110 protein-coding genes, 1 tRNA gene and 2 pseudogenes (1 of these 113 cut by a window edge) are annotated in these 113,872 nt (G+C 75.1%); 41 read left to right on the top strand and 72 right to left on the bottom strand.

What is annotated here, in order from left to right; all coding sequences use genetic code 11:
* From WAB14_RS05560 to WAB14_RS05545, 4 genes are all read left to right on the top strand, one after another.
* Window positions 1-257 carry the 3' end of a DEAD/DEAH box helicase gene (locus WAB14_RS05560; protein ID WP_340268184.1) on the top strand. The gene continues 2,308 nt to the left of window position 1, outside the view, so the window shows 257 of its 2,565 coding nt (coding positions 2,309-2,565); the start codon falls outside the window, past its left edge; its stop codon occupies window positions 255-257.
* Between the two features lie 21 nt (window positions 258-278).
* A complete protein-coding gene (locus WAB14_RS05555; RefSeq protein WP_340268182.1) occupies window positions 279-1,187 on the top strand; it encodes a TIGR01777 family oxidoreductase in 909 nt (302 codons plus the stop codon).
* Window positions 1,188-1,332: 145 nt separating this feature from the next.
* Window positions 1,333-1,533, top strand: coding sequence for a ribbon-helix-helix protein, CopG family (locus tag WAB14_RS05550; protein WP_340268180.1), 201 nt, complete (start codon window positions 1,333-1,335; stop codon window positions 1,531-1,533).
* 1 nt (window position 1,534) lies between these two features.
* Complete coding sequence (locus tag WAB14_RS05545; protein WP_340268178.1) at window positions 1,535-1,900, top strand: type II toxin-antitoxin system death-on-curing family toxin; 366 nt, start codon at window positions 1,535-1,537, stop codon at window positions 1,898-1,900.
* 24 nt (window positions 1,901-1,924) lie between these two features.
* Here the strand turns inward: WAB14_RS05545 and WAB14_RS05540 are convergent, their stop codons facing one another.
* The 10 genes from WAB14_RS05540 to WAB14_RS05495 all read right to left on the bottom strand — a co-directional run bounded on the left by WAB14_RS05540 (window position 1,925) and on the right by WAB14_RS05495 (window position 12,235).
* On the bottom strand, window positions 1,925-2,944 hold the full coding sequence (locus WAB14_RS05540; protein ID WP_340268176.1) for a uroporphyrinogen decarboxylase/cobalamine-independent methonine synthase family protein: 1,020 nt from the start codon (window positions 2,942-2,944) through the stop codon (window positions 1,925-1,927).
* Entirely contained in the window at window positions 2,941-3,966 is a 1,026-nt protein-coding gene (locus WAB14_RS05535; RefSeq protein ID WP_340268174.1) for an aldo/keto reductase, read from the bottom strand. Before WAB14_RS05535 ends, WAB14_RS05540 begins: the two co-directional genes overlap by 4 nt.
* A gap of 11 nt (window positions 3,967-3,977) precedes the next feature.
* Entirely contained in the window at window positions 3,978-5,162 is a 1,185-nt protein-coding gene (locus WAB14_RS05530; protein ID WP_340268172.1) for a P-loop NTPase family protein, read from the bottom strand.
* A gap of 151 nt (window positions 5,163-5,313) precedes the next feature.
* Complete coding sequence (locus WAB14_RS05525) at window positions 5,314-5,982, bottom strand: response regulator transcription factor (RefSeq protein WP_340268171.1); 669 nt, start codon at window positions 5,980-5,982, stop codon at window positions 5,314-5,316.
* The gene (locus WAB14_RS05520) at window positions 5,979-7,544 is read right to left on the bottom strand and encodes a sensor histidine kinase (protein ID WP_340268170.1); all 1,566 of its coding nucleotides are present in this window, start codon (window positions 7,542-7,544) and stop codon (window positions 5,979-5,981) included. The genes WAB14_RS05525 and WAB14_RS05520 overlap by 4 nt, the downstream gene beginning before the upstream one ends.
* Window positions 7,545-7,559: 15 nt before the next feature.
* Window positions 7,560-8,048 carry a hypothetical protein gene (locus WAB14_RS05515; RefSeq protein ID WP_340268169.1) on the bottom strand — a complete coding sequence of 163 codons (489 nt, stop codon included), beginning with the start codon at window positions 8,046-8,048 and terminating at the stop codon, window positions 7,560-7,562.
* A gap of 68 nt (window positions 8,049-8,116) precedes the next feature.
* Window positions 8,117-9,190: a tRNA 2-thiouridine(34) synthase MnmA gene (mnmA, locus tag WAB14_RS05510; protein ID WP_340268168.1), complete on the bottom strand. Its 1,074-nt coding sequence runs from the start codon at window positions 9,188-9,190 to the stop codon at window positions 8,117-8,119.
* 4 nt (window positions 9,191-9,194) lie between these two features.
* On the bottom strand, window positions 9,195-10,394 hold the full coding sequence (locus WAB14_RS05505) for a cysteine desulfurase family protein (protein WP_340268167.1): 1,200 nt from the start codon (window positions 10,392-10,394) through the stop codon (window positions 9,195-9,197).
* A 22-nt stretch (window positions 10,395-10,416) separates the two neighbouring features.
* The gene (locus tag WAB14_RS05500) at window positions 10,417-11,394 is read right to left on the bottom strand and encodes an electron transfer flavoprotein subunit alpha/FixB family protein (RefSeq protein ID WP_340268165.1); all 978 of its coding nucleotides are present in this window, start codon (window positions 11,392-11,394) and stop codon (window positions 10,417-10,419) included.
* 43 nt (window positions 11,395-11,437) lie between these two features.
* The gene (locus WAB14_RS05495) at window positions 11,438-12,235 is read right to left on the bottom strand and encodes an electron transfer flavoprotein subunit beta/FixA family protein (protein WP_340268163.1); all 798 of its coding nucleotides are present in this window, start codon (window positions 12,233-12,235) and stop codon (window positions 11,438-11,440) included.
* A 139-nt stretch (window positions 12,236-12,374) separates the two neighbouring features.
* Between WAB14_RS05495 and WAB14_RS05490 the strand changes: the two genes are divergently transcribed.
* A complete protein-coding gene (locus tag WAB14_RS05490; protein WP_340268162.1) occupies window positions 12,375-13,118 on the top strand; it encodes a class I SAM-dependent methyltransferase in 744 nt (247 codons plus the stop codon).
* On the opposite strand, the gene WAB14_RS05485 is transcribed toward WAB14_RS05490, so the two are convergent.
* The 9 genes from WAB14_RS05485 to WAB14_RS05445 form a co-directional block, all read right to left on the bottom strand.
* Entirely contained in the window at window positions 13,018-13,830 is an 813-nt protein-coding gene (locus WAB14_RS05485; RefSeq protein ID WP_340268161.1) for an acyltransferase, read from the bottom strand. The two genes, WAB14_RS05490 and WAB14_RS05485, sit on opposite strands and share 101 nt — an antisense overlap.
* Window positions 13,831-13,862: 32 nt before the next feature.
* Window positions 13,863-15,056: a phosphotransferase gene (locus WAB14_RS05480; protein ID WP_340268160.1), complete on the bottom strand. Its 1,194-nt coding sequence runs from the start codon at window positions 15,054-15,056 to the stop codon at window positions 13,863-13,865.
* The gene (locus WAB14_RS05475) at window positions 15,053-16,459 is read right to left on the bottom strand and encodes a phosphotransferase (protein WP_340268159.1); all 1,407 of its coding nucleotides are present in this window, start codon (window positions 16,457-16,459) and stop codon (window positions 15,053-15,055) included. The genes WAB14_RS05480 and WAB14_RS05475 overlap by 4 nt, the downstream gene beginning before the upstream one ends.
* Window positions 16,452-18,311, bottom strand: a complete 1,860-nt coding sequence (locus tag WAB14_RS05470; RefSeq protein ID WP_340268158.1) for an ABC transporter ATP-binding protein — start codon at window positions 18,309-18,311, stop codon at window positions 16,452-16,454. The genes WAB14_RS05475 and WAB14_RS05470 overlap by 8 nt, the downstream gene beginning before the upstream one ends.
* A complete protein-coding gene (locus WAB14_RS05465; RefSeq protein ID WP_340268156.1) occupies window positions 18,312-19,538 on the bottom strand; it encodes a glycosyltransferase in 1,227 nt (408 codons plus the stop codon).
* A complete protein-coding gene (locus WAB14_RS05460) occupies window positions 19,535-20,782 on the bottom strand; it encodes a glycosyltransferase (protein ID WP_340268154.1) in 1,248 nt (415 codons plus the stop codon). The genes WAB14_RS05465 and WAB14_RS05460 overlap by 4 nt, the downstream gene beginning before the upstream one ends.
* On the bottom strand, window positions 20,769-22,106 hold the full coding sequence (locus WAB14_RS05455) for a glycosyltransferase family protein (protein WP_340268152.1): 1,338 nt from the start codon (window positions 22,104-22,106) through the stop codon (window positions 20,769-20,771). The genes WAB14_RS05460 and WAB14_RS05455 overlap by 14 nt, the downstream gene beginning before the upstream one ends.
* Window positions 22,107-22,267: 161 nt before the next feature.
* A complete protein-coding gene (locus WAB14_RS05450) occupies window positions 22,268-23,269 on the bottom strand; it encodes a class I SAM-dependent methyltransferase (RefSeq protein ID WP_340268150.1) in 1,002 nt (333 codons plus the stop codon).
* A 1-nt stretch (window position 23,270) separates the two neighbouring features.
* Complete coding sequence (locus WAB14_RS05445; RefSeq protein ID WP_340268148.1) at window positions 23,271-24,122, bottom strand: enoyl-CoA hydratase/isomerase family protein; 852 nt, start codon at window positions 24,120-24,122, stop codon at window positions 23,271-23,273.
* A 58-nt stretch (window positions 24,123-24,180) separates the two neighbouring features.
* Here WAB14_RS05445 and glgX point away from each other — a divergent pair, with 58 nt between their 5' ends.
* Window positions 24,181-26,466 (top strand): glycogen debranching protein GlgX, encoded by a 2,286-nt coding sequence (gene glgX / locus WAB14_RS05440; protein WP_340268146.1) that lies wholly within the window; start codon window positions 24,181-24,183, stop codon window positions 26,464-26,466.
* Between the two features lie 1,183 nt (window positions 26,467-27,649).
* On the opposite strand, the gene WAB14_RS05435 is transcribed toward glgX, so the two are convergent.
* Both WAB14_RS05435 and WAB14_RS05430 read right to left on the bottom strand, forming a co-directional pair.
* Complete coding sequence (locus tag WAB14_RS05435) at window positions 27,650-28,117, bottom strand: DUF3592 domain-containing protein (protein WP_340268144.1); 468 nt, start codon at window positions 28,115-28,117, stop codon at window positions 27,650-27,652.
* Between the two features lie 234 nt (window positions 28,118-28,351).
* Window positions 28,352-28,648 carry a hypothetical protein gene (locus tag WAB14_RS05430; protein ID WP_340268142.1) on the bottom strand — a complete coding sequence of 99 codons (297 nt, stop codon included), beginning with the start codon at window positions 28,646-28,648 and terminating at the stop codon, window positions 28,352-28,354.
* Window positions 28,649-28,832: 184 nt separating this feature from the next.
* On the opposite strand from WAB14_RS05430, the gene WAB14_RS05425 reads away from it, so the two are divergent.
* The gene (locus WAB14_RS05425; protein WP_340268140.1) at window positions 28,833-28,955 is read left to right on the top strand and encodes a hypothetical protein; all 123 of its coding nucleotides are present in this window, start codon (window positions 28,833-28,835) and stop codon (window positions 28,953-28,955) included.
* A 568-nt stretch (window positions 28,956-29,523) separates the two neighbouring features.
* Window positions 29,524-29,859 carry a hypothetical protein gene (locus WAB14_RS05420; RefSeq protein ID WP_340268138.1) on the top strand — a complete coding sequence of 112 codons (336 nt, stop codon included), beginning with the start codon at window positions 29,524-29,526 and terminating at the stop codon, window positions 29,857-29,859.
* A 58-nt stretch (window positions 29,860-29,917) separates the two neighbouring features.
* Here the strand turns inward: WAB14_RS05420 and WAB14_RS05415 are convergent, their stop codons facing one another.
* Together WAB14_RS05415 and WAB14_RS05410 are read right to left on the bottom strand one after the other, a co-directional pair.
* Window positions 29,918-30,298: a type II toxin-antitoxin system VapC family toxin gene (locus WAB14_RS05415; RefSeq protein WP_340268136.1), complete on the bottom strand. Its 381-nt coding sequence runs from the start codon at window positions 30,296-30,298 to the stop codon at window positions 29,918-29,920.
* Window positions 30,295-30,537 (bottom strand): AbrB/MazE/SpoVT family DNA-binding domain-containing protein, encoded by a 243-nt coding sequence (locus WAB14_RS05410; RefSeq protein WP_340268134.1) that lies wholly within the window; start codon window positions 30,535-30,537, stop codon window positions 30,295-30,297. Before WAB14_RS05410 ends, WAB14_RS05415 begins: the two co-directional genes overlap by 4 nt.
* 143 nt (window positions 30,538-30,680) lie before the next feature.
* Between WAB14_RS05410 and WAB14_RS05405 the strand changes: the two genes are divergently transcribed.
* Entirely contained in the window at window positions 30,681-31,445 is a 765-nt protein-coding gene (locus tag WAB14_RS05405) for a 2,3-bisphosphoglycerate-dependent phosphoglycerate mutase (protein WP_377002437.1), read from the top strand.
* A 43-nt stretch (window positions 31,446-31,488) separates the two neighbouring features.
* Here the strand turns inward: WAB14_RS05405 and glgP are convergent, their stop codons facing one another.
* Together glgP and WAB14_RS05395 are read right to left on the bottom strand one after the other, a co-directional pair.
* Entirely contained in the window at window positions 31,489-34,068 is a 2,580-nt protein-coding gene (glgP, locus tag WAB14_RS05400) for an alpha-glucan family phosphorylase (protein WP_340268132.1), read from the bottom strand.
* Window positions 34,069-34,116: 48 nt separating this feature from the next.
* The gene (locus tag WAB14_RS05395; protein WP_340268130.1) at window positions 34,117-34,413 is read right to left on the bottom strand and encodes a DUF1540 domain-containing protein; all 297 of its coding nucleotides are present in this window, start codon (window positions 34,411-34,413) and stop codon (window positions 34,117-34,119) included.
* A 216-nt stretch (window positions 34,414-34,629) separates the two neighbouring features.
* On the opposite strand from WAB14_RS05395, the gene WAB14_RS05390 reads away from it, so the two are divergent.
* The 4 genes from WAB14_RS05390 (at window position 34,630) to WAB14_RS05375 (ending at window position 40,990) form a co-directional block, all read left to right on the top strand.
* The gene (locus tag WAB14_RS05390; RefSeq protein WP_340268128.1) at window positions 34,630-36,729 is read left to right on the top strand and encodes an alpha-1,4-glucan--maltose-1-phosphate maltosyltransferase; all 2,100 of its coding nucleotides are present in this window, start codon (window positions 34,630-34,632) and stop codon (window positions 36,727-36,729) included.
* Window positions 36,730-36,739: 10 nt separating this feature from the next.
* Window positions 36,740-38,500 (top strand): maltose alpha-D-glucosyltransferase, encoded by a 1,761-nt coding sequence (treS, locus tag WAB14_RS05385; protein ID WP_340268126.1) that lies wholly within the window; start codon window positions 36,740-36,742, stop codon window positions 38,498-38,500.
* A complete protein-coding gene (locus WAB14_RS05380; RefSeq protein ID WP_340268124.1) occupies window positions 38,497-39,834 on the top strand; it encodes a maltokinase N-terminal cap-like domain-containing protein in 1,338 nt (445 codons plus the stop codon). Before treS ends, WAB14_RS05380 begins: the two co-directional genes overlap by 4 nt.
* A 259-nt stretch (window positions 39,835-40,093) precedes the next feature.
* Complete coding sequence (locus WAB14_RS05375) at window positions 40,094-40,990, top strand: hypothetical protein (RefSeq protein ID WP_340268122.1); 897 nt, start codon at window positions 40,094-40,096, stop codon at window positions 40,988-40,990.
* Between the two features lie 157 nt (window positions 40,991-41,147).
* Here WAB14_RS05375 and WAB14_RS05370 read toward each other — a convergent pair whose 3' ends face one another.
* The gene (locus WAB14_RS05370; protein ID WP_340268120.1) at window positions 41,148-42,056 is read right to left on the bottom strand and encodes an ABC transporter substrate-binding protein; all 909 of its coding nucleotides are present in this window, start codon (window positions 42,054-42,056) and stop codon (window positions 41,148-41,150) included.
* A 99-nt stretch (window positions 42,057-42,155) separates the two neighbouring features.
* Here WAB14_RS05370 and glgB point away from each other — a divergent pair.
* Window positions 42,156-44,369, top strand: a pseudogene (gene glgB / locus WAB14_RS05365) (1,4-alpha-glucan branching protein GlgB); the annotation flags it as partial.
* A gap of 36 nt (window positions 44,370-44,405) precedes the next feature.
* On the opposite strand, the gene WAB14_RS05360 reads toward glgB, so the two are convergent.
* The 4 genes from WAB14_RS05360 to WAB14_RS05345 all read right to left on the bottom strand — a co-directional run bounded on the left by WAB14_RS05360 (window position 44,406) and on the right by WAB14_RS05345 (window position 49,058).
* The gene (locus tag WAB14_RS05360; protein ID WP_340268118.1) at window positions 44,406-45,353 is read right to left on the bottom strand and encodes a tetratricopeptide repeat protein; all 948 of its coding nucleotides are present in this window, start codon (window positions 45,351-45,353) and stop codon (window positions 44,406-44,408) included.
* A 96-nt stretch (window positions 45,354-45,449) separates the two neighbouring features.
* Window positions 45,450-46,658, bottom strand: coding sequence for a hypothetical protein (locus tag WAB14_RS05355; protein WP_340268116.1), 1,209 nt, complete (start codon window positions 46,656-46,658; stop codon window positions 45,450-45,452).
* Window positions 46,655-47,278: a hypothetical protein gene (locus WAB14_RS05350; protein ID WP_340268114.1), complete on the bottom strand. Its 624-nt coding sequence runs from the start codon at window positions 47,276-47,278 to the stop codon at window positions 46,655-46,657. Before WAB14_RS05350 ends, WAB14_RS05355 begins: the two co-directional genes overlap by 4 nt.
* Window positions 47,279-47,357: 79 nt before the next feature.
* Entirely contained in the window at window positions 47,358-49,058 is a 1,701-nt protein-coding gene (locus WAB14_RS05345) for a coenzyme B12-dependent isobutyryl-CoA mutase large subunit (protein ID WP_340268112.1), read from the bottom strand.
* Between the two features lie 95 nt (window positions 49,059-49,153).
* Between WAB14_RS05345 and WAB14_RS05340 the strand changes: the two genes are divergently transcribed.
* Window positions 49,154-51,346, top strand: a complete 2,193-nt coding sequence (locus WAB14_RS05340) for a beta-propeller domain-containing protein (RefSeq protein WP_340268110.1) — start codon at window positions 49,154-49,156, stop codon at window positions 51,344-51,346.
* 33 nt (window positions 51,347-51,379) lie between these two features.
* Here the strand turns inward: WAB14_RS05340 and WAB14_RS05335 are convergent, their stop codons facing one another.
* Entirely contained in the window at window positions 51,380-52,228 is an 849-nt protein-coding gene (locus WAB14_RS05335; protein WP_340268108.1) for a hypothetical protein, read from the bottom strand.
* 122 nt (window positions 52,229-52,350) lie between these two features.
* On the opposite strand from WAB14_RS05335, the gene WAB14_RS05330 reads away from it, so the two are divergent.
* From WAB14_RS05330 to WAB14_RS05315, 4 genes are all read left to right on the top strand, one after another.
* On the top strand, window positions 52,351-54,609 hold the full coding sequence (locus tag WAB14_RS05330) for a PAS domain-containing protein (RefSeq protein ID WP_340268106.1): 2,259 nt from the start codon (window positions 52,351-52,353) through the stop codon (window positions 54,607-54,609).
* Window positions 54,606-55,271 (top strand): response regulator transcription factor, encoded by a 666-nt coding sequence (locus WAB14_RS05325; protein ID WP_340268104.1) that lies wholly within the window; start codon window positions 54,606-54,608, stop codon window positions 55,269-55,271. The genes WAB14_RS05330 and WAB14_RS05325 overlap by 4 nt, the downstream gene beginning before the upstream one ends.
* A gap of 93 nt (window positions 55,272-55,364) precedes the next feature.
* Window positions 55,365-55,796 carry a hypothetical protein gene (locus tag WAB14_RS05320; RefSeq protein ID WP_340268102.1) on the top strand — a complete coding sequence of 144 codons (432 nt, stop codon included), beginning with the start codon at window positions 55,365-55,367 and terminating at the stop codon, window positions 55,794-55,796.
* Window positions 55,793-57,259 (top strand): sensor domain-containing phosphodiesterase, encoded by a 1,467-nt coding sequence (locus WAB14_RS05315; RefSeq protein ID WP_340268100.1) that lies wholly within the window; start codon window positions 55,793-55,795, stop codon window positions 57,257-57,259. The genes WAB14_RS05320 and WAB14_RS05315 overlap by 4 nt, the downstream gene beginning before the upstream one ends.
* Before the next feature lie 52 nt (window positions 57,260-57,311).
* Here WAB14_RS05315 and WAB14_RS05310 read toward each other — a convergent pair whose 3' ends face one another.
* Genes WAB14_RS05310 through WAB14_RS05300 form a run of 3 tightly spaced genes read right to left on the bottom strand, consistent with a single transcriptional unit; the run spans window position 57,312 to window position 59,836 of the window.
* Complete coding sequence (locus tag WAB14_RS05310; protein ID WP_340268098.1) at window positions 57,312-57,623, bottom strand: thiamine-binding protein; 312 nt, start codon at window positions 57,621-57,623, stop codon at window positions 57,312-57,314.
* Window positions 57,624-57,632: 9 nt separating this feature from the next.
* The gene (gene meaB / locus WAB14_RS05305) at window positions 57,633-58,616 is read right to left on the bottom strand and encodes a methylmalonyl Co-A mutase-associated GTPase MeaB (RefSeq protein WP_340268096.1); all 984 of its coding nucleotides are present in this window, start codon (window positions 58,614-58,616) and stop codon (window positions 57,633-57,635) included.
* A complete protein-coding gene (locus tag WAB14_RS05300) occupies window positions 58,616-59,836 on the bottom strand; it encodes an acetyl-CoA C-acyltransferase (protein ID WP_340268094.1) in 1,221 nt (406 codons plus the stop codon). The genes meaB and WAB14_RS05300 overlap by 1 nt, the downstream gene beginning before the upstream one ends.
* Window positions 59,837-59,878: 42 nt before the next feature.
* Between WAB14_RS05300 and mce the strand changes: the two genes are divergently transcribed.
* From mce to WAB14_RS05285, 3 genes are all read left to right on the top strand, one after another.
* Window positions 59,879-60,379: a methylmalonyl-CoA epimerase gene (mce, locus tag WAB14_RS05295; RefSeq protein WP_377002439.1), complete on the top strand. Its 501-nt coding sequence runs from the start codon at window positions 59,879-59,881 to the stop codon at window positions 60,377-60,379.
* 121 nt (window positions 60,380-60,500) lie between these two features.
* Complete coding sequence (locus tag WAB14_RS05290; RefSeq protein ID WP_340268092.1) at window positions 60,501-61,883, top strand: coiled-coil domain-containing protein; 1,383 nt, start codon at window positions 60,501-60,503, stop codon at window positions 61,881-61,883.
* A gap of 37 nt (window positions 61,884-61,920) precedes the next feature.
* Window positions 61,921-63,189, top strand: a complete 1,269-nt coding sequence (locus WAB14_RS05285; RefSeq protein ID WP_340268090.1) for an AI-2E family transporter — start codon at window positions 61,921-61,923, stop codon at window positions 63,187-63,189.
* Window positions 63,190-63,209: 20 nt separating this feature from the next.
* Here the strand turns inward: WAB14_RS05285 and WAB14_RS05280 are convergent, their stop codons facing one another.
* Window positions 63,210-64,013 carry an alpha/beta hydrolase gene (locus WAB14_RS05280; RefSeq protein ID WP_377002440.1) on the bottom strand — a complete coding sequence of 268 codons (804 nt, stop codon included), beginning with the start codon at window positions 64,011-64,013 and terminating at the stop codon, window positions 63,210-63,212.
* Between the two features lie 39 nt (window positions 64,014-64,052).
* Complete coding sequence (locus tag WAB14_RS05275; RefSeq protein ID WP_340268088.1) at window positions 64,053-64,421, bottom strand: hypothetical protein; 369 nt, start codon at window positions 64,419-64,421, stop codon at window positions 64,053-64,055.
* A gap of 63 nt (window positions 64,422-64,484) precedes the next feature.
* Between WAB14_RS05275 and nucS the strand changes: the two genes are divergently transcribed.
* Window positions 64,485-65,177, top strand: a complete 693-nt coding sequence (gene nucS, locus WAB14_RS05270) for an endonuclease NucS (protein ID WP_340268086.1) — start codon at window positions 64,485-64,487, stop codon at window positions 65,175-65,177.
* Window positions 65,178-65,214: 37 nt separating this feature from the next.
* Here nucS and WAB14_RS05265 read toward each other — a convergent pair whose 3' ends face one another.
* A complete protein-coding gene (locus WAB14_RS05265; protein ID WP_340268084.1) occupies window positions 65,215-65,544 on the bottom strand; it encodes a hypothetical protein in 330 nt (109 codons plus the stop codon).
* Window positions 65,545-65,608: 64 nt separating this feature from the next.
* On the opposite strand from WAB14_RS05265, the gene WAB14_RS05260 reads away from it, so the two are divergent.
* Window positions 65,609-66,235: a cob(I)yrinic acid a,c-diamide adenosyltransferase gene (locus tag WAB14_RS05260; protein ID WP_340268082.1), complete on the top strand. Its 627-nt coding sequence runs from the start codon at window positions 65,609-65,611 to the stop codon at window positions 66,233-66,235.
* A 36-nt stretch (window positions 66,236-66,271) separates the two neighbouring features.
* On the opposite strand, the gene WAB14_RS05255 is transcribed toward WAB14_RS05260, so the two are convergent.
* The 19 genes from WAB14_RS05255 to WAB14_RS05165 form a co-directional block, all read right to left on the bottom strand.
* Window positions 66,272-66,724: a DUF2550 family protein gene (locus tag WAB14_RS05255; RefSeq protein ID WP_340268080.1), complete on the bottom strand. Its 453-nt coding sequence runs from the start codon at window positions 66,722-66,724 to the stop codon at window positions 66,272-66,274.
* Between the two features lie 38 nt (window positions 66,725-66,762).
* Window positions 66,763-67,041, bottom strand: a complete 279-nt coding sequence (locus WAB14_RS05250; protein ID WP_340268078.1) for a F0F1 ATP synthase subunit epsilon — start codon at window positions 67,039-67,041, stop codon at window positions 66,763-66,765.
* Window positions 67,041-68,501 (bottom strand): F0F1 ATP synthase subunit beta, encoded by a 1,461-nt coding sequence (gene atpD, locus WAB14_RS05245; RefSeq protein ID WP_340268076.1) that lies wholly within the window; start codon window positions 68,499-68,501, stop codon window positions 67,041-67,043. Before atpD ends, WAB14_RS05250 begins: the two co-directional genes overlap by 1 nt.
* Before the next feature lie 13 nt (window positions 68,502-68,514).
* Entirely contained in the window at window positions 68,515-69,441 is a 927-nt protein-coding gene (locus WAB14_RS05240; protein WP_340268074.1) for a F0F1 ATP synthase subunit gamma, read from the bottom strand.
* Window positions 69,442-69,497: 56 nt separating this feature from the next.
* Window positions 69,498-71,138 carry a F0F1 ATP synthase subunit alpha gene (atpA, locus tag WAB14_RS05235; protein WP_340268072.1) on the bottom strand — a complete coding sequence of 547 codons (1,641 nt, stop codon included), beginning with the start codon at window positions 71,136-71,138 and terminating at the stop codon, window positions 69,498-69,500.
* A gap of 57 nt (window positions 71,139-71,195) precedes the next feature.
* Window positions 71,196-72,017 carry a F0F1 ATP synthase subunit delta gene (locus tag WAB14_RS05230; protein WP_340268070.1) on the bottom strand — a complete coding sequence of 274 codons (822 nt, stop codon included), beginning with the start codon at window positions 72,015-72,017 and terminating at the stop codon, window positions 71,196-71,198.
* Window positions 72,017-72,640, bottom strand: a complete 624-nt coding sequence (locus tag WAB14_RS05225; protein WP_340268068.1) for a F0F1 ATP synthase subunit B — start codon at window positions 72,638-72,640, stop codon at window positions 72,017-72,019. The genes WAB14_RS05230 and WAB14_RS05225 overlap by 1 nt, the downstream gene beginning before the upstream one ends.
* A complete protein-coding gene (locus WAB14_RS05220) occupies window positions 72,640-72,870 on the bottom strand; it encodes an ATP synthase F0 subunit C (RefSeq protein ID WP_340268066.1) in 231 nt (76 codons plus the stop codon). Before WAB14_RS05220 ends, WAB14_RS05225 begins: the two co-directional genes overlap by 1 nt.
* 26 nt (window positions 72,871-72,896) lie before the next feature.
* Window positions 72,897-73,775 carry a F0F1 ATP synthase subunit A gene (gene atpB, locus WAB14_RS05215; RefSeq protein ID WP_340268064.1) on the bottom strand — a complete coding sequence of 293 codons (879 nt, stop codon included), beginning with the start codon at window positions 73,773-73,775 and terminating at the stop codon, window positions 72,897-72,899.
* A gap of 136 nt (window positions 73,776-73,911) precedes the next feature.
* A complete protein-coding gene (locus WAB14_RS05210; RefSeq protein WP_340268062.1) occupies window positions 73,912-74,370 on the bottom strand; it encodes a Cg1360 family ATP-synthase-associated protein in 459 nt (152 codons plus the stop codon).
* On the bottom strand, window positions 74,367-75,059 hold the full coding sequence (locus tag WAB14_RS05205) for an L-threonylcarbamoyladenylate synthase (protein WP_340268060.1): 693 nt from the start codon (window positions 75,057-75,059) through the stop codon (window positions 74,367-74,369). Before WAB14_RS05205 ends, WAB14_RS05210 begins: the two co-directional genes overlap by 4 nt.
* On the bottom strand, window positions 75,056-75,973 hold the full coding sequence (locus tag WAB14_RS05200; protein WP_340268058.1) for a N5-glutamine methyltransferase family protein: 918 nt from the start codon (window positions 75,971-75,973) through the stop codon (window positions 75,056-75,058). The genes WAB14_RS05205 and WAB14_RS05200 overlap by 4 nt, the downstream gene beginning before the upstream one ends.
* Entirely contained in the window at window positions 75,970-77,079 is a 1,110-nt protein-coding gene (gene prfA, locus WAB14_RS05195) for a peptide chain release factor 1 (RefSeq protein WP_340268056.1), read from the bottom strand. Before prfA ends, WAB14_RS05200 begins: the two co-directional genes overlap by 4 nt.
* Before the next feature lie 75 nt (window positions 77,080-77,154).
* On the bottom strand, window positions 77,155-77,373 hold the full coding sequence (rpmE, locus tag WAB14_RS05190) for a 50S ribosomal protein L31 (RefSeq protein WP_340268054.1): 219 nt from the start codon (window positions 77,371-77,373) through the stop codon (window positions 77,155-77,157).
* A 131-nt stretch (window positions 77,374-77,504) separates the two neighbouring features.
* Window positions 77,505-79,583: a transcription termination factor Rho gene (rho, locus tag WAB14_RS05185; protein WP_377002441.1), complete on the bottom strand. Its 2,079-nt coding sequence runs from the start codon at window positions 79,581-79,583 to the stop codon at window positions 77,505-77,507.
* 174 nt (window positions 79,584-79,757) lie between these two features.
* Window positions 79,758-80,717, bottom strand: a complete 960-nt coding sequence (locus tag WAB14_RS05180; protein ID WP_340268052.1) for a homoserine kinase — start codon at window positions 80,715-80,717, stop codon at window positions 79,758-79,760.
* Window positions 80,714-81,796, bottom strand: a complete 1,083-nt coding sequence (gene thrC / locus WAB14_RS05175) for a threonine synthase (RefSeq protein ID WP_340268050.1) — start codon at window positions 81,794-81,796, stop codon at window positions 80,714-80,716. The genes WAB14_RS05180 and thrC overlap by 4 nt, the downstream gene beginning before the upstream one ends.
* Window positions 81,796-83,100, bottom strand: coding sequence for a homoserine dehydrogenase (locus tag WAB14_RS05170; RefSeq protein ID WP_377002442.1), 1,305 nt, complete (start codon window positions 83,098-83,100; stop codon window positions 81,796-81,798). Before WAB14_RS05170 ends, thrC begins: the two co-directional genes overlap by 1 nt.
* 61 nt (window positions 83,101-83,161) lie before the next feature.
* Window positions 83,162-83,860 carry a TetR/AcrR family transcriptional regulator gene (locus WAB14_RS05165; RefSeq protein WP_340268048.1) on the bottom strand — a complete coding sequence of 233 codons (699 nt, stop codon included), beginning with the start codon at window positions 83,858-83,860 and terminating at the stop codon, window positions 83,162-83,164.
* A gap of 113 nt (window positions 83,861-83,973) precedes the next feature.
* Here WAB14_RS05165 and WAB14_RS05160 point away from each other — a divergent pair, with 113 nt between their 5' ends.
* From WAB14_RS05160 to WAB14_RS05150, 3 genes are all read left to right on the top strand, one after another.
* Window positions 83,974-86,205 (top strand): MMPL family transporter, encoded by a 2,232-nt coding sequence (locus tag WAB14_RS05160; protein WP_340268046.1) that lies wholly within the window; start codon window positions 83,974-83,976, stop codon window positions 86,203-86,205.
* Window positions 86,206-86,275: 70 nt separating this feature from the next.
* Window positions 86,276-86,833: a GNAT family N-acetyltransferase gene (locus WAB14_RS05155; protein WP_340268044.1), complete on the top strand. Its 558-nt coding sequence runs from the start codon at window positions 86,276-86,278 to the stop codon at window positions 86,831-86,833.
* Window positions 86,834-86,843: 10 nt separating this feature from the next.
* On the top strand, window positions 86,844-88,427 hold the full coding sequence (locus WAB14_RS05150; RefSeq protein ID WP_340268042.1) for an HNH endonuclease signature motif containing protein: 1,584 nt from the start codon (window positions 86,844-86,846) through the stop codon (window positions 88,425-88,427).
* 95 nt (window positions 88,428-88,522) lie between these two features.
* On the opposite strand, the gene lysA is transcribed toward WAB14_RS05150, so the two are convergent.
* Together lysA and argS are read right to left on the bottom strand one after the other, a co-directional pair.
* Window positions 88,523-89,944, bottom strand: coding sequence for a diaminopimelate decarboxylase (lysA, locus tag WAB14_RS05145; RefSeq protein WP_340268040.1), 1,422 nt, complete (start codon window positions 89,942-89,944; stop codon window positions 88,523-88,525).
* Window positions 89,941-91,614, bottom strand: a complete 1,674-nt coding sequence (gene argS, locus WAB14_RS05140) for an arginine--tRNA ligase (protein ID WP_340268038.1) — start codon at window positions 91,612-91,614, stop codon at window positions 89,941-89,943. The genes lysA and argS overlap by 4 nt, the downstream gene beginning before the upstream one ends.
* Before the next feature lie 64 nt (window positions 91,615-91,678).
* On the opposite strand from argS, the gene WAB14_RS05135 reads away from it, so the two are divergent.
* Window positions 91,679-91,750 (top strand) — tRNA-Arg (locus WAB14_RS05135).
* A 196-nt stretch (window positions 91,751-91,946) separates the two neighbouring features.
* Here WAB14_RS05135 and WAB14_RS18220 read toward each other — a convergent pair.
* Window positions 91,947-92,147: pseudogene (locus tag WAB14_RS18220) on the bottom strand (MarR family transcriptional regulator); the annotation flags it as partial.
* Window positions 92,148-92,259: 112 nt separating this feature from the next.
* Between WAB14_RS18220 and WAB14_RS05130 the strand changes: the two are divergent.
* Both WAB14_RS05130 and WAB14_RS05125 read left to right on the top strand, forming a co-directional pair.
* A complete protein-coding gene (locus tag WAB14_RS05130) occupies window positions 92,260-92,730 on the top strand; it encodes an SRPBCC family protein (RefSeq protein ID WP_340268036.1) in 471 nt (156 codons plus the stop codon).
* Window positions 92,727-93,125, top strand: a complete 399-nt coding sequence (locus tag WAB14_RS05125) for a DUF6958 family protein (RefSeq protein ID WP_340268034.1) — start codon at window positions 92,727-92,729, stop codon at window positions 93,123-93,125. Before WAB14_RS05130 ends, WAB14_RS05125 begins: the two co-directional genes overlap by 4 nt.
* A 7-nt stretch (window positions 93,126-93,132) precedes the next feature.
* Here the strand turns inward: WAB14_RS05125 and WAB14_RS05120 are convergent, their stop codons facing one another.
* Complete coding sequence (locus tag WAB14_RS05120) at window positions 93,133-93,498, bottom strand: DUF1801 domain-containing protein (protein WP_340268032.1); 366 nt, start codon at window positions 93,496-93,498, stop codon at window positions 93,133-93,135.
* A 59-nt stretch (window positions 93,499-93,557) separates the two neighbouring features.
* Between WAB14_RS05120 and WAB14_RS05115 the strand changes: the two genes are divergently transcribed.
* Window positions 93,558-94,424, top strand: coding sequence for a CPBP family intramembrane glutamic endopeptidase (locus WAB14_RS05115; protein ID WP_340268030.1), 867 nt, complete (start codon window positions 93,558-93,560; stop codon window positions 94,422-94,424).
* 24 nt (window positions 94,425-94,448) lie between these two features.
* On the opposite strand, the gene WAB14_RS05110 is transcribed toward WAB14_RS05115, so the two are convergent.
* On the bottom strand, window positions 94,449-95,300 hold the full coding sequence (locus WAB14_RS05110; RefSeq protein WP_340268028.1) for a M15 family metallopeptidase: 852 nt from the start codon (window positions 95,298-95,300) through the stop codon (window positions 94,449-94,451).
* 342 nt (window positions 95,301-95,642) lie between these two features.
* Window positions 95,643-97,106 (bottom strand): GuaB1 family IMP dehydrogenase-related protein, encoded by a 1,464-nt coding sequence (locus tag WAB14_RS05105; RefSeq protein WP_340268483.1) that lies wholly within the window; start codon window positions 97,104-97,106, stop codon window positions 95,643-95,645.
* Window positions 97,107-97,263: 157 nt separating this feature from the next.
* Between WAB14_RS05105 and WAB14_RS05100 the strand changes: the two genes are divergently transcribed.
* Both WAB14_RS05100 and WAB14_RS05095 read left to right on the top strand, forming a co-directional pair.
* Window positions 97,264-101,010: a multifunctional oxoglutarate decarboxylase/oxoglutarate dehydrogenase thiamine pyrophosphate-binding subunit/dihydrolipoyllysine-residue succinyltransferase subunit gene (locus WAB14_RS05100; RefSeq protein WP_340268026.1), complete on the top strand. Its 3,747-nt coding sequence runs from the start codon at window positions 97,264-97,266 to the stop codon at window positions 101,008-101,010.
* Complete coding sequence (locus tag WAB14_RS05095; protein ID WP_340268481.1) at window positions 101,007-101,633, top strand: GDSL-type esterase/lipase family protein; 627 nt, start codon at window positions 101,007-101,009, stop codon at window positions 101,631-101,633. Before WAB14_RS05100 ends, WAB14_RS05095 begins: the two co-directional genes overlap by 4 nt.
* Here the strand turns inward: WAB14_RS05095 and WAB14_RS05090 are convergent.
* Window positions 101,608-102,006: a nuclear transport factor 2 family protein gene (locus WAB14_RS05090; RefSeq protein WP_340268024.1), complete on the bottom strand. Its 399-nt coding sequence runs from the start codon at window positions 102,004-102,006 to the stop codon at window positions 101,608-101,610. The genes WAB14_RS05095 and WAB14_RS05090 overlap by 26 nt on opposite strands.
* 83 nt (window positions 102,007-102,089) lie before the next feature.
* On the opposite strand from WAB14_RS05090, the gene WAB14_RS05085 reads away from it, so the two are divergent.
* Window positions 102,090-103,064: a zinc-binding dehydrogenase gene (locus WAB14_RS05085; RefSeq protein WP_340268022.1), complete on the top strand. Its 975-nt coding sequence runs from the start codon at window positions 102,090-102,092 to the stop codon at window positions 103,062-103,064.
* Here the strand turns inward: WAB14_RS05085 and WAB14_RS05080 are convergent.
* Entirely contained in the window at window positions 103,054-103,713 is a 660-nt protein-coding gene (locus tag WAB14_RS05080) for a UdgX family uracil-DNA binding protein (protein ID WP_340268020.1), read from the bottom strand. The genes WAB14_RS05085 and WAB14_RS05080 overlap by 11 nt on opposite strands.
* A gap of 36 nt (window positions 103,714-103,749) precedes the next feature.
* Entirely contained in the window at window positions 103,750-104,085 is a 336-nt protein-coding gene (locus tag WAB14_RS05075; RefSeq protein ID WP_377002444.1) for a S24/S26 family peptidase, read from the bottom strand.
* A 75-nt stretch (window positions 104,086-104,160) separates the two neighbouring features.
* On the opposite strand from WAB14_RS05075, the gene sodN reads away from it, so the two are divergent.
* Window positions 104,161-104,556 (top strand): superoxide dismutase, Ni, encoded by a 396-nt coding sequence (sodN, locus tag WAB14_RS05070; RefSeq protein ID WP_340268018.1) that lies wholly within the window; start codon window positions 104,161-104,163, stop codon window positions 104,554-104,556.
* The gene (locus WAB14_RS05065) at window positions 104,553-105,098 is read left to right on the top strand and encodes a GNAT family N-acetyltransferase (RefSeq protein ID WP_340268016.1); all 546 of its coding nucleotides are present in this window, start codon (window positions 104,553-104,555) and stop codon (window positions 105,096-105,098) included. Before sodN ends, WAB14_RS05065 begins: the two co-directional genes overlap by 4 nt.
* Before the next feature lies 1 nt (window position 105,099).
* On the opposite strand, the gene WAB14_RS05060 is transcribed toward WAB14_RS05065, so the two are convergent.
* Entirely contained in the window at window positions 105,100-106,188 is a 1,089-nt protein-coding gene (locus WAB14_RS05060) for a type IV pilus twitching motility protein PilT (RefSeq protein ID WP_340268014.1), read from the bottom strand.
* Window positions 106,189-106,279: 91 nt separating this feature from the next.
* On the bottom strand, window positions 106,280-106,492 hold the full coding sequence (locus tag WAB14_RS05055) for a biotin/lipoyl-binding carrier protein (RefSeq protein WP_340268012.1): 213 nt from the start codon (window positions 106,490-106,492) through the stop codon (window positions 106,280-106,282).
* A 79-nt stretch (window positions 106,493-106,571) separates the two neighbouring features.
* Between WAB14_RS05055 and WAB14_RS18215 the strand changes: the two genes are divergently transcribed.
* Window positions 106,572-106,646, top strand: a complete 75-nt coding sequence (locus tag WAB14_RS18215; RefSeq protein ID WP_377002503.1) for a 50S ribosomal protein bL37 — start codon at window positions 106,572-106,574, stop codon at window positions 106,644-106,646.
* Between the two features lie 82 nt (window positions 106,647-106,728).
* Here the strand turns inward: WAB14_RS18215 and rsrA are convergent, their stop codons facing one another.
* The 3 genes from rsrA to WAB14_RS05035 all read right to left on the bottom strand — a co-directional run bounded on the left by rsrA (window position 106,729) and on the right by WAB14_RS05035 (window position 108,642).
* Window positions 106,729-106,995: a mycothiol system anti-sigma-R factor gene (gene rsrA / locus WAB14_RS05045; protein WP_340268008.1), complete on the bottom strand. Its 267-nt coding sequence runs from the start codon at window positions 106,993-106,995 to the stop codon at window positions 106,729-106,731.
* Entirely contained in the window at window positions 106,992-107,750 is a 759-nt protein-coding gene (locus WAB14_RS05040; RefSeq protein ID WP_377002445.1) for a sigma-70 family RNA polymerase sigma factor, read from the bottom strand. Before WAB14_RS05040 ends, rsrA begins: the two co-directional genes overlap by 4 nt.
* A 73-nt stretch (window positions 107,751-107,823) precedes the next feature.
* Entirely contained in the window at window positions 107,824-108,642 is an 819-nt protein-coding gene (locus WAB14_RS05035) for an SOS response-associated peptidase (protein WP_340268005.1), read from the bottom strand.
* Window positions 108,643-108,723: 81 nt separating this feature from the next.
* On the opposite strand from WAB14_RS05035, the gene WAB14_RS05030 reads away from it, so the two are divergent.
* The 3 genes from WAB14_RS05030 to rsgA are packed head-to-tail and all read left to right on the top strand — an operon-like array spanning window position 108,724 to window position 111,740.
* Window positions 108,724-109,308 (top strand): DoxX family protein, encoded by a 585-nt coding sequence (locus tag WAB14_RS05030; RefSeq protein WP_340268003.1) that lies wholly within the window; start codon window positions 108,724-108,726, stop codon window positions 109,306-109,308.
* A 46-nt stretch (window positions 109,309-109,354) separates the two neighbouring features.
* Window positions 109,355-110,659: a 3-phosphoshikimate 1-carboxyvinyltransferase gene (gene aroA, locus WAB14_RS05025; protein WP_340268001.1), complete on the top strand. Its 1,305-nt coding sequence runs from the start codon at window positions 109,355-109,357 to the stop codon at window positions 110,657-110,659.
* Between the two features lie 34 nt (window positions 110,660-110,693).
* Window positions 110,694-111,740: a ribosome small subunit-dependent GTPase A gene (rsgA, locus tag WAB14_RS05020; protein WP_340267999.1), complete on the top strand. Its 1,047-nt coding sequence runs from the start codon at window positions 110,694-110,696 to the stop codon at window positions 111,738-111,740.
* Window positions 111,741-111,756: 16 nt separating this feature from the next.
* On the opposite strand, the gene WAB14_RS05015 is transcribed toward rsgA, so the two are convergent.
* Window positions 111,757-112,122 (bottom strand): DUF2087 domain-containing protein, encoded by a 366-nt coding sequence (locus WAB14_RS05015; protein WP_340267997.1) that lies wholly within the window; start codon window positions 112,120-112,122, stop codon window positions 111,757-111,759.
* A gap of 37 nt (window positions 112,123-112,159) precedes the next feature.
* On the opposite strand from WAB14_RS05015, the gene hisN reads away from it, so the two are divergent.
* A complete protein-coding gene (hisN, locus tag WAB14_RS05010; RefSeq protein ID WP_340267995.1) occupies window positions 112,160-112,981 on the top strand; it encodes a histidinol-phosphatase in 822 nt (273 codons plus the stop codon).
* 27 nt (window positions 112,982-113,008) lie between these two features.
* Here hisN and WAB14_RS05005 read toward each other — a convergent pair whose 3' ends face one another.
* The gene (locus tag WAB14_RS05005; RefSeq protein WP_340267993.1) at window positions 113,009-113,782 is read right to left on the bottom strand and encodes a hypothetical protein; all 774 of its coding nucleotides are present in this window, start codon (window positions 113,780-113,782) and stop codon (window positions 113,009-113,011) included.
* Window positions 113,783-113,872 lie beyond the last annotated feature (90 nt).

The raw sequence follows: 113,872 nt of genomic DNA, 5'->3' as shown, positions 1-113,872 counted from the left end.
CCGGCTGGGACGCCGAACGCTGGCGGGAGGCGCTCGAGGCCTACTTCGCCGAGTACGACGAGATCGGCACCGGCCCCGACGCCCGCGGCCCCGACCGGTTCACGGTGACCGTCGAGCCGCGGCGCTGGCTCGTCCGGCAGACCTTCGACGACCCCGCGGGCGACCTCGACTGGGGTATCGGCGCCGAGGTCGACCTCGCCGCGAGCGACGAGGCGGGCGAGGCGGTCGTCCGGGTGACGGACGTCGGCCGGCTGTAGCCGGCACGTAGGGTCCGTCGGGTGAAGGTGGTCGTCGCAGGGGGCAGCGGCTCGCTCGGGCGTCGGCTCACTGCCGACCTCACCCGTCGAGGGCACGACGTCGTCGTGCTGACCCGTCGACCGGATCGTGACTCACAGCACCGTCAGGTGTCGTGGGACGGCCGCACCGTCGGCGCCTGGGCCGCGGAGCTGGACGGCGCCGCCGTGGTCAACCTGTCCGGCGCACTGGTGGACCGCAGGCCCACCCCCGCGAACATCGAGCTCCTCACCACCTCCCGGGTCGAGCCGACCCGCGCGCTCGCTGCCGCCGCCGCCGAGCTGGCCCGACCGGTGCCCGTCTGGGTGCAGGCCTCCACCGCCGCGATCTACGGCGACGCCGGGGACGCGGTCCTCACCGAGTCCTCCCCACCGGCGGACGGACCGCCACAGATGGCCGGTGTCGCACGGGCGTGGGAGGCCGCCGTCGACGGCGTCCACGCCGCTTCGGTCGTGGTCCTGCGCACCAGCATCGTGCTGGACCGCGACAGCCCGGCACTGGATCGGCTGCTCCTGCTGACCCGCTGGGGCCTGGGCGGCCGGGTCGGTTCGGGCCGGCAGTGGGTCTCGTGGATCCACATCGAGGACTGGCTGGCGATCGTCCGTGCCACCCTCACCGACCCCTCCCTCTCGGGAGTCCTGATCGCGAGCAGCCCCTCGCCGGTGCGCAACAGCCAGCTGATGGCGGACCTGCGTGCCGTGGTCGGCCGCCCGCCGGTGCCACCCACCCCGACGCCGGTGGTCCGGCTCGGAGCGCTGCTCCTGCGCACCGATCCGGCACTCGGGCTCACAGGGCGCCGGGTGCTCCCGGCGCGGCTCCAGGCTGCCGGGTTCGACTTCGCCCACGTCGAGCTCCACTCCGCACTGCGCGACCTGATCTCGACCCGGCGCTGAGGACCCGTCGACCCACAGCCGAGAGGTCGCCGATGTGCGCGACACGCCGGCGTGTCGTCGCACCGGCGACCTCTCGCGGCCCGGCTTACAGCCGATCGATCTGGTACCACTTCGGTATCAGAGGAGGTGCCGTGTGGCGGTGGCCATGGCGTTGCGCACGGACTCCGAGCTCGAGCAGGCCCTCGCCGCCCTGGCGGAGCGGGAGGGACTGTCCCGCCAGGAGGTCGTCCGCCGGGCGGTGCTCGAACGGTACGAGCGCGCGGGACACCAGGATCGCGTGCAGGAGGCCGGCGAACGACTCGCCGATCGATGGTCGGACGTCCTCCAGCGACTCGGCACCGTCTGAGGTGGAGCACCTCGACGTCGAGGACCTGGTGCGTCTCGTGCGCGTCCTCGGCGCCGGGCCGGTCCGGGACCTCGGGCTCCTCGACGCCGCGACCAACCGCAGCAGGGCGAGCGCCTTCGGGCAGGACGCGTATCCCGACCTCGGGACCAAGGCGGCGGCCCTCCTGCACTCGGTCGTGTCCAGCCATCCCCTGGTCGACGGCAACACACGACTCGGGTGGCTCGCGTGCGTGGTGCTCCTCGACCTCAACGGCAGGCGGCCGGACCTCGGCGACGACGAGGCCTTCGAGCTGCTCATGTGCGTCGCGGACGGTCGCCTCGACGACGTGACCGACATCGCCGGGCGTCTGCGCACCGTCCCGGCATGACCCCCACGCCGGCTGGGAGGCGCGTCAGCCCGTCGCGAGCCGGGTCGCCGCCCCGGCGAGCGCCCGCAGCTGCCGCACCGCCGCGGCGGGCGCTGTCCCGGCGGCGCCGCACGTCGACGTGAGCGCGAGCCGCGCCTGCGCGTCGGCGGCGAGGCCGACGTCGGACCACACGCGCTGGACGTCGCGGGCGAGGGCGTCCGGCTCCGGCGCGACGTCGGCGGTGGGGTCGAGGACCCCGGCGAGCAGCATCGTGCCCGCCTCGACCAGCCCGGCCACGTGCTCCCACACCGCCCCGGCGGCGCCCGCGGCGCTCAGCGGCACCGGCAGCGACAGCCCGTCGGCCCGCGTCTCCCCCAGCAGCCGCACCGGCGCGCCCGCCGCGCAGCAGTGGACGACGACCGCCGCGCCGGCGGTGTGGCCGGCGTCGACGACGCGGCGCAGCCCGTCACGCACCTCCGGCCCCTCGACCGCCCGCAGCGTGCCGTAGCCGCTCGCCGTCGGCAGCCGGCCGAGCAGGACGGGGACGACCGACGGCTCGTCGACCTGCAGGACGAGCGGCACCTCGGGCACCGCCCGCCGGACGTCGGCGAGCACCAGCCCGACGCCCTCCGCGAGGGAGTCGACGAGGTCGCGACGGGCCCCGGGGTCGCTGACGGCCACCTCGCCCCGCTGCCGCTGGAGGGCGGCGGCGAGGGTCCACGGCCCGGTGACACCCACCTTGAGCGCGCGAGCCCCGGTCAGCTCCGGTCCCCGGTCGCCGAGGGCGTCCAGGTCCTGCCGCCACCACGAGCGGGCGCGCCGTAGGTCCGCCCCCGGGCGGTCGACGAGGCGCCACCCGGCGGGCTGCAGGTCCACGGGCAGGTCGACGAGGAACGCGGCCCCGCGACCGATCACGTCCGACCCGACACCGCGGCCCGGCAGCTCCGGCACGAACGGCACGTGACCGTCGCCGAGCTCCCCGACGACGACGTCGAGCGCCTCGTCCGGCCGGCTGTGCGGCAGCGACCCGACGCCCGTGGCCCAGGGCCCGGCCGGAAGCGTCACCAGCGGTCGTGGACGACCGGGCGCACGTGCCGGTCGTACGTCTCACGCACCGCCCGGCGCTGGTCGTCCGTCAGCGGCGCGCTCGTCATGACGGCGGCGTTGCGTCGCGCCTGATCGGGGTTGCGGGCGCCGGGGATGACGGTCGTGACGCCGGGGGTGTCGACGACCCAGCGGAGGGCGAGCTCGGCGAGCGGCCGCTCCCCCGCGACCTCGCGCAGCTCCTCGACCGCGCGGAGGCCGACGTCGAACGGTACGCCGGAGAAGGTCTCGCCGACGTCGAAGGCCTGCCCCTCGCGGTTGTAGGTGCGGTGGTCGTTCTCCGCGAACGTCGTCGACGCGTCGTAGCGGCCGCTCAGCAGGCCCGACGCGAGCGGCACCCGCGCGATGATCCCGACCCCCGCCTCCTGGGCGGCGGGGACGACCTCGTCGAGCGGCTTGAGCCGGAACGCGTTGAGGATGATCTGGACGGTCGCGACGCCGGGCCGGGCGATCGCGGTCAGTGCCTCGTCGCAGCGCTCGACGCTGACGCCGTACGCCGCGAGGACACCCTCGTCGACCAGCGCGTCGAGGACGTCGAACACCCGGTCGTCGGAGTACACCGGGGAGGGCGGGCAGTGGAGCTGGACGAGGTCGAGGGTGTCGACGCCGAGGTTCTGCCGCGACCGCTCCACCCACGCCCGCAGGTTCGCCTCGGTGAACTGCTCGGGCACGTGCGGGTCGGCGCGGCGGCCTGCCTTCGTCGCGACGAAGGGCCGCTCGGGACGTGCGGCGGCGACGGCGCCGACGATGCGCTCGCTGCGCCCGTCGCCGTACACGTCGGCGGTGTCGAGGAACGTGACCCCGGCGTCGAGCGCCGCCACGACGGTCGCGCTCGCGTCGGACTCGCTGACCTCGCCCCAGTCGGCGCCCAGCTGCCAGCAGCCGAGGCCGACGACGGACAGGTCCCGCCCCAGCCGCGGGACGTGACGGGCGGTGGCGGTGTCTCCGGTGGGGTCGGACGTCGTCGAGGTCGTGTCGCTCACGGACCGCGAGCCTACGGCTGCGTGGTCAGCCCGTCGTGCCGGGTGCCGCGGTCGGCGCGCAGCCGGGCGAGGAGGGCGAGCGCGTGCTCGGGCTGTGCGAGGTCCGTGCTCGCGAGCACCGGCACCACGGCCCGCTCCTCCGTCTCGCGGACCGCCAGCGGGGAGGCGGTGAACAAACCCGTCACCCCGAGCACGCGCCACCCGAGGGCGGCGAGGCGCTCGGCGCCACCGAGCGCGCCGACGGCGTCACCGGCGGCGAAGAGGACCCCGTCGACGGCCGCGCGGACACGGGGGTCGGCGACGAGGGCGGCGGACTCCCGCTGGAGCACGCCGTCGGCGATCTCCATGACGACGACGTCGTGCCGACCGCGCAGCTCGGCGAGGAGCCCGCCGACGACGCCGACGCAGTCCTCGTGGGCGACCCCGGCCGTCGTGGGGTGGCCGGCGTCGGTGAAGTCGAGGGCCTCGGCGCCCGCGTCGGTGAACAGCCACGGGTCGTTCCCGGCGGCGGTCCCCGTCACCTTCGCGGCGCCGACGCTGAGCCCGGCGGCGCTGAGGCCGGCCACGAGCATGGCGAGGGCCGTCGTCTTGCCGGCGTTCATCGCGGTGCCGACGACGGCGACGACGGGCACCGAGTCGGCCGTCGCCGGCTCCGGCTGCCGGGGCCGCACCGTCGTCCAGTCGCGCAGGCGGAGGCGGCGGCCCGTCCCGTCGGCGAGCAGTCCCACGGGCTCGATCCGCGTCGGCGCGGCCATGCTCGCGTGCGCGGCGTCGACCCGTGCCGCGATGCCACCGGCGGCGACGAGGTCGCACGGGCCGAGGTCCTCGGGGACGTGGGCGAGGAACGCGTCGGGCGCGTAGCGGTCGGCGTAGGCGAGGACCACCTCGTCACCGGCGAACACACGGGCGTGCCGGCCGGTGGGCAGCTCGACCCACGTGTGCTGTCCGACGGAGGTGACGCGGGCGAGGACGAGGTCGCCCGCGGCGGGGACGACGTCGTCCCCGGTGAGCAGCGCGAGGGGCTGCCCGGCGTGCAGCGGCACGACGTGCCGGCTCGCGTACGTCAGCTTCGCCCGCCGCAGCCGCTCACCGAGCGTGGGCGCGGCGGCGCGCTCGACGACCTTCTCCACCGAGCGGAGCACGGCACGGGCGTCCGGGGTGTCCGGGCAGCCGGGAGCGGGCTGGGGCGTGGTCATGGGTCCCTCCGAGACGATGGCCTCGCCCGCGGGGGCACGCCCCCCGGTGCGGCGCTCCGGCGCGCTGCGGCGGCACATCGTGGCACGCGCCGCCGCGGCGCGGAAGGCCCGTCCGGGCGCTCCTGTGGACACTCGCCCGGACGGCCGCCGGTCAGGGGGACACGAGGCGGTAGCCCATCCCGCGGACCGTCTCGATCCGCTCCCTGCCGACCTTCCCGCGCAGGTAGCGGACGTAGACGTCGACGACGTTCGACCCCGGGTCGAAGTCGTAGCCCCAGACCCGGGAGAGCAGCTGCTCGCGGCTGAGCACCTGGTCCGGGTGGCGCATGAAGACCTCGGCGAGCCCGAACTCCCGCGCCGACAGGTCGACGGTGCGGCCCTCGACGTCGGCGCGCCGCGTCCGCAGGTCGAGGCTGAGACCACCGACGCGGAGCACGGTCTCCTCCGCGGACGACGCGGACGCCGCGCGCAGCCGCAACCGCACGCGCGCGAGCAGCTCCTCGAAGGCGAACGGCTTCCGCACGTAGTCGTCGGCGCCCAGCGACAGCCCCGTCACCGTGTCGTCGACGGCGTCCCGCGCCGTGAGGACGACGACCGGGACGGTGTGCCCCTGGGCGCGCAGCGCCCTGAGGACCGAGAAGCCGTCCATGAGGGGGAGCCCCACGTCGAGGATGACGAGGTCGACCTCGTCGCTGCGGGCGAGGTCGAGCGCCGTCACGCCGTCGGGCGCGGACGTCGTCGTGAAGCCGTTGGCCCGCAGCCCCTTCTCGAGGAAGCTGACGATGCGCGGCTCGTCCTCCGCGATGAGGATGCGGTTCACCGGTGGGCTCCGTCCGGTCGGGGGCCGTCGGCCCCGTGGGGTGGTCGGTACAGGGACAGGTCGTAGGCCCCGTCGTCCGGCGGCCCCTCGGGCGGGTACGGGCCGTCGACCGGGCGGTGAGGCACCTCGAGGTCCTCGTCGGGCTGACCCGCCGGCACCCACGGCAGGTCGAGGACGAACGTCGCGCCCTCCCCGGGTGCGTTCTCCAGCACGACCCCGCCGCCGTGCGCGACGGCGATGGCCTGGACGATCGCGAGGCCGAGACCGGTGCCGCTCCCCCGGTCCTCGCCCGTGCCCCGACCGAACCGCCGGAAGATGTGCTCCTCGTCGTCGGGGTCGACGCCGGGCCCGGTGTCGCGCACCCACAGCAGCACCCGGTCCCCGGCACCTGTGTCGTCACCTGCGACGCGGGCGGACCCGATCGCGATCTCGTCGTGCGGTGCGGTGTGCGTGACGGCGTTCGCGGCGAGCTGGACGAGCGCCTGCGTGACGCGCTCGCGGTCGAGGAGGACCGTGCCCGCGGCGAGCCCGTCGAGGCGCCACGACCTCGGCGCGACGGCGCTCACCTTCTCGAGGACCTCGTCGGTGAGGACCGTGACGTCGACGGGCCCGGGGCGCACGAAGTCCGGCCGCTCCGACTTCGCGAGGGTGATGAGGTCGTCGACGAGCCGCGACATCCGGTCGAGCTCGTCGAGCACGAGCTCCCGGGTCGCACGCACGTCGGTCGGGTCGTCGGCGTCGAGCAGGTCGAGGTGCCCGCGGACGATGGTGACGGGCGTCCGCAGCTCGTGCCCCACGTCGTTGAGGAGGTCGCGCTGGCTCGCGAACGCGCTCTCGAGGCGGTCGAGCATCGCGTTGAAGCGGCGGCCGAGGTCGGAGACCTCGTCACGACCCTCGACGTCGATGCGGCGGGAGAGATCCTGGTCGTCGATGCTCGCCGCGGCGTCCCGCAGGGCGGCGAGCGGCGCGAGCAGCCGGCCGAGCAGGAGCCACCCCACGGCTGCGACGACGACCACGACGGCGCCGTAGACGACGGCGCGGTCCCGGATGGTCCCCGTCACCTCGGCGTACTCGTCGGACACGAGGTACGTCGCGACGAACAGGGCGTCGCGCCCGTCGGCGGGGTCCACGACGGGGACGGCGGCGAAGGCGAGCCGGCCCTGTGAGGTGTCCGTGCTGCCGATGCCGGGGGCGGGGAAGGCGACGATGTCGGCGAGCGCGGCGGTCTCGTCCTCGAAGTCGATGCGCTCGGTCGACTCCTGCACGGTGACGAGGCGGCCGTCGACGAAGCCGAGGAGCACCTGGTTCTCCTCGGGGGCGAGCGTGGTGACGAGGGTCGTCAGCACCTCGTCGACGCCCTGCCACGGCTCGCCCGTCACGGGGTTGAGCGGTCCGGAGGCGAGCGTCTCGAACTCCTGGACCTCCTGCTCGAGCTCCCGCGCGACCCGCTCGTCGACGTCGTTGTACTGCACGACGTAGCTGAGGACCGCCGACACCGCGAGACCGACGACGAGCAGCAGGACGACGGCGCCGACGACCTGGGCGCGCACCGACCGGGTCACCGGGGACCGCCCCGCTCAGTCGTCGTCATCGTCATCGTCCTCATCGTCGTCATCGTCCGGGCCGTCGTCGTCGTCCGGGCCGCCGTCGTCGTCCGAGTCGTCGTCGTCCGGCGGGGGTGCCGGCGCGGGCTCCGGCGCAGGCGGGGGCGGGGCGGGCGCCGGCGCGGGCTCCGGTTCCGGAGCGGGCGCAGGTGCCGGGTCGGGCGACGGGCTCGGTGACGGGCTCGGTGACGGGCTCGGTGACGGGCTCGGCGACGGGCTCGGCGACGGGCTCGGCGACGGGCTCGGCGACGGGCCGGCTGACGGCTCGGGGGCGGGGATCGTCACGACGACGCTGCCGAGCTCCGGCACCCGCGGGACGACGGCGAGCGCCGCCGCGGCGACCGCGGCGATGACGACGACGCCGGTCGCAGCAGCGAGCACGGCGTTACGGGTGCCGCCGGCGGGTGCGACGGGCTCGACCGGCGCCGCTGGGGCGGGCGTGCGCGTCCGGTCTCCCTCCACGTGCACCACGGTCCCGACGGCGGGTGACCCGCGCGTGAGACCCACATGAGAGCCGCCTCATGTGGGGGTCAGGCCGCCCGCGCGGCCCCGAGCACGGTGTCGCTGTCGTCGTACATGGCGAGCAGCTGCCCGGACGCCACCGCGGGGACCGGGGACTCCGGTCGGAGCGCGACCGCGTCGGGCGTCGCGTGCTCGACGGTCACGGCGACCGGACGCGCGTGGGCGCGGACCTGGACCTCGACGCGCGAGCCCACCGCGGGCGGCGCGCCGTGCCACACCGGCTCCGTGCCCGCCAGGGCGGCGACGAGGAGGTCCTCGGCCGAGCCCACCGTCACGGTACGGGTGACGGGCTCGAGCGAGAGCACGTACCGGGGCCGCCCGTCCGGGGCGGGCCGGTCGAGGTGCAGACCCCGGCGCTGGCCGACGGTGAAGCGGTGGGTGCCCTCGTGCCGCCCGACGACGGTGCCGCTCGTGTCGACGACCGGACCGGCGGCGTCCCCCAGCCGCCGGGACAGCCAGCCCGGGGTGTCGCCGTCCGGGACGAAGCAGATGTCGTGGCTGTCCGGCTTCGCCGCCACCGCGAGACCGCGGGCGGCGGCCTCCTCGCGCAGCAGGGCCTTGTCGGGGGTGTCGCCCACCGGCAGCACCACGTGCCCGAGCCGCTCGGGCGCGACCGAGGCGAGGACGTACGACTGGTCCTTCGCCGCGTCGGCCGCCCGACGCAGCCGCGGACCGTCGGGGCCGTGCTCGAGCCGCGCCCAGTGCCCCGTCGCGACGGCGTCGAACCCGAGCGCGAGGGCGCGGTCGAGGAGCGCGGCGAACTTGATCCGCTCGTTGCAGCGCACGCAGGGGTTCGGGGTGCGCCCGGCCGCGTACGCCGCGACGAAGTCCGCGACGACGTCCTCGGCGAACTGCTCGGAGAGGTCCCACACGTAGAAGGGGATGCCGAGGACGTCCGCGGCGCGACGCGCGTCGTGCGCGTCCTCCACCGTGCAGCACCCGCGCGCCCGGGCGGGGCCCGAGCCGCCCTCGGCGCGCGACAGCGCGAGGTGGACCCCCACGACGTCGTGGCCGGCGTCCACGGCGCGCGCCGCCGCCACGGCGGAGTCGACGCCGCCGCTCATCGCCGCCAGCACCCTCATGTGCTCACCCCGCCAGCACCGCGCCCCGGCTGCGGGCACCGGCGGCGCGGGCGCGCTCGAGCACCGCGGGGAGGACCTCGAGGACCCGGTCGACGTCGGCGTCGGTGCTCGTGCGTCCGAGCGAGAACCGCAGCGCCCCCCGGGCGAGGAGCGGGGCGACGCCCATCGCGTGCAGGACGTGCGAGGGCTCCGGCACGCCGGCGCGGCACGCCGAGCCCGTGGACACGGCGACACCCGCGGCGTCGAAGAGGTAGAGGAGGCTGTCGCCCTCGCAGCCGGGGAACGTCACGTGGAGGTTCGTCGGCAGGCGGCCGCCCGAGGCGGGGTCGGCGCCCTGGACGACGGCGGTGGGGTCGGTCGCGAGGAGGCCCGCGGCCAGGCGGTCGCGGAGGGCGGCGACGCGCGGCGCCTGGTCCGGCTGCTCCGCCACGGCCTCCCGGAGCGCGACCGCGAGGGCCGCCGCGGCCGGCGCGTCGACGGTGCCGGAGCGTACGCCCCTCTCCTGCCCGCCGCCGTGGAGCACGGGCTCCAGCGCCGTGCCCCGGCGGACCACGAGGGCCCCGGACCCCGTGGGGGCCCCCAGCTTGTGACCGCTCACGGCGACGGTGTCGGCACCGATCGCGCCGACCGCCTCGGGCAGCCAGCCGACGGCCTGCACGGCGTCCGCGTGAACGGGTACCTCGTGCTCGTGGGCGAGTGCGACGACCTCGGCCAGCGGCTGGATCGTGCCGACCTCGTTGTTCGCCCACATGCACGTGAGGAGGGCCGCCCGGTCCCCGTCGCGCTCGAGCAGCGCCGCCGTGCCGGCGACGTCGACGCGGCCGTCCGCGTCGACGGGCAGCCACACGACCTCCGCACCGCGGGCGTCGGCGAGCCACGTCACGCAGTCGAGGACCGCGTGGTGCTCGACGGGGCTCGCGAGGACGACGCGGCGCCGCGGGTCGGCAGCCGTCCGGGCGCCCCACAGGCCCTTGACGCCGAGGTTGTCGGCCTCGGTGCCGCCTGCGGTGAGGACGACCTCCGCCGCGCCCACCCCGAGCGCCGCCGCCACCTGCTCCCGGGCGTCCTCGACGGCGCGACGGGCGCGCCGGCCCGGCCCGTGCAGCGAGGACGGGTTGCCGCCGGCGAGGGCGGCGTCCCGCCACGCCGCCAGCGCGGTGTCGCGCACGGGCGTGGTCGCCGCGTGGTCGAGGTAGGCGCTCACGCGTAGAGGGTAGGCACCCCGCTCACCCCTTGCGTCGCGCGATCTCCTCCGTGGCCGCGGGGAGGATGCTCGAGAGGTCGCCGACGACGCCGAAGTCGGCCATCTCGAAGATGGGCGCCTCGGGGTCCTTGTTGACCGCGACGACGACCTTCGACGTCTGCATCCCCGCCTTGTGCTGGATGGCACCGGAGATGCCGGCGGCGAGGTAGAGCTGGGGGGACACGGTCTTCCCGGTCTGGCCCACCTGGTTGCTGTGGGGGTACCAGCCGGCGTCGACCGCCGCCCGGCTCGCCCCGACCGCGCCACCGAGGGCGTCGGCGAGCGCCTCGACGGCGCTGAAGTCGCCGTCCGTCCCGCGTCCGCCCGACACGACGATCGAGGCCTCGGCGAGGTCCGGCCGACCGGAGGCCTGCTTGGGCTGCCGCTCGACGATGCGGGCGGACTTCGCCTGCTCCGACACCTCCGGGGTGAGCACGGTGACGGTCCCGGCCGCGGGCGCCGGCTCGGGCGCGACGGTGTTCGGCTTCACGGCGACGAGGGGCGTGCCGCGCGTGACGGCGCAGCGGGTCGTGTAGGACCCGGCGAACACGGACTTCGTCGCCACGACGCGGTCGCCGTCGAGCGCGACGTCGACGGCGTCGGTGACGACGCCGGACCCCGTGCGTACGGCGAGCCGGCCGGCGACCTCCTTGCCCTCGGGGCTGCTCGGCAGGAGCACGGCGGCGGGCGCACGCTCCTCCACCAGCCGGGCGAGCACCTCCGACTTGGGCGCGACGAGGTGGTCGACGACGTCGGCGCCGCCCACCATGACGACCTCCGCGGCGCCGTGCTCGGCGAGGGCGGCGGGCGCGTCGGCGCCCTCCGGCGCACCGAAGACGACGGCGACGGGATCGCCGAGGCGGCGGGCGAGGGTGAGGAGCTCCAGCGACGCCTTGCGGACGGCGCCGCCGGAGGACTCGGGCGTGGGGGTGGCGTCGACGACGACGAGGACCTGGGCCATGGGGTGTCTCCTGCTGCTGTCGGTGCGGGCGGGTCGCGCAGGCTCAGACGAGCCGCTGGGAGGCGAGGAACTCCACGAGCTTCGCGGCGCCGTCGCCCTCGTCGGTGACGACCGTGCCGGCCTGCTTCGGCGGGCGGGCCTCGGCCTCGACCGCCGCGGTCCACGCCGCGTCGAGCCCCACGTCGGCGGGGTCGACGCCGATGTCGGCGAGCGTCCACTCCTCGACCGGCTTCTTCTTCGCCGCCATGATCCCCTTGAACGAGGGGTAGCGCGGCTCGTTGATCTGGTCGGTGACGCTGACGAGCGCCGGCAGCGAGGCCTCGACCGTCTCGGTGCTCGCGTCGCCGTCGCGCCGGATGCGGACCGTGCCGCCGGCGCCGCCGGAGAGGGTGACCTCGGCCGCGTACGTCACCTGCGGCAGGCCGAGACGCTCCGCGACCATGGCGGGCACGACCCCCATGCCGCCGTCCGTGCTCGCCATGCCCGTGAGGACGAGGTCGGCGCCGACCTTCTCGAGCGCCTTCGCGAGGACGAGGGACGTGCCGACGGCGTCGGAGCCGTGGATGGCGTCGTCGCTCACGAGGACACCGGCGTCGGCGCCCATCTGGAGGGCCTTCTTGAGCGCGTCGCGGGCGTCGGCGGGCCCGATGGTGAGCGCGACGACCTCGGCGTCGTCCCCGGCGGCGCCGGACTCCCTGAGCCGGACCGCCTCCTCGACGGCGTACTCGTCGAGCTCCGACAGCAGGCCGTCGACGGCCTCGCGGTCGGTGGTGGTGTCCGCCCGGAACCCGCGGTCCCCCTGGGCGTCCGGGACGTGCTTGACGCAGACGGCGATCTTCATCGACGACCTCTCCTCGTGCCGGCGGGGACGGTCGGCCCCCGCGCCTGGCGGCATGTTACTCATCAGTAGCCCTAGGCTCGACGGACCCGCCCGGTGGGGCGGACGCCCCGTCGCGCCTGCGGGGCCCACACTGCCACGCGTGCCCGACACCCACCGCCCGGCCCTCCCGCTCACCGGCGAGCGGACCGGCCCCGACGACGGCCACGCGGCCTGGTCGCGGGAGGAGCGGTACTGGTTCGCCCGGCACGTCGCCGGGTACCGGCTGGCGTCCCGGCTCCTGCCGCCGGGGCGTGCGGGGCGCCGGGCGCTCGTCGTCGACACCGGCATCGGGGAGGGGTACGCGAGCACCCTCCTGCGGGCGCGGCGCGACGTCCCCGGCCCCTGCGTGGTCGGCGTCGAGCTCGACGCGGCGGCCGCGACGCACGCCGCGGCCGGCTACGGCGGGGCGGAGGTCGCCGACGTCCGCGGGAACGTCGTCGCGCTCCCTCTCGCCTCCGGCGTGGCCGACGCGGTCGTGAGCAGCCAGGTGATCGAGCACGTCTGGACGCCGTGGGAGCACCTCGACGAGGCGGCGCGTGTGCTCCGCCCCGGCGGGGTGCTCGTGTGCACGACGCCGAACCGGCTGACGTTCTCCCCCGGCCTGCCCCGGGAGGCCCGACCCGCGAACGTCTACCACCACCGCGAGTACGACGCCGAGGAGCTCCGGGCGCTCGCGGCCGGCCGGCGCCTGACGGCCGTGCAGGTGCTCGGCGTCCACGGGCCACCGCCCGACGCCCGCACCGTCAGCCGCGCCGCCGCGGCCGGCTTCCGGGTGGCACCGGGCGGCCCCGGAGCCGCGCTCGACGACGCCCTCGACCTCGTGCTGGTGGCGCGGCGGGCCTGAGCGCGGGGTCGTGGGCGAGGAGGTCGGCGCCGGGCCACGTGCCCCGCGCGGCCCGCTCGGCACGGTCGGCGACCTGGACCGCCGGCACTCCGGCGAGGACGACGTCGGCGGGCCACGCGCCGCGGACGACGGCGTGGGCGGCCACCACGGTGCCGCGGCCGAGGTCGCTGCCACGCAGGACGGCGCTGCGCAGCCCCAGCCACGAGCCCGGACCGATCCGCACGGGTGCCTTGCGGATGCCCTGGTCCTTGACCGGCCGGGCGACGTCGCTGTGGACGTGGTCGAAGTCGGCGACGTACGTCCAGTCCGCGAGGAGGGTGCCGTCGCCCACCTCGACGTCGAGCCAGCACGTGACCCGGACGTCGGCGCCGGCCACGACCTTGTCCCCGACCCGCAGCATCCCCTCGTGGGCGCGCAGCACCGTCCGCTCACCGAGGTGGACGAACGCCCCGAGGTGCACCCGCCCGTAGCCGGGCACGGTCCGGACACGCGCGCCGCGCCCGAGGAAGACCATCCCGTGCGTCACGACGTCGGGATGGAGCAGCCGCAGCCGGAGGAGGCGGGCGTAGCGGACGAGGTAGCCCGGGGTGAGCGCGCGGTGGCGCCACACCCACGCGAGCGACTCGCGGGACAGGTGGGCGTACTGCTCGGGGTGGCGGCCCTCGCGCAGCCGGACCCGCCACGCGGCGACGACGGCGGCGAGCCCTTCCACCCTCCCGGTTCTAGCAGAGGCGGCGCGCGGGCTCAGGCCCGCGCGGCCGCGAGGACGGCGGGACGCGGGTCGAGAGCGAGCGCGACGAGGCCGGCGACGACCCGCGCCCCGCCGGCGTCCGGGTCGTCGCCCGGCCCGCCGGCCGCCGCCGGGCGGAACCCGTAGACGGCGGCGAGCCGGGCGGCGGCGAGGCCCACGTGGGCGGTCAACGACCTGTCCGCCGGCAGCGCGCCGCCGGCCCCCCGGTACCCCTCGAGGAAGGCCCACGCGGTCTCCCCCGCCGCAGCGGTGTCCCCCTGCAGCGCACGCAGGACGAGGTGGGCGAGGACGTTGCCGAGGTCGACGGCGGCGTCCCCGCGGGCCACCAGGTCGAGGTCGAGCACGCCGACGCCCATGTCGCACTCCCGCGTGCCGCGGACGAGCACCTGCCCGTCGTGCAGGTCGCGGTGGAGGGTGACGGGGACCGCCGGCGCGCCCGCGGCCGCGGCGTGCTCGACGACGACGCCCTCGAGCCGCGCGACGGCCCACGGCGGCAGTGCACCCAGCGACCGGGCCAGTCGCAGCCACCGCACGCTCACGGCGACCTCGTCGTCGAGCGCGTGCACGGGGGCACCCTCCGGTGCCGGGGCGGCGTGCACGCGGGCGAGCATGGCCCCGGTGGCCCGCCACGCCGCGACGCGGTCGTCCGCCGACGCGAGGGCCCGCAGCGTCGTGCCCGGCAGGTCGGCCGTCACGACGATGCCGGTCGCCTCGTCGACGTCGAGCACCTCGGGGACCGTGACACCCGCCGGCCGCCACGACGCGGTGCGGGCGAGCCCGGCCGCGCGCCCGGGCCGCACGACCTTCGCCCAGTGCGGGTCCGTGCCGGGGCGGTCGAGGCGGACGACGGCCCGCCGGCCGGGACGGTGGGCGACGAGGCGGGCACCCGGCCACTGCAGGAGGGTCGGCAGACCGGGGAGCCGGTGGTCCGCCCCGGCCGGCTGCAGCACGACGCCCGTGCCGGGCAGGTGCTGTGCCCGGGCGCAGCGCCGCGCGACGTCGGCCGCTCTGCCCTCGTCGGCGAACCACTGCCCCGCCGTCCAGCCGGGCGGCTCACCGTGACCCGCGGCGGCGTGGAGCAGCAGGTGCTCGGGCGAGCGCGGCCACGCGCGGCGGAGGCCGAGACCGTGGGAGAGGAGGTCCGCGCGGATCCCGAGCAGGGCGGGGCCGCGGGTCGTCGCCGTCACCGCTGTCCCCTGTCGAGGACGCCGCGCACCCGGCGGAGCAGCTCGTCCGTCTGCTCCGCCCACGTCGGGGACCCCGTCCGGAACGGCGCGACGGCGCGTCGCAGCAGACGGGCGGCGAGCCAGGGCCGCAGCGCGTCGGGGTCCGGCCACGACCCGCCACGGGCGGCGTACCCGTCGAGGAGCCGCCCGAGGCGGTCGTCGGCGGCCGCCGGCGCCTCGACGAGCCACGAGGCCGCGAGGTCGGCGACGTCGGCCACGAGCGGACCCCGGCCCGCCTCGTCGAGGTCGAGCACGCTGACGCGACCCCGCGCGTCGACGAGGATCTGGTCGGCGGACAGGTCCCCGTGAACCGGACCGAGGGGTCCGCTCCCGCCGCGCAGGAGGCCCCGGACCACGTCGTCGACGAGCGTCGCGCCGGACGTGCGGCCGGCCGTCGCGTCGAGCACGTCGGGCCGCAGCCGCCGGAGCATGCGCCCCGCCGCCCGCACCGCCGCGATCTCGGCGGCGAGCGGGTCCGCGGGCTGTGCCGGCGGACGCGGCGGGCCCAGGCGGTGGAGGTCGGCGAGGACGGCCCCCGCGGCCGCGAGGGCCCCCTCAACCCGGGCGTCGCCCACCGCCAGCAGCCGGTCGAGCGGGACGCCGGGGAGGTGCTCGGTGACGAGCAGCCCGCGGCGGGCGTCCACGGCCAGGGGCCGCGGGGCGCGGACGCGCCCCGCGGCCCCTGGCGGGCCCGGTGGTCCCGCGACGGTGCGCCAGCCCTCGACGGCGCGCCCGAGGTCCGCGGGCCGGTACGCGCGGACGACGACCGGGTCGAGGGCGCCGTCCGGCGACGACGCCCGCCCGACCCAGCGCCGGCCCGGCTTCCACGCGAGCGGGCGGAGGCTCGTGCGCCCCCGCAGCGCACGCCGCACGTCCCGGCCGGGACGGGCCGGTACCTCGTCCCCCGCCGCGGGGGCCACGAGACGCAACCCGGGCAGGTCACGGTCACCGGCCGCTCTCGCGACGAGCGCGAGGCGGTCGGGGTCGACGTGGACGGCGTGACGGCCGGCCCGGCCGACCCCCTTCGCGAGCTTCGCGGCGGCCCCCGTGTGCCACACGGCGAGGAACACCTCGGGGAGCGCGCGCTCGGCGGGCACGAGGCGGGCGACGCCGCCGGCCCCGGGCTTCCAGCGCAGGTAGCGGACCGCGTAGCGGCCGTCGGCGAGCGGGTGGGCGCCGGTCGCCGCGGCCCAGCCCGCCAGGGCCTCGGCGTCGAGGAGCAGCCGCAGGCCGGGCACGTCCGGCTCGGCGGCGAGGAGCCTCTCGACCTCCCTCGCGGTGGCGCCGCTCGGCGACGGGACGCGGTCGGCGGCGGGGCCGGTCGCGCCGCCGACCCGGTCCCCGTCGAGGGTGGCGTCAGGCACGCGCACGTCGCCCCCTCGGTGCCTCGCGGGGCTCGTCGACCGGCTCCGTCGCTGGCTCCGCGGGAGGGGTCGGCACGGCGGACAGCCGTCGCGGGGCGGGCCCGAGGACCTGCTCCGGTGGGCCGGCCGCGACGAGCCGGCCCGCCTCGACGCGGAGGACGACGTCGGCGTCGCGGACCGACTCGACGTCGTGCGTCACGACGAAGGTCGTGCGTCCGTCCGTGAGCCGGGCGAGGGCGGCGACGACCTCGTCCTCGGTGTCCTGGTCGAGGCCGGTGAGGGCCTCGTCGAGGACGACGACCGGGGCGTCGCGCACGGCGGCCCGCGCGATCGCGATGCGCTGCCGCTGCCCGCCCGACAGCGTGGTGCCGCGCTCCCCCACGACGGTGTCGTAGCCGTCGGGCAGCCGGGTGACGAAGTCGTGGGCGCCGGCGAGCCGAGCGGCCCGCTCCACCTGCTCGTCCGTGGCACCGGGCGCACCGAAGGCGATGTTCTCCCGCACGGTGGTGGCGAACAGGACGCTCTCCTGCAGGACGACCGCCACCTGCGGCCGGACCGAGGCGATCGTGAGGTCGCGGACGTCGTGGCCGTCGAGGAGGACCTGGCCCCGGTCGGGGTCGCGCAGGCGGGACAGCAGCGACACGAGGCTCGACTTGCCCGAGCCGCTCGGGCCCACGACCCCCACCCGCTGACCCGGGTGGACGGTGAACGACACGTCGCGCAGCACGGGGTGACCCGGCTCGTAGGCGACGGTGACGTCACGGAGCTCGACGTGGCCGCGCAGGCGCGGTGCGGCTCTCGCCCACGACCGGTCCTCGAGGTCCGGCCGGGTCTGGAGGAGGTCGACGACCCGCTCGCCCGAGGCGGCCGCCCGGGCGATCCGGCCGGTGTACTTCGCGACGTCGCGCATCGGCTTGAACGCCGTCTTGAGGTACGTGAGGAAGACGACGAGCTCCCCCGGCGTCAGCGCGCCGGCGACGACGCGCGTGGCGCCGACGTACAGGACGAGACCGGTCGCGAGCCCGACGAGCACGTCGGTCTTGCGCTCGAGCCCGGCGGCGAGCTTCTTCGCCTTGACGCCGTCCTTGAGGCTCTTCTCGTTGCTGCCGCCGAAGGCCCGCTGGAGCGGACCCTCGAGGGAGTACGCCTGCACGACCTTCATGGCGCCGAGGGACTCGGTCGCCACCGACGCGATGGCCCCCTCCGCGACGCGCTGCTTCCGGGCGACCCCGCTGATGCGGCGGGTGAGCCGGACGCTCGTGAGGGCGAAGACGGGGAACACGAGGAGGACGACGAGCGCGAGCTGCCAGTCGAGGACCACGACCACGACGAGCATCCCGACGAGCGTGACGACGTTGCCGACGAGCGGGAGCGCCGCCGTGACGGCGACCTCCTGCAGGCGGCCCACGTCGCCCGTCACCCGCGTGACGAGGTCGCCGGTGCGCGCCCGGTCGTGAAAGGCGAGGGACAGCCGGTTGAGGTGGGCGTACATGTCGGCGCGCACGCGTGTGAGGACCCGGTTGCCCGCGAGGGCGAAGCACACCGTCATGAGGTAGCTCGCGAGGGCACGCAGCGCCGTGAACGCGACGAGCGCGAGCGCCGCGACGAGGATGACGGTCCCGATCCCGGCCGGCTGCGCGACCCCGAGCTGCGCACCGGTGGCCACGGCGACGGCGTCGACGACGTACTTCAGCGGCCACGGTTCGAGCAGCCGCATCGCGACCTCGAGGAGCAGCGCGGCGCTGCCGGCGAGGAGCAGCTTCCGCTCGCGGCGGACCTGGGGGCGCAGGGCGCGGAGGGTCCGGCGCAGGGCGGGGGCGGAGTCCCGCAGGCCGGTCGGTCGTCGCGCCACTCACACCACCGCCCCGACGGCGACACGGGCCGGCAGCGGCTGCGGCGCGTGGTCGGCGAGGGCGAGCACGCGGGCGACGACGGCCCGCCACGTGTGCCGGGTGACGGCCGCTCGCCGGCCGCGGGCGCCGGCGAGGCGACGGGCGAGCGGGTCGGCGGCCAGTGCTGCGAGGGCGTCGGCGAGGTCGGCGGCGTCCCCCGGCCGGTGGAGGCGCCCGAGCGACCGGTCGCCGGCCGCGCCCGCGCGGAGGAGCCCCGCCATCCCGGGCACGTCGGCCGCGACGACGGGCAGGCCGGCGGCGAGGTACTCGTAGACCTTGAGGGGCGAGAAGTAGAAGTCGGCGGCGGTCTCGTAGGGGGCGCACCCGACGTCCATGCGGTGCAGCTGTGCGGCGACCGCGACCGGGCTGAGCGCGCCGGTGAGCTCGAGGGCGTCGGCGACGCCACGCGCGCCGGCACGGTCGACGAGCGCCTGGCGCTGCGGCCCGTCCCCCACGACGAGGAGCCGCCACCGCGGGTCGCGCCGGCGCAGGAGCGCGACGGCGTCCACGAGGTGCTCGGTGCCGTGCCACGGCTTGAGGCTGCCGACGAACCCGACGGTGAGGGGCCGCACCCCGCCGGGTCGGCGGGCCGGGGTGACGCGAGCGGTGTCGACGCCGTTCGCGACGACGTGCACGCGCGCGGGGTCCCCGTCGCAGGTGCGCAGCTCCTCGCGCGCCCAGCGGGCGACACCGTCGCTCACGCACACCACGGCGCCGGCGCTGCCGAGGGAGCGCCGGGCGGCGGCCGTCGCGCCCGCCACGTCGTGGAGCTCCCGGTGGTCGGCCTGCTCGCGCACGAGGGGGGCGTTGACCTCGAGGACGGAGCGGACCCCGTGCCGTGCCGCCCACGCGACGCCGGTGCCGCCCCACAGGCTGTAGCGCTCGAGGACGAGGTCGACGCCCGCACGCTGCCGGTGGAGGCGGTCGAGGACGCCGGCGACGGCGGTGTCGCTCGCGCGGGCGGCGGCCTCCCGCGCCGCCCCGAGGGTGCCGCTGACGGCCGGCAGGCGGTGGACCGTGACGGCGCGGAGGCAGTCGGGAGCGGGCCCCCCGGGACGGGGCGAGACGACGTGGACGTCGTCCCCGCGCCGCACGAGCTCGGTGAGGACGGCCTGGAGGTGGACGGAGGCGCCCTTGGTGCCGAACACGGGGATGCCCGGGTCCGAGCACACGACGACGGCCCTCATGCCGGCACCGCCTCGACCGCACGCGACCGGTGGCCGCCCGCGAGCACCTCCGCGTGCATCGCGCGGAGCCGCCGGGCCTGGTCCCGCCGGTCGTAGCCGGACTCGACGAGCGAGCGCGCCGCGCGCGCGGTGCGCTCGCGCAGGTCGGCGTCGTCGAGGAGGCGACGCAGCGCGCGTGCGAGGGCGGCGGGGTCACGCTCCGGGACGAGGAGGCCCGTGTCACCGTCGCGCACGACCTCGGGGATCCCCGTGACCGGCGTCGACACGACCGGCGTCCCCAGCGCCATCGCCTCGAGGACGACGGTGGGCAGCCCGTCGCGGTTGCCGTCGTCGCCGACCACGCACGGCGCCGCCATGACCGCGGCGGCGGAGACGGCTGCTCGGACCTCGTCCTGCGTCCGGGGCCCCAGCAGCCGGACCCGGTCGGTGAGCCCGAGCGCGGCGACGCGGGCCGCGAGCTCCGTGAGCAGCGGCCCCGACCCCACGACGTCGCACGTCACCGGGTCGCCGGACGCGCGGAGGAGGTGCAGCGCCTCGACGAGGTCCCCGAAGCCCTTCTTCTCGACGAGTCGACCGACCGCGACGACGTGACGCGGCCGCTGCCGCGGCGAGCGCCACGCGAACGCGTCGAGGTCGATGCCGTTGTTGACCTGCCGGACGCGACCCGCGTCGGCGCCGAACCGCTCCCGGAGGTGGGCGACGTTGTACGCGCTGACGGTGACGACCGCCGCGGCGTCGCGGAGCTTCTGCCGCAGGTCGTCGTCGTCGACGGACTCGTGGAAGACGTCTTTCGCGTGCGCGGTGAAGGAGTACGTGATCCCGGCGAGGCGCGCCGCGAGCCGGGCGACGGTCGTCGCGACGCTACCGAAGTGGGCGTGGAGGTGGTCGAGGCCACGGGCGACGGCCGCGTCGGCGACGGCGACGGCCTGCAGCGCGTCCCGCGCGTCGGCCTCGAGCAGCTCCGGCAGGAGGCCCGGGAGGCGGGGCAGGCGCGTGGCCGCCTCGCGCAGGCGCTGCCACGCCTCGCTCGCGCGGACCGAGGAGGAGTCGACCCACGTGACGGGCGCCTGCACGCGGGCGAGGTCGGCGTGGAAGCGGGCGTCGACCGGGGGCCGCAGCGAGAAGATCTCGAGCGAGGCCCCCGCCTCCTCCAGCGACAGCACCTCGGTGAGCACGAACGTCTCCGAGAAGCGCGGGTACATCTTGAGGACGTAGCCGATGCGCGGGGTGTCAGACGGCGACACGGTCCACCTCCAGGTCTCTCGTCGCCGCGGCCGCGGCGGGTCGCCGAGGGGCCGCGGCCACGAGGGAGCGGGCGAGGCCCGGCAGGCGCGCCAGGCCGTCGAGGTCGACGTCCGCGGGCTGCTCGGGAGCCGGTCGGTCCGCGTCGGCCGCCGGCGGCAGGACGCGGGCGAGCCAGTCACCGACCGCGCCCGCGTGGCAGACGTCGGGGTGGAGCATGTCGACGAGACCGCGCGCGGCGAGCCGGCGGGCGCGCACGAGCTGCTCGCGCCGGGGTCGTACCCGTGGCACGAGCAGGGTGGGACGGCGCGCGGCGAGGAGCTCGCACACGCTGTTGTAGCCCGCCATCGACACGACGGCGGCGGCGCCGGCGACGAGGTCGGCGGCGTCCGGCACGAAGTCGAGGACCCGCACGTCGTCGCGGGCGGCGGCGAGGCCGCGCAGCTCGCGGCGCTGCTCGGCGGCCATGTACGGGCCGGTGACCGCGATCCCCTGCACGCCCGTCGGCAGGGGTGCGGCGAGGAACGCGCGGGCGAGGTCGACGCCGTCCTGGCCGCCGCCGACGAGGCACAGGGCGTACGGCCCGTCGGGTCGGCGCACCCGGCCCGCGCGGGTGCGCGTGCGGGTGCCGTCCTGACGCCCGCGGCCGAGGTAGCCGGTGTGGACCGTCATGGCGGCGACGTCCGGCGACAGCCCGTACTCGGCGACGGGGTCGTAGACCCGCGGGTCGCCGTACACCCACACGGCGTCGTAGGAGTCACGGAGCACGTCGTCCGTGCGGTCGCGCTCCCACTCGCGGCGGGCGGCGACGGGGTGGTCGAGGACCTCCCGCAGCCCGAGCACCACGCGTGTCGGCAGCGTCTCGCGAAGCACGCGGAGGGCCTCGTCGAGCTCGCCGTGGACCCCGCGCGCCACCTTGTCGACGACGAGGAGGTCGGGCGCGAAGGCGAGGAGCGCGGCGGTGACGACGCCGGCTCGGATGCGGAGGACGTCGGCGAGGGGGGCGTCGAGCACGCGGCTGGCGTACGAGCCGTCGGTGGACTTGGCGAGCGCCGGGAGGGTGACGACCTCCGTCCGCGGCGGCAGCGGGAGGGAGGTCGCCTCCGGGGCGCCGGTGAGGAGGAGGACGTTCGTCGCCGGGTCGGCGCCGACGAGCGCGGCGGCGACGGCGATGTTGCGTCGGACGTGCCCGAGGCCCTGGGTGTCGTGGGAGTAGAGGGCGACCCGCCTCAGCCGCGCGGGTGCGGCCCCCCGGGTGCGGCGTCGACGGTCGGTGCGGGCGAGCCGACCCGGGGTGGCCGGCGCTGCGGTCGCGATGCTGTCCACACGTCCTCCGTCTGCCCCGCGGCGCCGGCGCGTGCTGCGCCGTCTGGTGAACCGCTGGTGAACGGACGGTGTCGCGCGGGTGTGGCAGGAACGTGAGCGCCGCATGGGGGGTCTCTCATGTGGGTGAGAGACCTGTCATGTCCGGGGCCGTCGGGCCCGGGTCAGGGTCTCGTGCCGGTCACCCCGACGTCGTAGAACACGCCCTGCGGGAGGACCTTCGACAGCACGCGGTCGACGCGCCCGAGCCGCTGCCAGCCCCGGTAGGCGAACATCGCCCAGCCCCACCCGAGCCGCTCGGGGTTGACGGCGGCCTCGAAGGTCCGCACGGGCCAGCCGAGGAACGCCGCGAGCAGCTCCTCCGTCGCCGTCGTGACGTCGACGGCACCCGCACGGAGGGCGGTCCGGGCGAGGTCGCCGGGGTGGAAGGTGTGGAGGTCGACGACCGCCTCGAGCGCGGCGGCGCGCGAGGACTCGTCGAGCTCCTCCTTGCTGCGCGCCCAGCGCTCGCGGAACGGCGGCAGGTGCGTGACGCGGGTGGTCACGGCCCACGTCGCGCGCCCCAGGGCACGGGCGTAGCGGTCGCCCACGACCGTCGGCTCCCCGGCGAAGAGGAACCGGCCGCCGGGACGCAGCACGCGCAGGCACTCGCGCAGGCCCGCCTCGACGTCGGGGACGTGGTGGAGGACGGCGTGACCGAGGACGAGGTCGAAGGAGGCGTCGTCGAAGGGCAGCTCGGTGATGCCGGCGACCTGGCCGCTCACCCCGCCCTCGCCGTCGGGGAACCCGAGCCTGCGGGCGTGCTCGAGGGCGACGTCGACCATCCCGGCGGAGACGTCGGTGACGACGACCTCCTCCAGCCAGCCGGCCTGGCGCAGGTTGAGGGAGAAGAAGCCGGTCCCGGCCCCGATCTCGAGCGCGCGGCCGAACGGCTTCGGGGCTGCCGCCGCGGCGGGACCGAGGGTGGTGGCGAACCGGGCCGAGGCGAAGTCGATGCACCGCTCGTCGAAGGAGATCGACCACTTGTCGTCGTAGGTGCCGGACTCCCAGTCGTGGTAGAGCACCTGCGCGAGGTCGGTGTCGTGCCACGCGGCCTCGACCTCGGCCTCCGTGGCCGCAGGACGCGGGGTCTCCTCCGGCGTGTCGCCCGGGGTGTCGTCGCCCACGTCAGCTCCCCTCGAAGACGGCCTTGCCGGGGCCCTGCTCGACGAAGGAGCGCAGGCCGGCCTGGGCGTCCCGCGTGCCGAAGAGGCCGGCGAACAGGCCGCGCTCCAGCTGCAGCCCCTCCGCGAGCGAGCCGTCGAGGCCCGCGTCGACGGCCTGCTTCGCCGCGGCGACGGCGACCTGGGCGGCCGTCGCGTACCGCGCGAGACGGGCCCTGGCCGCGGTCTCCGCCGTCCCGGCGGGGGCCACCTCGTCGGCGAGACCCAGCTCGAGCGCCTCGGCCGCGTTCACCATGCGCCCGGTCCACACGAGGTCCTTCGCCCGCCCGGGGCCGACGAGCCGGGCGAGGCGCTGCGTGCCGCCGGCGCCCGGGACGAGGCCGAGGGTGATCTCCGGGAGGCCGACGCGGGCGCCCTCGTCGAGCACCCGGTGGTCGCACGCGAGCGCGAGCTCGAAGCCGCCGCCGAGCGCGAACCCGCTGACGGCGGCGACGGTGGGGACCGGCAGCCCGGCGACGTCGTCGAGCGCGCCCTGCAGGTCGGCGGCGAGCCGGAGAACGTCGCGCATGCCCATGCCCGCCATCTCCTTGATGTCGGCGCCCGCGGCGAAGACGTCGCCGCCGGTGACGACGACCCCGCGGACGCGCGCGTCGGCGCGCGCGTGGCGGACGGCCTCGGCGACGCCGTCGCGGATGCTCGCCCCGATGGGGTTCATCGGCGGCCGCACGAGGCGGACGGTGCCGATCACCCAGTCGGCGTCGCCGGCCCCTGCGTGGGGGTCACCGTGGGCCGGGTCGTGCGGGGCGGTCTCCCACTGGACGTGCGGGCCGCACGCGAGCGTCTCGACGTCGGGCATGGGCCCGATCCTGCCACCGGTCCTGCCGGTCCCCGTGCGGGTGGGCAGACTGCACCCCGTGCTCCACGACGCCTCCGCCCCGCCGCTGCGCGCGACCGGCAACGCCCGGCCGTTCCCGCTGGGGGTGGTACCCGGGCCCCGGGGCTCGACGGTGGCGGTGGTCGCCGACCACGCCGACGCCGTCGAGGTGTGCGTCGTCCGCGCCGACCCCCGGGCGCCCGGCGGGCGGCGGGAGCACCGCGTGCGCCTGCCCGGACGCACCGGCACGGTGCACCACGGCTGGGTCGAGGGCCTTCTCGAGGGCGACCGCTACGTGCTGCGGGCGCACGGGCCGTGGGAGCCCGCGGCCGCGCTGCGGTACAACCCCGCGAAGGCGCTCGTCGACCCGTACGCGCGGGCGCTCGACGGTCCCGTCCGGTTCGGCGCCTCCCTGTTCGACCACGTCCGGGACCACGGCCGCGCGAGCGACGTGCCGAGCCCGCTCGACTCCCTCGGCGACGTGCCGTTCGGCGTCGTGACGGCCCCGCTCGACGCGGCGGGCGTCGCGGCCCTCGACGCGGGTCGCCCCCGGACCCCGTGGTCGCGGACCGTCGTCCTCGAGGCGCACGTCCGCGGTCTCACCATGCGCCACCCGGGTGTGCCCGGCCCCCTGCGGGGGACGTACGCGGGCCTCGCTCACCCCGCCGTCGTCGAGCACCTCCTCGCGCTCGGCGTCACGGCGGTCGAGCTCCTGCCCGTGCACGCGAGCACCGCGGAGCCGGGGCTGGCCGAGCGCGGCGGGGTCAACTACTGGGGCTACAGCACGCTGTCGTTCCACGCCCCGGAGCCGCGCTACAGCGCCGCGGTGCGCGCCGGCGGGGACGCCGCGGCCGCGGTCGAGGAGTTCCGGGACGCCGTCCGCACGCTGCACGCCGCCGGGCTCGAGGTGTGGCTCGACGTCGTCTACAACCACACGTGCGAGGGCGGGGACGGTGGCACGTCCCTGAGCTTCCGGGGTCTCGACAACGCCCTCTACTACCGCACCGCCGGGGCCCGCTACCTCGACGTCACCGGCACCGGCAACACGCTCGACCTGTCCCACCCGGAGGTCACGCGCCTCGCCCTGGACTCGCTGCGGTACTGGGTCCGCGAGATGGGCGTCGACGGGTTCCGCTTCGACCTCGCGCCGGCGCTAGCCCGCCGCCACGACGACGACCAGGGGGTCGGCGGATTCGACCGCGACCACCCGTTCCTCGTCGCCGCCCGCACCGACCCCGTGCTGCGCGACGTCAAGCTCGTAACGGAGCCGTGGGACGTCGGCCCGTACGGGTGGCGCACCGGGCAGTTCCCCGTCCCCTTCGCCGACTGGAACGACCGGTTCCGCGACGGCGTGCGCGCGTTCTGGCTCGAGGGGTCGCGGGCAGAGCTCGAGGGCCGCCCGGGACCTGGCGTGCGGGACCTCGCGACCCGGCTCGCCGGCTCCGAGGACGTCTTCGGCGGCCGGCGGCGCGGCGGCTCCCGCGACGCGACGGCGAGCGTCAACTTCGTGACCGCCCACGACGGGTTCACCCTCGCCGACCTCGTGTCGTTCGACCGGAAGCACAACGAGGCCAACGGCGAGGACAACCGCGACGGGCACGGGCACAACCTGTCGTGGAACCACGGCCACGAGGGGGCCACGGACGACCCCGCCGTCCTGCTGGAGCGGCGGCGGTCGCTGCGCGCCCTGCTCGGGACCCTGCTGCTGTCCGCGGGTGTGCCCATGCTGCTCGCGGGCGACGAGCTGGGGCGCACGCAGCTCGGCAACAACAACGGCTACTGCCTCGACGACCCGACGACGTGGACGGACTGGGACCTGCAGCCGTGGCAGCGCGACCTCGTGGAGACGACGCGGTTCCTCGTCGGGCTCCGCGCGGCGCACCCGGTCCTGCGGCAGGACCGCCACTTCGGCGACCGACCCCGGCAGCGCCCCGACGGCACCCGGGACATCGGCTGGTTCGACGGAGACGGCGAGGAGGTGTCGGAGGCCGCGTGGGCGGATCCGTGGCGTCGCACGCTGCTGGCGTTCCTCAACGGCGACGGCGTCGCGGAGCACCTGCTCGAGCGCGACGACGTCGGGGACCCGGTGCGGGCGGAGTCGTTCCTCGTCGTGGTCCACGGCGGGGCGCACCCCCGCGAGGTGCAGCTGCCGGAGGCGCCGTGGGCGGCGGGCTACCGGCGCGTGTGGTCGTCGGTCCAGGAGCGCCCGTCGTGGCCGACCGGTCCCGGCGGTCACGCGGGCGCGGGCCCCGCCGACCTGCGCGGCGGGGAGCGGGTGACGGTCGAGTCCCGGAGCCTCACGCTCCTGCGGGTCGTCCGGAGCTGAGGCGGCGTCGCCGTACGGCGACCCGTTGCGGGACGCCTGACCGGACAGGTCTGTCAGGACGAGCGGGAGTCCTCGCAGGTCGATCGGCGATCGCCTGTCGGTGTTCCCGGAGGAGGGTCGGCTATGGGGACAACCAGGGCGCCGCCTGCGGGAGCGCGCCAGGTGGGAGGGCGACCACTCGACCGGATCGCCACAAGGGCCCACGACCCTGAATTGCTCGTGGGCAGGGCGCGTCGCGGGAGCCGCCTTCGACCGTAGAGTCGCAGGGGTGCTGGACCCTGCGGAGGCAGTAAAGGCGGCCGCCGAGGACGCTGCCGCTTCGGGCCGCCCTCCGCTGGTGTTCCTCAGCCAGGCGATGCTGCAGGACCTAGCGCGCTGGACAACCCGAATGCCCACGGTGGGCGCTGACGCGATGGCCGTGGCCCAGCGCTATTGGAACCAGGGGCAGAGCAGTCCAGAGGAGCTCACATCTGCTCGAGTTGCTTGCTGGGAGTACCTAAAGCGGAAGAACGGGACCGACGTCGCCACGAACCGGCGGGGCGACTACCTCGTTCGGGCTGTCATCTGTGCTCTCTACACGCCAGGCACAGACCACGATCTACAGGACACGGCTGACTGGTTCTGCCGCATGCTTGAGGGTGCTCAGAGTGCGCCTCACAGTTGAGCCCGACCGCGATCTGAACGTAGCCGGCAGCCGGTTGGCTACCGGCAATATGTCACCTTCGGCGCGGGGCCACAGCGGTCAGGCAGCGCCAGACGGCCGAACGGGAACCCGTGCGTGCTAACCCTGCTCTGTCTCACTTGCGTCGTCGACGTGCCGCAGTGACGACCGCGGCGGACCGCTGCTGGAGGTGCGCCGTGCCGTTCGGGCGGACCCACTCTGGGTCGCGGTCCCACGGCGGCGTTCGGCCGTCCACTGGCTGCGCCGTGAGGTGCCAGCCGTCGCACAAATCGCACGGGTAGACCCGGACAGGGAGCCGGCGCTGCTTGTCCTTCCTGGCGGCCTTCTGCTGGATGCTGGAGAGCGCGGCACGGGCGGACGCCTGGTCCGGGTGGAACGCCTTCTCGCAGTTCCGCACGCCCTGAGTGTTCCATCGGCCGGCCAGCCGTGTCCGCTACTGGATCAGTGAGCGGGACGGCAAGCAGCCTGGACGCCGACATCCTCGGACTAGATGCTTTGCTGTCACTCCGCCGAGGCGTCGTTGACCCACTCGGCCTGGGACCCGCGGGCAGCCGCCCATACCCGCGCCAGCATGTCAACAGCGAACGGCCCCCAGGCCAACAGCAGAAAGAAGGCGCCCAGCAGCCCCAGTTCCCACGCATGCCAGTACTGCTCGGACCACTCGACCGCGCGGACTCGAGCCGGCGCGTCGAGCTGGTAGATGACGTCTAGCGAGTCCCCCTCGGCGAGCAGCCGGTAATCGCCCTCCGGCGGTGTGAACTCCTTGGTGGCAGCCTCGACAACACCGCCTCCACGCGTCTCGAAGCGCAGCTGAACTACAGGGGTACGGCGCTCGTAGTCGATGGAGAGCACCGTCGCAGTCGTCCGGGCGACCCCCGCCTCGAAGGCGCGTTCGTCTCGGACGCTGTCCACTGCGCCGAGCAGGAAGACGACTCCGAGAAGCGACAGGAATCCGAGGCTGACGAGCACGGCTGCACGCGTGCGACGCTCAGCCTTCAGCTCAGCCGCCGTGGGCGTACGAGCCCGGCGCCCCCCGCGACGCTCCGCCATGCGGACATCCTCCCTCGCCGTAGCCATGCTGACCACGGTGCCGGGAGCATCGTCCGCCGAAGCGCAACCCTCTAGCCGCCATCACCACCCCCGCATCAGAACGAGACGCCGTCGCCGGTAGCCGATGCCTGTGCGGGCAAGGTACCGCCCGCCTCATGGGCGAAAAGGCGCCGACAACGCAGCGAGAAGAAGCAGTGCCAGGCCAAGCAGCGGCAGAAGATCGATGGCGTTCAAGGCCACGGGGAGCCAGACGGCCCGTACGCGACGGCGGGCGAGCCGCAGCGTCCACGGCAGGAGCGCGAGACCGGCCAGCAGGACCAGGCCGAGGAGGAGCAGGGACCCGAACACCAGCACATAGCCGTGGGGGTCGTACAGCGCGTAGTCGTCTGGAGAAAGCGCCCGTGCCCTCTGCTCGCCCATCCAGTAGTCCAACCAGAACGCTGCCAGCACGCCCGGGGGGACACCGAGCAACAACGACAGGACGGCCGTTTCCCAGGACCGCGGGAGCGCAGGCCGCGTGCCCGTCGAATGAGCCTCCCCCTCCCCGGCCCCTACGTGCGAGTCCCTCACCGACTCATGGTGCCCGAACGCTGGCGCCGTCCGGCGGAGCGGCCACTCGTCGAGGGATTCGACCATGCCGGCCAGCGCCGCCCTCGTCCGCCGGTTGACGCCGCCCCGCATGCGGATCGGCATGCGGAGCGTGCCGATCCTCGGCGGGACCCAGGTGCGACGGGAGGCGGAGTCGGTCGCCGGCTGAGCGCTTGACCGGTCAGTCTTCGGTAGTCGGGCCCCCATCTACCCCGCCGGTGATCGGGCAAGGTGGTGGGTATGTCGGACGCCGTCGCGTTGCTCCTCCTCGTGGCTGCGTTCGCGTCGTTCGGCTTGGACGGGTACCGACAGTGGCCGAGGCTGCGGTCAAGTGCCGATTCAGGTCGAGCGTTCTGGCTCATCAGTCGTGAGAGGCAGCGACCATGTACTGATCTTGGTAGGCGTAGGCCTCCTCGTCATCGCGATCCTGGCTCTGCAGGCGGGGCCGCAGTGGGGCTTGCTTGCGCTGCCACTGATCGTGGTCGTGATCTGGTACCTGGCGGGTTTGCCTGGCTACCCCACATCGGGCCGGGGAGCTCGTCGACGCCATGAGGAGTGATCAGCAACGCCTCGCGAACGATCGCCAGCTAGCCATCCCCTGCTGGGACCAACGCCCTCGCGGATGAACGTCACGAACAGGGCCATGCAGACGGTGCTGCTCGTGCACGCTGATGCGAGAGGGAGGACCGATGAAGTGCACGTTCGTTCGTAGGGGCTCGGCCATGACGAGTGTGCCCATGGCGCCCTCCGCGCCGCTGGGGTCGCGGCGAGACGACCGGGTGCTGCGCTCGGGCTTCATGGCGACGGCGCTGCTGGCGGCGCCCTGGTTGCTGTCGGTCGCGCTCTACGCCGGGTCGATGCTCCTGGCCTCCGCCTGGCTCTTTGTCGCCTCGTTCTGGGCAGTCCTTGCGGCGGGTCCGATGGCGATGCTCGCTGCACCTCTGACTGTGATGGCGGTGCGTCGCCGGGCGCCATGGCTCCGCCCCGCCTGTCTGATCTCGCTGGTCAACGTCCTACTCCTCCTGCCGTTCCTGGCGTTCGCGTCGTTGCAGATGGAGTTGTGGGGGCGCTGACGACCCGAACTCAGGGAGCGTTCGAGAACGCGGCACCGGCTCACCGGATACCGATCCGCTACCGGACCAGTCGCACGTCGACCGGGACGTCGAGGTCCGCCCAGGCCCGGTCCGCCGTGAGGACCTGCGGCGGATCGCTGCGGACCGCCAGGGCGAGGCAGCAGCGGTCCCCGAGGGACAGCGAACGACCGCCGGGGAGGCCTCGCATGGCGCCCGCGAGCTCGGCATCGGCTTCGGTCACTGGTTCCACCCGCACGCCTGCGGCACCGAGCAGCTCCCGCAGCCGCGCGGGGTCGACGTCCTCGTCGACCAGCTTGCCGATGACCTCGGCCAGGTTGGCTGCCCCCAGCAGCGAGCCGGGCAGGACAGCCATGACCATGTCCGCGCCGGCTTCGTCGTGCAGGAGGGCGAGGACCGCAGACGCGTCGAGCACGGTCATTCGCGGGCTGCTGCCTCACGCCGCTCGGCGAGGAGCTGCTCGACCAGGGAGCGGGAGGCAGGCACCGAGGCGGCGAAGCCCCGCAGCTCTGCGGCGGCGTCCTGCTGACGCTCCAGGACGAGCCGGCGTCCCGCCAGGTGCAGGTGCAGACGGTCACCGGGAGCCAGTCCCAGGGCGGCCCTCACGTCGGCAGGGATGACAAGACGGCCCTGCTGTCCGAGCACGAGCGTGGCATCCATCGGGCAAGTGTGACACGGCCCGATGCGACATGCCACGAGCGCCGTGCCTGCCCCGGGGGACGATCTGTTGTCGGATTCTCACGCGGCGACGGAGCGCCGAACCAGGACGAGCCGCCGGACGGCGGCTGCAGCAGGATCCTCAGGTGCCCACCCTGCTGCTGCTCCGCCACGGCCAGAGCGCGTGGAACGCCGCCGGCCGGTTCGCTGGCTGGGTCGACGTGGACCTCACCCCGGACGGGGAGCAGCGGGCGCACCGCGCGGGCAGGCTGCTGGCCGACGCGGGCCTGCTCCCCACCGTCCTGCACACCTCCCTGCTCACCCGCTCGGCGTGGACAGGTGCGATCACGGTGACCGCGGCAGGGCGGGCCTGGCTGCCCGTCCACCGCTCGTGGCGCCTCAACGAACGCTGCTACGGGGCACTGGAGGGCCACCAGCGCAGCGCCGTGCGAGCCGAGCACGGCGACGAGCGGTACCGCGCCTGGCGACGCTCCTACGACGTCGCGCCCCCTCCGCGCAGCCCGGCAGCGCACGCCGAGCTGCTCTGCGACCCTCGCTACCGCGACCTGTCGCCGGAGCAGACACCACGGACGGAGAGCCTCGCCGATGTCGTCTCGCGCCTGCTCCCCCACTGGGAGCAGGTGCTGGTCCCCCAGCTGCGAGCCGGGCAGGTCCCGCTGGTGGTGGGGCACAGCAACTCCCTCCGCGCCCTGGTGTCCCACCTGGACGCCATGACGCCGGACGAGGTGCCACACCTCAACGTCCCGACGGGCATGCCCCTCGTGTACGAGCTCGATGACGACCTCGTGCCCGTGGTCCGCGGCGGACGCTACCTCGAACCGGAGGCAGCAGCCCGCGCCGCCGCCGAGGTGGCCGCCCAGGGCGGCGACTCCGGGTCGCCGCCGTCCTGATCAGCGCAGCGCGCCGCTCCTCAGCCGCGCACGTGCCGTGGGGTCAGGAGCCCGCGTTGGCAACCAGCCCGAGCTCGGCGACCGACGACAGCGCGTCGTGGCGCGGGAGCACCCGCACCGTGTACCCGAACGGGCCGGTGCGGCGCAGCTCGAGCGTCGCCGAGAAGCGGTGCCGCCCGCCCTCGTACGCCTCGGCGTGCGCCAGCGGCTCGAAGCGGACGTCGGTGAGGGAGTCGGCGTCGTTGACCCGGCCGTGGACCAGCTGGACGTCGACGTCGTCCGGGTCGAGGCCGCCGAGGCTCACGTACGCGTCGACCCGCAGCGGGTCACCGACCTGCGGGGAGTCGGCGACGTCGCCGGACTCGACGTGGTCGACGCGGACGGCGTGCCAGCCCTGGAGCACGCGCTGCTTCCACGCCGCGAGCTCGCGTGCCCCCGCGTGGTCCGGGGTCCCGTCGAGCTCGCGCGAGGCGACGGCGGCCGGCGCGTACAGCTCCCCGACGTAGTCGGCGACCATGCGGTCGGCGAGGACCTTCGGCCCGAGCGTCGCGAGCGTGTGCCGCACCATCTGCAGCCACCGGCGCGGCAGGCCGGCCTCGTCGCGGTCGTAGAAGCGGGCCGCGACGGACGTCTCGACGAGGTCGTAGAGCGCCGCGGCCTCGAGGTCGTCGCGGTGGTCGGGGTCGTCGACACCGTCGGCGGTGGGGATCGCCCAGCCGTTCTCGCCGTCGAACCACTCGTCCCACCAGCCGTCGAGGATGGACAGGTTGAGCCCGCCGTTCAGCGCGGCCTTCATCCCCGACGTACCGCACGCCTCGAGCGGGCGCAGCGGGTTGTTGAGCCACACGTCGCAGCCCGGGTACAGCGACTGCGCCATCGCGATGTCGTAGTTCGGCAGGAACGCGATGCGGTGGCGCACGTCGTGCTGGTCGGCGAAGCGGATGACCTGCTGGATGAGCCGCTTGCCCGCCTCGTCGGCGGGGTGGGACTTGCCGGCGATGAGCAGCTGCACCGGGCGGGTCGGGTGGGTGAGCAGGGCCTTGAGCCGCTCCGGGTCCCGCAGCATGAGGGTGAGCCGCTTGTACGTCGGCACCCGGCGCGCGAAGCCGATCGTGAGGACGTCGGGGTCGAGCGCGTCGTCGACCCACCCGAGCTCGGCGGGAGAGGCACCGCGCCGCAGCCACGAGCGCCGCAGCCGGCGCCGCGCCTCCTGCACGAGCTGCTCGCGGAGCGTGCGGCGCAGCGCCCACAGGGCCTCGTCGGGGACCCGCTCGACGGCCGACCAGTCGACGGCGCCCTTGTCGGAGCCGTCGCCGACGACGCCGCCCTGCTCGGCGAGGAGCGCGACGACGCGGTCGTCCACCCACGTCGGCGCGTGGACGCCGTTCGTGATGGAGGAGATGGGCGTCTCGGTGGCGTCGAAGCCCGGGAAGAGACCCTCGAACATGTCGCGGCTCACGACCCCGTGGAGGCGGGACACCCCGTTGGCGCGCTGCGCCAGACGCAGGCCCATCACGGCCATGTTGAAGACGCTGGGGTCGCCGCCGTCGAAGTCCTCGGCGCCGAGCGCGAGCACCTTGCCCACCGGGACGCCGTCGACGCCGTTGTCGCCGCCGAAGTACGTCTCGATCTGGTCCCGGCCGAAGCGGTCGATGCCCGCGGGCACGGGGGTGTGCGTAGTGAAGACCGTGCCCGCGCGCACCGCCTCGAGCGCCTCGTCGAACTCGAGGCCGGCCTCGACGTGCTCGCGGATGCGCTCGAGCCCGAGGAAGCCCGCGTGGCCCTCGTTGGAGTGGAAGACCTCGGGCTCCGGCGCGCCGGTGAGCCGGGAGAACAGCCGCAGGGCCCGCACGCCGCCGATGCCCAGGAGCATCTCCTGCTGGAGCCGGTGCTCCTTGCTGCCGCCGTACAGCCGGTCCGTCACCGTGCGCGCCCGCTCGTCGTTGCCCGGGATGTCGGAGTCGAGGAGGAGCAGCGGCACCCGCCCGACCTGCGCGCGCCACACGTGCGCGCGCAGCGTGCGCCCGCCCGGCAGGCCGACCGTCACCACCGCGGGGGCGCCGTCCTCCTCGCGCAGCAGCGACAGCGGCAGGCCGTCGGGGTCGAGGACGGGGTAGGTCTCCTGCTGCCAGCCGTCGCGGCTCAGGGACTGCTTGAAGTAGCCGGTCTTGTAGAACAGCCCGACACCGACGACGGGCACGCCGAGGTCGGAGGCGGACTTGAGGTGGTCGCCGGCGAGGATGCCGAGGCCCCCGGAGTACTGCGGCAGGGCCGCCGCGATGCCGAACTCCGGCGAGAAGTACGCGATGGACGCCGGCACGTCCTGCTGCCGCTGGTACCACCGGTCGCTCGTGAGGTACCCGTGCAGCTCCTCCGCCGCGGCGCGTACCCGGCGCACGAGGGCGGCGTCCTCGGCGAGGACCTGCAGCTCCTCGGGCGTGAGCAGCCCGAGCATGCGCGCGGGCTCGTGGCGGGCGGCCTCCCACTTGCGCGGGTCGAGGGAGGCGAACAGGTCACGGGTCGGGGTGTGCCACGACCAGCGAAGGTTGAGCGCGAGCTCGCCGAGCGGCGCGAGGGGCTCGGGCAGCACGGTGCGGACGGTGAAGCGCCGGATTGCTCTCACGTGCAGGGAGCGTATGCGCTCGCCGGTCACCCCGGCGGGCGGGACGGGTCAGCGCGCCGCGAAGGTGAGGCAGACCGCGCTCGCGCCGGAGGTGTCGACGTCGATCTCCTCGGCGGTGCACTCGAGGTTCTCGTTGTGCACGCAGCCCGCCTCGTGGCAGGCGCCGACCTGCGCGTCGCCGGACTCGGTGCCGCCGCGCGCGTCCGCGGGCAGGAACGTCTCGCACGCGGCGGAGCCGCTGTTGCCGATGGTGATGGCGGCGGCGTGGCAGTGGTGCTCGCCGTTGTAGGCGCACGACGTCGCCTCGCACGAGTGGACGATGGGGAGCGCGGCACCGACGGGCATGGGTCCTCCTGCGGACGGGACGTCAGACGAGCGGACGCAGACGACGGTAGCGACCCCGACGCGTTTCCGACACCCCGACGCGCGGACGAATCCGCAGGTCAGAGGCCGTTTAGCCGTGGTCCGTGTTGCGTAAACCGGGCAGGCACGGCACACCTTGCCGGCGACGGGGAGTCGCTGACGTGCCGCGCCACGCCCGGTCTCGGTACGGTCGGTCCCGTGGCTGCCGACCCGACGTCCGCCCGCCCCTCCCGCGAGCCCCGCGCCGCCGGGACCGTCGAACCACCGCAACCCGTGCGACCACCCGTCGACCTCTCCGGGCGCCAGGTCGGCCGCATCCCCGTCCTCGACGTCACGCCCCGCGTGGACGACGGCCGCTGGCCCGCCCGCGCCGTCGTCGGCGAGGCCGTCCCGGTCGAGGCCACGGTGTTCCGCGAGGGCCACGACGCCGTCGCCGCGTACGCGGTGCTGACCGCGCCGGACGGGCGGGAGGCCGCGCGCGTCCGCATGCACGAGCTGGCGCCGGGCTCCGACCGGTTCGGGGCGTGGGTCGTCCCGGACGCGACCGGCGACTGGACGTTCCACGTCGAGGGCGCCTCCGACGTGTGGGCGACGTGGGAGCACGCCGCGACCGTCAAGGTCGCCGCGGGCGTCGACGTCGAGGTCATGCTCGCCGAGGGCGTGCCGGTGCTGCAGCGCGCCGCGGCCCTCGCGGAGGCCGCGGGCGACCGCCCCGCCGCCGAGGTCTGCCACGACGCCGTCGCCGCGCTGCAGGACCCCGCCCGCCCGGTCGAGGCGCGCCTGGCGCCCGGCGTCGGCCCGGAGGTGCACGCCGTCGTCGACCGCTACCCCGTCCTCGACCTCGTCACCGCCTCCGCGCCCCTGCGGCTGCGTGTCGAGCGCGAGCGGGCCCTCTTCAGCGCGTGGTACGAGTTCTTCCCCCGCTCCGAGGGCGCGCACTACGACGAGGAGAACCGGCAGTGGGTGTCGGGCACCCTCCGCACCGCCGCCGAGCGCCTCCCCGCGGTCGCGGCCATGGGCTTCGACTTCATCTACATGCCGCCGATCCACCCCATCGGGCGCATCAACCGCAAGGGCCGCAACAACACCCTCGACCCGCAGCCGGGCGACCCGGGATCGCCGTGGGCGATCGGCGCGGCGGAGGGCGGCCACGACGCCATCCACCCCGACCTCGGCGACGAGGACGACTTCGCGTACTTCGTCTCCCGCGCGAAGGAGGTCGGCCTCGAGGTCGCCCTCGACTTCGCCCTCCAGTGCGCGCCGGACCACCCGTGGGCCACCGACCACCCCGAGTGGTTCACCACCCGCGTCGACGGCTCGATCGCGTACGCGGAGAACCCGCCGAAGAAGTACCAGGACATCTACCCCGTCAACTTCGACAACGACCCCGAGGGCATCTACGCGGAGTCGCTGCGGCTCCTCGAGTTGTGGATCTCCCGCGGGGTCACCGTCTTCCGGGTCGACAACCCCCACACGAAGACCGTCGAGTTCTGGGAGTGGCTCATCGGCCGCGTCAACGCCGAGCACCCGGAGGTCATCTTCCTGGCGGAGGCGTTCACCCGGCCGCAGATGATGCGGACCCTCGGCAAGGTCGGGTTCCAGCAGTCGTACACGTACTTCACGTGGCGGACCTCGAAGCAGGAGCTCACCGACTACGTCACCGAGCTCGCGACCGTCTCCGCGCACTACATGCGCCCGAGCTTCTGGCCCAGCACGCCCGACATCCTCCACGCGTTCCTCCAGTACGGCGGGCCCGCCGCCCACCGCCTGCGGGCCGTGCTCGCGGCCACGCTCGTGCCGAGCTGGGGCATCTACGCCGCCTACGAGCTCGGCGAGCACGTGGCCCGGCCGGGCGCGGAGGAGTACATCGACAACGAGAAGTACGAGTACCGCCCCCGGGACTGGGCGGCCGCCGAGCGGGAGGGCCGCTCCCTCGCACCGCTCCTCACCCGGCTCAACGAGATCCGCAAGGAGCACCCGGCGCTGCAGCGGCTGCGCGGCATCGTCTTCCACCAGACCGAGGACGACGCCGTCATCGCCTACTCCCGCCACGTGCCGGCCGAGCACTCCCCGACGGGGAAGGCCGACACGGTGCTGACGGTCGTCAACCTCGACCCTCACGCCGCGCGGGAGACGATGGTCCACGTCGACACGACGACCCTCGGGCTGCCCCCGCACGCGTCGTACGTGGTCCACGACCTCCTGAGCGGGCAGTCGTACTCGTGGGCGGGGTCGAACTACGTCCGCCTCGACCCCTACCACGCGACGGCGCACGTCTTCGCCGTGCGCGCCCACTGAGAGGAGCCTCGTGCAGGGACTGCAGCTGTCGAGCCCCGGGCTCGACAACGACCCCCACTGGTACAAGAAGGCGGTCTTCTACGAGGTCCTCGTCCGGGCCTTCAGCGACTCCACAGGGTCCGGCTCCGGGGACTTCCAGGGCCTCATCGACAAGCTCGACTACATCCAGTGGCTGGGCGTCGACTGCCTCTGGCTGCCGCCGTTCTACGCCTCCCCGCTGCGCGACGGCGGCTACGACATCAGCGACTACTACGCGGTGCTGCCGGAGTTCGGCACGCTGCCGCAGTTCACCGAGCTGGTGTCCGCCGCGCACGCACGCGGGATCCGCGTCGTCACCGACCTCGTCATGAACCACACCTCCGACGCCCATCCGTGGTTCCAGGCCTCGCGCAGCGACCCCGAGGGGCCGTACGGCGACTTCTACGTGTGGAGCGACACCGACGAGAAGTACGGCGACGCGCGCATCATCTTCGTCGACACGGAGACGTCGAACTGGGCGTTCGACCCCGTGCGGCGGCAGTTCTACTGGCACCGCTTCTTCTCCCACCAGCCGGACCTCAACTTCGACAACCCGGCCGTGCAGGACGCCATGGTCGACGTCGTCCGGTTCTGGATGGACCTCGGCATCGACGGCTTCCGGCTCGACGCCGTGCCCTACCTCTTCGAGGAGGAGGGCACGAACTGCGAGAACCTGCCCCGCACGCACGACTTCCTCGCGAAGGTCCGCAAGGTCGTCGACGAGGAGTACCCGGGTCGCATCCTGCTCGCCGAGGCGAACCAGTGGCCCCGCGACGTGGTCCCGTACTACGGCAGCGACGACGCCCCCGAGTGCCACATGTGCTTCCACTTCCCCGTGATGCCCCGGCTGTACTACGCGCTCCGTGACGAGCGGGCGGGCTCGGTCCTCGACATCCTCGCCGACACCCCGGAGATCCCCGCCACCGGCCAGTGGGGCACGTTCCTGCGCAACCACGACGAGCTGACGCTCGAGATGGTGACGACGTCGGAGCGCGCCGCGATGTACGGCTGGTACGCCGCGGACCCGCGGATGCGTGCCAACATCGGCATCCGCCGTCGGCTCGCGACGCTGCTCGACAACTCTCGGGCGGAGATCGAGCTCATCCACGCCCTCGTCCTGTCGATGCCGGGCTCGCCGTGCCTGTACTACGGCGACGAGATCGGCATGGGCGACAACATCTGGCTCGACGACCGCGACGGCGTCCGGACCCCCATGCAGTGGAACCCCGACCGCAACGCCGGCTTCTCCGCCGTGCAGGACCCCGGCAAGCTCTACCTGCCGGTCGTGCAGTCGCTGGTCAACCACTACTCGACGGTTAACGTCGAGGCGCAGCTGGCCGCCGGGTCCTCGCTCCTGCACTGGCTGCGCGGCATGCTCGCGCTGCGCAAGCGGCACCCCGTGTTCGGCCTCGGCGCGTTCACGCCGTTGCCGCTCGTCGACCCCGGCACGGTCGTGACTGACGCCCACGCGTGCGACAACGAGACGGTGCTCGCGTTCCTCCGCACGCTCGACGCGACGACGCCGGGCGGGGAGCACGAGACGCCGGAGACGGTGCTGTGCGTGCACAACCTCGCCTCGACGCCGCAGGCGGCCGTGCTCTCGGTCCCGGGCATGGCCGGGGCGCGCATCGAGGACCTCTTCGGCGGGACGGGCTTCCCCGACCTCGACGACGACGGGCGGGTCCGGCTCACCCTCGGCAGCCGGGACTTCTTCTGGCTGCGGCTCGTGCCGGCGGCGGGGAGCGGCGCGTGACGGGCGCCGTCGCCCTGCCGTGGTCGGCGGCGCTGGAGCACGTGCTCCACGCGTGGATGCCGCGACAGCGCTGGTACCCCGCGAAGGGACGCGGGGTGGGACTGCGCCCGCTGGCGGCGTGGGACCTGCCGGGTGCGTCCGTGGACGGCGACGCGCAGGTGACGGTGCACGTCGTCGCCCTCGACTCCGGGGACCGGGTCGACGTGGTCCAGGTGCCGCTCGTGGGGCGACGCGAGCCGCGGGAGGACGCCGAGGCGGCGCTCGTCGGCGCGCTCGAGGGCGCCGACGGCACGCGTCACGTGTACGACGGCCCCCACGACCCCGCGTACGTCGCGGCGCTCCTCGACGCGTTCGAGGTGCCCGAGGGCGGGGACGGCGTGGCCCGGGGACCGGCGAAGGTCCTCAGCGGCGAGCAGTCGAACACGAGCATCATCGTGTCCGGCGAGCCGCCGTCGATCGTCAAGGTGTTCCGCACCCTCCACCCCGGGGCGAACCCGGACGTCGAGGTGCTCGCGGGCCTCACGCGCGAGGGCGCGTCGGCCACGCCGGCCCTGCGCGGCTGGTCGAGCGGGAGCTGGACCCTGGCGGACGGGTCGACCGTGTCGGGGCACCTCGCGGTGGCCGTGGAGTTCCTCGCGGGCTCCGAGGACGCGTGGCGGGTCGCCCTCGCCGCCCTCCGCGCGGGCGACTCCTTCGCCGAGCAGGCCCGCGGTCTCGGGGAGGCCGTCGCCCGGGTCCACCTCGACCTCGCGCACGCCTTCGGCACGGTCGACGTCGACGACGCCGCCCGGGACCGGACCGTCGCGACCCTGCGGTCGCGGTCGGCGTGGGCGCGCCACGCGGTCGCCGAGCTCGCACCCCACGACGGGGCCCTGCAGCGGCACGAGGCCGCGCTGGCCTCGTTGCCCGACCTGCCCGCGCTGCAGCGTGTCCACGGCGACCTCCACCTCGGTCAGGTGCTGCACGCGCCCGGTCGCGGCTGGGTGCTCCTCGACTTCGAGGGTGAGCCGCTGCGCCCGCTCGCCGAGCGCGTCCTCCCCGACCTCGCGCTGCGCGACGTCGCGGGTGTGCTGCGCTCCTTCGACTACGCCGCCGGCCACGACGCCGTCACCGGCGCGGGCTCCCCCGGTACCGACCCGGACGCGTGGGCGGCCGAGGCGCGGGACGCGTTCTGCGGCGGCTACGGGTCCGTCGCCGGTCGCGACCCCCGCGAGGACGACGTCCTCCTCCGCGCGCTCGAGCTCGACAAGGCGCTCTACGAGGTGGTGTACGAGGCGCGCAACCGCCCGTCGTGGCTGCGCATCCCGCTCGCGGCCGTCGAGCGCCTCCTCTGACCCGCCCCGCCCGTCTGCGTTTCTGTCGACAACCGTGCTGTCTGTCTGCATTCGTGTCGACGGTCGTGCCCTACGTCTGCACTCGTGTCGACATACGCGCCGTACGTCTGCATTCGTGTCGACGTCTGCACGGCACGGCCGCTCGCCTGTCGACCTGCGCGCGCCACCGACGTCTTCACAGCCCTTCGGCTGGCGACGTCGTCCACAGCCTCACGTCCAGCGGGCGGCGACCCGAACCACCATGAGGTGCGCTCGGCCCATGCGCCCTTCCTTCGGTGTGCGTGGACCCGTCGCCACACAGGACCTGCTGACCGAGTTGCCGCCGTCGACGGTCTACGGGAGTGGCTTCCGCCGGGTGATGCACGGAGTGCGCATAGGGGCGGAGCAGCCCGTCGATCACGGCACGCTGACTCTCGGCTACCGCCGTCGGTCCCCACGCGCCGTCTTCACCGCGCACAGCGCTGCATGGATCTGGGGCGCGAGGATCGCATCGGCGGCCGAGTCGGTCTCGGCCGGCTTCGACGGCAGTCTGCCCCGACGTCGGGACGAGGTGACGCCGCACCGGCTCAGCCCGGGCACCGAGGTCGTGCTCGCGGGTGACTACGGGCGCACCGCGAGCCCCGCGTGGACGGCGCTTGATCTGGCACGAGCACTCAACAGGCCGGACTCCGACGAGCGCCGGTCGGTCGCCGAGGTCGACGCCGTCCTTCGGTGGTCGTCCTGCACCCGGGCCGAGCTGCTCCTCCTCCTGGACGTCGTGCACAGGCTCGACGGTCTCGAACGCGCCCGCCGGGTCATCGAGCTGGTCCGGGACGGAGTGGACTCACCTCCGGAATCGGAGCTGCGCCTGATCGCCGTCGATGCCGGCCTGCCCGCTCCCGTCGTGCAGTGCCCAGTCCGCGATAGGGCGGGCAAGGTCGTCGCTCGCCTCGACCTGGGCTGGCCCGAGCTGCGCGCGGGCGCCGAGTACGACGGACTCGACCATCTCGACCGCGACCGGCAGACGGTCGACATCCGGCGCCACAACGAGCTGCGCGACCTCGGTTGGCGCGTGCTCCAGGTGAACTCGCCGATGATGAAGGGCCCTCGAGCGGCCCTCATCGGACAGTTGCAGCGCGTGGTCCTCGGGCCCGCTCCCGGCCGCCTGCTCTCCTGACGCCGAAGCACACGTCGACACCAACGCCAACGTCCGGCACTGACGTCGACAGAAACGCAGACGTCTGGCGCAGACGTCGACAGAAACGCAGACGTCTCGCGCAGACGTCGACAGAAACGCAGACGTCCGGGCCAGACGTCGACAGAAACGCAGACCTCTAGCGCAGGCGGCGCGCGGCGCCGGGGTCGGGGGCACCCACGACGTCCGGGTGGAGGACACCCGCGAGCGCCTCGACGCCGTCGACCAGACGTGGGCCGGGGCGGACCACGAGACCGTCGGCGTCCAGCGCCCACACGGCGGCGTCGCAGCCGCGGCGCGCCAGCTCGGTGACGACCGCGCCGCCCTGCTCGACGGCGCCGTCGAGGTGGTACCCGCACGGCGCGACGAGGACGACGTCGGGTCGGGCCGCGACCGCCTCGTCCCACGTCGTCGTCACCGATCGGGCACCAGGCGCGCCGAGCACCTCCTGCCCGCCCGCGGCGACCACGAGGTCGGGCACCCAGTGCCCCGCGGTGAACGGCGGGTCGACCCACTCCAGCACGGCGACGCGGGGCCGCGGCCGTCCGGCGACGGTGGCGGCGACCCGGTCGAGCCGTGCCCGGAGCGCGGCGACGAGCTCCTCCCCCGCCGGGACGACGTCGAGCGCCCTCGCGACGTCGAGGACCGAGAGGACGACGTCGTCGAGCGAGGCGGGGTCGAGCGCGACGACGTCGGCGGAGCAGCCGAGGTGGGCGAGGGCGTCGTCGACGACGTCGGAGGGCAGGGCGCACACCCGGCACAGGTCCTGCGTGAGGACGAGGTCGGGCTGCAGGCCCCGCAAGGCACCCTCCTGCAGCGTGTAGAGGTCCTCCCCCGCCGCCGCCATCGCCCGTACCCGGGCGTCGATCTCCGCGGGCGTCATGCCGCTCGTGTCGGCGCCGCCGACGACGACCGCGTTGTCCGTGCGCGCGTCGGCGGGGTGGTCGCACTCGTAGGTGACGCCCACGAGCCGGTCGGCGGCGCCGAGCGCGTACACGATCTCTGTCGCGGACGGCAGGAGCGAGACGACGCGCGACGGCTGCGGCACGCCCTCACGCTAGCCCGACCGCGCCGGCAGGACCGTCGCGGACCCCCCGCGACTCGCCTACCGTTTGACCCTCCCCGCAGGCTGGGCAGGATGGGGCGCATGACTGCTGACGGTTCCGCGCTCAGCCCCACCGACGTCGCCCTCGACACCCTGGCCGCCGTGGCCGCGGGCGCGCACCACGACCCTCACTCCGTGCTGGGCGCCCACCCCGGCCCGGACGGCACGACGGTACGGACCCTCAAGCCCTTCGCCCGCAGCGTCACCGTCCTCACACCGGGCGACGGCGCCGAACCGGTCCGCACCGAGGCGACCCACGAGCACGACGGGATCTGGGTCGCCGTCCTGCCCGGCGGACCGAGCGACTACCGCCTCGAGGTCGTCTACGACACGAACGAGGGCCGGGCCGTCCACACGGTCGACGACCCGTACCGCTTCATGCCGACCCTCGGCGAGATGGATCTCCACCTCATCGGCGAGGGCCGTCACGAGCAGCTGTGGACCGTCCTCGGGGCGCACGTCCGGCGCTTCGACGGACCGCTCGGGACGACGGAGGGGACGAGCTTCGCGGTGTGGGCCCCGAACGCCCGCGCCGTGCGGGTCGTCAGCGACTTCAACTCGTGGAACGGGCGCACGCAGGCCATGCGCTCCCTCGGCTCGTCCGGCATCTGGGAGGTGTTCGTGCCCGGCATGGTCGCCGGGGCGCGATACAAGTTCGAGATCCTCGACCGACACGGCCGCTGGCACCAGAAGGCCGACCCGATGGCGCGGCACACCGAGGTGCCCCCGGCGACGGCGAGCGTCGTGACGGACTCCGCCTACGAGTGGGGCGACGCGACGTGGCTCGCCGAGCGCGCCGAGCGCGACGTCCACAACGGGCCCATGAGCGTGTACGAGGTGCACCTCGGCAGCTGGCGGCAGGGCCTGTCGTACCGCCAGCTCGCCGAGGAGCTCGTCGGCTACGTGCAGGACCTCGGGTTCACGCACGTGGAGTTCCTCCCGGTCGCCGAGCACCCCTTCGGCGGTTCGTGGGGCTACCAGGTCACCGGCTACTACGCCCCGACGTCCCGCTTCGGCCACCCCGACGACTTCCGCTACCTCGTCGACCGGCTCCACCAGGCGAACATCGGCGTCATCGTCGACTGGGTGCCGGCGCACTTCCCCAAGGACTCGTGGGCGCTCGCCCGCTTCGACGGCGAGCCGCTGTACGAGCACCCCGACCCCCGTCGCGGCGAGCACCCGGACTGGGGGACGTACGTCTTCGACTACGGCCGCACCGAGGTCCGCAACTTCCTCGTCGCGAACGCCCTGTACTGGCTCGAGGAGTTCCACGTCGACGGCATCCGCGTCGACGCGGTCGCCTCGATGCTGTACCTCGACTACTCGCGCAAGGACGGCGAGTGGTCGCCGAACCAGTTCGGGGGCCGCGAGAACCTCGAGGCGGTCGACTTCCTCAAGGAGTTCAACGCGACGGCCTACAAGCGTGTGCCGGGCATCGTGACGATCGCGGAGGAGTCGACGGCCTACCCGGGCGTCACGCAGCCGACGCACCTGGGCGGCCTCGGCTTCGGGCTCAAGTGGAACATGGGGTGGATGCACGACTCCCTCACGTACGTGAGCAAGGAGCCGGTCCACCGCCAGTACCACCACCACCAGATGACGTTCTCGATGGTGTACGCGTTCAGCGAGAACTACGTCCTGCCCATCAGCCACGACGAGGTCGTCCACGGCAAGGGCTCGCTGCTGCGGAAGATGCCGGGAGACCGCTGGCAGCAGCTGGCGACGGTCCGCGCGTACCTCGCGTTCATGTGGGGTCACCCGGGCAAGCAGCTGCTGTTCATGGGCAGCGAGCTCGGTCAGGAGCCGGAGTGGAGCGAGTCCCGGTCGCTGGATTGGTGGCTGCTCGACACGCCGTGGCACCGCGGGCTGCACCACCTCGTCCGCAGCCTCAACCACACGTACGCCGAGAACCGCGCGCTGTGGGCGAACGACTTCGACCCGAGCGGCTTCCAGTGGCTGGAGGCCGACGACTACGGGCGGAACGTCTTCGCCTGGCTGCGGCAGGCCGACGGCGAGAAGCCGGTCGCGGTGGTCGCGAACTTCGCCGGCGGCCCCCACGAGGACTACCGGCTCGGGCTGCCCCACGCCGGGCGCTGGCGCGAGGTGCTCAACACCGACGCCGAGGAGTACGGCGGCTCGGGTGTCGGCAACCTCGGCGTGGTCGAGGCCGTCGAGGAGCCGTCGCACGGGCGCCCGGCCTCCGCCGTGCTGCGGGTGCCGCCGCTCGCGACGATCTGGCTCACGCCGGAGGACTGAGCGGGGGGCGGCGGGCCGCCCGCCCGGCGGGCTCCCTCAGAAGAGGGCGCTCGCGAGGGCGCCCCGCGCCTTCACCACGCGCGGGTCGCCCGTGCCGACCACCTCGAAGAGCTCGACGAGCCGGGTCCGCACGGCGGCGCGCTCCTCGCCGGCGGTGCGCCGCACCAGCTCGACGAGCCGGGCGAACGCGTCCTCGACGTGCCCCCCGAACAGGTCGCGATCCGCGACGGCGAGGTTCGCCTCGACGTTGCCGGGGTCGGCGGCCGCCGCCTCGGCGAGACCGGCCATGACGGCCTGCGGCACGGCGGACACCCGCTCGAACAGGTGGGCCTGGGCGAGACCCGCCGTCGCGTCGGCGTCGGCCGGGTTCTCCGCGAGCGCGCGCTCGAACGCACGGGCGGCGGCCGCGTAGTCGCCGCGCTCGAACGCCTCGGCGGCCTCGGCGTGCAGCGGCGGCAGGGGCGGCTCTGCCGCGACCTCGTCCTCCTGCGGCTCCTGCCCGGTCTCGACCCTGCCGGTGACCCCGTTCTGCTCGGCCACCCGGAGCAGCTCGTCGAGGACCTGCCGGGCCTGGGCCTCCGGGACGGCGCCGGTGAACAGGGGCACCGGCTGGCCCTTGAGCAGGGCGACGACCATCGGGATCGACTGCACCTGGAACGCCTGCGCGATGCGGGGGTTGGCGTCGACGTCGACCTTCGCCAGGAGCCAGCGACCCTCGTACTCGCGGGCGAGCTTCTCCAGCACCGGAGACAGCTGCTTGCAGGGGCCGCACCACTCGGCCCACAGGTCGACGACGACCGGGACGGTGAGGGACTGCTGGAGGACGGCCTCGAAGTCGGCCTCCGCGACGTCGACGACGACCCCGGTGGAGCCGGGCCCGGGGGTTCCGCCGGGGGCCGCTGCGCCGGTGGGCGCGCCCTGGGGGCGGGCGAGGGCCGTCAGGTCCACGGCGCCTCGGAGGTTGAGGCCGGACGGCTGGGTCATCGTGCTGGTCCTCTCGAAGGATCTCTCGGGTGCGGTCACTGCCCGCACCGCAGCGTGCCACGTCCCGCGCGGCCGCGGCGACGGACCGCGACCGGCTCAGGTCGCGGGCGCCTCGCCGACGGCGAGGAGCTCGACCGCCCCGCGCTCGGCCGGGACGAGGTGGACGAGCACCGCGACCGTCCGCACGGACAACGCACCACCGTCCTGCTCGATTCCGCCGTCCGCCGGGGGCAGCGCCCGGACCTCACCCGCCCCGGGGCGAGGCGTCGCCTGCGCGCGGGAGGTGACGGCCGTGACGGTCAGCACGTCCCCGGTCGCCGTCCGCGCCGCCAGCAGGGTCCCGGTCGGGCCACCGAGCACGTCGACCCCGTCGTCGACCGGTAGCCACGGACCGTGGGCGACGGTGACACCGCCGAGCGACCCGACGGCGGCCCGCTCCGCGGCGGCGCGCGTCTGCGTGGCCCGGACGAACCGGTCGGGGGCGAACGCCGCGGCCACCGGGCTCGTGTCGCCGGAGCCGAGGACGGACACGTACCCCGGCAGCAGCTGGGCGAGCGCGCGACGCAGGGCCGCGTCCGCCACGGCGTCCTCGTCCCCGTCCCCGTCCGGCACGTCGGTTGCGAGGGCCTCGTCCGGGACGACGTCGAGCGCGGGCGACCCCGTGCCGGCGGCGTCGAGGGCGGGGACGGTCTGCCCCGGCAGCACCGTCGCGCTGCCCCACAGCCGGTAGGGGGAGCGCGGGTCCTCGGACACGAGGACGTCGACGACCGGCAGCGTCCCGGCGCCCTCGGGCGCCGTGACGGTGGCGAACCAGCGCGGCCAGCCCTCGAGCCGCGGCGACAGGACGCTCGCCGGCTCGACGACCGCGGGCTCCTGCGGCTCGCTCGGCACCGCCGACGCCGACGCAGGAGCCGACGCAGGAGCCGACGCAGGAGCCGACGCAGGAGCCGACGCAACAGCCGACGCAGCAGCCGACGCAGCAGCCGACGCAGGAGCCGACGCAGGAGCCGACGTCCGGGCGTCTCCCTCGGGCATGGACGCGAGCGCCACGTCGAGCGCAGGTCCCGTGGCGGCGGCACGGACGGCCTCCGGGTCACCGGCGGCGACAGCGGACCGCAGCCGGGCCACCACCTCCGCGCGGACCCGCGCGGCCTGGCCCGCCGTCACGACACCCGGGGGCTCCGCCGTCGTCGCGGGCACGGGCGGCGGCTCCGCCACCGGAAGGCCCGCGCAGCCCGCGAGCCCGGCGCCCGCCAGCACGACAGCCGCCGCGAGGGCCACGGCGCGCACGCCCGCCGGGATCACCGGCGCACCCCCGCCCCTGCGCCTCGCACGGACCGCCTCCGCCGTGCGAGGCGACGGTTGAGCACCACGAGCCAGCGCAGGCCGACGGCCGCGAGGAGCGCACCGCCCGCGACGAGCGGCCAGGCACCGGGGTGCCGGGCGGGTCGGTCCCACACGACCTCGGCGGTCCCGCCGTCCCCGGCCGCGACGACGACGACGTCCGTGGGCCGGGCCCCCTCGACCCGCAGCTCGGCGCCCGGGCCCGTCGCCTCCCGCTGCCACACGTCCGCCTCCGCCGGGTCGGGCGCGCCGCCGCCGCCCGCCACGGCCTCGACGGCCGGGCGGTCGATCGCGGCCACCCCCGTGAGCCGCGTGTACGAGGCCCCACCGAGCCACGCCCGCACCTCGTCCTCGCGCCCGAGGAACACCCCGGTGCCGGCGCCCCCGCCCTCGACCGCCACGGTCACGGGCCGGCCGGTGAGGGCGAGCACGCCGGGGTCGGACACGACGAGCCCGCCGGCGGTCGGCAGCGGACCGCCCACCCGCTGCGGCGGCGCGGCGAGGGTGAGCATGACGACGCCGGCGACGACCAGGGCGAGCCCGAGTGCCACCACCGTCGTCGGGACCGCGCGAGGGACCATCGGTCGGCGAGGATAGGCGCGGGGGCGCCTCCTCCGGCGCAGGCGCGGCGTGGCGGGGCCATGACGGCCGAGCGGCGGCTCAGAAGCGCGCCGGCTCGGTGTACTCCCCCCACTCCGCGCGCAGGGCGTCGCATATCTCACCGAGGGTCGCCTCGGCCCGGCACGCCTCGAGCATGGGCGGCAGGAGGTTGGAGCCGTCCCGGGCGGCCGCCACCATGGCGTCGAGGGCCCCCCGGACACGCGCGTCGTCGCGGTCGCGGCGACGCGTGCGCAGGGCCGCGACCTGCTCCGTCTCCACCTCGTGGCCCACCCGGAGGATCTCCAGCGGACGGGTGACCGACCCGGTGTGGCAGTTGACGCCCACCACCCGCTTGTCGCCCTTCTCCAGCGCCGTCTGGTAGGCGAAGGACGCGTCGGCGATCTCGGAGAGGAACCAGCCGTCCTCGATGCCGCGCAGCACGCCGGAGGTCATGGCGCCGATCTCGTGGTGCACCCGGCCGTCGGCGTCGCGGTCGCGACCGGCCTCGCCCATCGCCTCGATCGTCGCGAAGACCCGCTCGGCCTCCGCCTCGAGCCGGTCGGTGAGCGCCTCGACGTACCAGCTGCCGCCGAGCGGGTCGGCGACGTTCGCGACGCCGGTCTCCTCGGCGAGGACCTGCTGCGTGCGCAGCGCGATCTCCGCGGCCTGCTCGCTCGGCAGCGCCAGGGTCTCGTCGAGGGCGTTGGTGTGGAGGGAGTTGGTGCCGCCGAGCACGGCGGCGAGCGCCTCGACCGCGGTCCGGACGACGTTGTTGTACGGCTGCTGGGCCGTCAGCGACACCCCGGCGGTCTGCGTGTGGAACCGCAGCCACTGCGCCCGCTCCGTCGTGGCGCCGTAGCGGTCCCGGAGCCACCGCGCCCAGATGCGGCGGGCGGCGCGGAACTTCGCGACCTCCTCGAAGAGGTCGATGTGGGCGTCGAAGAAGAACGACAGACCGGGCGCGAACACGTCGACGTCGAGCCCCCGCGACAGGCCGAGCTCGACGTAGGCGAAGCCGTCGGCGAGCGTGAACGCCAGCTCCTGCGCCGCCGTGGAGCCCGCCTCGCGGATGTGGTAGCCGGAGACGCTCACGGGCTTGAAGCGGGGCACCTCCGCCGCGCAGTGCTCGAGGAGGTCCCCGATGAGGCGCAGGTGCGGCTCGGGGGCGAACAGCCACTCCTTCTGCGCGATGTACTCCTTGAAGATGTCGGTCTGCAGGGTCCCGTCGAGCACGCGGGTGTCGACGCCCTGGCGCTCCGCCGCGACGAGGTACATGCAGAACACGGGGACGGCCGGGCCCGAGATCGTCATGGACGTCGTGACCTCGTCGAGCGGGATGCCGGCGAACAGCACCTCCATGTCGGCCGCGGAGTCGACCGCCACGCCGCAGTGCCCGACCTCGCCGACGCTGCGGGCGTCGTCGGAGTCACGCCCCATGAGGGTCGGCATGTCGAAGGCGACACTGAGCCCGCCCCCGCCGTGGCGCAGGATCATCTTGTAGCGCTCGTTCGACTGCTCGGCGTTGCCGAAGCCGGCGAACTGCCGGATGGTCCACGCGCGTCCCCGGTAGCCCGTGGGGTAGAGCCCCCGGGTGAACGGGAACTCCCCCGGCCACCCGATGCGCGGGTCGACCTCGTCCCCCGGCGGTCCGTAGACGGGGTCGACCTCGACGCCCGACAGCGTCGTGAAGTCGGCCTCGCGGACCTTGCCGGCCTGCTCGGCCTGCTCGTACCTGGCCTGCCACCGTGCGCGCGCGTCCATGTGCCCTCCTGCCGACCGCGATGTCGTCCCCGCCAGCGTACGGAACCGCGGAGCGGGCCGGTGCGTCCCATCCCCAGCAGACCCTGGAGGCCACCGTGGACGAGCACACCGCCACCCCCCGCACCGCACGCCGCCGCCGTGGTGCCCGCCTCGCCGCGGGTCTCACCGCGGCCCTGGCGGTCGCGGCGGGCGTCGCCGTCGTCGACGTCGCCCGTGCGCCCGAGGCGGCGGCGGCCGGCCTCGAACCGTTCGGCTCGTGCGAGGAGCTCCTCGGCTGGTACCGCGACACGGCCCTCGCCCACACGGGTCCGTACGGGCTCGGCGGTCCGGGCGACGACTCCGTGGGCGGCGGGGTGGCCGTCATGGAGGACAGCGCGGCCGCGGCGCCGGCCGCCGACGGCGCGGCTCGGACCGGGGACGCCGTCGGGACCTCGGGCACAGGGACCAACGTGCAGGAGGAGGGGGTCGACGAGCCGGCACCGCTCAAGCTGCTCGGCAGCGGGTCGGACCTCGCCGTGACGGTGGTCGGTGAGGAGCTCGTCGTCGTCGACACGGCGGCGGGTGCGGTCGTCGGCCGCGTGCGGCTCGCGCCGGCCGCCGACCCGGCGTCGCACGGCGGGACAGGCGCAGGCGGGACCGGCGGGCTGGACGACGCCGCTTCGGACATGGTCTTCCCGGCGCCCGGACGGTGGTTCGGGGACCTCCTCGTCGTCGGCGACCACGTCGTCGTGCTCGGCTCAGCGTCGCTGCCGGTCCCCGTGGAGGACGGTCCTGCGACGGGCGGCGTGGCGGGCGGCGCGAGCGTCGATCTCATGCCATGGCCGGGGTCGGTGACGACGACCGCGACGGTCGTCGACGTCGCCGACCCCCGCTCACCCCGGGTGGTCGACACCGTGGAGGTCGAGGGCTCGACCGTGTCCGCCCGCGCCGCCGACGGCGTCGTCCGGCTCGTCGTGACGAGCACGCCCGTGCTGCGCACCACGGACCCGTGGACCGTCGCGCAGGACCCCGACGCGCCGGCGGCCGCCCGCGCCACCGGCCCGGACGGCTCGGTGCCCCCCGAGGCCGAGGCGGAGGCCGAGCGACGCAACCGCGCGATCGTCGAGACCGCGGACCTCTCGACGTGGCTGCCCGACCTCGTCGAGCGCGGCGACGACGGCACGGCCGCGCTCAGCCCGCTGCCGTGCGACGCCGTGCACCACCCGTCCGGTGACGCCGGCCTCGGCACCGTCGCGGTCCTCACGCTCGACCCCGCGGCCGAGGACCCGCTGAGCGCGACGACGGCCGTGAGCGCCGACGGCTCCTACGTCTACGCCTCGACCGACCGGCTGTACGTCGCGACGACGCGCGGCGGGTGGCTGTGGGGCGGGCCCGTCCCGTTCGGCGTCGCCGTCGACGACACGGAGACGGCGGCACCGCGCGTCACGACGGAGCTCCACGGCTTCGACACCTCCGAGCGCGGGGACGTCACGTACCTCGGCTCGGGCGAGGTCGACGGGTGGCTGCTCGGGCAGTGGGCCATGGACGCCCACGAGGGCCGGCTCCGGGTCGGCACGACGCTCGACGGCGGCGAGGCGGGCACCTCCTCGAGCGTCGTCGTCCTCGAGGAGGACGGCACCCGCCTGGTCGAGGTCGGCCGGGTCGACGGCCTCGGCCCCGGCGAGCAGATCCGGTCCCTGCGCTGGTTCGACGACCTCGCCGTCGTCGTCACCTTCCGCCAGACCGACCCGCTCTACACCGTCGACCTCGCCGACCCCACCGACCCGCGGGTCCTCGGGGAGCTGAAGGTGACGGGCTACTCCGGCTACCTCCACCCCGTCGGCGACGGGCTCCTCCTCGGGGTCGGCCAGGAGGGCGACGCCGAGGGCGTGCTCTCGGGCGCAAAGGCGGAGACCTACGACGTCCGCGACCTCGCCGACCCGACCGACGTCGACCGGCTGGTGTGGCCGGACGCGACGAGCTCCGTCGAGCAGGACAGCCGCCGCTTCGCCTACCTGCCCGACCTCCGGACGGCGCTGGTGCCGCTGGACCGGACGAGCGCGGTCGGCTGGTCGAGCGGCCTCGTCGCCGTCCGCGTCGCCACCGACGGCACCCTCGCGGAGACCGGCGAGTGGGTGCTGGGACAGGACGGCTGGGTGCACGGGCTCGCGAGCAGCGGGGACCGTGTCGTCGTGTCGGGCGAGCGCTGGCCGGGAGCGGACGAGGGTCGTCCGGTCGAGGGACCCGAGCGGACGCTCACGGTCCTCGACGCGGTGTCGCTCACCCCGCTCGTCGAGGTCGTCCTCTGACGGTCGCGACGCGCCCGGCCTCGCACCGCCGGGTCACGCGAGGAGCGTCCGACCCGGGTCACGGGTGCGCCACAGCTGGACCGGCACGGCCGCGAGCATGACGACGACGGCGAACCACGCGGCGGCCGTGACGACGGGCGCGGGGTCCGCGGCGGCGACGCCGGCCGCCCCCCACGCGGCGGCACCGACGAACGGCAGCGTCCCCGACCGCAGCCGCAGGCCGACGTCCAGGACGACCGCCGCGGCGGCCACGAGAGCGACGATGCCCGCGCCCCGGGCGAGGGCGCCCTCCTGCGGCGCGCCCAGGTAGACGCCGGAGATGGCGGTGTTCGCGACCGTCGCGAACGTCACCCAGCCGAGCAGCAGGGGGGCGACGACCCCCGGCAGCAGCCGGTCGAGGCCGTGCGGAGGAGGTGCCTGCAGCCGCGCCGCAGCCACGGCGGCCGTCACGACGACGACGACGATGAGCACCTGCGCGACGAGGACGGCGGTGCCGTCCTGCGGGAACACGAGCTCCCACGCCGTGTTGGCGGCGAAGGCCGCCGCCAGCCACCAGCCCGTGCGGCGGTGGACGTCGCGCGGCAGCTGCGCGGGCAGGGTCTGGTACACCGCCCACGCGGCGCACGCGGTGAAGATGAGCCCCCAGACGGCGAACGCGTACCCGGCCGGCGTCACGACGGTCGCGTAGCGGTCGGAGACGTCCGCGACGGACGTGCCTCCCGCCAGCGCGGTCCCGAGCGGGCTGCCGGCCACCTGCGCGACCGCGGTGACGACGACGGCCACAGCACGGGCGAGGTCCCCGGTCGTCCGCCTGGGCGGCGCGTCCGCCGGTCCGGCGGGTACGTCGGGCGTGGCGGCGAGGTCGGCGGCAGGCTCGGTCATGGCGGGCATCCTCCCCCGCCGGACGGGTGGCCGCGCGCGGGTACCGGGCGAGCACGCTGTGCTCCGGGGCGGTCACGCCCTAGCGTGATCACGTGCCGCAGGGACCTGCACAGGGTGAGCCGGTGCGCCGGGGAGGGGTCCCCGGCGCGGAGGCCGGGCCGCTCGGCGTGCTCGCGGAGGTGTGGGAGGAGGTCGACTTCGGGCTCGTCGTGCTCGGTCACGACTGGCGGTACCGCTACGTCAACCCCCACGGCGCCCGGAGCCTCGGCCTGACGCCCGCCGACCTCCTCGGGCGCGACTACCGCGAGGTGTGGCCGGACTCGATCGGCGGGCGCTTCGAGCAGGCGTACTCCCGGGTCCTCGCCACCGGCGAGGCCGAGGTCGTCGACGACTACTGGGAACCGTGGGACCGGTGGTTCCGCAGCCGCATCCTCCCGTGCGAGGTCGGCATCATGATCCTCTTCGTCGACGTGACGGAGGAACGGCGGCACGCGAGCTCCGACCTGCGCAGCGTCGAGGTCCTCACCCAGCTCGTGAGCCGGGCGCCGGCGGGCGTCGCGGTGAAGGACGACCACGGCCGCTACCTCTTCGCCAACGACGCCGCCGCCGCGCAGGCCGGGCTCCCGGTGTCCGCGCTGCTCGGGCGCACCGCGGCCGAGGTGTTCCCCGGCCCGGTGGGCCGGCAGAAGCACGAGGCCGCGCTGCAGGTGGCCGTCCGACAGGTGCCGGTGACGACGGAGGAGGAGGTCGTCACCGGCGACGGCACGCGCCGCAGCTACCTCGCCAACCGCTTCCCCGTCTACGGCCGCGACGGACTGCTCGTCGGGGTCGCGGCCATCCACACCGACATCAGCGAGCAGAAGCGGGCCGAGGCCGAGCTCGCGGCGAGCCGGCAGCTGTACCGCGACATGTTCGCGGCCACCACGCTCGGTCAGGCGCTGCTCGACGAGCCCACGCACCGGGTGGTGGAGTGCAACGACGCGTTCGCCCAGATGCTCGGGCTGTCACCCGAGCGTGTCCTCGCCGCCGACACCCGCGACCTCGTCGCGGACCTGCCCGGCTGGCTCGAGGGGATCCGGTCCGCCGTGTCCCAGGGCCGGACGGCGTTCGAGATCGACGGGGAGCTCCGGCGCCCCGACGGGCAGCGCGTCCCGGTCGTCGCGAGCTTCACGATCCTGCGCGGCGGACGCACGGCAGCCGTGATCCTCCGGGACATGACCGCGCTCCGGGCGCTGCAGGAACGCCTCGTCGACGCCGAGCGGCTCGAGGCGGTGGGGTCCGTCGCGGGCGGGGTGGCCCACGACGTCAACAACGTCCTCGCCGCGGTGACGGGGTACGCCGACCTCCTCGAGACGCACGTCGCCACGGACGGGACGGCGGTGCGGCACCTCCACGGCATCCACCGGGCGGTCGCCAGGGCCGGGGACCTCGTCGACCGGCTCCTCGCCTTCGCCCGCCGCCAGGAGCTCGAGGCCACCGAGTTCGACCTCGCCGCAGCGGTCCACGACCTGAGCGACCTATGCCGACGGCTGCTGCCCCACGACGTCCGCCTCGTCGTCGCCGCCCTGCCCGCCCTCCCGGTGCGGGCGGACCAGACGCAGGTGCAGCAGGTCCTCCTCAACCTCGTGCTCAACGCACGCGACGCGCTCCCCGCCGGCGGGACGGTCGCCGTCGCGGCCGAGGTGCGGGAGGTGGGCCGCGACGACCTGCGGCTGCCCCCGGGCCGCTACGCCGCCCTGGAGGTGCGTGACGACGGGACGGGCATGGACGAGCAGACGGCGCGCCGCTGCTTCGAACCGTTCTTCACCACGCGCGAGCGCAGCGGGGGCCACGGGCTGGGGCTGTCCACCGCCATCGGCATCGCCCGGCAGAGCGGAGGGGACCTGCGGGTGACGAGCGAGCGCGGCGTCGGCACGGCCTTCACGCTCCTCGTTCCCCTGGTCTCGGTCCAGCAGCGGGCCGGCGGGGGGGAGGTGACCACGGGTGGTCCGGGTCGCAGCCCGGGCACCGCGTCGACCCGCGCGGCCGGCGCCGTGGTCCGCACGCTCGTCGTCGACGACGACCCCGACGTGCTCGAGGTCGTCGCCGAGACGCTGCGCGCCGCGGGGCACGACGTCGTCACCGCCGCGGGCGCCGACGACGCCCTCCTGCTTGCACGCTCCCTCGGTCCCTCGCTCGACCTCGTCGTGTCCGACCTCCACATGCCCCCCTCCGACGGGCACGCGCTGCGCCGCTCGCTCGCGGCAGAGCTGCCCGCGCTGCCCGTGCTGCTGGTGTCCGGCCGCCCCGACCTGCTCGAGGACCTCGACGGGCCGGTCCTCGCCAAGCCGTTCCGGCCCGGCGAGCTCGTCGCCGCCTGCGAAGAGCTGCTGCGCCGATGAGGCTCCTGCTCGTGGAGGACGACCCGGACCTGGGGCCGCTGCTGCTCGCGCGCCTCCAGGAGGAGGGCCACGTCGCCGACCTCGTCGCCGACGGCGAGGAGGCGCTGTGGCTCGCCGGGGAGCAGGACTACGACGTCGTCGTGCTCGACGTCGACCTGCCGGGGCGGGACGGCATCGACGTCTGCCGAACCCTCCGCGCGGGCGGCGACCACACGCCCGTCCTCATGCTGACCGGCCGCGGCGCGCTGGCGCACCGTGTCGAGGGCCTCGACGCCGGCGCCGACGACTACCTGCCCAAGCCGTTCCACCTCGCCGAGCTCGAGGCCCGGCTGCGCGCCCTCGGTCGGCGCGCCGACCGCGCGGTGCAGCTGCGGTACGAGGTCGCGGACGTCGTGGTGGACCCGACCGCGCGGACGGTGACGCGGCAGGGCGGTGACGTGCCGCTCGCGGGCCGCGAGTACGCCCTCGTCGAGCTGCTCGCCCGCCACGGGGGCCGCGTCGTCTCGCGCGACACCATCGCGGCCACCCTGTGGGACTTCGCGAGCGACGTCACGGACAACGCCCTCGACGTCCTCGTCTCGGGGGTGCGCGGCAAGCTCGACCGCCCCTTCGACACGTCGGTCCTGCGCACGGTCCGGGGCGTCGGCTACCGCCTGGGCTGACGTCGCCGGCCGACGTGTCGCGACCCCCCCGGCGTCACCCGTTCGGCGCAGCGCCTCAGGTTCCCGACAGGTCGTGGGGACACAGTCACCGGCGTGGACCTCGACGTCGTCTCGTGCGCGTGCCGCCCGCGGCTCGTCGTCGTGCACCCGGACGCCCACGTCCGCGCGCTCGTGCGTCACGCCACGCCCCCGCTGCTGCTGCCGCTCGGCCTCGCGCGCGGCTCCCACCTCCTCACGTGGCTCGCGTCCGGGTCCGGGACGACCCGGCTCGTCGTCGCCCTCGACCCGGCGCGCACCCCCGCGGGCCCGCTGCGCGAGCGCCTCCCCCGGACGATCTCGACGCACCTGCTGAGCATCAGCGACCTCCGCCTCGACGAGCCGGACCCCGCGGTCGACTCCACGCTCCCCCGCCGCCGGCTGACCCGTACGTCGCTGGCCCGGCACCTGCGCGGCCTCGGCCTCGACGGCTCGACGTGCGTGTGCCCACCGGCCACGGTGACCCGCCCGACGGCGGTGACGGCGTGAGCCGGCGACAGGCCCTCGTCCCCCTCCACCCCGCGGAGTCGGCCCGCGTCGCCGGCGTCCGTGCGACGCGGGCGGTCGTGGGCGCCGAGGACACGGTCCTCGACGCGCTCACGTCGCTGGCGGCGCGGACCACGGGTGCCGGCGGGGCGATGGTGACCCTCGTCGACGAGTCGACCGTCCGGGTCGTCGCCGCCACCGGGACCGGTCGCGAGCCCCTGCAGCGGGAGGACGCGATGTGCGCGTGGGCGGTCGCCCACGACGCCCCCCTCCACCTCGCCGACCTCACGTGCGACGAGCGGTTCGCCGACGGTCCCGTGGTCGCCGCCGGCGTGCGGTCGTACCACGGCATCCCCCTCCACGGCCCGGGGGGACTGCCCCTCGGGGCCCTCTGCGTCGTCGACGCGGGGGTCCTCCAGCTCTCCGACGACCTCCGGGACGCCCTCGGCGAGCTCGCGACCGTCGCGGAGTCCCACCTCGTCCGGCTCCACGCCGACCTGCCCGGCACCCCGGCCGTCGTCCCAGCGCGCCCCGCTCCCGCGGCGGAACCGGCCGCCGACGGACGGACGCACGACCTGGCCGGGGTCCTCGACGTGGCCGACGGGCTCGCGTCGGGCCAGTTCGTGCCGTACTACCAGCCCATCGTCTCGCTCGACGACGGCGCGCTCGTCGGGGTGGAGGCGCTCGTCCGGTGGGAGCACCCCGACCTCGGCCTGCTCCCCCCCGCCGCCTTCCTCCCGCAGGCGGAGGCCGACCACGTGGTCCTCGCGCTCGACGCCCTCGTCCTCGAGGAGGCGTGCAGCCAGGTGGCGCACTGGCGGCGCACGCGCCCCGACGCCGCCGACCTCGAGCTGTCGGTCAACGTCTCGGGGCACCACCTCGCCCGCGGCTGCCTCGCCGAGCTCGTCGCCGACGCCCTCGACCGCAGCGGCCTGCCCGCCGGCGCCCTCACCCTCGAGCTGACCGAGACCGTGCTCCTGCAGTCCGGGGACGAGTGGACCCTCGCACAGCTCGACGAGCTGCGGGCGCTCGGCGTCGGCCTCGCCCTCGACGACTTCGGCACCGCGTACTCGACGCTCAGCTACCTGCAGAGCTTCCCCGTCACCCGCCTGAAGATCGACCGGAGCTTCGTCCGGGGCCTCGGCGTCGACCGCCGGGACGCCCTGCTCGTCGAGTCGGTCGTGGGGCTCGCGCGTGGCCTCGGGCTCGACGTCGTCGGGGAGGGCGTGGAGACCCCGCGTCAGGCGGGGGTGCTGCGGGGACTCGGCTGCGACAAGGCGCAGGGCTACCACTTCCAGCGCCCCGTCGGCGCCGAGCAGCTCGAGGGGTCCGGCCGGCTCGGCCCGGTCCTCGACGGCGGCGCGGTGGCGCCCATCGACTTCGGCGACGACGCCCCGGCCCTGCCGAGCCTGTTCGGCGAGGCCGCAGGGCCCTTCCTCGGCAGCCGGGAGGCAGCCGCCTGCTAGACCGGGTCGCGGCCGGTCGTCCCCTTGCCCACCGGCCGCGACCCCGTCCCCCTCACCCGGCCGCAGCGCGACCGATCGCCGCCTCGAGCCGCTCGACCTTGCCGTCGAGCTCGCCGCTGCGGCCCGGCCGGACGTCCGCCTTGAGGACGAGCGACACCCGCGGCGCCGTCGCCGCGAGCGTGTCGACGCAGCGTCGGACGACGTCCATGCACTCGTCCCACTCGCCCTCCAGGGTCGTGAACATGGCGTCGGTGCGGTTGGGCAGGCCGGAGGCGCGGACCAGGCGCACGCACTCGGCGACGGCCTCGGACACGGAGCCGTCCGGGGCGGCGGTGGACGGGGCGAGGGAGAAGGCGACGAGCACGCGCCGAGGCTAGCCCTCGACCTCCGCGACGAGCCGGTCGGCGGCGGTGAAGGCGTCGAGGCGGCCGGCCGCGACCTCACCGGCGACGTCGTCGAGCAGCCCGCCCTCGCCGGGCTGGCCGAAGGTCCGGCGGAGCCGGGCCAGGGCGATGGCGCTGACCTCGGCCGCGGCGCGGCGCAGCCGCCGGGGGACGACCGCGTCGTGCTCGCGCGCCCACCGCTGGTGCGCCCGGACCGCGTCGACGAGCTCGGCGACGTCGCCGCCCGCGGCGACGCTCCGCACGACGCTCGGCCGCCAGTCCCCCGGCGCCCGGCCGTCCGCGCCGAGCGCGACCGACTGCCGGAGCTCCCGGACGGTCGCGTCGGCGCCGTCCCGGTCGGCCTTGTTGACGCACAGCACGTCGGCGACCTCGAGGATGCCGGCCTTGGCCGCCTGGACCCCGTCGCCCATCCCCGGGGCGAGCAGCACGACCGTGGTGTCGGCGAGGCCCGCGACCTCGACCTCGCTCTGCCCCACCCCGACGGTCTCGACGACGACGACGTCGACCCCGGCCGCCTCGAGCACACGGACCGCCTGGGGCGTCGCGGCCGCGAGGCCACCGAGGTGGCCTCGCGAGGCCATCGAGCGCACGTACACCCCGGGGTCGAGGGCGTGGACGCCCATGCGGACGCGGTCGCCGAGGAGCGCACCGCCCGAGAAGGGCGAGGAGGGGTCGACCGCGAGGACGCCGACCCGCGCGCCCTCCTCGCGCAGCGCGGTGACGAGCGCGGCGACGGTCGTCGACTTCCCCACGCCGGGGGACCCGGTCACCCCGACGACCCACGCCTGGTCACCCGAGCCGTCGGCGAGGGCGGCCACGACCTCGCGCAGCTGCGGGCCGCCGTCGGAGACGACCGACACCAGGCGCGCGACCGCGCGGTGCGACCCCTCCCGGGCGGCCGCGAGCTCGGCGGGGACGTCGAGTCGACGGCTCCGCCGGGAACGTGCCGGCATCAGGCCCGCGGGACGTGGAGGAGCAGGGCGTCGCCCTGCCCGCCACCGCCGCACAGGGCCGCGGCCCCGACCCCGCCGCCGGTGCGCCGCAGCTCGAGGGCGAGCGTGAGGAGCAGCCGCGCCCCCGACATGCCGATCGGGTGGCCGAGGGCGATGGCGCCGCCGTTGACGTTGACCCGGGCGTCGGCGACCTCGTCCGGCAGGCCGAGGTCCGCCACGGACGCGAGCCCGACGACGGCGAACGCCTCGTTGATCTCGTAGCGGTCGAGCGCGGCGGCGTCGACGCCGGCGCGGGCGCACGCGGCCCGGATCGCGGCCGACGGCTGGGTCTGGAGGGTGGAGTCCGGGCCCGCGACGCTGCCGCTCTCCCCTACCTCCGCCAGCCACGGCAGCCCGCGCTCCTCGACCAGCTCCTTGCGGGCGACGACGAGCGCGGCGGCGCCGTCGGAGATCTGCGACGCGGAGCCGGCCGTCACGGTGCCGTCGGCACGGAACGCCGGGCGGAGCCGGGCGAGGGACTCCACGGTCGTGTCGGGCCGGACGCCCTCGTCCTCGGTGACGACGAGCGGGTCGCCCTTGCGCTGCGGCACCGCGACCGCCACCACCTCGTCGGCGAAGCGGCCGTCCTTCCACGCCGCCGCGGCGCGCTGGTGCGAGCGGGCGGCGAAGGCGTCCTGCTGCTCCCGGGTGAACGTCGCGCGGCCGGCGTGCTCCGTCGTCCCGGGGGTGTTGGCCGCGTCGGTGAGCCCGCCCATCGCCTGGGCGGTGAAGGTGTCGCGCAGCCCGTCGTACGCCATGTGGTCGAGGAGGGCGACGTCGCCGAAGGTGTGGCCGCGTCGGCTGCCCGGCAGCAGGTGGGGCGCCTGCGACATCGACTCCGTGCCGCCGGCGACGACGACGTCGGCGAGGCCCGCGCGGATCATGAGGTCGGCGACGACGACCGCGTGCAGCCCGGACAGGCACACCTTGTTGACGGCCGTCGCGGGGACGGTCATCGGCAGCCCCCCGGCGACGGCCGCCTGCCGGGCCGGCGACTGCCCCACCCCGGCCTGGAGCACCTGCCCCATGACGACGTGGTCGACCTCGTCGGGAGCGATGCCGGACCGCTCGACGGCCCCGCGGATCGCCGCGCCCGCGAGCTGCGGGGCGGTGAGGGAGGAGAGGGATCCCTGGAGGCGCCCCATCGGGGTGCGGGCGCCGGCGACGATGACGGAGGCCATGGCCCCCACGCTAGCCCTCGGGCGCGGGTTACCGTGACGGGCGTGGGAGCAGCGGAGGACACGGGCCACGACGGCGCGGCGACGGCCGCGGGGGGCGCGCTCGCGGGGCTCCCGGGCGTGCTCGGCGTCGACCACGTCGGGGTCGCGGTGGCGGACCTCGACGAGGCGCTGCGCTGGTACGCCGACGTCCTCGGCCTCGTGTGCACGCACCGGGAGCGCAACGACGAGCAGCAGGTCGACGAGGCGATGGTCGCGGCGCCCGACGCCGGCCGCGGGGCCACCCTGGTGCAGCTGCTCGCGCCGACGTCCCCGACGTCGCCGATCGCCCGCTTCCTCGACCGCAGCGGTCCCGGCCTGCAGCAGCTGGCCGTGCGGGTCGTCGACGTCGAGGCGGCCGCCGCCCACCTGCGGGGTCGGGGGGTGCGGGTGCTGTCGGACACGCCTCGTCGGGGCACCGGGGGCAGCCGGGTCGTGTTCGCCCACCCCAAGGACTGCGGCGGGGTCCTCGTGGAGCTCGTCGAGCCCGTCGGGGCGCTGCCGTGACGCCGGTGGCACCGGCACGACCGCGCGTCCGGGGGATGCCGCCGACGGGGTGCGCCCGACTACCCTCGGGTGCAGCCCCGTCACCGCCCGCACCGACCACCCTGAGGACCCAGGAGCCCGCGTGAGCGACATCGCCCCCAACCAGTTCGCCGTCGTCATGCGCGGCTACGACCGCTCGCAGGTGGAGGCCCGGCTGGCCCAGCTCGAACGGTCCCTGCGGGAGGCCCGCACGCGCGTGGAGGACCTCGACTCCCGCTCCATGCGCCTCGCCGGCGAGCTCGCCGAGGCCAACCGCCAGCTCCGCGAGTCGGAGCGGCCGTCCTACTCCGGCCTCGGCGGCAAGATCGAGCAGCTGCTCCGCCTCGCGGAGGAGCAGTCGAGCGACATGGTCCAGCAGGCGCAGAACGACGCCGAGGAGCTCCGCGCGCAGGCGCGGCTGGAGATCACCGAGCTGCGCGCGTCGGCGGAGAACGCCGTCGCCGAGACCCGCGCCACCGCGAGCCGCGAGGCGCAGGAACAGCTCGACCAGGCCCGCGGCGACGCCGACGAGGTCCTCGCCGACGCCCAGCGCCGCGCCGACGACCTCGTCCAGGCCGCCGAGCGGCAGGCGGCCCGCCTCGTGAGCGCGGCCGAGCAGGAGGCCTCGGAGAAGCGCTCCACCGCGGAGCGCGAGGTCGCCCGGCTGCGCGCCACCGCCGAGCGGGAGGCGACGGAGGTCCGCCTCGCCGCGCGCAAGGAGGCCGAGGACGCCCGCACGGCCGCGAAGCACGACGCCGACGCGATGCGCGCCGAGGCCGCGCAGCTCCTCGAGCGCACCCGGGAGGACGTCGAGCAGCAGCGCAGCGACCTCGAGATGGAGCTCGTCTCGCGGCGCGAGGAGTCCGAGCGCGACATCGCCGCCCGCCACGACGCCGCCGTCCAGCAGGCCCAGACGATCGTCGGCGAGGCGGAGGGTCGTGCCGCGGCCGCGGAGGCCCGGGCCGCGAAGGCGCTGGAGGCCGCCGAGACCACGCGCCGCAACGCCGACGAGCAGGCGAAGCAGCTCGTCGGGAACGCCCGCCGCAACGCCGACGAGGCGCTCGCGCAGGCCCGGCTGCACGCCGAGCGCACCCTCACCGAGGCCCGCGCCGAGGCCGAGCGCTTCCGGGGCACCGCGCAGCGCGAGGTCGACGACCTCACGCGTCAGCGCGAGTCGATCACCGCTCACCTCAACCAGCTGCGGAGCCTCCTCGGCGGCGCCGCGGTCCCGTCGCTGCCGGAGGGTGCCGCCACGCCGGCGGCCATCAGCGGGACGGGGTCCGAGGGCGACAGCGGCGCCGACGCCGCGCACGAGCCGGACGACGCGGGTGGCGAGCCGGCAGCCGAGGCGGACCACGAGGTCGTCGACGGCGAGGTGGTCGACGACGTGGAGGAGGACGCCGACGCCGACGCCGACGCCGACGCCGACGCGGAGGACCGAGCGGGTGCCCGCGGTCCGGTGACGGCACGACAGGGTCGCGGCTGACCCCCGGTCCGCACGCCGCCGGGCTACCGTCGACGGTGTGAGCAGCACGCGCGCCGGTGCCGCGTCGGCACCCCCGTCGGGGTCGCCCGAGGCGGCGCCCGGGGGCGCGCACGCGGCGGGGGACGAGCACCGCAGCCCCGAAGGTCACGACGCCTCGCGCGCTCCCGCCGACCCCGCAGCCGATCCCGCAGCCGATCCCGTCACCGCGCTGGGGGCCCGCGGCCCGGAGGCGACGCACCGCGTCGTCGACGTGATGTCACGGCCCCGCCCGAGCGGTGCCTCGGCGTTCGCCCTCGGCTTCGTGGGCGCGCTCGGGGTGCTGCTCGCGATCGCCCTCGTGCAGGCCGTCGTGCAGGCGGGCCAGATCGTCACGCTCGTCTTCGCCTCGCTGTTCCTCGCGCTGAGCCTCGACCCCTTCGTCACCTTCCTCGAGCGGCACCGGCTCCCGCGTCCGGCCGCCGTGGCGGTCACCTTCGTCCTGCTGCTCGGGGCGGTCGGGGGCTTCATCGCCGCCGTCGCCCCCCTCGTCGTCGAGGAGGGCAGCCAGCTCATCCGGGTCTCCCCGTTCTACGCCCGGCGGATCGAGCAGAGCCAGGTGGCGCAGTCCCTGGACGCGCAGTTCGGGCTCTTCGAGCGCATCAACACCGAGCTGGAGAACCGGCTGCGGAGCAGCACGACCATCGACGCGCTGTTCGGCGGCGTCCTCGGGGCCGGCCGGGCGGTCATCACCGGCGTGTTCAGCGTCCTGCTCGTGCTCGTCCTCACGCTGTACTTCCTCGCGTCGCTGCGCAGCGTGACGGCGGGCGTCTACCGGCTCGTCCCGCTCAGCCGCCGCGAGCGGGTCCAGCGGATCGGGGAGGAGGCGCAGCGCCGCGTGGGCGGGTACGTGCTCGGGCAGCTGGGCGTCGCCTCGCTCAACGGCCTCCTCGCCTTCGTCGTCATGACGGTGCTCGACGTGCGCTACTCCGTCGCGCTCGCCTTCGCCGTGGGCGTCTTCGGCCTCATCCCGCTCATCGGCGCGACGATCGGCGCCGTGCTCGCGTGCACCGTGGCGGCGCTCGGGGACCTGTCGGACGGGATCGTGCTCGCGGTGTGGTTCCTCGTCTACCAGCAGGTGGAGAACTACGTGATCCTGCCGCGCATCATGGCCCGCACCGTCGCGGTGCCGAGCACCCTCGCCGTCGTGGCGGCGCTGGTGGGCGGGTCCCTGCTCGGGCTCATCGGCGCCCTCGTCGCGATCCCCCTCGCCGCGACGATCCTCCTGGTCGTGAAGGAGGTCGTCTACCCGCGGCAGGAGTCGCGCTGACGACCTCCCCGGAACGCGGCTCAGCCCCGGCGCACGCGCGTGGTGACGCGCTCGTACGGCCCGTCCCACGACGTCGGGAGCGGACCCGCCCCCGGCACCACCGCGGCCACGACGCGGTCGAGGACCGTCCGCACGTGCGGCTCGCCGACCCACAGGTGCTTGGCGTCGTCGACGCCGACCACCTGCGCCTGGGGGACGGCGGCGAAGCGGCGCCGGGCCTCCGCCGGCTGCAGGTAGTCGTCGTGCTCGGGCACGAGCGCGAGGACGTCGCGGCCGTCGCCCGCCCAGAACGCGAGGTCGTCGTCGGTGCTGAAGCGCAGCGGGGGCGACAGCAGCACGAGGCGCTCGACGACCGGTGCCCGGGCGTGCATGAGCGCGAGGTCGGTGCCGAACGACCAGCCGAGGACCGCGACGTGCGGGAGCTCGTGGTCCTCGGCGTACGCCAGGGCGGCCGCGACGTCGTTCGCCTCGCCGCGGGCGGAGTCGAAGCGGCCCTCGCTCGTGCCCCGGGGGCTCGTGACGCCGCGCAGGTTGAATCGCAGGACGGCGACGTCGGCGAGCGCCGGCAGCCGCCACGACGCCTTGAGGAACACGTGGCTGTCCATGTACCCGCCGTGGGTCGGCAGGGGGTGGAGGGTGACGAGCGTCGCGACGGGGTCCCGCTCGGGCGGCAGGGCGAGCTCGCCGACGAGCCGGAGCCCGTCGGGGGTGTGGAGCTCGACGTCCTCTCGACGGGCCGGGAGCCGGGTCGTCGGCCCGATCTCCACCGGTCCCTCCGCGGCGGTGACGACGGTCTCGAGCTGGCCAGGAGGCGGGGAGGTCACGACCGGCACGCTACCGAGGCGAGGACGCGGGCGGTGCGCTCAGCGGCCGGCCCGGGCGCGCTGCTGCCAGCACACCGTGTGCCAGTGCCGCCTCGCGGACGGCGCGTCGGGGGCGAGCAGAGGCCGTTCGGCGGGCCACGCGACGACGTGCGGGGCCCCCGCGGCGACCTGGTGCCCGCAGCCCGGGCACGTGTACGGCTTGTCCCCGCCCGGCAGCCGTCGCACGTGCCAGGTCCCGTCGCGGTGGTGCTCGACCGTCTCACCCCCGACGCCCGCCCAGCCGCCCGCGCCGCGCGCGTCGCCCGCGCCGTCGTCCCGCTCGGCCGCCGCGCGGTCGAGGGCGGCCCGCTGCCACTTCGACAGGCCGCGGGCCGTCCGTCCGCCGCCGCGGGGTGCTCGTCGGGCCACCGCACCAGTGTCCGGCACCCGGGCCGGTGCCTGCCCGCCGGGTACGGCACCTACGCTGCCGGGGTGCGGGTCGTGGTGGCGCGGTGCGAGGTGACATACTCGGGGCGGCTCGACGCCTACCTCCCCCCGGCCGCGCGGCTGCTCGTGCTCAAGGCCGACGGCTCGGTCCTCGTCCACTCCGACGGCGGGTCGTACAAGCCGCTCAACTGGATGTCCCCGCCGTGCGCCACGACGGTCGAGGCGCCCGCGGACTCCGACCCGGCCGGCGCCACGGAGGTGTGGCGCGTCCGGGCCCGCAGGTCCGACGACGAGCTGCGCGTCGTGGTCCACGAGGTCCTCCACGACCACAGCGTCGACCTGGGCGTCGACCCCGGCCTCGTGAAGGACGGTGTCGAGGCGCACCTCCAGCGGCTGCTCGCCGAGCACGTCGACACGTTCGGCGCCGGCTACCGCCTGGTGCGCCGCGAGCACATGACGCCGATCGGGCCCGTCGACCTGCTCCTGCGCGACGCCACGGGCGCGCACGTCGCCGTCGAGGTGAAGCGTCGCGGCGAGATCGACGGCGTCGAGCAGCTGACGCGCTACCTCGAGCTCATGAACCGCGACCCGCTCCTCGCACCGGTCCGGGGCGTGTTCGCCGCGCAGGAGATCAAGCCGCAGGCACGCGTCCTCGCCTCCGACCGCGGCATCGACTGCGTCGTCGTCGACTACGTCGCCCTCTCGGGCCGCGACGACCCGACCGCGCGCCTGTTCTGAGCGCCCGTCCCGAGCGTCTGCCCGAGCGCCCGGGGCCTCAGCGCCCGTCGGTGGCGAGCACCGAGCGCGCGAGGTCGAGGTCCTGCGGCCACACCATGACGCGCGGTCCCTCGGTGGTCGGGGCCAGGGTCGCCCGGATGGAGTGCGCGAGCAGGCGCTGGCGGAGGACCTCCGCCTCCACGAACGTCGCCGGCCGCGCGACGGGGACGAGCAGGCCGTACTCGTCCTCCGCGCCGGGACGCGAGCGCCGCTCGACGACCGACCGGCCCCGGGAGAACGTCCAGCGCAGCAGCACGACGAGCACGGCCAGCACCACGAGGGCCGCGAGCGGCCCGAAGGCGAAGCTGTAGCTCTCCCACGCCGGCACGCGATCAGTGTGCGCCCCCGGCACCGGCCCGGCGAGACCAGGGGGCCGCGGCTACGGTGAGCGCGTGGTCATCCTCTCGCGCATCTACACGAAGACCGGCGACGCCGGCACGACGGACCTCGGCGACATGACCCGCACCCACAAGACGGACCCCCGTCTGGTCGCATACGCCGACACCGACGAGGCCAACTGCGCGATCGGCGAGGCGCTCGCGGGCGAGTCGCGCGACGGTCTCGGGCCCGACGTCGTCGACGTCCTCGTGCGCGTCCAGAACGACCTCTTCGACGTCGGCGCGGACCTGTGCACGCCACTGCGACCGCACCACGAGTACCCGCCGCTGCGCGTCACCGAGGCGTACGTCGCCGACCTCGAGCAGGCCATCGACACCTTCAACGCCGACCTGACGAAGCTCCGCTCGTTCGTGCTGCCCGGCGGCACGGTCGCGGCGGCCCGGCTCCACACCGCGCGCACGGTCGTGCGGCGGGCCGAGCGCGCGACGTGGGAGGCGCTCGAGCGCTACGGCAGCGAGGCCGTCGCCGCCGAGGACGGCGCCGGCGGGGTCAACGTCCTCACCGCGCAGTACCTCAACCGGCTCTCCGACCTGCTGTTCGTCCTCGCGCGGTACGCCAACCGCGACGTGGGCGACGTCATGTGGCAGCCCGGGGGCGGGCGGCAGACCGCGACCGGGTGACCGTCTGTCCCGGCGGGGACGACGGCGGCGGCGTCGTCAGGCGACGTTGACGTTGCGTCCCGGCGGTCCCGACTCCACCCACAGCACGAGCGCCGCGGCGGACGAGGCGGGTACCGCGAGCTCGACGTCGCGACGACCGAGACTGCCCCGCAGCACGGTGAGCCCGTCGGGGACGACGTCACCCTCGCCCGCGGTCCAGCGGCCGAACAGCTCGAGGGCGCTGCGTTCCATGCAGAGCCCGCGCGACGCGAACGGCATCCACGTCGGGAACCACCGGAGCTCGTGCGTGTCGAACCGGGCGGCACCGCGGCGCCAGCGTCCCAGGGCGCCCGCGGACCCGGGCAGACGGACGTAGCAGCGGAACGCCCCGAGCCCGCGCGACACGTGCCGCCACCGCAGGACGAGCGCGAGAACGAGCGCGACGACGACGCCGAGCGCGACGAGGACGAACGCCTCGGGGGGCAGCGACGAGCGCCAGGTCGTGGCCACGAAGGGCCCGAGCAGCGCGTCCGTCGCCGTCCCCCGCCCTACTGGTCCTCGGTCCGGCCCTGCGAGACGTCGACGTGCTGGGCGACGACGGTCACGAGGTCGTGGTCGACGGAGAGGAACCCGTTCGACACCTCGGCGACGATCCGCGACCCGTCGACGGGCACGACCGAGACCGGCCCGTCGGCGAGCAGCGACAGGAAGGGCTCGTGGCCCGCGAGCACGCCGAGCGACCCGTCCGGGGTACGGGCCGACACCATGCTCGCCTCGCCGGACCACACCTGGCGGTCCGCCGCGACGAGCTCGACGCGCAGCGCCATCAGGACCCGGTCTCCTTCTGGATCCGGTCCCACTGCTTCATGACGTCGTCGAGGCCACCGACGTTGTAGAACGCCTGCTCCGCGACGTGGTCGAGCTCACCGTCGGCGATCTTCGCGAAGCCCTCGATCGTGTCCGCCAGCGGCAGCGTCGAGCCGGGCACGCCGGTGAACTTCTCCGCCATGTACGTGTTCTGCGAGAGGAACTGCTGGATGCGGCGGGCGCGGTTGACGACGACCTTGTCCTCCTCGGACAGCTCGTCGACACCGAGGATCGCGATGATGTCCTGCAGCTCCTTGTTGCGCTGGAGGATCTGCTTGACCCGGATCGCCGTCTCGTAGTGCTCCTGCGAGATGTAGCGGGGGTCGAGGATGCGGCTCGTCGACGTCAGCGGGTCCACTGCCGGGTAGAGGCCGCGGGACGCGATGTCGCGGGACAGCTCCGTCGTGGCGTCGAGGTGGGCGAACGTCGTCGCCGGCGCCGGGTCGGTGTAGTCGTCGGCGGGCACGTAGATCGCCTGCAGCGAGGTGATGGAGTGACCGCGCGTGGAGGTGATGCGCTCCTGGAGCAGCCCCATCTCGTCGGCGAGGTTCGGCTGGTAGCCGACCGCCGACGGCATGCGCCCGAGCAGCGTCGACACCTCCGAGCCCGCCTGCGTGAAGCGGAAGATGTTGTCGATGAAGAGGAGCACGTCCTGGTTCTGCACGTCGCGGAAGTACTCCGCCATCGTGAGCGCGCTCAGCGCGACGCGCAGACGGGTGCCCGGCGGCTCGTCCATCTGGCCGAAGACGAGGGCCGTCTTGTCGATGACCCCGGACTCCGTCATCTCGCCGATGAGGTCGTTGCCCTCGCGGGTGCGCTCCCCGACGCCGGCGAAGACCGACACGCCACCGAAGTTCTCGGCGACGCGGTAGATCATCTCCTGGATGAGGACGGTCTTGCCGACGCCCGCACCGCCGAACAGGCCGATCTTCCCGCCCTGGACGTAGGGGGTGAGGAGGTCGATGACCTTGATGCCCGTCTCGAACATCTGCGTCTTCGACTCGAGCTGGTCGAAGTTCGGGGCGCTGCGGTGGATCGGCCAGCGCTCGGAGACCTCGAGCGTCTCCCCTTCGGGCAGGTTGAGGACGTCACCGATGGCGTTGAACACCTTGCCCTTGGTGATGTCGCCGACCGGCACGCTGATGGGACCGCCGGTGTCGGTGACGGGGGCGCCGCGCACCAGCCCGTCGGTGGGCTGCATGGAGATCGCCCGGACGAGGTTGTCGCCGATGTGCTGGGCGACCTCGAACGTCAGGGTGCGGGTCTCGTCACCGAGGGCGACCTCGGTCGTGAGCGCCTGGTAGATGCCGGGCATGGCGTCGACGGGGAACTCGATGTCGACGACCGGGCCGATGACCCGCGAGACGCGTCCCGTGCTGGCGGAACCGGTCGCGGTCTGCTCCACGGCGGTGGCGGTCATGGTGGGTCCTTCCCTAGTTCTCGCTCTGGGCGGAGGCGAGCGCGTCGGCGCCGCCGACGATCTCGCTGATCTCCTGGGTGATGGCGGCCTGCCGGGCGGCGTTCGCCTGCTGCTGGAGCTTGCGGATGAGGTCGGTGGCGTTGTCGGTCGCCGACTTCATCGCCTGCTGACGGCTCGCGAGCTCGCTCGCGGCGGCGGACAGCATGGCCGAGTAGATCCGGCTCTGGATGTACTGCGGGAGCAGGGCGTCGAGCACGGCGTCCGGGTCCGGCTCGAAGGCGTAGAGCGGGAGGGCCTCCTTGCGGTCGTCGCCGGCCTCGTCGCGGACCTCGGCGACCTCGTCGACGACCTCGACGGGCAGGAGCCGGATGACGGTCGGCTCCTGCGTCACCATGTTGACGAAGCGGGTGAAGACGATGTGGATCTCGTCGACCCCGCCGTCGGCGCCGCCCGCGAGGAACGCGTCGACGAGCGTCTGCCCGACCTCGGCCGCGGTGTCGAACTCCGGGGCGTCGGAGTTGCCCGTCCACGACTGCTCGATGTGCCGCTTGCGGAAGGAGTAGAACGTCACGCCCTTGCGCCCGAGGAGGTACGGCACCACCTCGCGGCCCTCCGCGCGGAGGCGCTCGGCGAGCCGGTCGCCCTCGCGGATGACCGCGGAGGAGTACGAGCCGGCGAGCCCGCGGTCGGCGGTGACGATCAGGACGGCCGAGCGGCGGACCTCGTCGCGCTCGGTGGTGAGCGGGTGGTCGACGTCGGAGAAGGACGCCAGCGCCGACACCGCCCGCGTGATGGCCCGCGCGTAGGGCGCCGCCTCGCGGCTGCGCTGCTGGGCCTTGATGATGCGCGAGGCCGCGATCAGCTCCATGGCCCGGGTGATCTTCTTGGTCGAGGTCACCGAGCGGATGCGCTGTCGGTACACGCGCAGCGAGGCTGGCATCGGGCTGCGTCCTCCTTCTTGTCCCGGTCGTCAGGTCGTCAGGTCGTCAGGTCGCCTCAGCGGCGGCGGACGATCTGCTCCTGGTTGACGTCGTCCTCGTCGATCGGCTCGGACTCCTCGTGGCCGGGCGCGTTGATCGCGTGCCCGTCGCCCCCGCGGAACGTGCTCTTGAAGTCCTCGATCTCGCGCTCGAGCGCGGCGGTCGTGTCGTCCTCGAGCTTGCCCGTCTCCCGGATCGCCGGCAGCGCGATCTCGTTGCGGCGGAGGTGGTCGAGGAACTCCGTCTCGAAGCGGCGGATGTCCTCGGTCGGGACGTCGTCGAGCTTGCCGGTGGTGCCGGCCCAGATCGACACGACCTGCTCCTCGACGGGGAAGGGCGTGTACTGCGGCTGCTTGAGCAGCTCGACGAGGCGCTCACCGCGGGACAGTTGCGCCCGGGACGCGGCGTCGAGGTCGGAGGCGAACATCGCGAACGCCTCGAGGGCGCGGTACTGCGCGAGGTAGGTGCGGAGCGAGCCGGAGACCGACTTCATCGCCTTGACCTGGGCGGCACCGCCGACGCGCGACACCGAGATGCCGACGTTGATGGCGGGGCGCACGTTCGCGTTGAACAGGTCGGACTCGAAGAAGCACTGCCCGTCGGTGATGGAGATGACGTTGGTCGGGATGAAGGCCGACACGTCGTTCGCCTTCGTCTCGATGACCGGCAGGCCCGTCATGGACCCCGCGCCCATCTCGTCGGACAGCTTCGCGCAGCGCTCGAGGAGACGGGAGTGCAGGTAGAAGACGTCGCCGGGGTACGCCTCGCGGCCCGGCGGGCGGCGCAGCAGCAGCGACACCGCGCGGTACGCCTCGGCCTGCTTCGACAGGTCGTCGAACACGATGAGGACGTGCTTGCCGGCGTACATCCAGTGCTGGCCGATGGCCGAGCCGGTGTACGGCGCGAGGTACTTGAAGCCCGCGGGGTCCGAGGCGGGGGCCGCGACGATCGTCGTGTACTCCAGCGCGCCGGCGTCCTCGAGGGCACCGCGCACCGAGGCGATGGTCGAGCCCTTCTGCCCGATCGCGACGTAGATGCAGCGGACCTGCTTGCTGGGGTCGCCGGACTCCCAGTTCGCCTTCTGGTTGATGATCGTGTCGATGAGGACGGCGGTCTTGCCCGTCTGGCGGTCGCCGATGATGAGCTGGCGCTGACCGCGACCGATGGGGGTCATGGCGTCGATCGCCTTGACGCCCGTCTGGAGGGGCTCGCGGACCTCCTGGCGCGCCATGACCGACGGCGCCTGGAGCTCCAGCGCGCGCCGGGCCTCCGTCTGGATCTCGCCGAGACCGTCGACCGGGTTGCCGAGCGGGTCGACGACGCGGCCGAGGTAGCCGTCGCCGACCGCGACCGACAGGACCTCGCCCGTCCGGCGGACCTCGAGGCCCTCGGTGATGTGGCCGAAGGGCCCGAGCACGACGACACCGGTCTCGCGCACGTCGAGGTTGAGGGCGAGGCCCAGGGTCCCGTTCTCGTCGTCGAAGCGGACGAGCTCGTTCGCCATGACGCCCGGCAGGCCCTCGACCTGCGCGATGCCGTCACCGGCCTCGACGACACGGCCGACCTCCTCGGTCGACGAACCGGTCGGCTCGTACGAGCGGACGAACTCGTCGAGCGCGTCGCGGATCTCCTCCGGACGGATGGTCAGCTCGGACATCTCGTGCTCCTCAGGTGCTGTCTCGGGTGTGGTGGGTCAGGTCTGTGGTCGGGCGCCTCAGCGGCCCAGCTGCTCGGCGGCGGCGTGGAGGCGCCGGACGACGGTGCCGTCCCGCACCTCGTCGCCCACCTGCACGCGCATCCCGCCGACGACGTCGGGGTCGACGTCGATTGCGAGCCGCACGGTCCGCCCGTAGGCGCTGCTGAGCGCGGCGACGAGCCGCTGCTGCTGCTCGTCGGTGGGCCAGGTCGCGACGGTGACGCGCGCCACGAGGCGCTGACGTCGCTCGGCCGCGGCCCGCGAGACCAGCTCGAAGGCGTCCTCGGGGCGGCGACCGCGCGGGTGCGCGGCCATGCGCGTGACGAGCACCCGCGACTCCTCGCCGAGCGCACCGCCGACGAGCCGCTCGACGAGCCGGGCCTTCGCCCGGGCCGTGCCCTCCCGCCGGGACAGCGCGGAGCGGACGCCGCGGTCCCCGGCGAGCAGCTGCCCGGCCCGGTCGACCTCCTGCTCGACGGCGTCGAGCCGTCCCTCGGCCTCCGCGGCCGCGAGCACGGCGTCGACCCCGAGGAGCTCCGTGGAGGCCGCGAGGTCGCGCGCCTCGCTCCAGCGGGCGCGCACGGCGCCGGAGAGCAGGTCGACGGCGTCGGCGCTCACCTTGCCGCCGAGCAGCCGCTCGACGAGCCGTGCCTTGTCCTCCCCGCGCCGGGAGGCGTCGGTGAGGGAACGGCGCAGCGACACCGAGGAGTCGAGGAGGTCGGTGACGGCGAAGAGCTCCTCGCCGAGCCGGGTCCGGGCCGCGGCGTCCGGGGTGCGGTCGAGCAGCGCCTCGAGCCGCTCGGCGACCTCGGCGTGGCTGGTGCGGCTGACCCCGCGCATCAGACCGTCCCGCTGCCGGTGCTCGTGGTGCTCGTGGTGCTCGTGGTGCTCGTGGTGCTCGTGGTGCTCGTGGCGCCGGTGCCCTGCTCGGCCTCGAGGTCGGCGAGGAAGCGGTCGACGACCCGGCGCTGGCGCGCCTCGTCCTCCAGCGACTCCCCGACCACGCGACCGGCGAGGTCCACCGCGAGGCGACCCACCTCGCCGCGCAGCTGGGCGAGCGCCTGCTGCCGCTCGGCCTCGATCTGCCGCTTCGCCTGCTCGGTCACGCGGTCGGCCTCGGCCTGGGCGCGCCCGCGCATCTCGGCGATGATCGCCGCGCCCTCGCCTCGAGCCTGCTCGCGGATGCGGCCGGCCTCCTCGCGCGCCTCGGCGAGCTGGTCGCTGTACTCCTGCAGCTTCGCGTCGGCCTCGGCCTGCGCCCGCTCCGCCTTCTCCAGGCCGCCCTGGATCTTCGCGCTCCGCTCGTCGAGCACCTTGAGGTACGTCGGCAGAACGTAGCGCCAGAACAGGACGAACAGGACGACGAAGACGACCGCCGACCAGATGATGTCGTAGTACGCGGGGAGGAGGACCGGACGTTCGGCCCCCTCCACCGCGAGCACGGCCATCGGTGCGAGGGACATCAGAAGACGAAGCCGGCCGCGAAGCCGATGAGGGCGAGCGCCTCGGTGAAGGCGATGCCGAGGAACATCGTCGTCTGGAGCCGGCCGGCCATCTCGGGCTGGCGTGCCTGGCCCTCGACGGTCTTGCCGACGAGCACGCCGATGCCGATGCCGGGGCCGATCGCCGCGAGGCCGTAGCCGACGGTCGCGATGTTGCCCTCGAGAGCGGCGAGCACGGTGGTGGTGTCCACTGGGAGGTGTCCTTTCGGTGGGGTGGTCAGTGCTCCGGGTGGAGCGCACCGCTGATGTACACCGCGGTGAGCAGGGTGAAGATGTACGCCTGGAGGACGGCGACGAGGATCTCGAACAGCGTGAAGGCGAAGCCGCCGACGAGCGTGAGGACGAACATGGCGCCGAGCGCGTTGCCGCTCAGGAGCTCCTCGAGGAAGTACTGCGTGCTCTTGAAGCAGAGGACGAGCAGCAGGTGGCCCGCGATGAGGTTCGCGAGCAGACGGATCGTCAGCGAGAACGGCCGGATGAGGAACGTCGACGCGAACTCGATGGGCGTGACGAGCAGGTAGAGCGGCTTCGGCACGCCGGGCGGGAACAGGTTGCTCTGGAAGTAGCCGCCGACGCCCTGCGCGCGGATGCCGACGACGATGAAGGTGAGGTAGCTGATCGCCGCGAGCAGCAGGGGGACGCCGATGACACTCGTCCCGCCGATGTTGAGCAGCGGGACGATCCCCGTGATGTTGAGGGCGAAGATGAGGAAGAAGAACGTCGCGAGCAGCGGCAGGAAGCGCCGGCCGTCCTTCTGACCGAGGATCTGCTCGGCCACCTGCGTGCGGACGAGGTCGAGGCCGAACTCGACCGTGCTGGAGTACCGGCTGGGAACCAACCGCGCCCGCTGGACGTAGAGCACCATGACGAGCACGACAGCGGCCATCGCGATGAGCCGGACGAGCATGATCCGGTCGAAGACGGGCTCGCCGCCGACCGTGAACGGGATGGGGAAGAACTCGCCGATCCCGGGGGGCGAGAAGTTGCCCTCCTCGTCCGTGACGGACATCGGTAGCGCGGCGAACGCGGTCAGCGTCGTCAGCGTCGACTCCCGGGGTCGGGCCGGCGTGGGGACCGGCGGGCGAGCGATCGGCACCGGGGCCGCACAGGCTCAGACGCGCGTCTCCGCACGCCGGGCTGGGCCCGTGGGCACCGGGTCGCGGGAACCCTACCAACCCCCGGGCGTGCTCCCCACCGCGGCCCGCGGCCGCCGCCGTGGCACCCGCGACCGCTCAGCCGACGTACGGCACACGGGCCGTCGTGAGGGCCCGGTACTCCGCGTAGAGCGTCGCGACCATGCCGACGACGATGCCGACGAAGAGCGCGACGGGGTCGTAGAAGTCGAGGCCGCGCAGCCCCCACAGGACGAGCCCGACGACGACGACCTTGACGAGCCACGACCCGAGCACCCAGCCCGCGACGACGACCGGGTCCCCGCCGGCGACCCGCGCGCCGACGAGCGCGGTCGTGCCGAGGAAGGCGAGCGCGACGGCGAACCCGATCAGCGCCCCCCACACCCCGGGCGCACCGACGAGGAGGCCGGCGACGGCGGCGGTGACGGCCGCGGCCGCGGCGCACACGAGCGCCGCGAGGCGCACCGCCCGGCGGAGCGCCGCCCGCAGCGCGAGCCCGCCCTCGCCGACGGGGCGGGGGGCCGGGCCGTCGGGGTCCGCGTAGGGCTGGTCGCTCATGCGGGGACCTCCTCGTCGCTCGCGGCCGTCCGGGACGCCGCGTCCTCGTCGTCCCACCCGTCGGGGACGACCTCCTCGAGCAGGTGCTGCGGGATCGCACCGTCGCGCAGCACGCGCGGCGCCTCCCCCGTGCAGTCGACGATGGTGGAGGCGCGCTCGTCGAGGCACGCACCGCCGTCGAGGTAGACGGCGACGGAGTCGCCGAGCATGCCGTGGGCCTCCCCCGCCGACAGGGCGGCGGGTGAGCCGGCCGTGTTGGCACCGGACGTCGCGAGCGGCCCGGTGCGCGCGAGCAGCTCGAGCGCGACGGGGTGCAGCGGCATCCGGAGCGCGACGGTGCCGCCGGTGTCGCCGAGGTCCCACGCCAGCGTCGGCTGGGCGGGCAGCACGACCGTGAGCCCGCCGGGCCAGAACGCCTCGACGAGGTCGCGGGCGTACATCGGCACCTGCGTCGCGAGGCCGTCGAGTCCCGTCGGGTCGCCGACGAGGACGGGCGGCGCCGCGTCGCGCCCGCGACCCTTGGCGGCGAGGAGCGCCTCGACGGCGTCCGGCTGGAAGGCGTCGGCGCTGACGCCGTAGACCGTGTCGGTCGGGACGACAACGAGGGCCCCGCGCGCGACGGCGGCCGCGGCGGCGGCCAGCCCCCGTTCGCGCTCCCGGGGCGCCGAGCAGTCGAAGGTGCGGCTCACGCGCTCGATCCTCCCAGGTCCCCGGAGGCGGCCGGGCCGCGGAGCCGGGCGGTCGTCACCCGCGTCCGGCCCGTGAGGTCGACGTGGTGGCGGACGTCGTCCCACGACCCGCCCTCGGGCGCCTCGCGGCGCAGCACGGCCGCGACGTCGGCCGCCTGGTCCTCGCCGTGCTCGAGGGCGAGGAGGCCGTCCGGCAGGAGCAGGACCGCGGCGGTCCGGACGCAGCCGGCCAGCACCCGCATGCCGTCGGGTCCGCCGTACAGCGCGGCGGGCGGGTCGTGCTCGGCGACCTCGGGGTCGCGCGGCACGGCGTCGTCCGGCACGTAGGGCGGGTTGGCCGTGACGACGGCGCACGCCCCGGCGTGCTCGGGCAGGGCGGCGGCGACGAGGTCGGGGCGGGTCGCATCACCGTGGACGAGCCGCACCCGCCCGGCACCGAGCGCCGCGACGTTGCGCTGCGCCCACGCGTGCGCGGCGGTCTCGTGCTCGACCGCACCGACGCGCGCCCCGCCCTCGAGGGCGAGGGCGAGCGCGACCGCCGCGGAGCCCGTGCACAGGTCGACCGCGAGGGTGCCGTCGCCGGGCAGGGCCTCGAGCCCCACCTGGGCGAGCACCTCGGTCTCCGGTCGCGGGACGAACACGCCCGGGCCGACCGCCAGCTCGAGCCCCCGGAACCCCGCCGTGCCCGTGAGGTGCTGGAGCGGCACCCGGTCCGCGCGCTCGTCGACGAGGGCGGCGAAGCGCTCGCCGGCGCCGTCCGGCCAGCCGGCGCGCAGGACGACGAGGCGCTGCAGCCCGCCCCGGTCGGTGCCCGCGGCGTGGGCGGCGAGGAGCTCGGCGTCCGCCCGCGGCGTCGCCACGCCGGCGTGCTGGAGCGTCGCGACAGCGCGGGCGAGGTCCTCGACGAGGCTCACGCGCCCGCACCGGCCTCGCTCGCCGCGGCGAGGGCCTCCCGCGTCCGCAGCTGCACGAGGCTGTCGACGACCGGGTCGAGGTCGCCGTCGAGCACCTGGTCGAGGTTGTACGCCTTGTAGCCGCTGCGGTGGTCGACGACGCGGTTCTCGCCGAAGTTGTACGTGCGGACCCGCTCGGAGCGGTCGACGGTGCGCACCTGCGCGGCCCGTGCCTGCGACGCGGCGTCGGAGGCCGCGGCGCGGGCGTCGGCGAGCAGCCGCGCCCGCAGCACCCGCAGCGCCTGCTCCCGGTTCTGCAGCTGCGACTTCTCGTTCTGGCAGCTGACGACCGTGCCGGTCGGCAGGTGGGTGATGCGGACCGCGGAGTCGGTGGTGTTGACGCTCTGCCCGCCGGGTCCGCTCGAACGGAAGACGTCCACCCTAAGGTCGGCGGGGTCGAGGTCGACCTCGACGTCCTCCGCCTCGGGCGACACGAGCACGCCGACGGCGGAGGTGTGGATCCGGCCCGCGGACTCCGTCACCGGGACTCGCTGCACGCGGTGGACGCCGCCCTCGTGCCGCAGCATCCCGTACGCGCCCTCCGGAGCGGCGACCGCGAGCGTCGCGGCCTTCACACCCCCGAGGTCGGCCCACGTCGTGTCGAGCAGCTGGGTGCGCCAGCCGTGCCGCTCCGCCCACCGCTGGTACATGCGGACGAGCTCCGCGGCGAACAGCGCGGACTCGGTACCGCCCTCCCCCGCCCGGACCTCGACGATGGCGTCGCGGTCGTCGTCGGGGTCCCGCGGCACGAGCAGCGTCCGCAGCCGCTCCGTCGCCTCCGCAAGGGCGAGTTCGAGAGCAGGCACCTCGGCGCGGATGTCGGGGTCCTCGGCCGCGAGCTCGCGCGCCGTCGCGAGGTCCTCCCTCGCCGACGCCCAGTCCCGGTGCGCGGCGGCGACCCGGCCGAGCTGGGCGTAGCGGCGGGTGAGGCGGCGCGCCTGTGCGGGGTCGGCGTGGACGGCCGGGTCGCCGAGCGCGGCCTCGAGCTCCGCGTGCTCGTCGAGCAGCGGCCGGACGGCCGCCAGGTCGGCGGGAACGTCTGCTGCTCCACGCTCGTCGGCGCTCACGGTCGGTGCTGTCTCCCTCGCCTCACGACGACGGCGCCCGCCCCGCGGGTGCGGGACGGGCGCCGTCGACGGGTCCTACTTGGCGTCGGCCTTCTTGCCGTAGCGCTTCTCGAAGCGCGCGACGCGGCCACCGGTGTCGAGCAGCTTCTGCTTGCCGGTGTAGAAGGGGTGGCACTGGCTGCAGACGTCGGCGTTGATCTTGCCGCTCTGCGCCGTGCTGCGGGTCGTGAAGGTGTTGCCGCACGTGCACGTCACGGTGGTGGTGACGTACTCGGGGTGGATGTCGGACTTCATGGTGTCTCCTCGCTCTGGTGGTCGCCGGGTCGTGCAACGGGCACGTGAACCGGGACCGGTCGGGGACCAGTGTGACGCATCCGCGCAGCCGCTGGGACCAGCGGCTCCGGCGTCACGGCCTGGTCAATGCCTCAGTCGTCGTCGTGATTCCCGTGCTGGCCCGTGTGGTGGCCGTTGGTGTGCCCGGGGGCGGTCTTGCCGACGGTGAGGAGGAACTCGGTGTTCGACCGGGTCTTGCGGAGCCGGTCGAGGAGCAGCTCGACGGCCTGCTGCGCGTCCAGCGCACCGAGCACCCGCCGCAGCTGCCACATGATCTTCAGCTCGTCGGCCGCGAGGAGGATCTCCTCCCGACGGGTGCCGGAGGCGTTGACGTCGACCGCGGGGAAGATGCGCTTGTCGGCGAGCTGCCGCGAGAGGCGCAGCTCCATGTTCCCCGTGCCCTTGAACTCCTCGAAGATCACCTCGTCCATCTTCGAGCCGGTCTCGACGAGGGCCGTCGCGAGGATGGTGAGCGACCCCCCGTTCTCGATGTTGCGGGCCGCGCCGAAGAACCGCTTGGGCGGGTAGAGGGCGCTGGAGTCGACACCGCCGGACAGGATGCGCCCGCTCGCCGGCGCGGCGAGGTTGTAGGCGCGACCGAGGCGCGTGATGGAGTCGAGCAGCACGACGACGTCGTGACCGAGCTCCACCAGCCGCTTCGCCCGCTCGATCGCGAGCTCGGCGACCGTCGTGTGGTCGTCCGCGGGCCTGTCGAAGGTCGAGGCGATGACCTCGCCCTTGACGGTCCGCTGCATGTCGGTGACCTCCTCCGGTCGCTCGTCGACGAGGACGACCATGAGGTGGCACTCCGGGTTGTTCCGCGTGATGGCGTTCGCGATCGCCTGGAGGACGAGGGTCTTGCCCGCCTTCGGCGGGGACACGATGAGGCCCCGCTGGCCCTTGCCGATCGGCGCGACGAGGTCGATGATCCGCGTCGTCAGCTGGCCCGGCTCGGACTCCAGCCGCAGCCGGCTCTGCGGGTACAGCGGCGTCAGCTTGCCGAACTCGTCGCGGCCGCGGGCGTCCTCCGGGGAGGTGCCGTTGACGGTGTCGACGCGGACGAGGGCGTTGTACTTCTGCCGACGCTCCTCGCCGGGGCGCTCCTGACGGACCTGCCCGACGACGGCGTCGCCCTTGCGCAGGCCGTACTTCTTCACCTGACCGAGCGAGACGTAGACGTCGTGCGGGCCGGGCAGGTAGCCGCTCGTCCGGACGAAGGCGTAGTTCTCGAGGATGTCGACGATGCCGGCCACCGGCACGAGCACGTCGTCCTCGCGCACGTCCGGCTCGTTGTCGCCGCGCTGGCGCTCGCGCTTGTCGCGCTGGCGGTTGCGGCCGCGGCGGCGCCTGCTGCCGCGCTCGTCGTCGTAGTCGTCGCGGCCGGCGTCCGGACCGCGCCCGTCACGGTCGTCGCGGTCCTGGTCGCGCTGCTGGTCACGGGACTCCGGCTGCTGCGGGCCGCGCTGGTCGTCCTGGCCGCGCTGGTTTTCCTGACCACGCTGGTTGTCCTGACCACGCTGGTGGTCCTGACCACGCTGGTGGTCCTGGCCCCGCTGGTCCTGACCCCGCTGGTCCTGAGCCCGCTGGTCCTGGGTGCGCTCGCGCAGCCGAGCGAGGCGTTCCTGCCGGGCGGTCTGCCGACGCTGGGCGGTGTCCTCCCCGCGCGGTGGGAGGTCGGGCAGGATCGGCTCGGCCTTGAGGACGGCCTCCTGCACGGCGGCCTCGGCGTCGAGCTGCGCCCGGCGGCGGGCGCGGCTCTGCGAGGCGCGACGCTCGTCGGCGCGGTCGTCCCGGTCGCCGCGCGCGTCCCGGTCGTCGCTCGCCTCGCGGGCGCGGGCGGGTTGGGGCAGCGTCGGCTCCGCCGGGGCGTCGGACCGGTCGTCGCCCGCAGGGGCGGCGGGACGGTCGTCCCCGTCGGCGGGGGCCCCGGTCGCCGGGGCCTCGGCGCGGCGCCGGGGAGCACGCTCGCCCGCACCGTTGCGGGTCGGTGCGCCACCGTCGGTGCGCTCACGGACGGCGGCGAGCAGCTCGGCCTTGCGCATGCGGCCGGCCCCGCTGATGCCGAGGCGGGCGGCGACGGCCTGGAGCTCGGCCACCTTGAGTCGGCCGAGGTCGGCCGTGCCCGCCGGTGCGCCGGGCACGCTGGCCACGGCGTCGTGGGTGTCTGTCACGAAGGTCCTTCCTTCGGATTCCGTTGCTCCGCCGGCCTCGTGACGGGCACGGCGGTCTGGGGCAGCCGCAGGGCGGACGATCCTGTCGGAACGGCTTCTGCCGGCTGCGAGAACGACGGGAACGGTGTCGTGAGAGACCCCCGTCGTACGACGAACGGTAGCACCCGGAGGTGCTCAGCCGAGCACCTCCGCCCGAGCGGGTCCCCCGACCGGACGTGCGTCGACCTGCCAGGCGCCGGGCGCGACGGTGTCCGCGACCTGCTGCACCGTGGCGGCGGTGGACCCGAGGCACAGCAGGGACGGGCCGGCCCCCGACACGCACGCCGCCACGCCCTCGGCGCGCAGGGCCGCCAGCAGCTCCGCGCTGCCGGGCATGGCGCCGGAGCGCTGGGACTGGTGGATCCGGTCCTCCGTGGCCGCCAGCAGCAGGTCGGCGTGCCCCCGCAGGGCGTGGACGAGGAGCCCGGCACGCGCCCCGGTGAAGGCGGCGTCCGCGTGCGGCACCGTCGCCGGCAGCAGGGCCCGGGCGACGTCGGTGAGCAGCACCTCCCCGGGCACGCACGTGACGAGCGCCAGCCCGTCGGACACCTCGAGCGGGACCGCGCGGTAGCCACCGGCGTCGGCCCACGCGAGCACGGCCCCACCGAGCACGCTGGCCGCGGCGTTGTCGCCGTGGCCCTCCGCGGCGGCGGAGCTCGACACGAGCCACCCCGCGCGCGTGAGAGCGCCGGCCTGCTCGGCCTCGCCGTGGACGAGCGTCCACGCCGTGAGGAGGCCCGCGACGACGGCGGTCGCCGACGAGCCGAGGCCACGCCCGTGCGGCACGGCGTTGCGGCACGTGAGGTCGAGGTCGAGGTGGTCCGCGCCCGCGCCCAGGCCGGCGAGCCCGCCCCGCACCCAGCGCGCGACGAGGTGCCGGTCGTCGGTCGGCACCTCGCCCGCGCCCTCGCCCGAGACGTGCACCGAGGTGCGCGGCGCCTGCGGGTCGCTCGCGGGCGTGCAGCGGGTCTCGACGACGTCGCGGAGCTCGAGGGCGAGGCCGACGGCGTCGAAGCCGGGCCCGAGGTTCGCCGACGACCCGGCGACGTCGACGCGGACGCGGGCGGCGGCGAGCGCCCGGTGCCCCTGCGTCACGCGAGCCCCAGGGCGCCCGCGACCTCGACGGTGTCGGAGCCCACGCGCACCGGCTGCACGGGCGTGCCGTCCTCGCCGCGCAGGGCCCACTGCGGGTCCTTGAGACCGTGGCCGGTGACGGTGACGACGATGCGCTGGCCGGGGTCGACCTGCCCCGCCGCGTGCCGCTGCAGGAGGCCGGCCACCCCGGCGGCCGACGCGGGCTCGACGAACACGCCCTCGCGGGCGGACAGCCACCGGTGCGCGGCGAGGATCTGCTCGTCGGTGACGGCCTCGATCACCCCGCCGGACTCCTCGCGGGCGGCCACGGCCTGCTCCCAGCTCGCGGGGTTGCCGATCCGGATGGCCGTCGCGATGGTCTCGGGCTGGTCGACCGGGTGCCCCTTGACGATGGGCGCGGCGCCGGCGGCCTGGAACCCCCACATGCGGGGACGCCGGGTGGCGGGTCCGTCGTCGGCGTACTCGGTGTAGCCCTTCCAGTACGCCGTGATGTTGCCGGCGTTCCCCACGGGCAGGCAGTGGACGTCCGGGGCGTCACCGAGCACGTCGACGACCTCGAAGGCCGCCGTCTTCTGCCCCTCGATGCGCGCGGGGTTGACGCTGTTGACGAGCTCGACGGGGTAGGCCTCGGAGAGCTTCCGCGCGACGGTGAGGCAGTCGTCGAAGTTGCCGTCGACCTGCAGGAGCGTGGCGCCGTGGGCGACGGCCTGGGCGAGCTTTCCCATCGCGATCTTCCCGTCCGGCACCAGCACGGCACAGCGCAGGCCGGCTGCCGTCGCGTACGCGGCCGCCGAGGCGGAGGTGTTGCCGGTGCTCGCGCACACGACGGCCCGCGCGCCGCCGGCGACGGCGACCGTGATAGCGGTCGTCATCCCGCGGTCCTTGAAGGAGCCCGTCGGGTTGCAGCCCTCGACCTTGAGCCGGACCTCGCAGCCGAGCCGCTCCGACAGAGCAGGTGCCGGCACGAGCGGCGTGCCGCCCTCCGCGAGCGTGACGTCGCGGGAGCCGGGGGCGAGCGCACCGACGAGCGGGAGCCGCTCGCGGTACTCGGGGATGACACCGCGCCAGGGAGCCGCCATCACTCCCCCTCGACGCGCATGACGGAGGTGACGTCGAGCACCGCGTCGAGGTGCGCGAGGTCCTCGACGGTCTCGCTCAACGAGGTGTCGGGGGCGACGTGCGTGACGACGACGAGCTCCGCGGTGCGGTCGGGGCCCTCGCCGACGGCCTGCTGCCGCACCTGCTCGATCGACACGCCGTGCGCCGCGAACGCGTCGGCGACGCGCGCGAGCACACCCGGCCGGTCGGCGACCTCGAGCCGCACGTGGTAGCGCGTCAGGACACGCGACATCGGCAGCGCCGGGAGGTCCGCGTACGCCGACTCCCCCGGGCCGCGACCGCCGTGGACGCGGTGGCGGGCCACGGCGACGACGTCGCCGAGGACGGCACCGGCTGTCGGTGTGCCGCCGGCGCCGGGTCCGTAGAACATGAGCTCGCCCGCGGCCTCGGCCTCGACGAAGACCGCGTTGAAGGGTCCGCGGACACCGGCCAGGGGGTGGCTGCGCGGCACGAACGCCGGGTGCACCCGCACCGTCACCCCCTCCGGGCCGCCGTCGGCGCCGGCCGGCACGCGCTCCCCGATGGCGAGCAGCTTGACGACGCAGCCGAGCCGGGCGGCCGCCGCGACGTCGGCGGCCGTCACCCCGGTGATGCCCTCGCGGTGGACCGCGTCGCCGGGCACCCGGGTGTGGAAGGCGAGGCTCGCGAGGATGGCGGCCTTGCTGGCGGCGTCGTAGCCCTCGACGTCCGCTGTGGGGTCCGCCTCGGCGTAGCCGAGCGCCTGGGCGCGCTCCACGGCGTCGGCGAAGCCCGCGCCGGTCGTGTCCATCTGGTCGAGGACGTAGTTCGTCGTCCCGTTGACGATGCCGAGGAAGCGGCGCACCCGGTCCCCGGCGAGCGACTCGCGCAGCGGTCGGATGAGGGGGATCGCGCCCGCGACGGCGGCCTCGTAGTAGAGGTCGACGTCGGCGGCGCGCGCGGCCTCGAAGAGCTCGGGCCCGTGCTCGGCGAGGAGCATCTTGTTGGCCGTCACGACCCCCGCGCCGTGGCGGAACGCCTCGTGGAGCAGCGAGCGGACCGGCTCGATGCCCCCGACGACCTCGACGACGACGTCGGCGCGGCGGACGAGGTCCTCGGCGTCCGCGGTGAGCAGCGACGGGTCGACGCCCGGCCGCTCGCGCTCCGGCCGGCGCACGGCGATGCCGACGAGCTCCAGCGGTGCCCCGACGCGTGCGGCGAGGTCGTCGTGCTGCTCGCGGAGCAGCCGGGCGACCTCGGAGCCGACGACGCCGCAGCCGAGGAGGGCGACTCGGACGGGTTCCACGCGCCGCAGTGTGTCAGGACCGCCGGACACGGGGGTGGGGGTGGTCGCGGACCGGTCCCGCTCACGCCCGATCGGGCGCGCCCTCCCGCTGGTCCTGCAGCACCTGCACGATGTCACGGGCGCAGTCGGCCATCTCCGCCTCGAAGACGACCTCGGGGTCGGCGCCGGTGTGCCCGAGCCGGCCGATCACCTCGACCATGACGACGCCGAGGAGCCGGACCCAGGCCCGGGCGAAGCGCTCGCCGAGCGGACCCGGGAGGACGTCGAACACGTCGGGGCCCGCGGGCGCCGTCGTGGGCGGTGCCGCAGCGCCCCGACCGAGCCCGTCGACGAGCAGCCCGAGGAAGACCTGGCCGAAGCGCCCGCCCGCCGCCTCAGTGCGCGGGCAGCCCGACTCGAGCTGGTGGACGCCGCTGCCGTACATCAGCGCGAACTCCGCCGGGTGGGCGACGCACCAGTCCCGGAACGCGCGGCTGGCGGTGAGCAGCGCCTCACCGACACCGGCGTCGTCAGCCGTCCCCGAGCCCGTGAGCCGGTCCTGCAGCGCCTCGGTCAGCTCGTCGAAGAAGGACGCCGCGAGGCGGTCGACGAGACCGTCCAGTCCGTCGACGTAGCGGTAGAGCGCCGACGCCGTCATCCCCATGCGCCGCCCGACCTCGCGCACCGTCACGGCGGCCGGCCCGCCCTCGACGAGCAGCTCCCGGGCCGTCGTCACGATCTCGGCCTCGGTCGCCGCCCGCAGGCGGTCCCGACGGGGCACGACCGGAGAACGCACCTCCGATGTGTTGACAGTGTTCACGAGCGAGAGCATAGTTCACGACGGCGGTCGAGAACACCGTTCACCGAAACGAACATCGTCTACGGAGGATCCCCATGTTGTCTGCCCTGGCTCGCGGGATCTCCCGCCGCCCCGTCCTCGTGCTGGTCCTCGCGGGGCTCGCCCTCGCGCTCGCGGCCTGGAGCGCCTTCGCCATGGGCGGAGGACTCTTCGGGAAGGCGACGGACGGCGGCTTCGACGACGCCCGCAGCGAGTCGTCGGTCGCCGCCGCCGTCTCCACCGAGGAGCTCGGCCGCACCGACGTCGACGTCCTCGTGACGTACACCAGCCCCGGACGGACCGTCGCGGACCCGGAGTTCGCCGACGCGGTCACGCAGACGCTCGACGACGTCGTCGCCGAGCACGCGGACGTCGTCGACGAGGTCGTCAACCCCCTGGCGGCGCCCGATCCGGCGGCGACGGGGCTGGTCTCCGCGGACGGCACGACCGTCGTCGCGCTCGTCCGCCTCGTCGGCGAGGACGACGCCGAGCGGTCCGCGGTCTACGCGGAGGAGGTCGCCGACGACCTCGTCGCGCCGTCCCCGCTCGAGACCCGGCGCGGGGGTCTCGCCGCGGTCAACGCCGACATCAGCCGCCAGGTCGGCGCCGACCTCGCCCTCGCCGAGGGCGTCATGGTGCCGATCGTCCTGCTGCTGCTCGTCGTGTTCCTCGGGGGGCTCGTCGCAGGGTCGCTGCCCCTCGCCATCGGCGCGTTCGCGATCGTCGGGGCCTTCGGGATGGTGTCGCTGATCGGCGAGGTGACCGACGTCAGCATCTTCAGCGTCAACGTCATCACCGCACTGGGGCTCGGCCTCGCCGTCGACTACGGCCTCCTGCTCGTCGCCCGCTTCCGCGAGGAGCTGACGCCCGGCCGGCCCGTGCCCGACGCCCTCGAGGCGACGCTCACGACGGCGGGACGCACCGTCCTCGTCTCCGGGCTGACGGTCGCCGTGTCGCTGGCGGCGATGCTGTTCTTCCCCTTCATGTTCGTCCGCTCGCTCGGGACCGGGGCCATCGCCGCCGTCGTGCTCGCCATGCTCGCGGCCCTCACGGTCCTCCCCGCGATCCTGCGGCTGCTCGGCAGGCGCGTCGACGCGGTCGGTCTGCCGTTCCGTCGCGGCACCCGCGCCGGGGCCGACCGCACCGACGGGGCGTGGGCCCGCATCGCCCGCGGGGTGATGCGCCGCCCGGTCGTGGTGGTCGTCGGCGTCGTCGCGCTGCTCGCCGTCCTCGTCGCCCCGGTCGCCGACCTGCGCCTCGGCGGGGTCGACGTCCGGGCCCTGCCCGAGCGGGCCGAGTCGCGACAGGCCGCCGAGACGGTCGACGAGCAGCTGCCGTGGCTGTCCACCGACGCCGCCCAGGTCGTCGCCGTCGGCGCCGACGGCTCGGCACTCGACGCGACGCAGCAGGCGGCCGTCGTCGACGCCGTCGAGGCCGCCGCCGGCACGCCGGCGCGCGTCGAGGCGACGTCCGGCACGGCGGTCCGCCTGTCGGTGCCGCTGGCCGACTCGGACCCCTTCTCCGCCGCCTCCCGCGAGCTCGTCACGGACCTCCGCGACGTGTCCGTCGACGGCGTCGACGTCCTCGTGACCGGCGACACCGCGTACTTCGTCGACCGGCTCGACGTCATCACCGACCGGCTCCCCCTCGCCGTCGGGTTCGTCGTCGTCGCCGAGCTCCTGCTGCTGTTCTGGGCCTTCGGCTCGGTCCTGCTGCCCGTCAAGGCGGCGCTGCTCAACACCGCGACGATCGCCGCCACGTTCGGGGTGCTCGTGTGGGCGTTCGGCGAGGGCAACCTCTCCGGTGTGCTCGGCTTCACCGAGACGGGCTTCCTCGAGACGAGCCAGCTCGTCGTCATCGTCGCGATCGCGTTCGGGCTGTCGATGGACTACGAGGTCTTCCTCCTCTCCCGCATGCGGGAGGAGTGGGACGCCACCGGTGACAACACGACCGCGGTCGCCAACGGGCTGCAGCGCACCGGCGGCATCGTGACGGCGGCCGCCCTGCTCCTCGGCCTCGTCGTCGGCGGGTTCATGCTCGGCGACGTCACGTTCATCCAGATGATCGGACTGGGGCTCGCCTTCGCGCTGCTCCTCGACGCGACGGTGGTCCGGGCGCTGCTGGTGCCGGCGACGATGCGGCTCGTCGGGTCCGCGAACTGGTGGGCGCCGGGTCCGCTCGCCCGCTGGTGGGAGCGCTACGGCCTGCGGGAGGAGCCCGCCGCCGTCGCTGTCGTCCCGCAGCCGCGGCACCGTGCGGAGACGCCGGAGGAGGCGCTCGTGGGGTGACAGATCCAGCGCGGCCCCGGTCACGACGGCGTCGTGGCCGGGGCGGCGCCGTCTCTGACACGCTCGACCCGTGCCGTCGTCGCCGACCCTGCGCCGCGCCGTGGTCGCGGACGCCCCGGGGCTGGCCCGTGTCCACGTGCGGGCCTGGCAGGCCGCCTACCGCGGCGTCATGTCGGACGACTACCTCGACGGGCTCGACGTCGGGCAGCGCACAGCATGGTGGCGGGACCGGTTGTCCGCCCCCGGCGCCGGTCCGACGGTCGCGGTGGTCGACGGCGCCGTCGTCGGCTTCGCGCACGCCGGGTCGGCCCGGGAGGCCGCGACGGGCGACGACGGCGAGCTGTACGCGATCAACCTCGATCCGTCCGTCTGGCGGCAGGGCATCGGGACGGCGCTCCTGCGGGCGGCCGAGGCGGACCTGCGGACCGGTGGTCACCGCGTCGCGGCCCTGTGGGTGGCGACGGCGAACCCGCGGGCGCGCGCCTTCTACGAGCGGCACGGCTGGCGGGCGGACGGCGTGAGCCGCACGGTCGCTGTCGGTGGCCTGGGCGGCGGCGACACGGTCGAGGTCGCCGAGACCCGCTACGGCACCGACCTGCTCGGAGGAAGTGTCGGACCCTCCCGATAGCGTCGTACGCATGTTCGATGGACTCCCGGCGCAGCGGCTCGTGGCCGAGCTCGCCCGGCTCGAGGAGCTCCTCGCCGCCGGGGACGGGCCGGGCGCGTCCCCGCTGCCCGATGCCGCGGTCGTCGACGGGCTCGCGGCCGCCACGGCCCTCGCCGGCTGGGCCGAGGGTCTGTCCGTCCGGCTGATCGGTCGGCTGCGGGAGCGCCGCCGCGCCGACCACGACCAGCTCGTCGCGGAGCTCGGGGGCCGGCGGGCGGTGGAGCGCGCCGGCGGTCCGGCCTCGGAGGCGGAGGTCGACCGCTTCACCGCCGTCGAGGTGGCGGCCGCGCTCCGCGTCTCCCAGCGCTCGGCGCAGGAGCGCGTGCAGCTCGCCGACGTCCTGCTCCGGCGGCAGCCGACGACCCTCGCGGCGCTGTCGGCCGGGCTCGTGGGCCTCGGGCACGCGCGTGCGGTGCGCGACGCCCTCGAGGGGACGCGCGACGATCTCGCCCGCCGGGTGGAGACGCACGTCATCGCGCGACGTCTCGAGAGGCGCGAGCGGCAGGCCCCCGAGGAGGGCGGCGGGACGACCTGGACCATCGGGACGCCGTCACAGGTGTCCGCCGCCGTACGCCGTGCGCTGGCGACCGCGGACCCGGCGAGCGCGACGCGCAGGATCGAGGCGGCCAGGTGCCGGCGGGGCGTCACGTCGTGGGGGCTGCCGGACGGCCTCGCCGTGCTGCAGGTGACCGCGCCCGCCGTCGACGTCGCCGCGGCCGTCGCGGGCGTCGACGCCGTCGCCCGCGAGCAGGTCGACGCCGCCCGGCGTGCGCACCGCGCCGGAGACCTCGACGCGGTCGACGTGCCGACGCTCGACCAGGCGCGCGCCGACGCCGCCATGACGCTCCTCCTCGGCACGTCCGACGTGCTCGCGCGCCCCGTCCCGCACGTGAGCGTCGGGGTCGATGTCCTCGTGCCGCTCGCCGCGCTGCTGCCCCCGCCACACGCCACGTCGAGCGACGCGGTCCCGGACCACGCCCCTGCCGAGCTGCCCGGCTTCGGGCCGCTGCCGGACCCGGTCGCCCGCGCCGTCGCCCGCGCCGCCCGCCGCGTCACGGTGGCGCCGCTCCGGCCCGACGGCACGGTCGACGCCGGCTGCCCCGGCACGCACGAGGCGAGGTACGAGCCGTCGGCGACACTGGCGCGCGCCGTCCGCACGCGGGATGTCACGTGCCGGTGGCCCGGCTGCCGTCGACGCGCCCGCGAGGCCGACCTCGACCACACCGTCGAGTGGCCGACCGGCCCCACCGCCGGCTGCAACCTCGCCGGCTACTGCCGGTTGCACCACCGCGCGAAGCACCGTGGCGGTTGGCTCGTCACCCAGACCGGGGACGGCCACCTCGACCACACCGCGCCGACCGGGCACACGTACGGCACCGATCCCCCGAGCTGGCAGCCGCCGGAGGACGTGGACGTCGGACGCGACGACGACGCCGGCCCGGGTCCCGCGCCGGGCGACTGGTGGGACCCGGCGTGGTTCGACGCCGACTGGTACGACCCCGGCGAGCCACCCGAGGCAGACGGCGACGACCGCATCGGCGTGCTCGTCGCGTGACACCCGTGAGCGTCGACGTGCGCGCCACGCGCCACGCGCCACGCGCCACCCGCCACGCGCCACGCGCCACGCGCCGTCGGGCGTCGCGCCCGGCGTCACCCGACGTCGAGCGCGAGCAGGTCCTCCTCCGTCTCGCGGCGCAGGAGCACCCGGCTGACCCCGTCGCGCACCGCGACGACGGGGGGCCGCGGCACGTGGTTGTACTGGCTCGCGAGCGAGCGGCAGTACGCCCCCGTGCCCGGCACGGCGAGGAGGTCCCCACGGCGCACGTCCCCGGGCAGGAACTCGTCGCGCACCACGATGTCCCCGCTCTCGCAGTGCTTGCCCACCACGCGGGCGAGCACGGGCGGAGCGTCGGAGGCGCGCGAGGCCAGCGTGCACGAGTAGTCCGCGTCGTAGAGGGCCGTGCGCACGTTGTCGCTCATCCCGCCGTCGACGCTCACGTACGTGCGCTCCCCCCCACCGTCGAGCACGACGGGCTTGACGGTGCCGACCTCGTAGAGGGTGAAGGTCGTCGGGCCGACCACGGACCTGCCGGGCTCGACGCTGATCCGGGGCACGTCGACCCCGGCGGCGGCGCACTCCTCCGCCACGGTGCGGGCGAGCCGCCCGGCGACCTGCTCGACCGGCATGGGCCGGTCCGTCGAGGCGTACGCGATGCCGAAGCCGCCGCCGAGGTCCATCTCCGGCAGCGCCACCCCGTGCGTGCGGAGGGTGTCGGCGTGCAGGCGCACGAGCCGCCGCACGGCGACCTCGAAGCCGGCGGGGTCGAAGATCTGCGACCCGATGTGGCTGTGGAGCCCGCGCAGCTCCAGCTCGGGGCGGGCGAGCACGTCGGCGACGACGGCCGCGGCCACCCCGTCGGACAGCGCCACGCCGAACTTCTGGTCCTCGTGCGCGGTCGCGATGAACTCGTGCGTGTGCGCCTCGACCCCGACGTTCACGCGGACGAGGACGGGCGCCACGACGCCGCGGGCCCGGGCGAGCGCCGCGATGCGGGCCGGCTCCTCCGGGCTGTCGACGATGATCCGCCCGACCCCGGCCTCGAGCGCGCGGGCGATCTCCGCGTCGGACTTGTTGTTCCCGTGCAGGCCGAGCAGCGCGGGGTCGAGGCCGGCGCGCAGCCCGACGGCGAGCTCGCCGCCGGTGCAGGTGTCGAGCCGCAGCCCCTCCTCGGCCACCCACCGGGCGACCGCCACCGACAGGAACGCCTTGCCCGCGTAGTACACGTCCGCCCCGCCGCACAGGTCGACGAAGGCGCGGTCGAACGCCTCGGCGTGCGCTCGCGCGCGCGCCCGCAGGTCGACCTCGTCGAGGACGTACGCGGGCGTGCCGTGCTCCGCGGCGAGGTCGCGCACGTCGACGCCTCCCACCCGCAGCGCGCCGTCCGGACCGCGGTCGACGGTCCTGGCCCACAGCTGCGGGAGCAGGGCGTTGACGTCGTCGGGGACCCGAAGCCACGCCGGGCCCGGCGTCATGACCTCGGCGTGGAGGACCCCCGCCTCGTGCGCCCTCACATGCGCTCCGGGGCGCTCACGCCGAGCAGGCGGAGCCCGTTCGCCAGGACCACCCGCACGGCGTCGTTGAGCCACAGGCGGGTGCGGTGCCCGGCGTCGACGGGCTCGGGCTGCCCGTCGGGCCCGACGCCCGGCACGACGCGCCGCTGCTGGTCGTACCACTTGTGATAGGCGCCGGCGAGCTCCTCGAGGTACCGGGCGACGCGGTGCGGCTCGCGCAGCTGCGCAGCCTGCGCGACCACCCCGGGGAACTGCGCGAGTGCCGCGAGGACGACCTCCTCGCTCGGGTGGTCGAGGAGCGAGGCGTCGAACCCGTCGTCGCGCCGCACACCCGCGGTCGCGGCGTTCCGTCCCACGGCGGCCGTGCGGGCGTGGGCGTACTGGACGTAGAACACCGGGTTGTCGTTGGAGCGCCGGGTGAGCAGGTCGAGGTCGACGTCGAGCGGGGAGTCGGTGCTCGACCGGGCGAGGGCGTACCGCGCGGCGTCGACGCCGACCGCGTCGACGAGGTCCTCCATCGTCACGACGGTGCCGGCGCGCTTGCTCATCCGGACCGGCTCCCCGTCCCGCACGAGGTTGACCATCTGGCCGATGAGGACCTCGACCCGGTCGGGGTCGTCGCCGAACGCGGCCGCGGCGGCCTTGAGCCGGGCGACGTAGCCGTGGTGGTCGGCGCCGAGCATGTAGATGGCGAGGTCGGCGCCGCGACGGCGCTTGTCGGTGAAGTACGCGAGGTCGCCGGCGATGTACGCGGGCCGGCCGTCGGACTTGATGACGACCCGGTCCTTGTCGTCGCCGAACTCCGTGGAGCGCAGCCACCACGCACCGTCGGCCTCGTAGAGACGGCCCGACGCCTTGAGCTCCTCGACAGCGCGCGCCACCGCGCCGGAGTCGTGGAGCGAGTTCTCGTGGAAGTAGACGTCGAAGTCGACGCCGAAGTCGTGGAGGCTCCGCTTGATCGCGTCGAACATGAGGTCGACACCCTCGGAGCGGAAGACCTCCTGCGCCTCGGCGTCGTCCAGTCGCAGCACCTCCTCGCCGCGGCGGGCGATCACCGCGGCGGCGATGTCGTCGACGTACTGCCCGGCGTACCCGTCCTCCGGGACGTCCCGACCGTGCGCCCGGGCGAGCAGCGACCGGGCGAACCGGTCGATCTGGGCGCCGTGGTCGTTGAAGTAGTACTCGCGGGTGACAGCGGCGCCGCACGCCTCGAGGAGCCGGGCCAGCGAGTCGCCGACCGCCGCCCACCGCGTCCCCCCGAGGTGGATGGGACCGGTCGGGTTCGCCGACACGAACTCGAGGTTCACCGCGGTGCCCGCGTAGCGGTCGTTGCGCCCGTACGCCGCGCCCGCGGCCACGACCGAGCGGGCGAGCTCCCCGGCGCTCGCCGCGTCCACCCGGACGTTGAGGAACCCCGGACCGGCGACGTCCACGCTCGCGACCCCCTCGACCGCGCGCAGGCGGGCGGCGAGCAGCTCCGCGACCTGCCGCGGGGGGCGCCCGGCAGGCTTCGCCAGCTGGAGCGCGACGTTCGTCGCCCAGTCGCCGTGGTCGCGGTTCCGCGGCCGCTCGACGGTCACCGTCGGGGGCACGTCGACCGCCAGCTCACCGGACGCCACGGAAGCGAGCAGGCACGAGCGGACGGCGGCGGCGAGGGTCTCCGGTGTCACGACGGACAAGCGTACGGGCGGCGCGGGAGCGCCCCGGCCGGCTGCTACCCTCGTGCTCGCCCTGGCCCCCGTAGCTCAGGGGATAGAGCACCGCCCTCCGGAGGCGGGTGCGCAGGTTCGAATCCTGCCGGGGGCACGTCGTCGCCGGAGCCCGCTCGTCGGCTCGCCGAGGCGAACGCCCCCGTCATCGCCGTCATCGCGTCCACGACCACGGCCCGCTCGGCTCCGTCGAGGTCGCGCACGCTGTCGTGGACCCGCTGCCCCAGGGGGCGGTAGACGGCGGCGAAGGCCCGGTACGTCTCCGGGCGCAGGGCGACGCGCACACTGCGCCGGTCGTGCGGCGCAGCGGACCGTGCCACGTACCCGCCGCGTACGAGCCGGTCGAGCAACGCCGTCACCGCGGGCCGCGAGAGACCCAGCGCGTCCGCCATCACCGCGGGCGACAGCGGGCCGTGCTCCAGCAGGTTGAGGGCGCGCAGGTCGCTCCGCCCGATCCGCAGCGCGCGACACGCGGCCTCGTCGAAGCCGTCCATCGCACGGGCGAGCGCGCGGCACGCGAGCAGGAGCGGGTCGTCGGGGTGCACGTGCTCGTCCGCCATGGTTCGATCACCGTACCATTCGGGCATCGAACTACAAGGAGCCACCATGGAGTGGACCGAGAGCATCGTCGTCGACCGTCCCGTCGACGTCGTCCACGCGGCCGTGGCGGACGAGAACGTCCTCATGCGGTGGTCGGCGTGGCCGGCGGCCACGGGCTACACGTGCAGCGTGGAGGGCGACGGCCGCTCGATCGGCTCGTGCATCGTCTTCCGCGACACGGACGGCGTCGAGCAGGGCCGCCAGCGACTCGAGCGGGTGAGCGACGACCGGGTCGAGTACCGGCTGACCAACCGCGGTCCCGGGGGGCGGGTGCTCCACCCGGAGGTCGACTTCCGCCTGGAGCCGCTCGGCGAGGCACGCACTCGCGTCCACCTCGACTTCCGCAACGACCTGCCGCTCCCCCCGCTCGTCCGGCAGGTCGTCGGGACCCTGCTCGCCCGACGCGTGAGGGCGCTCCACGTGAAGGACCTGCAGGACCTCAAGGCCCACGTCGAGTCGCGGCCGGTCGCCCGGTGACGACCACGCGCCGCGACCCCCACTCCGGACCGGTCCCGGACTCGGCGTGGGAGGCCGACCGTGCGGCCCGGCTCCGCGGGCGGGTCGAGATGTTCAACGCGACGCGTCCCGGCGGGCTCGACGGCTGGACGATGGACGCGACCCAGTACGAGCTCATGCGCGAGCACATCCTGTCCGTGCTCGAGGACGAGGCGCGGGACGACGGAACCGTCGCGTTGAAGGACCTCGTCGAGACCGCACAGGAGCGGTTCGGGGCCCACCCGGCGTTCCCGGGCGGGCGACTGCGCAACTACTGCACGTACACGAAGGTCGACCTCGAGGCCCGCGGGCTCGTCGAGCGCGCCCCCGGGTCGTCGCCGCAGCGGCTCCGGCTCGCCGGTCCCGCGAGAGGCTGACGCCCGGCTACGTCCGGAGCGTCGCGGCCGCCAGCGCGCGCAGCTCGTCGTCGCCCACGGCGGCGAGTTCCGCCTCACTGAACCGGAGCGTGCTCCGCCCGTGGACGAGGTCCGGGTGGGCGGCCGTGAACCCGCCGTCGTGGCCGTCGTGCCAGCCGTACACCGAGACGCCGTGCTTCCACGCCCCGACGTGGAACCGCCGACGACCGGACCGCACCGTGGGGATCCCGTACGACATGACGACGGCCGCGTCCGGCACGACGTCGCACGCGAGGCCGAGCAGCCGCTCGACCATCGCGCGGGACGCCGCCGGGAGGGCGGCGAGGTAGGCGGGCACCCCCTCGTCCGCCGGCTCCGCCCGAGCACCGTCCACACCACGAGTGTGCGGCGGACGCCTCGCGGTCGTCGAGGGCCCCGGGCCATCCTGTCCCCGTGAGCACGACGGACGCGCGACCGACGATGTCGGCGGACACGCCCGCCACCGAGCCCGCCTCGCTGCCGCGGTTCCTCTCGGCCGCCCTCGTGTGCGGCTCGGCGGTCGCCCTCTTCGGCTTCCGCAGCCACGTCGTGGGGTGGCCCCTGCTCGCGGCGGGGGTCCTGCTCGCGCTGGTCGTGACCCGCGGCGACCGGGACCGCGCCCTGCTGCGGCACCTCGCGGTCGTCGCCGTCGCGCTGTTCGGCATCAGCCTGGTCCCGCTCAAGGCCGACATCAGCAACGCCGGCATCCTCCGGTTCGCGCTCGCGCTCGGCTTCGCCGTCCTGCTGCCGTACGTCATGTCGCGGTTCGTGTGGCGCGAGGACGTCATCCGCTTCCCGGTGCGGACGGGACGGGCGTGGGGCCGGTTCGAGTGGACGTACCTCGTCGTCGTCGTCGCGCTCGGCTACCTCGTGCTGCCGGTCTACTTCATCGGCTCCGGCGTGTACGAGAACTGGCCGACGGTCGTGGAGACGGGCGAGATCGTCCGGCTCTTCGTCGGCGTCAACGCCGTCGGGCTGTGGGACGAGCTGTTCTTCGTCTGCACGGTCTTCGCCCTGCTGCGGCAGCACTTCTCGTTCTGGCAGGCGAACGTCCTGCAGGCGACGGTCTTCGTGTCGTTCCTCTGGGAGCTCGGCTACCAGTCGTGGGGCCCGCTCCTCACGGTCCCCTTCGCCGTCCTCCAGGGTTTCATCTTCTACCGGACGAAGTCGTTCCTCTACGTCCTCGTCGTGCACCTGTCGTTCGACCTGATCATCTTCATGATCCTCGTGCACGCCCACACGCCGAGCCTGTTCGACGTGTTCGTCACGGCCCCGGGCTGAGCGAGGGGGCCGGGGGCGCCGCGGTCACCACTGACCGTCGACGTACTCCCAGTGCCACGGCTCGTAGGGCCCGCCCCCGCCGCGTCGCGCCCAGGCGGGGTTGTCCCACCCGTGGGCGGGCGCGTGCTCGCGCAGCCAGTGGTACCCGGCGCCCTCGTTCTCGACGCCCCCGCAGAGGTCGACCGCGAGACCCCAGCCGTGCTCGGACGTCCCGGGCCGCGCGGCGAGACCCGGCTTGCGGGCCCGCAGCGACTGCTGGGCGGCGAAGGAGCGGTAGCCGTCGGTGAGGCAGATGTCGGAACCGAACTCGGCGCGGTAGGCCTCGTTGAGGACGGCGAGGGACACGGCGGCGTCGGCGCGGATGTCGGTCCTCCCGTCCCACAGGGTGCAGAGGTACGCCTCCGACATGCGCCCGTTGGGCTGGTCGGTCTCCGGCGGGACGCCGTCGCACCCCGGCAGCGGCGACCGCTCGCTGCCGCGGGACGCCTCGTCCGGCGCGACGCGCAGCAGCCCGTCCTCGCCGGCGACGACGTCGGAACCCGCGTCGATGTCGCCGACCACGGGCTCCCGCGCCTCGACGGGGGCCTCCTCCCGGACGAAGGAGGCGACCGGGCCGGCGCTCGCGGACACGTCCGACGTCACGGCGTACCCGGCGATCGCGGCCACGAGCGAGCCGACGACGGCGACCTGGGGGACGCGCCGCCACAGCGACCCACCGGCGTGGCTCCTCGGGGACGGCGGGGCCGTGGGCTCGTGGGCGGCCAGGGCCGCCACGGGCGTGGGTCGCGGGGCGACGCCGTCCACCCAGGCGTCGTCGCCACCCTCGAGGACGTGGTCGGGGAGCACCGCACCGAGCGACGGTGCCGCCGGTGGCACCGTCGTGGCCCCTGCGCCGACACGGCCGGACGTGCTGCGCGACCGCAGCGACCGGCGGGTGGGGGCGGTCGTCGTGCCTCGAGCGTCCGGTGCGGTCGAGGCGGCACGCGCACGCTCGGCCGCACGGAGAGCGCGTCGCGACGGCAGGGGCTGCGCGTCAGGGCGCGGCAACGGCACGTCTTCTCCAGTCGTGTCGTGCACCCGGGCGGGCGGCGGGCGGGCAGGGCAGGGGCGGTCGGGGACGACCGGGGGGTTTGACCCACCTCGGGACGGGGTATCCCTCGCCAGCGAGCGGGTCACGACAACATAACGACGCCCGCCGGGCGAATCAACTCCCCCGACCTACCAGCCGGTCGGCAGCGGCCGCCCCTCGTCGTAGCCGGACCTCGACTGCACGCCCACGACCGCGCGGTCGGCGAAGCCCGCGAGGTCCGCGGCCCCCACGTACGTGCACGCGCTGCGCAGCCCGGCGGTCACGTGGTCGAGCAGGTCCTCGACGCCGGGACGGGCGGGGTCCAGGCGCATGCGCGAGGAGCTGATGCCCTCCTCGAACAGGCCCTTCCGCGCCCGGTCGAACGCGGAGTCCTCCCGGGTGCGCGCGGTGACGGCGCGCTTCGAGGCCATCCCGAAGCTCTCCTTGTACTCCCGGCCCTCGGCGTCGACGAGGAGGTCCCCCGGGCTCTCGAACGTGCCGGCGAACCACGAGCCGACCATCACCTGGCTGGCGCCGGCCGCGAGGGCCAGGGCGACGTCGCGCGGGTGCCGGACGCCGCCGTCGGCCCACACGTGGGCGCCGGCCGCGCGGGCGGCCTCGACGCACTCGAGGACGGCGGACAGCTGCGGCCGCCCGACCGCGGTCATCATCCGCGTCGTGCACATCGCGCCGGGACCGACGCCGACCTTGACGACGTCCGCACCGGCGGCGACCAGGTCGCGCGTGCCGTCGGCCGTCACGACGTTGCCCGCGACGAGCGGGACGCCCGGCGCGGCCTCCCGGGCGGCGGCCACGGCATCCAGCGCACGGGACTGGTGCCCGTGGGCGGTGTCGACCACGAGCACGTCGACGCCTGCGGCGAGCATCGCGGCGCACCGGCCGGCGACGTCGCCGTTGATGCCGACCGCCGCCGCCACGCGCAGCCGCCCGCGGTCGTCGAGCGCGGGACGGTAGAGGGTGGACCGCAGCGCACCGAGGCGAGTCATGGCGCCGACGTGCCGCCCGTCGGGGCCGACGACGGGGGCGAAGTGGTGCCGCGTGCCGGAGAGCACCTCGAAGGCCGCCCGCGGCCCCTGGCCCGGGCCGTCACCCGTGACGTCGTCGACGTCGAGGCGCACGACGTCGCTGCTCATGACGTCCCGCACCGGGGTGTAGCGGTCGACGCCCCGGCAGTCCCGCTCGGTCACGACCCCGGTGAGCCGGCCGTCGGCGTCGACGACGACGGCGGCGCCGTGCGCCCGCTTCGGCAGCAGGTGGAGGACCGTGAGGACGACGTCGTCCTGCGACACCACGACCGGGGTCTCGAGCACGGGGTGCCGCCCCTTGACCCAGCCGACGACCTCGGCGAGCACGTCGAGCGGCGTGTCCTGGGGGAGGACGGCGAGCGAGCCGCGGCGCGCGGCGGTCTCCGCCATCCGCCGACCGGTGACGGCGGTCATGTTGGCGACGGCGACGGGGAGGGTCGCGCCCGTGCCGTCCACCGGTGTGAGGTCGACGGCGGTGCGGGAGCCGACGTCGGAACGGGACGGGACGAGGAAGACGTCGTCGTACGTGAGGTCGTGGGGCGGCCGGTGCCCGGGGAGGAAGCGCACGTCGACCGAGTGTTCCACCCGCCGGCGGGTACGTGGTGAGCCGCGTCACGCGGCACCGCCGGGGCCCGTCCTCGGACCGGAACCGGCGCCGGGGCAGGTCTAGGCTGACCGCGGCGGGACGACCACCATCGCGCGAGGGAAGAAGGCGAAGCACGCCGTGTCGAAGCAGACCCCGGCAGACGACCCCATGACGGGCTTCGGGCCGAACGAGTGGCTCGTGCAGGAGCTGCAGGAGGCCTACCGGCGCGACCCGTCGTCGGTGTCCCCGGAGTGGCGGGAGTTCTTCTCCGACGGTCCGCTCGACAGCCCCGCCGACGAGCCCGAGCAGGAGCCCGAGCCCGCGCAGGAGCCCGAGCAGGAGCCCGAGCCGAAGCCCGAGCCCGAGCCCGAGCCCGAGCAGAAGCCCGAGCCGAAGGCGACGCCGACACAGGACGCGAAGGAGCAGCAGCGGGTGAGCGCACCTCAGACCAGCCGGCCGTCGACCACCTCCTCCCCCGCCGCCTCGAGCGCCCCCGCCGGCTCGGGTGACGGCGGACGCGTCGAGCCGGTGCGCCTCAAGGGCCCCGCGGCGCGGGTCGTGACGAACATGGAGTCGAGCCTCACCGTCCCGACCGCGACGAGCGTGCGCGCGGTCCCGGCCAAGCTCCTCATCGACAACCGCATCGTCCTCAACAACCACCTCGCCCGAGCCCGCGGCGGAAAGGTCTCGTTCACCCACCTCATCGGGTTCGCGCTCGTCGAGGCGCTGCGCGAGATGCCGGAGATGAACTACGCGTACGCGGAGGTCGACGGCAAGCCCGGCGTCCTGCGCAACGAGGACGTCAACGTCGGCATCGCCATCGACCTCGCGAAGGACGACGGCACCCGCCAGCTCCTCGTGCCGAGCATCAAGCGCGCGCAGCGCATGGAGTTCGCGCAGTTCTGGGCGGGCTACGAGGACGTCGTGCGCCGGGCCCGCTCCGGCTCGCTCACGCTCGAGGACTTCCAGGGCACGACCGTCAGCCTCACGAACCCCGGCACGATCGGGACCGTCCACTCCGTGCCGCGGCTCATGCAGGGGCAGGGCGCGATCGTCGGCGTCGGGGCGCTGGAGTACCCCGCCGAGTACGCGGGCGCGAGCGAGGAGACGCTCGCCCGCCTCGCCGTCAGCAAGACGATCACGCTGACGAGCACGTACGACCACCGCATCATCCAGGGCGCGCAGTCCGGCGACTTCCTCCGCCTCCTGCACCACAAGCTGCTCGGCCAGGACGGCTTCTACGAGCGGGTCTTCGCGAGCCTGCGGGTGCCGTACGAGCCGATCCGCTGGGTGCGCGACGTCTCCGTGTCCGACGACGACGAGATCAACAAGACCGCGCGGGTCGTCGAGCTCATCCACGCCTACCGCGTGCGCGGGCACCTCATGGCGGACACGGACCCGCTGGAGTACCGCCAGCGCAGGCACCCGGACCTCGACGTCCAGACGCACGGCCTCAGCCTGTGGGACCTCGACCGCACGTTCCCGACCGGCGGCTTCGGCGGCCGCCCGACCATGAAGCTCCGCGACATCCTCGGGGTGCTGCGCAACTCGTACTGCCGCACGGTCGGCATCGAGTACATGCACATCCAGAACCCGGAGGAGCGGCGCTGGATCCAGGACCACGTCGAGCACGGCCACGACAAGCCGTCCCGCGAGGAGCAGCTGCGCATCCTCGGCCGGCTCAACGCCGCCGAGGCGTTCGAGACGTTCCTGCAGACGAAGTTCGTCGGCCAGAAGCGGTTCAGCCTCGAGGGCTCGGAGTCGACGATCCCGATCCTCGACCAGCTCCTCAGCGACGCCGCGGACGCGGGCCTCGACGAGGTGTGCATCGGCATGGCGCACCGCGGTCGCCTCAACGTCCTCGCGAACCTCGCGGGCAAGACGTACGGGCAGATCTTCGCGGAGTTCGAGGGTCAGCAGGACCCGAAGACGGTCCAGGGCTCCGGTGACGTCAAGTACCACCTCGGCACCGAGGGCACCTTCACCGCCCCCTCCGGCTCGCAGACGAAGGTGTACCTCGCGGCCAACCCCTCCCACCTCGAGGCGGTGAACCCCGTGCTCGAGGGCATCGCCCGGGCCAAGCAGGACCGGATCAACCTCGGCGGCGCCTCGTTCCCCGTGCTGCCGGTCCTCATCCACGGTGACGCGGCGTTCGCCGGCCAGGGCGTGGTCGCGGAGACCCTCAACCTCTCCCAGCTTCGCGGGTACCGCACCGGCGGGACCGTCCACGTCATCGTCAACAACCAGGTCGGCTTCACGACGGCCCCGACGGCGAGCCGGTCCTCGTACTACGCCACCGACGTCGCGCGCATGATCCAGGCGCCGATCTTCCACGTGAACGGCGACGACCCCGAGGCGTGCGTCCGCGTCGCGCAGCTCGCGTTCGAGTACCGGCAGAAGTTCGCCAAGGACGTCGTCGTCGACATGATCTGCTACCGACGCCGCGGTCACAACGAGGGCGACGACCCGTCGATGACGAACCCGCTCATGTACACCCTCATCGAGGGCAAGCGGAGTGTGCGGAAGCTCTACACCGAGTCCCTCATCGGCCGCGGCGACATCACGGTCGAGGAGGCCGAGGCGGCGCTGCGCGACTACTCCGACCAGCTCGAGCGGGTCTTCAAGGAGGTCCGCGAGGCGACGAAGGAGCAGCACGGCGACCGTCCCACCGGCGGCCTCGAGCTGCCGAGCGCCCAGGCCCAGGACGACGCCCAGCCCGCCGACACGCGGGCGACGGCGGTCGAGGAGTCCCTCGTCCACGCGATCGGCGACGCCTTCGCGACCCCACCGGAGGGCTTCACCCCCCACCCGAAGCTCACCCCCCTGCTGCAGAAGCGACGTCAGATGTCCCGTGAGGGCGGCATCGACTGGGCGTTCGGCGAGCTGCTCGCGTTCGGCTCGCTCGTCCACGAGGGCACGCCCGTGCGCCTCGCCGGGCAGGACTCGCGGCGCGGCACGTTCGTGCAGCGGCACGCCGTCCTCATCGACCGGCAGTCGGGCGCGGAGTGGGCGCCGCTGTCCTCCCTCGGTGAGCACGCCCGCTTCTGGGTGTACGACTCGCTGCTCAGCGAGTTCGCCGCGATGGGCTTCGAGTACGGGTACTCCGTCGAGCGGCCGGACGCCCTCGTCCTGTGGGAGGCGCAGTTCGGCGACTTCGGCAACGGGGCGCAGACGATCGTCGACGAGTTCATCTCCGCCGGGGAGCAGAAGTGGGGGCAGCGCAGCAGCGTCACGCTCCTGCTGCCGCACGGCTACGAGGGCCAGGGCCCGGACCACTCCTCGGGGCGGATCGAGCGCTACCTCCAGATGTGCGCGGAGGAGAACATGACGGTCGCCGTGCCGAGCACGCCGGCGTCGTACTTCCACCTCCTGCGCCGGCAGGCGTACGCCAAGCCGCGGCGCCCGCTCGTCGTCTTCACGCCGAAGTCGATGCTGCGCCTCAAGGCGGCGACGTCGCAGGTGCAGGACTTCACGACCGGCGGCTTCCGCCCCGTCGTCGACGACCCTGCGGTGCGCGACCCGCAGCAGGTCGACCGGGTGCTGCTGTGCAGCGGCAAGGTCTACTACGACCTCGTCGCGGCCCGGGAGAAGGCGGGCGACGAGCGGACCGCGATCCTGCGGCTCGAGCAGGTGGCCCCGCTCCCGCTCCAGGAGCTCATGGGGACCCTCGAGCGCTACCCGGAGGACGCCACGCTCGTGTGGGTGCAGGAGGAGCCGGAGAACCAGGGCGCCTGGTCGTACGTCGCCATGCAGACGTACGAGGCGTTCGGTGGTCGGCCGCTGCACCACGCGACTCGCCCGGCGTCGGCGTCGCCCGCGACCGGCTCGGCCCGCCGCCACGCGGACGAGCAGGCGCGCCTCGTCGAGCAGGCGCTGGGCCGCTGAACGGCGACCGGGCCGACGTCGCCGTCTGCGTCGTCGGCGACGAGCTCGTGGCCGGGCGCGGCGACGCCCGCGCGCTCGGCTGGGTGGGCCGTGTCGTCGCCCGCACCCCGCAGGACGACATCCGCCTCACGGCGTTCCCGCTCGGCGTGCCCGGCGAGACGACCGTCGACCTCGCGGCGCGCTGGGAGTCGGAGACCGCGCGGCGGCTCGGCCTCGGCGGTCGTCTCGTCGTCGCGCCCGGCATCGGCGACCTCCGGGACGGCGTGACGACGGCGCGGAGCCGCCTCAACGTCGCGAACGTCGTCGACGCCGCGCAGTCACGGGGGCTGCCCGTGCTCGTCGTCGGGCCGCCGCCGGTGCTGCGCGACGGCCCCGACGGAGCCCTCGCCGAGCAGGTGGCGCCCCTGTCGCACGCCCTCGCCGACGTGTGCGACCGCCGGCGGGTGCCCTACGTCGACACGTACGCCGCCCTCGACGGGCACGCCGACTGGGAACGGGACCTCGCCGCCTCGGACGGACGCGTGCCCGGGCAGGCCGGGTACGGGCTGCTCGCCTACCTCGTGCTCCACGGGGGCTGGTTCCCGTGGCTGGGGGTCGTCAGCCCGGCGCCACCTTCTGCATGAGCCGCGCCGAGTCGTAGACGGTCCGGAACCCGCTGCACCGGTCCCCGTCGAGGTCGATGACGGTGACGCCGGTGTACTCGACCTCGTGCCCTCCCGGGCGCACCGCCTCGGTCGTCCACTCCAGCGCCGCGTGCTGCTCGCCCTCGGTGACCTGGGTGAACGTCGTCCGGAGGGACTCGAACTGGCCGACGTACTCCCCGAACAGCTCGCGGATGCCGTCCTGGCCGCGGCGGGGGCCGTGACCGTCGATGCTGCGCACCTCGGCGTCGTCGGTGAAGAGCGTGGCGAGACCGTCGAGGTCGCCGTCCTGCTCCACCTTCCGCAGGGCCGCGATGAAGCGGCGGGTCGTGTCGTTGCGCACCTCGTGGTCCACAGGGGTCCTCTCGTCGGGCTGGTGACCGTCCGGGGAGAGGTACCCGTCGTGCCGAGGACCACACCCGCTGGTAGACGTTCCCCATGGTCGCCGTCGTCGTCACCCACCCGTCCCCCGACGACCCGCTCGCCGCGCTCGAGGTGCGCGACCGCGCACCGGAGCCCGTCGTCTCGCCGCCGGAGGACTGGGTCCCCGTGACGGTGCGGGCCGCCTCCCTCAACCACCACGACGTGTGGAGCCTGCGCGGGGTGGGCCTGCCCGCCGACCGCATGCCGATGGTCCTCGGCAGCGACGCCGCCGGCGTCGGGCCGGACGGGGAGGAGGTCGTCGTCCACGGGGTGATCTCCCAGCCGGGCTGGACGGGCGACGAGACGGAGGACCCCCGTCGCAGCCTCCTGAGCGAGCGCTACCCCGGGACCTTCGCCGACACCGTGCTCGTACCGGCCCGCAACCTCGTGCCGAAGCCGCCGGAGATGTCGTTCGAGGACGCCGCGTGCCTGCCGGTCGCGTGGCTCACGGCCTACCGGATGCTGTTCGTGCGCGGCGGGTGCGTGCCCGGCCAGACGGTGCTCGTCCAGGGGGCGGGCGGCGGGGTGGCGACGGCCCTCACCGCACTCGGCAGCGCGGCCGGGCTGCGGGTGTGGGTGACGAGCCGCGACGAGGGCAAGCGCGAGCGGGCGCTCGCCCTCGGCGCCGACGCCGTGTTCGAGACCGGCGCCCGGCTGCCGGACCGCGTCGACGCCGTCATGGAGACCGTCGGCGAGGCGACGTGGGCGCACTCCCTCCGTGCCCTGCGCCCCGGGGGGACGCTCGTGGTGTCCGGTGCGACCTCGGGTGCTTCGCCGCCCGCGGACCTCCAGCGGGTGTTCTTCCTGCAGCTGAGGGTCGTCGGGTCGACGATGGGGACGCGAGAGGAGCTGCAGCGCCTGCTCCGGATGTGCGTGACGACGGGGGTGCGGCCCCTCGTCGACAGCGTCCTACCGATGGCCGACGCCCGCGACGCGGTCGAGCGGATGGTCCGCGGCGAGGTCGAGGGGAAGCTCGTCCTCACGCCCTGAGGTGGTGGGCGAGGACGGCGAGGTCGGCGGCGAGCGCGGCGAACGCCTCCTCCCGCTGCTCCTCGGGTCCGCGCAGGACCGACGACGGGTGGACCGTCGGGAGCACGGGCCGACGCCCCGCCACGGTGTCGCGCTCGGCGAGCACGCCGCGCTCCCGGGTCACCCGGAACGAGGGGCCGAGGAGGGTCTTCGCCGCGGTCGCCCCGAGGACGACGACGACCTCGGGGTCGACGGCCGCGAGCTCGGCCTCGAGCCACGGCCGGCACGCCGTCATGTGCGCGAGCTCCGGGGTCTGGTGGATGCGCCGGTTCCCCCGCTGCTCGAAGCGGAAGTGCTTGACGGCGTTCGTCACGTAGACGTCGGCGCGGTCGACGCCGGCCTCGTCGAGCGCGCGCTGCAGGAGCCGTCCGGCGGGCCCGACGAAGGGGATGCCCTGGCGGTCCTCGACGTCGCCGGGCTGCTCGCCGACGAGCACGGCGCGGGCAGCCGGGTTGCCCGCGGAGAACACCACCTGCGTCGCGGGCCCGTGCAGCTCGCAGCCGCGGCAGGCGGGCGCCGCGGACCGCAGGGCCTCGACACCCCCGGCGGGCGGCACCCACTGCCGGGCACCGGGGCGGTCGGGGGCGTCGTCGGGGGCGGAGGCCGGCACGTGTCGAGGCTCCGGCACGCCGCCCCGCCCCGCGAGTCAGCGCACGCGCGCCGGGACCCTCCCCGGCCGCGGCCACAGCCGGGCGCGGACCACACCGAGGACGGCGTCGCCCGGCACGGCCCCGAAGAGCCACGAGTCGCTGCCGGCGGTCGGGTTGTCGCGCTCGAGCCACCAGCCGTCGCCGTCCCGGCGCAGGACGCGCTTGACGCCACGACCGCGCCCGCCGGGCAGGTCGGCGACGACGACGTCGCCCGGGTGCACGGTCGCGGCGGCCCGGGCGAGCAGCAGGTCGCCGTCGCGGAGCGCGGGGCTCATCGAACGGCCGCGGACCCGTACGAGCAGCCACGCGTGGCCGGGCGGGCGGGTGGGCACACAGGTAGTGTCCCAAGGGTCCGGTGAGGGCGTCCTGCCCCCGGACCGAGCACCCGTCGAGAGGATGACTCACCCATGATCGGTTTCCGGTTCGTCGAGGCCAGTGCGCACTGCGACCTGCCGTGCGGGGTCTACGACCCGGCGCAGGCCCGCATCGAGGCCGAGTCCGTCAAGGGCTGCATGCAGAAGTTCCACGGCTCGGACGACGCCGAGTTCAAGCAGCGCGCGGTCCAGATCAAGGAGGAGCGCGCGGACCTCGTCAAGCACCACCTGTGGGTGCTGTGGACGGACTACTTCAAGCCGCCGCACTTCGAGAAGTACCCGCAGCTGCACGAGCTGTTCAACGAGACGACGAAGCTCGCCGGCGCGAGCGGCGTCAAGGGCAGCACGGACGTCGCGGTCGCCGAGCAGCTCCTCGCGAAGATCGACGAGATCGCCGAGATCTTCTGGGAGACGAAGAAGGCCGCGTGACCGACGTCACCCGCGACACCGACCACGCCGCCCCCCGCGAGGGGGGCGGCGTCGTCGTCCGGCAGGTCCACCCCGGCGAGACCGCGCTCGTCCGTGCGTGCGGCACCCTCGCCGGCGAGGTGTACGGCGGCGAGGGGCTCATCGTCGACGAGGAGGGCTACCTCCACGTCGTCGCCGACGCCGCCCCGCGGGCCCGGGAGGCCGTGCTGCTCGCCGCCCTCGACGGTGACCGCCTGCTCGCCACCGCGACGTACGCCACGGCGGGGAACCGGTGGGCCGAGCTCGCGCGACCCGGTGAGGCGGAGATGCGGATGCTCGCCGTGGCCGCGAGCGCGCGTGGCCGGGGTGTCGGCCCCGCCGTCACGCGGTGGTGCCTCGACCGTGCGCGCGGCGAGGGCTGCCACCGCTTCGTCCTGTCGAGCGGGCCGCGCATGACGACCGCGCACCGGATGTACGAGCGGATGGGCTTCACCCGCACCCCGGACCGGGACTGGTCCCCCGGCCCGGGCATCGACCTCGTGACGTACGCCTACGCGCTGTAGCTCACGCGACGAGGCCGAGGCGCCGCAGCTCCACCTGGAGGTCGTGCGGGTTGCTCGAGGCGTGGCGCGCGTCCTCCAGCGTGATGATGCCGTCCCGCAGCAGCTGGACGAGGTGCTGGTCGAAGGTCTGCATCCCGTAGTACGACCCCTCCTTGAGGAGGTCGTGGATGGTGCTCGTCTTGTCGGGGTCGACGATCGCGTCGGCGATGCGGCCGGTGTTGACGGCGACCTCCATGACGACGCAGCGACCCTGTCCGTCCGCACGCGGCACGAGGCGCTGGCAGATGATGCCGCGCAACGCGCCGGCCAGGGCGAGGCGGACCTGCTTCTGCTCGTGCGGCGGGAAGAAGTCGATGACGCGGTTGACGGTCTCCTGCGCGTCGGTGGTGTGGAGCGTCGACATGACGAAGTGACCGGTCTCCGACGCCGCGAGCGCCGCCTTCACCGTCTCGTGGTCGCGCATCTCGCCGACGAGGATGACGTCGGGGTCCTGCCGCATCGCGGCCCGCAGCGCGGTGCCGAAGTCGGACGTGTCGAGGCGCACCTCCCGCTGGTTGATCATCGAGAGGTTGTCGGAGTGGATGACCTCGATGGGGTCCTCGATGGTGACGACGTGGACCTCGCGGTGGGTGTTGATGTGGTCGATCATCCCGGCGAGCGTCGTCGTCTTGCCCGAGCCGGTCGGCCCGGTCACGAGCACGAGGCCGCGGGGCTCGAGGGCGAGGCGCGCGATGACGTCCGGCAGCCCGAGGTCGGACAGCGGGATCGCCCCGACGGACACGCGCCGGAACACCAGGCCGGCCGAGCCGCGCTGGCGGAAGGCGTTGACACGGAAGCGGCCGACGCCGGGGATCGAGTACGCGAAGTCGGCCTCGTTCCTCGTCCGGAACTCCGCGAGGAGGTCCTCCCGCAGCACCTCCGTCACCATGTGCTCGGTGTCCTCGGGGGACAGCGCGGGCGACTGCACCTTCCGGAGGCTGCCGTCGATGCGGATGCGCGGCGGGGAGCCGACCTTGCAGTGCAGGTCGGAGCCCTTGAGCTCGACGAGGGCCCGGAGGAAGGGCACGACGCTGAGGGGGGTCTCGGTCACCTCCGCAGGATCGGGCCGTCCGGACCGGCGCTTGACCGGTTCACCCGGCATACGCCCGTCCGGAGGACGCAGCGTCTCCGGAGCGTCACGCTCAGTCCAGGACGACGAGCAGGTCACCCTCCTGCACGACGTCGCCCGCCTCCACGGCGACCCGGCTCACCCGGCCGCCCACCTCCGGCAGGACCGGGATCTCCATCTTCATGGACTCCAGGAGCACGAGCTCCGTGGCGGGCTCCACCCGGTCGCCGACGGCGACGTTGACGCTCAGCACGTTGGCCACCATCTCGGCGCGCACCTCTTCCATGGGACCATCGTGCCGGACGAGCGGACCCTCACCGGACGACCGGGGGCCCGCGAGCGACGACACGACGGAGGAGGCTCGGATGAGCAAGCGCGCCCGCAAGCGCCGCGCCCGCAAGAAGAACGGCGCGAACCACGGCAAGAAGCCGAACGCCTGAGCGAGCGGCCCAGGACGCACGAGGGCCCGGTCACCGGTGACGGTGACCGGGCCCTCGTGCGCGGCTCGGGTGCGTGGGGCCGTCAGGCCTCGCCGGCCTGCTGGCGCGCGGAGTCGAGCCGGGCCAGCACCCGCTGCCGCAGCCCCTCGGGCGCGCCCTCCCGGCAGGACCGCGACACGAGCGCCTTGACAGCCCGCTCGACGTCGGCCTGGTCCAGGCAGGGGGCGCACTCGTCGAGGTGCACCCGGATCTTGTGCTTGACCTCGGGGGTCAGCTCGCCGTCGATGTACTCGTACAGCCGGTCGAGCGCGTCCGCGCAGTCGGTCTCGTGGGGCTTCCCGCAGCTCATCCGGTCACCTCCACGTCCTCGCTCCGGCGCGTGGGCTCGACCCCGTCCGGCGCCTGCCGGATGAAGCCGCGGTCCAGCGCGTAGTCGGTGAGGAGCTCGCGCAGCTGGCGGCGCCCGCGGTGCAGGCGCGACATCACGGTGCCGATGGGCGTGCCCATGATCTCCGCGATCTCCTTGTAGGCGAAGCCCTCCACGTCGGCGTAGTACACGGCCATGCGGAAGTCCTCGGGGATGCTCTGCAGGGCCTCGCGGACGTCGCTGTCCGGGAGGGCGTCGAGGGCCTCCACCTCGGCGGAGCGCAGCCCGCTGGAGGTGTGGGACTCGGCCCGGGCGAGCTGCCAGTCGGCGATCTCGTCCGTCTGCTGCTGCTGCGGCTGCCGCTGCTTCTTGCGGTAGGTGTTGATGTAGGCGTTGGTGAGGATGCGGTAGAGCCACGCCTTGAGGTTGGTGCCGGGGCGGTACTGGTGGAAGGCGGCGAACGCCTTGGCGAACGCCTCCTGGACGAGGTCCTCGGCGTCGGCCGGGTTGCGCGTCATCCGCAGCGCGGCGGAGTACAGCTGGTCGACGTACTGGAGGGCCTCGGCCTCGAAGCGCTCCCGGCGCTCCTGCGGGGACTCCTCGAGCGGAGCCCGGCTCGTGTCCTCACCCATGGCAGGCGAGGCTATCCGGCGCAGCGGCACGCCGCCGATCCGGGTGAGGAGGGGCGGGCCCGGGTGCGGCAGCACCTGTGGTGTCCCGGTCGTCCCCACGCTCATGTCGGCGGCAACAGCGGCCCCCGCGACGCTGTTCCCGCGGGCCGCCCGCGCCCTCCCCGCGCTCTCCCCGCGCTCAGGCGAAGAGCTCCCCCGTCGTCGGGTCGACGACCCCGACGAGCTCCTCCGCCGCCGGGGGGGCGAGCAGGGCGGGGCTGTCGTTGCGGACGTTCCCGACGGCCGGCTGGACGGGCCGGGGGACGACGCGCCCCGTCGGCAGGTCCGCGAGGAGTGCCAGCGCCTCGGGGCCGGGGACGTCCCGGTCGAGCCAGCGGCGCCAGTGCTCCGCGGGCAACACGACGGGCATGCGGTCGTGGACGGCACGCAGCCCCGGCTCGGCGTCCGTGGTGAGGACGGTGACGGTCCCCAACCACGCCGCGGGGTCGTCCGGGTCGGCGACGTCGGGCACGCGCCACCACGAGTAGAGGCCCGCGAGCCCGAGGAGGCCCCCGTCGGGCGGGGCCATGAAGAAGGGCTGCTTGCGTGCCTTCCCGGTGCCGCTGCGCTCCTTCGGGACGGCCTGCCACTCGTACCAGCCGTCCGCCGGGAGGACGCAGCGCCGGGAGCCGACGAGCGAGCGGTACGCCGGCTTCCCGGTGACCGTCTCGACACGCGCGTTGATCATCCGGTTGCCGACGGCGGGGTCCTTGGCCCACGACGGCACCAGACCCCAGCGGAGGGCGCGCAGCCGCGCGGCCGGGTCGGGGGCGTCGCCGCCGCCCTCGGGAGGTCGGGGCGCCACGAGCACCGCCACCTGCTGCTGCGGGGCGACGTTGAACGACGGCCGCAACGCCGCGCGGTCGGTCGCGGCGACCGGGGCGACGGGCAGGCCGGTGGCGACGACCTCCTCGACGAGGTCCTCCGGGCTGCGGCTCGCCGCGTACCTCCCGCACATGCCGGGCAGCCTGCCACCTGCCGCGGACACCCGGGCGAGCACCGACGCGACAGCCCGGGCGGCCCCGGGCAGGATGGCGGCATGTTCCGTCGGATCGCCCGCCCGCTCCTCGCCGCCGTCTTCGTCCACTCGGGGGTCGACGCCCTGCGTGACCCGTCGAGGCCCGCCGAGCGCGCGGCCCCGCTCGTCAAGGCGGCCGCCGAGCGCTTCGGGATCCCCGACGACCCCGTCCTCGCCGCGCGCGTCAACGGCGGCGTGATGGTCGCGGGCGGTCTCGGCATGGCCACCGGGGTGCTGCCGCGGACCTCCGCGCTCGCGCTGGCGGCGAGCCTCGTGCCGACGACGTACGCCGGGCACGCCTTCTGGGAGTACCCGAAGGAGGAGCAGAAGCAGCACCGCATCCAGTTCCTCAAGAACCTCGGGCTGCTGTCGGGCCTCCTCCTCGTCGCCGACGCCCCGTACGCCCAGGAGCGCGCCGTCCGCAAGGCCAAGCGCGCCCGCAAGGCCGAGGCGGCTGCCGCGCAGCGGGAGAAGCAGAGCAAGGCGGTGGAGAAGGCGGCCGCGAAGCAGGCGAAGCACGCCGCGAAGATCGAGGCCCGTGCGGCGAAGCAGCGCGCGAAGGCCGAGAAGGCCGACGCGCGGCTGAGGAAGCACAAGGACGACTGACGGGCACCGTGCGCCAGCGTCCCCCGGCCCTGCCACTCTTGGGCCGGTGAGCGACACCGCCGGCTGGCCCGCCCCCACCCCCGTGCACCCGGTCGAGGCGACCGTCCGGCTGCCGGGGTCGAAGTCGCTCACCAACCGCTACCTCGTCCTCGCCGGTCTCGCCGACGAGCCGTCACGGCTGCGTCACCCGCTGCGCTCCCGCGACACGCTCCTCATGGCGCAGGCGCTGCGCGAGCTCGGCGCGGTCGTCGCCGACGACGGGGAGGACTGGGTCGTCACCCCGGTGCCGCGGCCCTCGGGCGCACCCGGTCCGGAGGCCGACGAGCACCCCGTGCCCGTCGACTGCGGGCTGGCGGGCACCGTCATGCGCTTCCTGCCGCCGCTCGTCGCGGTGAGCGGCCGGGCCGCGCACCTGTTCGGCGACCCCCGCCTGCACGAGCGGCCCGTCGCCCCCTTGCTGCAGGCGCTGCGGGACCTCGGCGTCCGGGTCGACGACACCGACGGCGGCTTCCCGTGCACGATCCACGCGGGGCCGGTGCCGGCGGGTGGCGAGGTCGCCCTCGACGCGAGCGCGTCGAGCCAGTTCGTGTCGGGCCTGCTGCTCGCCGGCGCCCGCATGCGCGACGGCCTCGTCGTCCGGCACGTGGGCAGCGCCGTACCGTCCCGGCCGCACGTCGCCATGACCGTGGAGAACCTCCGCGACGTCGGGGTCACGGTCGACGACACCGAGGACCTCGTGTGGCGGGTCGCCCCCGGACCCGTCGGGGGGCTCGACGTCGACGTCGAGCCCGACCTGTCGAACGCGGGCCCGTTCCTCGCCGCGGCCCTGGTGACCGGGGGCACGGTCCACGTGCCCGGCTGGCCGCAGCAGACGACGCAGGCGGGCGACGTGCTGCGCGACGTCCTCGACGCCATGGGCGCCGACGTCCGGCTCGACCCCGACGGCCTCACCGTCAGCGGCGACGGCGAGGTGTACGGCATCGACGTCGACCTCCACGCCGCCGGCGAGGTCGCGCCGACCTTGGCGGGCCTCGCCGCGCTCGCGGTCTCCCCCTCGCGGCTGCGGGGCATCGCCCACCTGCGGGGCCACGAGACCGACCGCCTGCAGGCCCTCGCCGACGAGGTCGGGCGGCTCGGCGGCCACGTCGAGGTCCTCGAGGACGGCTTGCGCATCGAGCCGAGACCGCTGCACGGTGGGCGCTGGCACAGCTACGCCGACCACCGGATGGCGACGACCGGCGCGGTCGTCGGCCTGCGGGTGCCGGGAGTCGTCGTCGACGACGTCGCGACGACGTCGAAGACGATCCCCGACTTCGTCGGGCTGTGGACGCGGATGCTCGACGGCCGATGACGGCTCCCGCGACGACCCCTGCGACCCGCCCGTGGTGAGGCGTCGCAGCACGGCCTCGTGGGACGAGTCCGACGCCCGCAGCCGGCCGCCCCGGCGCGGCACCCGGCCCCGCACCAAGGACCGCCCCGCCCACGACGACGCGGTGACGGGGTGGGTCCTCACGATCGACCGGGGCCGCTACACGTGCCTGGTGCCGGCGCCGCCCCACACCGCCGGCAGCACGGGGGACCGGCAGCCGGGCTCGGTGGAGGTCGTGGCGATGCGCGCACGGGCGCTGCGGCCGGGCGACGTCGCGGTCGGCGACCGGGTCGGGCTGGTCGGGGACACCAGCGGCGCGACCGACAGCCTCGCCCGCCTCGTCCGCGTCGAGGAGCGGACCTCGACGCTGCGCCGCAGCGCCGACGACGCCGACCCCGTCGAGCGGGTCGTCGTCGCCAACGCCGACCAGCTGTGCCTCGTCGTGGCCGCGGCGGACCCGGAGCCCAACCCCCGCCTGGTCGACCGCGCCCTCGTCGCGGCCTGGGACGCCGGCGTCGACCCGCTCCTCGTCGTGACGAAGACGGACCTCGCCGACCCCGCGCCGGTCGTCGACGCCTACGCCGCGCTCGGCGTGTCGGTGCTCGGCGTCAGCAAGGTCGACTGGCGGGGACTCGACGGGGTCCGCTCGGCGCTCGCCGGCCGCACCACGGCGCTCGTCGGGCCCTCGGGCGTCGGCAAGTCGACGCTCGTCAACGAGCTGTCCCCGGGGGCCTACCGGGCGGTCAGCGACGTCAGCGGCACCACGGGCAAGGGCCGGCACACGTCGACGTCGGCCGTCCTGCTGCCGCTGCGGACGGGCGGCTGGGCGGTCGACACGCCCGGGATCCGCTCGTTCGGGCTCGCGCACGTCGAGCCCGACCGGCTGCTGCGCGCCTTCCCCGACCTGGCGCCCGGCACCGACGAGTGCCCGCGCGGCTGCAGCCACGACGAGGCCGAGTGCGGCCTCGACGACTGGGTCGGCGAGGGCAACAGCACCCCGGCGCGCCTGGAGAGCTTCCGCCGGCTGCTGGGGGCGCTGCGCGCCGCGGCCGACACGTGGTGACGGCGGGCGCCGCCGGCTACGCGGGCGGGCCCTCGACCGACCCGCCCGTGCGCCAGTACCAGCCGGCGTCGCGGGCGAGGAACAGGTTCTCCACGAGGTAGCGGCGCAGCGCGGCGACGTCGTCGTGGTAGGCGCGCAGCCGGTTGTTGACGTCGGTCTCCGTGTAGCGCCGGCCCGGCTCGAACTCCTGCGCGAGGACGTCGAGGACGAGGAGGCGCTTGGTGTGCTTCGCCGGGATCTGCACGAGGCGGCCGTCGGCGTCGAAGAACGACCGGAGCACCGGCCCGCGGGTCCTGTCGTCCTGCCGCGCCGCCCAGCGGGCGGGCTGGGCGTCCGGGTCCGTCGCGTCGGCGCGACGCACGACCTTCCGCTCCTCGGGCACCCGCCCACCCTACGGCGGCACCCCTAGGCTCCCAGGCATGACGAGCGCCGCGAGCAGCGACCGCCAGCGCGGCTGGGACGACGACCTGCGCCTCGCGCTGTCCCTCGCCGACCAGGTCGACGCGCTCACGATGGACCGCTTCGGCGCGGCGGACCTGGAGGTCCGCACGAAGCCGGACCTCTCCCCCGTCACCGAGGCCGACACGGACGCGGAGCGGGCGATGCGATCGCTGCTGCAGCGCGCCCGGCCCCGCGACATGGTCGTCGGCGAGGAGCTCGAGCCGACCGGGCACGGGCGCCGGCAGTGGGTGCTCGACCCCATCGACGGCACGAAGAACTTCGTCCGCGGCGTCCCGGTGTGGGCGACGCTCATCGCCCTCGTCGACGACCGCACGCCCGTCGTCGGCGTCGTGAGCGCGCCGGCGCTCGGGCGGCGCTGGTGGGCGGCGAAGGGCACGGGCGCGTACACCGGCCGCAGCCTGTCCTCGGCCCGCCAGATCTCGGTGTCCGGGGTCGACCACCTGGGCGACGCATCGCTGTCGTACTCCTCGCTGTCCGGCTGGGAGGAGCGCGGCCTGCTGCCGGGGTTCCTCGACCTCACCCGCTCGTGCTGGCGCACGCGGGCGTACGGGGACTTCTGGTCGTACATGCTGCTGGCGGAGGGCGCGGTCGACGTCGCGTGTGAGCCGGAGCTCGCGCTGCACGACATGGCGGCGCTCGTGCCCGTCGTCACGGAGGCCGGCGGGCGGTTCACGTCGCTGGCCGGTGAGCCCGGACCGTGGGGCGGTGACGCGCTCGCGACGAACGGCCACCTCCACGACCCGGTCCTCGCGACCCTGTCGGGCACCGCCCTCGGCTGAGGAGCGGTCGCGTCGCCCTGCCGCCCCTCAGTGCAGACCGGCCCGGCGGAGCCCGTCGACGCACGCGCGCTCCAGCGCCCGCTGTCGCCGCCACCGTCCGAGCAGGGACGGGACGGGCGGCAGCGGGGGCGACGCGACGGTGCCGGCGGCGGGCTCGACGACGCCGTCGCGGACCTCCGCGGGCAGCCGGGTCTCGGCGCGGCGCTCGAGGTCGGCGGACGCGGCGTGCCGGACGAGCAGCGCGGGGCCGTCCGGGACCCCGACGGGACCGACGCCGTCCGGCACGCGGACGACGACGCGCCCCGAGGCGTCGACGGCCACGAGGAGCGCGCCGGGACCGTCCGCCGGCACCGGGGTCAGCGGCCGTGCGCCGGGCGTGCCCGTCGGGTGGAGCCGCAGGAGCAGTCGGGGCACGAACCACCAGTGCTCCCGCCGCAGGAGGGCGGAGTCGGCGAGCGCACGACTCGGTGGGTGCTTGCGCAGCTCCTGCCCGAGCAGCGCGTCGAGGAAGCGCTCACCGGCGGGGTCGGCGACGAGGTCGACCGTGCACGGCACCGCGAGCGCGGGCGGGTCCTGCGCGGCGGTGCGCGCGTGGCTGAGGGAGAGGACCACCCCCGACGCGGCCGCGGCGGCGAGGGCGGTGCCGAGCGCGGCGTAGGTGAGCGCGATCCACGGCGTCCCGTCGTGCCACAGGGGCACGACCACCTCCGCGCGCGGCCTGCCGCCCTCCGACCAGCACAGCTCCGCGAGCCCGTGCCCCGCGACTGCGGCGCGCAGCCCGTCGGCGGCGACGTCGCTCACGGCACCGGCCGCGCGGTGGCGGCGGGCGGTGTCGAGGGTCCAGGTGCAGGGTCGTGCGACGAGTTGTGACACACGGGTGCGGAGGCTAGC

Origin of the sequence: Aquipuribacter nitratireducens (genome assembly GCF_037860835.1) — a bacterium.
Classification (GTDB): Bacteria; Actinomycetota; Actinomycetes; order Actinomycetales; family JBBAYJ01; genus Aquipuribacter; species Aquipuribacter nitratireducens.
The sequence above is the reverse complement of the archived record's forward strand: the minus strand, read 5'-3'. Positions and strand labels throughout refer to the sequence as shown.

Bases quoted from the DNA above. Each gene is read 5' to 3' on its own strand.
- WAB14_RS05550 (WP_340268180.1), top strand. From the start codon at position 1,333: ATGGCGTTGCGCACGGACTCCGAGCTCGAGCAGGCCCTCGCCGCCCTG.
- WAB14_RS05530 (WP_340268172.1), bottom strand. From the start codon at position 5,162: ATGACCACGCCCCAGCCCGCTCCCGGCTGCCCGGACACCCCGGACGCC.
- mnmA (WP_340268168.1), bottom strand. From the start codon at position 9,190: ATGAGGGTGCTGGCGGCGATGAGCGGCGGCGTCGACTCCGCCGTGGCG.
- WAB14_RS05500 (WP_340268165.1), bottom strand. From the start codon at position 11,394: ATGGCCCAGGTCCTCGTCGTCGTCGACGCCACCCCCACGCCCGAGTCC.
- WAB14_RS05495 (WP_340268163.1), bottom strand. From the start codon at position 12,235: ATGAAGATCGCCGTCTGCGTCAAGCACGTCCCGGACGCCCAGGGGGAC.
- WAB14_RS05465 (WP_340268156.1), bottom strand. From the start codon at position 19,538: ATGAGGGCCGTCGTCGTGTGCTCGGACCCGGGCATCCCCGTGTTCGGC.
- WAB14_RS05445 (WP_340268148.1), bottom strand. From the start codon at position 24,122: ATGCCCGACGTCGAGACGCTCGCGTGCGGCCCGCACGTCCAGTGGGAG.
- WAB14_RS05425 (WP_340268140.1), top strand. From the start codon at position 28,833: ATGCCGGCCAGCGCCGCCCTCGTCCGCCGGTTGACGCCGCCCCGCATG.
- WAB14_RS05420 (WP_340268138.1), top strand. From the start codon at position 29,524: ATGGCGCCCTCCGCGCCGCTGGGGTCGCGGCGAGACGACCGGGTGCTG.
- WAB14_RS05415 (WP_340268136.1), bottom strand. From the start codon at position 30,298: ATGACCGTGCTCGACGCGTCTGCGGTCCTCGCCCTCCTGCACGACGAA.
- WAB14_RS05410 (WP_340268134.1), bottom strand. From the start codon at position 30,537: ATGGATGCCACGCTCGTGCTCGGACAGCAGGGCCGTCTTGTCATCCCT.
- WAB14_RS05395 (WP_340268130.1), bottom strand. From the start codon at position 34,413: ATGCCCGTCGGTGCCGCGCTCCCCATCGTCCACTCGTGCGAGGCGACG.
- WAB14_RS05375 (WP_340268122.1), top strand. From the start codon at position 40,094: ATGCGCCCTTCCTTCGGTGTGCGTGGACCCGTCGCCACACAGGACCTG.
- WAB14_RS05360 (WP_340268118.1), bottom strand. From the start codon at position 45,353: ATGACCCAGCCGTCCGGCCTCAACCTCCGAGGCGCCGTGGACCTGACG.
- WAB14_RS05350 (WP_340268114.1), bottom strand. From the start codon at position 47,278: ATGGTCCCTCGCGCGGTCCCGACGACGGTGGTGGCACTCGGGCTCGCC.
- WAB14_RS05345 (WP_340268112.1), bottom strand. From the start codon at position 49,058: ATGGACGCGCGCGCACGGTGGCAGGCCAGGTACGAGCAGGCCGAGCAG.
- WAB14_RS05335 (WP_340268108.1), bottom strand. From the start codon at position 52,228: ATGACCGAGCCTGCCGCCGACCTCGCCGCCACGCCCGACGTACCCGCC.
- WAB14_RS05325 (WP_340268104.1), top strand. From the start codon at position 54,606: ATGAGGCTCCTGCTCGTGGAGGACGACCCGGACCTGGGGCCGCTGCTG.
- meaB (WP_340268096.1), bottom strand. From the start codon at position 58,616: ATGCCGGCACGTTCCCGGCGGAGCCGTCGACTCGACGTCCCCGCCGAG.
- WAB14_RS05300 (WP_340268094.1), bottom strand. From the start codon at position 59,836: ATGGCCTCCGTCATCGTCGCCGGCGCCCGCACCCCGATGGGGCGCCTC.
- WAB14_RS05250 (WP_340268078.1), bottom strand. From the start codon at position 67,041: ATGGCGCTGCGCGTCGAGCTCGTCGCGGCGGACCGCCAGGTGTGGTCC.
- atpD (WP_340268076.1), bottom strand. From the start codon at position 68,501: ATGACCGCCACCGCCGTGGAGCAGACCGCGACCGGTTCCGCCAGCACG.
- WAB14_RS05240 (WP_340268074.1), bottom strand. From the start codon at position 69,441: ATGCCAGCCTCGCTGCGCGTGTACCGACAGCGCATCCGCTCGGTGACC.
- atpA (WP_340268072.1), bottom strand. From the start codon at position 71,138: ATGTCCGAGCTGACCATCCGTCCGGAGGAGATCCGCGACGCGCTCGAC.
- WAB14_RS05230 (WP_340268070.1), bottom strand. From the start codon at position 72,017: ATGCGCGGGGTCAGCCGCACCAGCCACGCCGAGGTCGCCGAGCGGCTC.
- WAB14_RS05225 (WP_340268068.1), bottom strand. From the start codon at position 72,640: ATGTCCCTCGCACCGATGGCCGTGCTCGCGGTGGAGGGGGCCGAACGT.
- WAB14_RS05210 (WP_340268062.1), bottom strand. From the start codon at position 74,370: ATGAGCGACCAGCCCTACGCGGACCCCGACGGCCCGGCCCCCCGCCCC.
- rpmE (WP_340268054.1), bottom strand. From the start codon at position 77,373: ATGAAGTCCGACATCCACCCCGAGTACGTCACCACCACCGTGACGTGC.
- thrC (WP_340268050.1), bottom strand. From the start codon at position 81,796: ATGGCGGCTCCCTGGCGCGGTGTCATCCCCGAGTACCGCGAGCGGCTC.
- WAB14_RS05160 (WP_340268046.1), top strand. From the start codon at position 83,974: ATGTTGTCTGCCCTGGCTCGCGGGATCTCCCGCCGCCCCGTCCTCGTG.
- WAB14_RS05150 (WP_340268042.1), top strand. From the start codon at position 86,844: ATGTTCGATGGACTCCCGGCGCAGCGGCTCGTGGCCGAGCTCGCCCGG.
- WAB14_RS05130 (WP_340268036.1), top strand. From the start codon at position 92,260: ATGGAGTGGACCGAGAGCATCGTCGTCGACCGTCCCGTCGACGTCGTC.
- WAB14_RS05085 (WP_340268022.1), top strand. From the start codon at position 102,090: ATGGTCGCCGTCGTCGTCACCCACCCGTCCCCCGACGACCCGCTCGCC.
- sodN (WP_340268018.1), top strand. From the start codon at position 104,161: ATGATCGGTTTCCGGTTCGTCGAGGCCAGTGCGCACTGCGACCTGCCG.
- WAB14_RS05055 (WP_340268012.1), bottom strand. From the start codon at position 106,492: ATGGAAGAGGTGCGCGCCGAGATGGTGGCCAACGTGCTGAGCGTCAAC.
- rsrA (WP_340268008.1), bottom strand. From the start codon at position 106,995: ATGAGCTGCGGGAAGCCCCACGAGACCGACTGCGCGGACGCGCTCGAC.
- WAB14_RS05040 (WP_377002445.1), bottom strand. From the start codon at position 107,750: ATGAGCGTGGGGACGACCGGGACACCACAGGTGCTGCCGCACCCGGGC.
- WAB14_RS05035 (WP_340268005.1), bottom strand. From the start codon at position 108,642: ATGTGCGGGAGGTACGCGGCGAGCCGCAGCCCGGAGGACCTCGTCGAG.
- WAB14_RS05030 (WP_340268003.1), top strand. From the start codon at position 108,724: ATGTTCCGTCGGATCGCCCGCCCGCTCCTCGCCGCCGTCTTCGTCCAC.
- hisN (WP_340267995.1), top strand. From the start codon at position 112,160: ATGACGAGCGCCGCGAGCAGCGACCGCCAGCGCGGCTGGGACGACGAC.